The organism is Martinezella lusitana, assembly GCF_900094565.1.
In the GTDB taxonomy this organism is placed as follows: Bacteria; Pseudomonadota; Alphaproteobacteria; order Rhizobiales; family Rhizobiaceae; genus Rhizobium; species Rhizobium lusitanum.
On sequence record NZ_FMAF01000001.1, the window covers coordinates 286,641 to 397,106 of the forward strand.

Consider the following 110,466-nt stretch of genomic DNA (forward strand, 5'->3'; position numbering starts at 1 on the left):
CGGACAAGCCGCTCCAGCGCCGGTTCCGCCTCTGTGCGCGCCAGCACGGATTCGCGCTGCGCCGCGATACGGGCACGGTTGAGATAGGATTGCACCTGCCCCTGCATAGCCTCGGCCTGGTTCTTCACCAGATCGCCGTGCGAGCGCTCCAGCACACGGGATTCGTTGAGCAGCACCGCGATCGGCGTCTTCAGCGAATGGGCGAGATTGCCTACCTGCATGCGGGCTCGCTCGACGATGCGTCGGTTGCTTTCGATCAGGGCGTTGACCTCATTGGCAAGCGGCAGGATCTCGCGCGGGAAATCGCCCTGCAAACGCTCGCTCTCGCCGGCACGGATGCGCTCCAGCGCCGCGCGGGCCTTATCGAGCGGCTTCAAACCGTAGAGAATGGCGAGCGCGTTGACGATGAGGCTGCCGACGCCGAAGCCGACGAGCGCAAAATAGAGGCTGTGGGAGAAATTGCGGACATCGTCCTCGACGACAGCGACATTGCCGGTGACGCGAAACCGAGCTGCATGGTCCGTATCGAACTGGATTTCGGTTTCAGCCACCTGCACGCGGTTTCCGAAGGCATCCGTAACGATGTAATAGCGCTGGTATTGCTTGTCGAAGGGTGCCTCCAGCACCGACAGCACCGGCAGGTTCGATGCGCCGAGGGACGGCGAGACCAGCGGTGTCGCGGTATAGGTACCGAGCGGTTCGACTATCCAGTACCAGCCGGTCTTCGGCTGGGCGAAGCGCAGGTCGCCAAGCTCCGGCTTGCCTGATAACTCACCCTGATCGCTGATCGTGACCGAATTGATCACACTGGAAAGCTGTGCGCGCAACAGGTCCTCAAAACCGCGCTCGGCGCTCTTACGATAGATATTGGAGATAACCAGGCCGATCACCACCAGCGCCACGGCGGACCAGAGTGTGGTCAACAGCAGGACGCGAGCGGTGAGCGACTTAATTCGCATTGGTCGGAGCTTGGATTCGGTAACCAAGGCCACGGACCGTCTCGATCAGATCGACGCCCATCTTCTTGCGCAGACGGCCGACGAAAACCTCGATCGTATTGGAATCGCGATCGAAATCCTGATCGTACATATGCTCGACCAACTCGGTGCGCGAGACGACTTCACCCTTGTGATGCATGAGGTAGGCAAGCAAGCGGTATTCATGAGAGGTGAGCTTGAGCGGCTTGCCGTCGACCGTCGCCTTCGAGCTCTTGGTGTCGAGCCGCACCGGACCGCAGATGATTTCCGAGGAGGCATGGCCTGCGGCGCGGCGGATCAATGCGCGGATACGGGCGAGCACCTCTTCGACATGGAATGGCTTGGCGACATAATCGTCGGCGCCGGCATCGATGCCGGCCACCTTGTCGCTCCAGCGGTCGCGAGCGGTCAGGATCAGCACAGGCGTGGCCCGCCCGGCGCCGCGCCATTTCTCCAGTACGGTGATGCCATCCATCTCTGGCAAACCAATGTCGAGAATGATGGCGTCGTAGGGTTCTGTATCGCCCAGGAAATGGCCTTCCTCGCCGTCAAAGGCCGTATCGACCACGTAGCCTGCCTCTTTCAAGGCCTCGGCTAGCTGGCGATTCAGATTGATATCGTCTTCGACTATGAGAATGCGCATGTTGGACCCAATTTCCCCGGTTCGAGAAACAGTACTGTAAATCGAGCTACAGTGGAATCATGGAAACGATAAGATTTTGCGTGAGATTCAAGGCTTTAGAACGTCCGCTGTGCGTTATGACCCAAGATGCTCATGCTTCACATCGGCACCTTCATCGTCACCTTGCGCGGACGCTGCCCGTTGCCCTGTACGAGAACGGTGATGACACAGCTATCGCCGGACGGCTGCGCGGAAAGGAGCTGCCCACCCGTCTTTTCAACGACAGCGGCCGCAGCCTCGCTGCAATCGCTGTTGGCGCGGGCCACCAGGGTCGACGTCGGCGCCGGCAAAACAGCCGAGCCGGCCAAGACGACCGCCGCTGCTGCTATGCTTAAAAATGAGGCCATGCTTCAGACTTCCCACAGGGACATTAACTTGAGCAAATATGTACCCAAACACGTCTGAATGGCAAATGAATGGGCTGTAATTTTCCGCTCGCAGGACGTGCAGCAAGCTAAAAATTGAATTTAACTATTTGAATCTATTATATGCGAAGTTCCAAAGCGGCGGCGGCGGCAGTTTATCGAATGCTATCGATGCCAATCTCCTATCCATGCTCATGTATCCGGTTGGCGGCAACATGCATAAATCCAAGACTCAGGCATTTTTAATCATTCTTGATTATCATTGCCTCATAAGCGCGTCATGATCGATCGCGCATGCTTGGCCAACCCAATCGGCCCTCAAGTGTTTTACGAACGTAAAACACCAAGTTTTCCTTGAGTCTTTTGAATCGGTTGAGGGCGCTTCTTCTGTGGAAGAGTCAGGAACCTTAGACATCGATTCAAGGACCTCTCGCAATGAATCCACTCGTCGACAATCCGATTCCGTTCGAGCGCTCAATCGCTTGAAATGACTGGCGATGGAAGCTCCCGCCAAGGCTTCGTTCAGAACGGTTCGCGGATCGCGACCGTCGTCTCGTAATCGGCGGCAATCCGCATTTCCCGCAGCGGGCGAACGCGATCGATGGAGCGCTGATAATTCGGATGCGCCTTGTAGGCGGCGAGCGCGGCCTCGTCATCGAATTCGCCATAGACGACGATATCGACTTCGGTGCCGAGCTGGTCGGTCTTTACATTCGTGCCGATCTCCAGCAGGCGCGCATGCGGGATGGCGGTCAGGATCGACAGGCCGGAGCGGACGTCCTCAAGATTGGCGCGATCGGGAACGGTGAAGAAGACGATATGACGGATCACGCGACGGCTCCCTGTGCGTGTGCGAAGGCACCGCGCGATATCATGCGCGCGGAATCAATTCAATGAATCGGCCGCTCACCCATGAAACCGTTTCGTCGCAGGCAACCAGTTTCCGCATCGCAGCCCGGCATGATATTGTCGTCCTTATGAAAGACGAGGATCTCATTGCCCTTGCTCTCGGGCTGCCGGAGACGGCAGAAAGCTCACATTTCGGAATCCGTGACTTTCGGGTGCGGAGCAAGATCTTCATGACTCTCCCAGGCCCCGATTTCTGCGTGGTCAAGCTGACGCCCGATCAGCAGCAGATGGCGCTGGCCACCTTGCCGCAGCATGTCGCGGCCGTGCCGGGTGGCTGGGGGCTCAAGGGATCGACGCGGCTTTTCCATCACGGCGCGGATCGTAAGGCGGTAAAGGCGCTCGTGCGTCGGGCATGGCGAAACGTGGCGCCGAAATCTATGGTTTTACCGGAGGTTTAGGCTCCATGTGGTCTTCCACGGTCAACGGCCAGTCGACGACATAGTCCTCGAAATCGTCGAGCGCGACGTCGTTCTCGCTGATCGTGCGTCCCCGCGCGGAGACGCCGGCGATATGGACCGTTTCCGGATCGCCAGATATCAACGGGTGCCACCAATAGAGGTCACGGCCTTCGTCGACGAGACGATAGGCGCAGGTGGGCGGCAGCCATGCCAGCTCTGGTACCTTTTCCGGCGTCAACTGCACGCAATCGGGCACGAAATCCCAGCGGTTCGGATAGCTGGTGCATTGACAGCTTTCGCCATCCATCAGCTTGCAGCGGACCGACGTGAAATAGACGTCGCCGCTATCCCAATCCTCCAGCTTGTTGAGACAACAGAGGCCGCAGCCGTCGCAAAGGCTTTCCCATTCCGGCGTGCTCATCTCCGCCAGCGCCTTGCTTTTCCAGAAAGGTATCTCGTCCATCCTCATCATCCTCGCCGCCCAGGCAGGAAATGCGGGCCGCGACATGCGTGTCTCTTGTTCTTTTCTCTAAATCAACCAATTATTCAATTCGCCACTCTATGAGATAATGGGCTTTGCGTGCGCCACAAGGAGACACGCAGCAGTATTGTGGTCGGGAAGTAGCGCGTGGAAGACCCATCCAATCCAGAAGACGGGCCGAAGACAGAGCCCGGGACGCAACAGGAGAGCGGGGCCGGAAAGCCGCCGCGCCGGAAACGCTATTTCTTTCTGCGTATCGATTCATGGATCGACTCCACCTTGTGGAATGCCGGTTTTCGGCTTGGCGAAGCCTGGGAAGATATCACGATTTTCTTCCGCCGTTTCCGCGTGCGCGGCTGGAAACGCATCGTTTTCGAACTGCTCGGCGAAGGCCTGACGCTCGGCGCGGCCGGCTCCGTCGTCATGCTGATGCTCGCCATGCCGGCTTTCGAGGCGACACAGGGCGACTGGCGCAATCGCGGCAACTTTGCCGTCACTTTCCTCGACCGCTACGGCAACGTCATCGGCCATCGCGGCATCATTCACGAGAATTCCGTTCCCGTAGACCAGCTGCCGGACTATTTCATCAAGGCGGTGCTGGCGACCGAGGACCGGCGTTTCTTCGACCATTTCGGCATCGACGTGATCGGCCTGTTCCGCGCAGTGACGGTCAATGCGCAGGCCGGCGGCGTCGTGCAGGGCGGCTCGACGCTGACGCAGCAGCTTGCCAAGAACATCTTCCTCAACAACGAACGCTCCATCGATCGCAAGATCAAGGAGGCCTTTCTAGCGATCTGGCTGGAAGCCAATCTCTCCAAGAAGGAGATCCTCAGCCTCTATCTCGACCGCACCTATATGGGCGGCGGCACTTTCGGCGCGGCCGCTGCGGCGCAATTCTATTTCGGCAAGAGCATCACCGACGTCAATCTGGCGGAGGCCGCGATGCTCGCTGGCCTGTTCAAGGCACCGGCGAAATATGCGCCGCATGTCAATCTGCCGGCCGCGCGCGCCCGTGCCAACGATGTGCTGTCCAACCTTGTGCAGAGCGGATTGATGACCGAGGGCCAGGTGATCGCCGCGCGGCGCAATCCCGCCTCCGTCGTCGACCGCGCCCAGATCGACTCTCCGGACTACTTCCTCGACTGGTCCTTCGATGAAGTGCAGCGGCTCGCCACGCGTTTTCCGGAACGCTCGCTGATCGTCCGCACGACTATCGACATGGGGCTGCAGAAGGCGGCGGAGGATTCGATCCAGTCCAGCCTGATGGAATATGGTGAGCGCTACCATGCCAAGCAGGGCGCCAGCGTTCTCATCGAAAGCGGCGGCGCGGTCCGCGCCATGGTCGGCGGCAGCGACTACGGCGAAAGCCAGTTCAACCGCGCGACCAAGGCGCTGCGCCAGCCAGGCTCCTCGTTCAAGATCTATACCTACTCCGTGGCGATGGAGAACGGCATGACGCCGACCTCCACCATCGTCGACGCACCGATCACCTGGGGCAACTGGAGCCCGCACAACTACGAGAACCGCTATGAAGGCAAGGTGACGCTGACGCAGGCGATCACGCAGTCGATCAACACGGTTCCGGTGCGTCTGGCCAAGGAGAAGTTCGGCATTCAGCCCATTCGCGACATGGCCAAGGCCTTGGGCGTGGAGACGCCGATCCGCAACGACAAGACCATTCCGATCGGCACATCGGAAGTGACCGTGCTCGACCAGGCCACGGCCTATGCGGTTTTTCCGGCCGATGGCATGCAGTCCCGGCGTCACGGCATCGAACAGATCACCGGCTATGACGGCAAGGTGATCTATGATTTCAGTCGCGACGAGCCGTCCGCCAAGCGCGTCCTCAGCGAAAAAGCCACCTCCTACATGAACCAGATGCTGACACAGGTTCCGGTGATCGGCACCGGCCGCAAGGCAGCGCTGGACAACGGCATCGTCATCGGCGGCAAGACCGGCACAACTCAAGCCTATCGCGACGCCTGGTTCATCGGCTTTACCGGCAACTATACCTGCGCCGTCTGGTTCGGCAACGACGACTATACCTCGACCAACAACATGACGGGCGGCACGCTGCCGGCCATGACCTTCAAGAAGATCATGGACTATGCGAACCAGGGGGTCGTGCTGAAACCAATTCCAGGCATCAGCAATCCATTCCCGGTGCAGAAACCGCAGACGGTGGCGGCCAAGAAACCGGCGGACACGACGGATGGCGGCCTGCCGCCGCTCGTGCGACCGCGCTCGCTGTCGGTGGATTCCACGAAGATCCTTCGCGATATCGGTGAAAGGCTGAAGACGGCTCCAGCGCTCGAAGCGCAGAAGTTGGCTGCTGCGGAGTAGCGGTCGTTCGGGGCAAGAGGAGCGAGATCCGCGATTGGCGGCCGCTCCTTTCGGCTTTCCACCGAAAAGATACAGGAAAACATCTGAACTCGACATCCCAGCTGCGGGAGCAAGCAACCCCGGCAGATGCTCGCATTCACGAGGCTCCTTCGCGCGTTTTTGCCTATCGGTGATATCGAACCAACGACGCCCGCCCTTCCCCCTACCTTCAGAATCAGGGATAAATCGACACTGATTTGTCACGAGGACGATCCCAGGGTGTTCCGAGTTCCCCTTCTTGTTGCGCTTTCACTGCTGATCGCCTTTGGCGGCGGGATCGTGTTCACGCTTTTTGCGCTGGATGTGACCTCCGGTTTCGGTGCGATCAAGCTGGGCGTCTGGCAGGCGTTTCCGGAAATGCAAACAGCCGAGGCAGATCCCTATGCCAAGTCGCATCGCGCCCGCGCGGGCCGACTGCTCTACGGCACGGCGGAGGGGTTGGTGTTCACCGCTTCCGACGATAGTGCCGGCGGGCGGCTGACGACAAGTTGCAGCTATCGCATCAGCGGCCAGACGCCGCCGGCGCGGCTCTGGACGCTTTTCATCGCTGGTAATGACGGCGAACCGCTGGCCGGGCCTGCGGGACGACCGTCGATGATCAATTCCTGGATCGTGCTGCGCAATCCGGATTCAAGCTTCGACATTGCCATTTCGCCCAACGCCCATGCAGGCAACTGGCTCGCGCTCCCCGCCGCCGGCAATTTTCGCTTGGTATGGACGCTGCTGGATTCGCCTGCGGCCAGCAATTCCGGGCTGATCGATCTGACCATGCCGAAACTCGAGAAGATCGGATGCGGCCATGTTTAGATTCGTTTTCGCTGTTCTGACCGGCCTATTCGGCGCAGCGCTGCTGCATCTCGTCATCATCCTGTCACTGCCGCATTTCTCGGATCGCGACGCCTACACCCGCGTGTCCGACGAAGGCGACGAAAACCATTTCTACATGCTCGACGACAAGGATGACGATGCGGGGCTTTCCAATACCGACCCCTATATCCGGACCGCCGTTTGCGCATTCGACATCGAAGACAAGCCGGTACACCTTACCGCCAAAGGCAAGGTGCCCTTCTGGTCGCTCGCCGTCTACGACGCGGCATCCAACGAGGTTTTCAGCATGAGTGACCGCACATCCGTCGGCGGGACGCTCGATTTGCTGCTGGCATCTCCCATACAGCTCACCGGCATCCGCAAGGCCCTACCGCCGTCCCTCGCGCAATCGATCCTCGTCGAAGTGCCGCGCACCCAGGGCTATGCGGTTCTGCATACGATGGCGCCGCAAGCCAGCTTCGACGATGCGGCCCATGACTTCCTGTCGGAAGCCGGCTGTGACGAATTCAATGACAACTGAGAATGGGCCAGAACAAAGTCTGAGCCCATGGCTAGCGAGACAGGCGCTGCGATCTAAAGGCTGCGTACCGCGGCGAAGATGTGTTGTCGCGATGCCGATCCCACCGCGACAGTCCATATGATGGGCAGCTACTTGCTTTTCGCCCGCTTGCCCCCCGCCCCCGGGCGGTCGGTTACGGTGTCCAGATGCTCGTAGCGAACGCCGGTAAATAGCAATAGTTTTGCTTCCACCGGCTCCTTTTGAGCGCGTGGCGGCATTCGCGATCGCCGCTCCGAAAGAGATATGATCTTTGCCATTCTCGTCTCCATTTGCGTCTCGAGACGGATGAACTTGCGACTGATTTCACCCTGCCCGTCCTCAGAGCGGGCTAGCGCTTCTTCCAGTCCCAGCCTCATATTTTGGGCCAAGACGAAAGACATTCACGCCTTCTCACGGTATTTACTGGACACCGTGGCATGGGTACCGGTTGTGGCTCCCATGCTAACTTTATTGACGACCGCATTCTGCAAATCACTGCTTTTGACCGAATTCAGACACAGCGCGGTTAACAGAATGCTAATCATCATCGCATTTCACCCTAGGCACGAGTCGTCATACCCTCATAACGCTGTGAAGGCGGGATTAGTTTCACCAGCCGATAAAAAATCACCGGAATCGGCTTGGTTATGAAACCCTGCAATATCATATCCTTAAGTGAATCATCGGCGCCGCTGGCGAATAGGCAACCGACCATCGCGTTGCAAAAAAGCGTCACGCAAATATTATTTGCGCTCACAGAAAATTAACGTATTGTCAAAGCGAAAACTGAGGGCGACGCAATGCATGCGACGGGCAATTCCGTCTTCTTACCTGAGGATGTCATGGTCCTGCGCGGGGCGCTCGATACATGGTGCACAGAGAAGCGGATCGATATCACAAGTGCTGAAGCCCAGCTCGCGGCCTCTGCGGCCATTGGCCTATTTCAGTCCGGCTACAATACCTCCGAAAAGCTGCTCGCCGCGCTGCGTGAGCAGAGAGGCATCTAGGCAACTTCTTCCCAATTAGACTGTGATCGAAGCGAAACGCGCGGCTTCAGACAAGCCTGCAATGCTTTATGGCGACATGCCAAGCCAAACCCCTATAGGTTGAGCCGTCACATCAATGCCTCGCTGCGAATGCGTTTTTGCAGCAGGGTGATCCCCCTCGGCTGCAGCTTATCCGGCATAAATCCGGCCGATATTCTCGCGCAAGCTTAACGCGCAATTTTTATTGGCATTTTAATAAAGTTTTCATCAACCATTAACCTTGCCGGCCTTAGTCTTCTGTAAAAGCCAGATAAGGACGACCGTGTCCAAACCCGTTTCGACAATCGCCGCCGAAGCCGTTCCCAACGGTAAAAGGGCGACCCGGCCCGGCCGGACAGAGGCGCGGTGGGGTACAGGTCCAACAATCCGGCTCCCAGCGTTTTTGTTCTGCGTATCAGTATGGGTGTTGGCGTGCGTGACCGGTTTCGAGACCTCGAAGAACCTGCGACAGTCCGCAAGAAGGACGTGGTTCTAATGGCGACGATCACCAGCTTCGAGGGCATGAACCATCCGTCGAAATCGGAACTTCGCCAGTTTGCAGAACTCTTCACCCCGGTTTTCCAGGCATCGTCCGAAGAGGCAAAGCGGCAGGCCGTTGCCGCCCTTTCCCAATGTCCGACAGTGCCTCAAGCCGTCGCCCTGTTCATCGGTTGCCAGCCGATCGCGATCGCCGCTCCGTTCCTCACCAGCTCGCAGGCGATCGATGACGACACCCTCATCACCATTGCCCGCACGCAAGGGGCAGCGCATGCGCGGGCAATCGTCCGCCGGCCGTCCCTATCTCCCAAGGTCATCGACGCGCTTGTCGGCCTGCACCAGGCCGAGCCCGATCGCGGCATAACGACAGCGGACGCCCCGGCGAGGGAAGCAACGCCGAAGACCGACCCGCTGGAATCCGAACGGCTGTCGCGCGAAGAAGCATTGCGCCAGCAAATCAAGCAGGCCGCTCGTCACCTGGCCCGCGACGATCAGGATCGCCTCGGTTTGCGCAGCCTCAGCGAAACGCAGGAAGCCCTGCTCGTACGTTTCGCGCGAGAACGCGATGCACTGCAGTTTGCCACCACATTGGCCGATGCGCTCTCCTCCAGCCGTTGGCTCACCGAGCGCATCATGATCGATACATCAGGCCAGCAGCTGGCGGTGACGCTGGTCAGCCTCGGCATGGGCCTCGCCGACGCCGTCTATTCGCTTGAGCGCTTCTATCCGCATCTTGCGGAGCGGCATGGCAGCGTCAGCCGCGCATGGCTGGTTCTGGATGGAATCGATACAGAGGAAAGCCAGGCAAGAGTGGATGCGTGGCGCCGCGCCGACAGCTATACTTATCTGCCACAGGACAATCCGGCCCCTCGCCCCGCCGAACCTCTCTTCGGCGCCAAGTCCGGTGCGATCCGGGAGCTGCGCGTGGTAGGCCGGCGATAGCGGCCGTCAATCCAGAGGGTTGGGACGTTGGTCGACGAGCGGGACGATATCAGCGATATCGTCGGTCTCCAGTTCGATGATCCATAGATCCGGATCGAATTTCAGCTCGCGATCGAGTGTCTGGCGAATCTCGGCGGCTTCCTTGCGATTGATGCGGATCTCGAACAGGCGGGCGCCGCTCTCCTCATCGTCAAAGAAGCTCTGCGGTGCCGGGGCATAGAGGGTCTCCGACCCGTCACGGAACCGTTGGCGGATGAAGATCGCTCCGGCCTGCTCCTCGCCCTTCCGCTCGACGGCGGCAAAATCGCCCCGAGCGAACAGACGTCGGGTCAAGGCGGACACAAAAATGTCGCTGCGCAATCTCATGGCCGAGCTATAACGAGAAGCGGCCGGCGAAGCAATTGAACGCACGCGCTAAAGCGCGCCGATATCCTGCAGCTTCTTCAGGACGGCGATGTTCGGCTCGCCGGTTTCCGGCAGGCGATAATGCTTCTGGAACCGGCGGATGGCGGCCTTGGTCTGCTCGCCGGCGACGCCATCGACGCTGACGTTGCTGTAGGCGATGTTGCTCAGACCCTTCTGGATCTGCATCACCATGTTGACCTTGTCGACCGCATCGCTCGGCGTGGCCTTCGCAGCGACTGCGCCGGTCTTCATGTTTTTCTCGGCGTTCTGGATGGCGGCGGCAACCGGATCGATGGCTTGCGCGGTAGCCGACACATTGACGGGGCGCTCCGCAGGAACGGTAGCAACATTCGTCTTGCGGGCAGGCACAGCGCCGGCATTGGCCGCCTTCAGCGCGGCCAGGAGCTCGGGTGTGGGCGCGCCCGTCTGGGCCAGGCCGGACGCCTCCTGGAAAAACAGAATGGCAGCGGTCGTGCGGGATCCGGTAACGCCGTCGGCTGCGCCATCATAAAGACCATGGCGGATGAGTTCGGCCTGCACGTCGGCAACCAGCTTCGATGGCGTGGCGGCCGGCGCTTGCCCGGCGGTCGGGCTCGCCGCCTGGCCCGCCGCGGCAGAAGGCGTGGAACCGGTTGTGGAAGCCTGTCGCTCGATGCGGAATGTCGTGACATTGCCGGCATCGGCCTGCTGCGCATGCAGGAACGACTTGCGGCCGGGGATCTGATAGGGAGCGCCAGGATCGCGGGTACGCAGCAAGGGCGACGGATGCGCGCCTGGCTGATACCAAAGCGCATTGGCGGTTACAAAGCCGAAAACCCCGAGGAAGAGAGCAACACCGCCCGCGATTGCCGGATGCCTGCCGACCGCACCGCCGACCAGACCGGCAAGAGCACCCGCGCCGCGCAGCCCAAGGCCGCCCAACGCGGCGCCGCCGCGCAGGCCGAGGCTGCCCACGGCAACCGCTCCACGAGAAGCGAAGCCGGGCTGCTTGCGCTTGCCCTTACCTCTTCCCTTAGGCGATTTTCGCTTTTGCGGGGCCATTCATCTCTTCCTCGTTTCGCCTTTCATTCGTCTCCATAGTATGTTTCAGGCGCGGCGGAAAATCGACGGGGCGATTGGCATCCACAGACTGTTGTGTCGTCAAGGCGGCCGAACCGTCGAACGGAATAAGGATTGTGATCACCGTGCCCTCGCCTGGTGCGCTGGCGATCGAGAAGCTTCCGCCGTGCAACGCCACCAGTCCCTTGACCAGCGACAGGCCGAGGCCGGTGCCGGCGTAGCGGCGCGTATAATCGTTCTGGATCTGCACGAAAGGCTGCCCGAGCGAGGCCAGCCGCTCGCTTGCGATGCCGATCCCGGTATCGCCGACCGAGAGCTTCAGCATCCCGTCCGCCAATGCCGCATCGACGGTGACGGCGCCGCCCGCATCGGTGAACTTGATCGCATTGCCGACGAGATTGATCAGAATCTGCTGGAGAGCACGCTGGTCGGCGACGATCTCGCCGAGGCCGCGCTGAACGCGGCTCGTCAAGGTCAGCCCCTTTTCCTTCGCTTGCAGCGCCAGCATGGCTTCGCATGCGGCAATGGAGTCCTCGATCGGGAAGGGCTCAAGCATAAGCTCATAGCGCCCGGCCTCGATCTTGCTCATATCGAGCATGGTATTGACCACGGACAACAAGTGCGCGCCGGACTGGCGGATCAGGCCGACATATTCCCGCTGCCGATTGTTCGCCAGCTTGCCGAAATATTCGCCGCCGAGAATATCGGAGAAGCCGAGGATCGCATTGAGCGGCGTCCGCAACTCGTGGCTGACGGCGGCAAGGAAGCTTGACTTGGCGTCATTGGCCGATTGCGCCTCGGCGGTCTTGCGCGCGGCATCCTCGCGAAGCTGCTTATCCTGCGAGATATCCCGCAGCTGGCCGACGATCGTCGTCAATCGGCCTTCGCCGTCGCGTCGTGCCGTCAGCTCCATGCGGACATGGACGAACTGCTCATCCCCGCCCATGACGGTCGAGCGTTCCAGGCGCAGGTCTACGCCGAATGCATCGCGGCCCTGACGCAGCACATCGACCGCCTGCAGAAAAAGGATCCGGTCCGAAACATGAATCTGTTCGATGAAGCCGCGACCGGTCGGGTCCCGCATCCAGCTCAGGAATTCCGCGCGATCGCGGCCGCCAACCGTAGTCACATTGCCTTGTGGATCGAGCAGTAGGACGAGCCCGAAAGCGGCTTCGAGCATCAAGTCATGATGCTCGACGATGACCGCCTCGGTGGTTTGGGAATTAGGTCTCTGGCGCGACAGCGCGATGCTGCCGACGGCCGAAAACAGGAAAGCGGCGCAAACGGTGGCGACGCCTGCGGGCAGTGCCACGGCCGGGCTTGTGACAAATGAAAGCCCGATCGGAACCGCAAAGAGAGCCACGGATGAGGCAAGCGCAAGCCGGCGCAGGATCGCCAGTTCCTGCCCACGGACTTCGCTATTCCCGTTCGTCCGGGAGAGCCAGCTTCCGCCTACCCGGTCTACGAAGGCTCCAGCCCCGACAGTCATGTTACTCAATACGCGCACACTACAACCCGTCAAAACGGTCACTTATTGGACCTCACAATAGGCTCTGGCGACTTAAGGAAAGAATAAAGGAAAGCCCCGCCGGTCGGCCGAAAAAGCTCCAAAATCCCGTTTTGGCGCAGAATGCGGGACCTTTGTTTTTTGTGGTTAACAGCGGGTAAGCAACGGATTTTATTTAGATTTCCGTCGTGCGTTAACTTTTGCGACAGGGCCTGTGGCCGCAAAGCCCTGCATATCAGGCGGATAGGGCGAGACATGCTTAACAGCAATCGCTACAATTTGATCTAAATGCGGTTCGAATTCGGAAAGCTAAAATTTGAATCAAATTAGCCGAAAATGCCGAGGAGTTTTGAAAAGTGATGTTGTCCTCTGCCGGATAGGGTTCGAGCCACATCGGACAGACAAGTCCGAATCGGCGACCGAGCCGGATGACAGAGAAAGTGGGCAAGGAAATGTGGTTTCTCATTAGAACAGGGTTCTGGTTCTCGCTGGTTCTCATGTTCCTGCCGATCTTCGCGAAGCCCGAGGGCGACCCCCGCCCGGCGGGAGAGCCGACCGTGCAGGTCTCCGACGCGCTTTCGGCCGCCACAGGCGTCGTCCAATATGTCGGCGCGATGTGCTCCGAGAAGCCGGATGTCTGCATGAAGGGCGGTGAAACACTGACGGCCCTCGGTTATCAGGCCCGCGACGGCGCACGCGTCGCCTACGACATGCTCGGGCGCCACTTCAAGGATCAGTCTTCAAATTCTTCCGTCAACACTGCGGCAGCGCGCGTGAGCCCCGAACAGGTCGCCGCCACGACGCAACCGATGCCCGTCAAGCGCGTCATCGGCACCGAAACCGCCGACGTGTTGATCACCGGCACGGTCAAGCTGCCCTCTTCCGTGCCGCTGCCGATGCCGCGTCCGCGAACCTGACGCCTTTTCTTTGGCCCACCTTGCGCGCCGCAGTCTCGATAGGCCAGCGGCGTTCTTTTTATCCGCGGGTTCAAATCGCCCGTCGTTTCGCCTATATCCAAAGTCGATGGACAAATTGGATCGATATGATGGCAACGCTTGACAAGATCATCGAGGACTTTTCCTTCCTGGACGACTGGGAGGATCGCTACCGCTACGTGATCGAGCTCGGCAAGGCGCTGCCTGATCTACCGGAAGATAAACGGACGCTGGAAAATAAGGTGCAGGGCTGCGCCAGTCAGGTCTGGCTCGTGACGCATGCGTCCGGCGACCCTGAAAATCCGGTCCTGACGTTCGAGGGAGATTCCGACGCACATATCGTGCGCGGGCTGGTGGCGATCGTGCTTGCCATTTATTCCGGCAAACCGGCGTCCGAAATTGCCGCGCTCGATGCGCTCGATGTCTTCGGCAAGATCGACCTCGTCGAACATCTCTCCTCGCAGCGCGCCAATGGACTGCGCTCCATGATCAAGCGCATCCGCGAAGAAGCCCGCGTGAGAGCCGCAGCATAGGCCCGGCTGGCGTCACGATGATAGACAAAACCCGGCTCGCAAGCCGGGTTTTTCTGCAGACTAGCTAGGGCGGTTACGCGTCTCACGGAATCGCCCAACCGCCCTACGTGATTGTTATTGCGCAATTCCGGACGGAAAACCGCTACACACTTTTCCTGAAATCGCTCCTGGGCGCTTAACGAGTGCCGCGCTTGCGACGCTGGCCGAGACCCATTTCCTTCGCAAGCCGTGAACGTGCTTCCGCGTAGGCTGGCGCCACCATCGGGTAGTCAGCCGCCAGATCCCATTTCTCGCGATATTCTTCAGGCGAGAGACCATGATGGGTCATCAGGTGACGCTTCAGCGACTTGAAGCTGCCGCCGCATTCCAAACAAGTGATTTGATCATCCTGTACAGATTTGCGAACGGATACGGCCGGCTTCTGCTTTTCAACCACGGTAACGGCAGGAGCCGGAGCCGAGGTGCTGCTCAAGGCGGAATGTACGTCGGAAATCAGATTCGGAAGGTCGCTGACCGGGACGACATGGTTGCTGACATAAGCCGCGACTATATCGGCTGTCAGCTCAACCAGTAACTCGTGCCCATTGCCAAGGGCCGTATCTGTCATTTTGTTCTCCTGTTCATCGGCTTGCCTGCTGGCCGCGCCTCCATCGAGCGCGCAAGGCACAGCATTGCTGTATAAACCGCGCGGAGCCCCGGAAATCATATCGATTCCAAGTCTCGTTGCGCCAGGCAATCCGCACTAACGCATTGCCCGCATTCGTAGCAGCCTCCAGCAAAAAGCGGTGCTTTACGCCACGTTTCTTATCGCGTGAAATCCACCCCTAGACGTCATGCGACGAAAACCGCTTCTATACCGTCTGATGTCAGAATTAGTGATTAGGGAGAATGATCCCCAATCATTAACCGGAAGAAAGCTTTGTTCAGCTTTGCTCCAAAGAAAGATCAAAGCATCGAGAACTTATACCCGGTCGAGACTAACTCAACATCAAAACTCTACTTGAATCTGAATTAGCACTCTTTACCCAAATGTCCAGTTTTTAATCCCATCATTTCTTCTCAAAAATCTCATCTATTAAAAATAGATAACTAAAGAGGCGAACATGTATTGCTTTTCCGACAATCTTTGCGTTTGTTAGCGCCTTGTTTTGGACAGGCGCTTCGGCATTTGTCCCGTCAACGGTTCGTCTCTCACCGAGGGCAAAGTCAACCGATGACCGGCCTTATGTGCCGCGCGTGCAAGAAGATGCGCCGAAATCGGCGCGGTCAGCACGAAGAAGACGAAACCTGCCAAGGCACGGGCCAATATCGATAAGTCCTGCGAATGAATACCGACTGCAAGTAGCAAAAGACCGGAACCAACAGTTCCGGCTTTCGACGCGGCATGCATGCGGCTGTAGAGATCGGGCAGACGAACGATACCGATCGCAGCGATCAGCGAGAATAGTGCGCCGGCCAACAGCAGAGCGGCAACAATGACAGCCCAGAACAATTCCACTACCGCCCTCCCTTCTGCCGACGACTATTCTTGCGGGTTTTCTTGCCCTGCTGCGCGTTGCCACCGTCCCGCGCCACATGAGGTTGCACCGGCACTTTGGACTGCGCGTGCGTGAGGATGAAACGGGCAAAGGCAACGGTAGCAAGAAAGCCGACAAGGCCAAGCGAAATGGCGATATCGATATAGAGCGTGAAGCCGGTTTTGATGGCGATGACGGCGATGAAGCCGATGGCAACCGCCACCAGCATGTCGAGCGCCAGAACACGATCCGGCAGTGTCGGGCCGGCGACCACGCGATAGACGGTCAGCAAAAAGGCGATGCTCAGAATGCCGAGCGCCACCATAGCGGCGGCCGAAACGATGGATGCGGCGATCATCGGAAAGCCTCCATGATCCGACGCTCGAAGCCCTCGGCAATGCTCCGCCTGATGGCGTCCGGATCGGAACAGTCGAGCGCGTGCACGTAGAGGATCTTCCGGTCGTCGGAAACATCGACGGAAAGGGTGCCGGGCGTCAACGTGATGAGATTGGCAAGCAGCGTGATTTCGAAATCGCGGTCGACTGTCAGCGGGAAGGCGAAAATTCCAGGCTTCACATCCATCTTCGGGCTCATGACGGCCATGGCGACGGCCCAAGCGGATTTGGCAAGCTCGCACAGAAACAATAGCAACAGCGCGAGTATTCGGCGGACACGGCCGAGGTAAAGGACGCCGCCATAGGATGACCGCACGATCCCAAGCGCAACGGCCGCGAGAAGAAAGCCGAACACCAAATTCATGAAGGAGGCGCTGCCGGTGACGGCGACCCAGACGATGGCAAGCAGCAGATTGAAGACGAACAGGATCATTGCACGCCCCCCGCAGCAGGAAAGACAGAGTGCAGATAGGCGGATGGATCTACAAGGTCTGCCGCGGCGCGCTGCGTCAGATGCAAAAGGCGCTCCGGGAAAAGGCCGAAACCGACGACCAGCGCGGCAAGAGCGAGAAGCGGCAGACCGGCCTGCCATCTGATCGGCTCAACGGCCACAGCGCCTCCCTCACTCCCCGGGCGCCAGTATGCCAGCAGGAAGACCCGGCCGAAGGCGATCGTCGTCAGGAAACCGACCAGCAGGATCGCGGCGGCCAGCCACCAGGCGCCTGTTGCAAGCGCCGCCTTCACCAGAACGACCTTGGGCCAGAAGCCGGAAAAAGGCGGCAGGCCGCTGACGGCGAAGAACAGCACCAGCGAGAGGCCGGCGAACCAACCGCTCCGCCGATAAAGCCCACCGAGCGAAGTCAGCGAAAAACCGCCGCCGAGACGGGCAGCCTGGCCTGCCAGCAGGTAGAGCGCCGTCATCAGCACCATCGAGTGCAGCGCATAGAAGATCGTCCCGCTGAGACCATCGGCGCTACCGAGTGCCACGCCCGCCAGCATCGTGCCGATGCCTGATATGACCATGTAGCCAAGCATGCGGCGAATGTCATTTTCGCCGAGCGCGCCCAGCACGCCTGCAAGCATCGTCGCGATGGCGACGACGGTAATGACCGGGCCAAGCTCGGCGCGCTCGACGGGCAGCAACATGACGAGAACCCTGATGAGAGCATAGACGCCGACCTTGGTGAGCAGGCCGGCGAACAGGGCCGAAACGGTGATGCGCGGCGTGTGATAGGAGGCGGGAAGCCAGAAATTAACGGGGAAGGCAGCCGCTTTCATGCCGAAGGCGAGCAGGAACAGGCCTGCCAGCGTCATCAGCGGCCCGCTGCTGTCGCCAGCCCTCGCCTTCATCGCGATGTCGGCCATGTTGAGCGTGCCGAAGATGGCATAGAGATAGCCGACGGAGACCAGAAACAGCGTGGTGGCGATGAGATTGAGCACGGCATATTTCAACGCGCCGTCGATCTGTTCCCGCTCTGAACCGAGGATCAGCAGGCCGAAAGACGATATCAGCAGCACCTCGAACCAGACATAGAGATTGAAGACGTCGCCGGTCAGGAAAGCACCGCTGACGCCGGCAAGCAGCAGCAGCAGAAATGGGAAAAAACCATAGCGGCGCCCGCTGGTGACAATCTCGCCGAGCGAATAGATGCCGCCCGCGAGCGCGACGATAGCCGCCGTCAGGGCCATGATCGCGCCGAGAAGATCGACGCTGAAGGCGATGCCGAACGGCGGCAGCCATCGGCCCATCACCATCGTCACCGGCCCATCGCTAGCGACCCTGTAAAGCAAGGCGGCATCGACCAGCACCAGCAGCAGCAAGCCGGGAATGGCGATCCAGGCGTGCCATTCCGTCCGGTTACGCAACATCAGAAGTATCGCACCAAGGCTGATGCACAGGGCCACCGGCAGGATCACCAGCCAATGCCCGAGCGGCACTGGCGCAGCCACCAGCGCGGCAGAGAGATCGACAGCGGTGTCGGCTGGTCCTGCCATTCGTCAGTACCCCAAAGGCGGCAGCGGCCGCTCGTCCGGTTCGGCCACCAGCATCTCGCCGGTATTGTCCGTCTTGAGGTCCTGATATGCCCGGTAGGTCAGGACGAGCAGAAAGGCGAGAAACGAAAATGAGATGACGATCGCCGTCAGGATCAGCGCCTGCGGTAGCGGGTTGGCAGCAGCCAGATCGAGCGTAGTCGCACCTCGCGGGATGATCGGCGGCACCTCGGGAGTTACCCGGCCGGCGGTAAAGAGCAAGAGGTTGACGGCATTGCCCAGGATCGCGATGCCGAGCATGATGCGGATCGAGAATTTCGACAGCATCAGATAGATCGCGACCGTAAAGAACAGGCCGACCAAAGCGGAAAAGACGACCTCCATCAATCCACCTCCCGCTCTTCGAGCGCGAGCGCGATCGAGGTGATGGCGCCGACGACGACCAGATAGACGCCGATATCGAAGAGCATGACGGTGGAAAGCGGCACTTCGACGCCGAACAGATGCGGATAGATCCACAGCCCGGTCATGAACGGCACGCCGGAGAAGACGGACAGGAAACCGGCGACGGTCGCCGCCAGCAGGCCGAAGCCGGCAATCGCCAGCGGATGAAACATGATCGCGCGCCGCACCGCCGTCACGCCGCAAGCAATGCCATAAATCGCCAGGGCGGAGGCCGCGATCAGCCCGCCGATGAAGCCGCCGCCAGGCTCGTTATGGCCGCGCAACAGGACAAAAACGGAAAAGAGCAGCATCAGTGCAGTGAGAAACGGCGCGGCGGTGCGGAAGATCAGCGTGTTCATGAACGCTCAGCCTCCAACTTTTCCTCAAGATCAGGATCGTTGGCCGCAAGCTTGCGCTCGCCACCCGCCCGGATGCGGATCAGCGCCAAGATCGCAAGCCCGGTAATGGCCACAACGGCGATCTCGCCGAGCGTGTCCGTGCCGCGGAAATCGACGATGATCACATTGACGACGTTGTCGCCATGGGCGATCAGCTTCGAATAGTGATTGAAGAAGGCCGTCAATGTCAGGTCGAAGGGTGCCTCCGTCGCCTTCAGCAACAGGAGGCCGAAGCCGACGCCGCAAGCAATCGCAAGCGCGGCATGGGCGACCATTTTCAACGGCGGCCGGCGATCCGAGGAAGACAGACGCAGCCGCGTCATCACCATGGCAAGGATCACGACGGAAAGAGTCTCGACCATGAATTGCGTGAAAGACAGATCCGGCGCGCCGAACAGCAGGAAGATGACGGCCACGGCAAAACCCTGAATGCCGAGCGAAACGATGGCGGTCAGCCGGTCGCGCGCAAGGACGACGGCAGCAAGCCCTATAACGGCGATGAGGAAGATCGTCGCCTCATGCCATTGCAAATTCGGCCATGAGGGGATTGCCGGCAGTTCGCCATGGATGATGAGCGGGATCAACAGCGTGGCTGCAAGGCAAACAAAGGTCACGGTGACATAGATTTCCAGGCGGCCGGGTTGCAGGACGCGCGAGACGAGGTGTGACAATCGCACCAGGCTGGAAATGAAGCCATCAAAGCCGCGGTCCGGCCCCGGGCCCAGAGCCCGCAAGACGACCGACATGAAAAAGCGGGCGCGATCAAGCTTCCAATAGACAAGGATGCCGATCAACACGGTCGCCACCGACAGCGCAAGGGGCAGACCGACATGCGGGACGAGCGACACCGATATCTGCAATCCCTTGCCGCTGACAGCACTGGCCATCGGCGACGAGACATAGGCATGCCATAGACCCGAGAGCAGAGCCGAAGCGAGACCGAGCAAGGCAAGCACTACCGGTCCGAGCCAGAGCAGTGGAGGCGCCTCATGCGGATGCTGCGGCGTCTCGGTCGTCGGTCCCAGGAAGGGCTTCAGTGCCACGGCAAAGGCGATGGCAAACATCAGTGCGTTGCCGGCGACGGCGACGATCGTCAGAATGATCGCGCCCGGCGAGGCCTGTGCCAGAGCCGCATAGATCTCCTCCTTGGCGAGGAACCCGAAAGCGGGCGGCAGGCCGCCCATCGAGATGGCGGCGATCAGGGCGGCAGCGAAGGTCAGCGGCATGGCGGAGCGCAGGCCGCCCAGGCGCGTGATATCTCTCGTTCCCGTCTCGTGGTCGACGATGCCGGCGATCATGAACAGAGCGCCCTTGAACATCGAATGCGCCACCAGATAAAGGACGGCGGCTTCGACGGCGTAATCCGAGCCGAAACCGGTGAGCAACACGAGCAGGCCGAGGGAGGAGACCGTCGTATAGGCGAGCTTCAACTTCAGATCGGTCTGCCGTATGGCAAGCAAGGTTCCGACCAGCAGCGTCGCAGCGCCGAAAATCGGGAGGATCGTCTGCCAGGCCATCGTCCCACCCATGGCCGGATTGAGCCGCATCAGCAGATAGACGCCCGCCTTCACCATGGTGGCGGAGTGCAGATAGGCCGATACGGGGGTCGGCGCTTCCATGGCGTTCGGCAGCCAGAAATGAAACGGAAATTGCGCCGATTTGGTGAAGGCGCCGCCGAGCACCAGGATCAGGGCTGCAAGATAGAGCGGGCTCCCGCGCAAGGCATCGCCGGCTTTCAGCAGGTCGGACATCGAGCCAACGCCGGTAATCTGCCAGATGAGTAGCAGGCCCGCGAGCAACAGCAGCCCTCCGCCGCCGGTGACCACCAGTGCCTGCAGCGCCGCCCGGCGCGACGCCTCCCGCTGATGATCGAACCCGATCAGCAGGAAGGAGGTGATCGAGGTCAATTCCCAGAAGACGAACAAGGTGAGGAAACTGTCCGAAACGACAAGGCCGAGCATCGAGCCCATGAACAGGAAGATGAAGGAGAAGAAGCGCCCGAGATCCGCATGACCCTTCAGATAACCGCCTGAGTAGAGAACGATCAGCGTGCCGATGCCGGTGATGAGCAAAGCGAAGGTCAGCGACAGACCATCAAGCAGCCATGAAAAGCGCAAGCCGAGGCTCGGCACCCAATCGAAACCGCCCCGGATGACCTGCCCTGAGGCAATGTCGGGGAGAAACCTCGTAAAATGGAGAAAGGCCAGCGCAGGAAGCAGCGCCAACGGCCAAGCCGCATGGTGCCCAAACCGCCGAACGATGACGGACGCGATCAGCGCACCGAAAAAGGGCAGACATAGAGCCAGGAATGTCAGGCCCGCGAAACCGGCCATGTCCTCTCCCTGCTGAACACCAATGCGGAATCCGGCATGGCCGGAGCTAGGTTGCAGGGATAGGCGAAAGGCGGGACCGTCTCAAGTCCTGCGGGAATAAAACCGGGATTAAACCACTGAAATCGGCTTTCGGCAGGAACAGCCTACAGGTTGAGGATGCGCACCATGTTTCTGACGGCGATCGTTTCACAGCATCGAGGCTCAGAAGTCCGGCACAATTGGCTGCAGTGTCGAATAAGCCGCTAAACGTGCATGGCTCGCAATGAAGCTGTAACGAATTTAGGCTATTTTATTCTTATTCTTAGAATCGCTATGGAATTTCTGCTGAAAAATGCGCTATTCTTGATCGGTTTGCAGATCCAGCCTCCCGGAAACCGCAATGCTCGCGCGCCTGACCGCCCTCCTGCTTCTTTCCCCTGCGTCGGCCTTTGCCGCCGACTGGTGGTCCTATGACAATACGGGCTTCGGCTATGCGATCGAGCTGCCGTCGGAATTTCATCTCTCGGCCCCATCAGACGATGCCAACCGCCTTTCCCTGTCGCCGGCGGATCGATCTGCCATGCTGCAGGTTTTCAGCACGATCATCCCCAACGGCGACTTCTCGACGGAAGCGAATGTGCGCGTGGCGCTCGCCAAGGATCAGGGCTGGAAGATTTCCTACTCCAAATCGAACTCGCGCGGCATCAGCTTCTCCGGCACAAAGCAGGGTCGTATCGTCTATGTGCGCGGCGTAGCCCTCTGCAACGGCGGAGCGGCCTTTTTCCAGATGGATTATTCGAAGGCGGACATGCAGCGCTACGACGCCATGGTCATGCGCCTGGTGCGCAGCCTGCGCCCCACGAAGAAATGCACGCCGACGGCGCAGGTCGTCAAAAGTTTTCCGGTGACAGGCTGAAGCACGTCAACACCGCCGAATAGTGCACGGCGGCGGCGGCAATGACAAAGCCATGCCAGATGGCGTTCTGGAAGCGCAGCTTTTCCCAGACATGAAAGATGACGCCGAGCGAGTAGATCACCCCGCCGATGACGATGAGCAGCATCGACGCGAACGGGATATAGGTCGAGACCGGCTTGGCCACAATCACGCCGCTCCAGCCCATGACGAGATAAAGCAGGATCGCCAGCCGATCGTAACGCCCCGGAAAGAAGCATTTCAGCACGATGCCGAAGGCTGCAAAAGCCCAGACTGCGATCAGCATGGCAAGCAGCAGCGGATCCTCCGCGCCGCGTTCGAGAAAGGGTGTGTAGGTGGCGGCAATCAGCACATAGATGAAGGAATGATCGAAACGCCGCAGGAACCATTTGGTATGCGATACGGGCCAGGCATTGTAGGCGAAGGACATCCCCAAGGTCAGCACGAGACCGACGCCGTAGATCCAGGCGGCAGCGATCCCACCGTAGGAGCTCCAGACGGTCGCGTAGAAGATCAATACGGTCGCGCCGATCAGCGCAAAGACGACGCCGACGCCGTTGACAATGCTGTCGGCGATCACTTCGTATCGATCATAAGCCCAGCGAATGCCTCTATATTCGGCCATCTGTGCGCGTTCCAATTCCGTAGCAGCCCGATTCTTGCACCTCACCGAAGTGGAAGCAACCGCACCAAACGGGCATTTCAATAAATCTTCGTGAACGCGCGGAGTATCTCGTCAACAGGGAGCGAACGCTCAATCCGCAATTTCTGGCCTTCTGTGAACAATCGAAATCCGCCATATAGGATGGCAAGTACAGCGGGCGAGAGGACATCGAAGAGGCATATCAACCGGCGAAAAATCTCCCGCCCACCGCTGACGGTTTCCTGCCGTCCACGCCGGTTGCCTTTCCAGAACATCGAGGTTGGAATAACCCATGACCGAAACCGCCCCCTCCTATGCACTGACGCGTCCTGCCTATGTCGGCCAATCGCATCTCGTGGTCACCGACCTGCCGCTGGTGTCGCGCTTCTATCAGGACATGCTCGGCCTCAAGGTGGTCGAGAAGACGGCGAGTGGCGAAGTCCTGGGCGTCGCCGGCCAACCTCTCCTGACCCTCACCACGGATCGCGCGGCCGTGCGCGCGCCGCAAACGGCGGCTGGCCTGTTTCACACCGCCTTCCTCATGCCGAGCCGGGTCGAACTCGCCCGCTGGCTTCGTCATGCAGCCCATAATAACGTCGTGCTCGAAGGCGCGTCCGACCACATCGTCAGCGAAGCCATCTATCTGTCGGACCCGGAAGGCAACGGCATCGAGATCTATGCCGATCGGCCACACGAGCAGTGGACGTTCCATAGCGACGGCACGGTCGAGATGGCGACCCTCAGGCTTGACTTGCAGCAGCTCTATGAAAGCGCTCCGCAGGACCGCTGGGACGGTATGGCCGAAGGCTCGGCGATCGGCCACATCCACCTGCAGGTCGGCGACGTGGCAGAGGCGAACGCCTTCTATCGCGACGTTCTCGGCATGAAGGTCATGGCCGCGCGCTATCCCGGCGCCACCTTCCTTGCGACCGGCGGCTATCACCATCATCTCGGCGCCAACACCTGGAACAGCCGCGGCGCGGGAGTGCGCTCCGAACACATGACCGGCCTTTCTGACTACACCCTGCGCTTCAACGACAAAGCCTCGCTTGATAAGGCCGTGGCCGCCCTCGACCAGCATGAGATCAAGACCCAGAAGCGCGACGGCGGCGTTTCGCTGCGGGATCCCTGGGGCATCGGGCTGAACCTGGTCGCGTAATTTGCCCGGCTGACCAAGCATGACAAAGCCCGTTCCGGAACTGGAGCGGGCCTTTCGCGTTTTAGTGGTAAGGCGATCGTGCCTTCGGGGATTTGATGGGATGGAGATCGATAAAATCGCCGGCAGGCAGGCAGGCGGAACGGCGGCGCAGGAAAGCGGCTCCGGGGCGGGCGGATATGGCAACGAAGCCGACGCGGCCGAACTGGCGGATTATCCAACAAATGGCAAACTCCATGTCGCCGCCTCATGGGCGACCATAGGCATCTTCCTCATCCTGGCGCTTGCAGGCGTCTATATGATGTCGATGATCCTCATTCCGGTGACGCTTGCCGTCGTGGTCGGGATGATCCTTGGTCTTGCGGCGGAGAAACTGAGCAGACTTGGCGTGCCCCGTGTCCTCAACGCCATTCTCCTGTCGTCCGCGGTAGCACTGGCCATCGTCCTCGTCGTCAACGCGCTCGCCGGGCCGCTGGCAACGCTGGCTCAGGAGGCTCCCGATTTCTTCCAGCGAACCTCCGACAGGCTGATGCCTTATCTCAACCGGTTCAAATGGCTGCATATTTCCCCGGAGACTTTCCAGAGCGGTCCCATGTCCATCACCACGCTGCTGGAAAACAGCGGCAATGTCTTGCATCTGCTCTCCAGCAATCTCACACCGGCCATCGTTCAGATACTGATCTTCTTTGCTGCGCTCCTGTTGTTTCTCTCCGGCCGGGTTACCCTGCGTAAAACGATCATCATGACCTTTTCCAGCAGGGAGTCGAGACTGACGGCAATCCGCATCATCAATGCGGTGGAGCGGGTGCTCGGTTTTTATTTCGCCACGGCCTCGCTGATCTATGCCGGCATCGGCGTTGCCATGACTGTTATCGCCTATGTCGGCGGTATGAGCGTGCCGATACTCTGGGGCGTATTTGCCTTCCTCTCGAGTTTCATCCCGTTCCTCGGCGTCACCACGATGACGATTGCGCTCGCAATCGCCGGCATCATCACGCAATCGGACATCATCTTTGCTCTAGCGCCGGCTGTTGCCTTCTTCGCTGTGCATCTTGCGGTGGAGAACCTGGTGTTTCCCGCGGTCATGGGCCGCCAATGGGAACTCAACCCTTTTGTCGTGTTCCTCGCCATCATATTCTGGACATGGATGTGGGGCGCCATCGGCGCCATGCTGGCGCTGCCGCTTTCGCTGATCGTCATGACCGTCGTCGATGAACTCTTCATCGAGGAAAAAACCCAGCCGCAATTGCCAGGCTGAGACAAACCGAGGCTTACGCCATCAGTTCGTCGTGCCGTCGTCGCCCTTTTCGGGGATATCCTGCAGGCGGACGAACTGCACGCCCTTGGCCTTCAGCGCCAGGATGCTTGCCACCACGCCCTCTCCCGCCGCATGCGTCGGCTGGTTGATGTGGGAAATGATGACATCGCCATCCTTGGCGGAGGCATATTGCTTCTCCACCATCTTGGCCGGCAGCAGCGAGCCGCTGTCGCCGTTCACGGAATATCCGGCAACGCGATAGCCCATGCCGCGGATCTGCATAATGGCGGCGGGTGTGTATTTCGCCGTCGCGCCACGGAACCAGCGCGGCTGCTGAATGCCGGCGGCAATCATGGCGTCGGCTCCGCCCTTCACTTCCTGAGCTACCGCCTGCGGCGATCCTGCGGCGGCTATGCCGTAGACCTTGGTCGGAACATCGACGGCCGGAATATGGTTCTGCCCATGATTTTCCAGCTCGAAAAGGTCGGGATGGGCGAGGAAGACGGCAAGCGAATCCGGATTGGTGCGCAGCCAGCGCGCGGTGACGAAGATCGTCGCCGGAATATGCTGATCGACCAGCGTGCTGAGAATGCGCGGATCGGTCTTGCCCATGCAGGCATCGAACGTCAGCGCGATGCGCGGCGCACCCTTCCCCGCCCGATTGACGTGCAGATGCGGCTCGACGAGCTTGACGTTCGAGACAGGGGCCTTTGGTGGAAGCTCAGGCCAGCCGGCAGGCTGCTGCGTCGGCTGAGCGGCGAAGGCAACCGGAACGGCAGCGACAAGGAATGCGGACGTCAGCAAAAAACGGTTCATCGGGCAGCCACCGAGCGGATCGAGCAAATGAAATCTGGCGGAAGGGGCACGTGATTGCCATAGGTTTTCCGCCTCGGCGTTCGCCATCATCCGCCAACACGCCGGAAATATGGCAAGCCGACGGCAAACATGCCCATTTCGCATCACAAATGCCATGACTCTGCAAAGCATCGAGGTCCGGGCTTCAACCTGGCCGCGTCTATGCTACGATTGATATGAGGCCGCTCTATCACTATCTGCCTATTTTTCCGTGCTCCCAAAGAGAGACATGCATGAGTCGCGATCCCTATGAAGTTCTGGGCGTAAAACGGGACGCCCCGCAAAAGGATATTCAAAACGCCTATCGCAAGCTTGCCAAAAAGCTGCATCCCGACCTCAACCCCGGCGACAAGCAAGCTGAGGACAAGTTCAAGGAGGTCTCGGCAGCCTATGGCATTGTAGGCGATGAGGAGAAGCGCGCGCGTTTCGATCGTGGCGAGATCGATAGCAGCGGCACCGAGCAGGCACCGCGCAACTACTACCGCGATTATGCCGCGAACGAAGGCCAGCGCGGTCCCTATCGGAATGCCGGCGGATTCGCCGATTTCGGCGATGCCGACGACATATTTTCCAACTTCTTCTCACGGCGCAGCCGAGGCCAATCCCAAATGCAGGGTCAAGATCGTCACTATTCGATGGAAGCCGACTTTCTTGACGCCATCAACGGCGCGAAGAAGCAGATCAGCTTGCCTGACGGGCCGGCGCTCGACGTTCAGATACCGCCGGGCACCCGCGACGGGCAGACCCTGCGCCTGAAGGGCAAGGGCGAACCCGGCATCAATGGCGGCAAGCCTGGAGATGCATTGATTGCGGTGCATGTCCGTCCGCACCGCTTCTACACCCGAGACGGCGACGATATCCGGCTGGAACTGCCGATTTCGCTAACCGAGGCGGTGCTCGGCGGCAAGATCCGGGTCCCAACACCCTCCGGTCCTGTCACCGTGACACTGCAGCCGAATTCCAATACCGGCAAGGTGCTGCGGCTGAAGGGCAAGGGCGCACCGGTGCGCGGCAAGGAAAACGGCGACGCCTACGTCACCCTGAAGGTAGTCCTTCCGGATGCGGCGGATCCCGAACTCACGCGTTTCGCCTCCGAATGGGAGGCCGGCAAGACGCAAGATCCCAGAAAGACCATGGGAGGATAGGCGATGGATGAGAGAGAGTTTCGACTGCACCTCGAAATCGAGACCACAGTTCTGGAAGTCTGGATCTCTGAGGGTTGGCTGGTGCCGGAAGTGACGGATCAGGGCCGGAATTTCCGCGAGGCGGACATCGCGCGCGGCCAGCTTATTCTCGACCTCAGCAATGCCATGGGCCTCAACCAGCCCGGCGTCGATGTCGTCATGGATCTGGTCGATCAGCTTCATAGCCTCAGGGCGACACTGCGCGACCTGACGGATGCCGTCCGCCGGCAGCCTTCGGATGTGCAGGAACACATCCTGTCGGAACTCACGCGCGTGGACGTGCAAAAGCGGAGATAGAGCCTTCCAGCGGCTTCACGGCATCGCTGCGCAATTTTCCTGAAAATGCCTTGGGCGCTCAGTCGTAAAGATAGTGCTGCTGCCAGCTGTCGCGCGGCACCTTATCGCCGATCTGATAACTCAGGTCCCGAACATGAATGTGCTGCGGGCCGGTGACGCATATATACGAGAGATGATACCAGTCACCCTTGCTGCGGAAGACCGCGCCGGGCGCATTCATCGAATCCTGGTTCATCGCCGGGTCGCCGAACGTATAGGCAATCACCTTGTCCGGCTTGAAACCCGTCTTTTCCGTGCCAATCCGCTTCATGGCCTCCGCGTCGCATGCCTGCTCCATCCGCTCGGAAGGATCAAGCTTTTCCAACTCCTTCTTCATGGTCACATCAACAGCGAAGGCAGAGTTAGCGAAAGAAGCCAAAGGGATAAGGATGGCAAAGAGTTTCAGCATGATGACCGGTCCCTTGCATTTTTCCGAATTTGATTGCGTCCGCTCCCCTCGGGGAAGGCGGTTCAACCGCCCTTATGTCGACGCATTGTATGCCGACTTCGGTAAAGAATGTGGTCTCATCAAGGCAGCCCCCAATCGGTTTTCCCGCAAGCCGCCTGTTCGATCGAGACTAATATCGGCGACTTGCATGAAACTTGACGGGGCACTTGCCTATTGAACCTCATGCAGCCGCCCTCTATTTCTCTGTTCTCCTCGCATCCGACTTTCACACCAGAGAAAGCGCTCCCGTGTCAGTTTTCAAGAACCTCCCCACCCCGCCTGCCGCCCCGAAAAAAACCATTACGGATACGCGTCATGGCATCAGCCGCAGCGACGATTATGCATGGCTGCGCGCCGACAACTGGCAGGCAATGTTCAAGGATCCTTCGATCCTGGCCCCGGAAATCCGCACGCATCTGGAGGCCGAAAACGCCTACATGAATGCCGCGATGGCCGACACGAAGGAGCTGCAGAAGGTTCTCTTCGGCGAGATGAAGGGCCGCATCAAGGAGGACGACAGCTCGGTGCCGGTCAAGGACGGCCCCTACGCTTACGGGACGCTCTTCGTCACCGGCGGCGAGCAGCCGCATTATTTCCGCGAAGCCCGCAACGGCGGCGACCGCAAGCTTTTATTGAACGGCGACAAGGAGAATGAGGGGAAGTCCTATTTTCGCCTTTCAGGCCTCGATCACTCCACCGACCATAGCCGCGGCATCTGGGGATATGACGACAAGGGCTCTGAATATTTCACGCTGAAGGTCCGCGATCTCGAGACCGGCGAGGACCTTGCCGACGTGCTCGAAAACACCGGCGGCGGCGGCGTCTGGGCGCCCGACGGCAAGAGCTTCTTCTACACGCTGCAGGACGAGAACCATCGCCCTTCCAAGATCTTCCATCACATCGTCGGCACGCCGCAATCGCAGGACCGGCTCGTCTATGAAGAAGAAGACGCAGGCTTCTTCATGGGCGTCGGCGGCTCTCTGCTTGATGATTACATCTTCATCGATATCCACGATCACGAGACCAGCGAATACCGCATCATCCCGACCTCCGACCTCACCGCAGAGCCGAAGCTGGTGGCGGAGCGCGAGACGGGGATCGAATATGAGATGACGGAAGGCGGCGACGTCTTCTACATCCTGACCAATGACGGCGACGCCAAGGATTTCAAGATCATGGAGACGCCGGCCGACAAACCGGGCAAGGAAAACTGGCGCGAAGTGGTGGCCCACAAGCCGGGCACGCTGATCCTCAACCATATGGCCTATGCCCGACACCTCATCTGGCTGGAGCGCAAGGACGGCCTGCCACGCATCATCATCCGCGACCGCCACAGCGGCGAGGAACATTCGATTGCCTTCGAAGAGGAAGCCTATTCGCTCGGCCTGCAGGGGGCCGCGGAATACGATACGGATGTCATCCGCTTCTCCTATTCCTCGATGACGACGCCGAGCCAGCTCTACGACTACAATATGGTGACGCGCGAGCGCACCCTGCTGAAGACGCAGGAGGTGCCCTCTGGCCACAATCCGGCCGACTACGTCACCCGCCGCGTCTTCGCGCCCGCCTGGGACGGCGAGCAGGTGCCGGTAACCCTGCTTTATCGCAAGGACACGCCGCTCGACGGTTCCGCGCCGTGCCTGCTCTATGGCTACGGCGCCTATGGCATCGCCATTCCCGCCGGTTTCAACACCAATTGCCTGTCACTCGCAGATCGAGGCTTCGTCTACGCTATCGCCCATATCCGCGGCGGCAAGGACAAGGGTTTTTCGTGGTACGAAGACGGCAAGATGGAGAAGAAGACCAATACGTTCAGGGACTTCATCGCCGCGGCCGACTATTTGAATGAGCAGAAGTTCACCTCTTATGCGAAGATCATCGCCGAAGGCGGATCGGCCGGCGGCATGCTGATGGGCGCTGTCGCCAACATGGCACCGGAGAAATTCGCGGGCATCATCGCCGCCGTCCCCTTCGTCGACGTGCTCAATACCATGCTCGACGACACCCTGCCTTTGACGCCGCCGGAATGGCCGGAATGGGGCAATCCGATCGACAGCAAAGAAGAGTACGAGCAGATCGCCGCCTACAGCCCCTATGACAATGTCGGGGAAAAGCCCTATCCGCCCATCCTCGCGCTCGGCGGCCTCACCGACCCCCGCGTCACCTATTGGGAACCGGCAAAATGGGTCGCCAAGCTGCGCGACAAGACGACAGGCGACGCGCCGATCCTCTTGAAGACGAACATGGATGCCGGCCACGGTGGCGCGTCCGGACGCTTCCAGCGCCTGGAGGAAGTGGCTTTCGAATATTCCTTCGCCATCAAGGTAGCGGACAAGATGTAGGCGGAAGCCGGGAGGAGAGAATGACCGTCTTTGTCGCCCTGCTGCGTGCCGTCAATGTCGGCGGCACCGGCACATTGTCGATGGCGGAGCTGAAGGCGCTCTGTGAGGAAATCGGCTTCACGGACGTGAAGACCTATATCCAGAGCGGCAATGTGCTCTTTCGCTCCGAAGAGGATGAGGCCAAGGTGCAGGTCCGCTTGGAGGAGGCGCTGGCCCGCAAGATGGGCAAATCGCCCGGGGTGATCCTGCGCAGCCGTCAGGCTTTGGAAGCTGCGGCGGAAGGCTCGCCCTTCCCGCATGCCAAGCCGAACTATCTGCTCATCACCTTCCTTCCGGAGGCGGCGCCAAAGGATGCTCTGGACAAGCTCGTCGCGCCGGGCGGGGAAGAAGTGCAGGTTGCCGGCAGGGAAATCTATATCCACTACCCCGACGGCTCGGGACGTTCCAAGCTGAAGCTGCCTGCACTGAAGGCAGGAACATCGAGAAATCTCAATACGGTTAGGAAGTTGGCGGAGATGGCCCGAGAGCTGGAAGATGGCTAGGGACGGATATCTTCCTACCGGAAACAAGCGCCTTGCACGCCCTCGTCGCCAGCCCTACCTTAAAGGCATGAGCTCTTCCCTTTCCGAAACACAGGCGCATCAGGCACCCAGCATTCCGTTCGACAACAGCTATGCGCGCCTGCCGCCGCAATTCCTGGCGGATCAGGCGCCGACACCTGTTGCCGCGCCGCGGCTGATCAAGTTCAATGAGGCACTGGCACGGGAACTCGGGCTAGACGTGGACGCGCTGGAACGCAACGGCGCGGCGATCTTTTCCGGAAACGAGCTTCTGCCGGGGTCGCAGCCGATCGCGATGGCCTATGCCGGCCACCAGTTCGGCAATTTCGTGCCGCAGCTCGGCGACGGTCGTGCGATCCTTCTCGGCGAAGTGAAGGATCGCAACGGCAGACGTCGCGACATTCAGCTCAAGGGTTCTGGTCCGACGCCGTTTTCGCGGCGCGGTGATGGCCGTGCCGCGCTGGGCCCTGTTCTGCGCGAATATGTCGTCAGCGAAGCCATGCATGCGCTGGGCATTCCGACGACTCGGGCGCTTGCGGCGGTGACCACCGGAGAGCCGGTCTACCGCGAGGAAGTGCTGCCCGGCGCGATCTTCACGCGTGTTGCGGCAAGCCATATCCGCGTCGGCACCTTCCAGTTCTTCGCCGCCCGCGGCGATACGGACAGCCTGCGGACACTGGCAGATCACGTCATTGCCCGGCACTATCCCGAGATCAGAGACCGAACGAACCCCTATCTCGCGCTGCTGGAGGCCGTGGCCGAGCGGCAGGCAGCGCTGATCGCGCGCTGGCTGCACATCGGCTTCATCCATGGCGTCATGAACACCGACAACATGACCGTATCAGGCGAGACGATCGATTTCGGCCCTTGCGCCTTCATGGATGCCTATGATCCGGCGACCGTCTTTTCCTCGATCGACCGCAACGGACGCTACGCCTATGCCAACCAGCCGGCAATCGGTCAGTGGAACCTCGCTCGCCTCGGCGAAACGCTGATTCCCCTGATCGACCCATCCGTCGATACGGCGATCGACCTGGCGAACACCATTATCAAAGCCTATGGCGAGCGCTTCCAGGCCTATTGGCTCTCCGGCATGCGTGCCAAGATCGGCTTGGCAAACGAGGAAGACGGCGATCTCGACCTGATCCAATCACTACTGGCGACGATGCAAGAGCAGAGCGCGGATTTCACGCTCGCTTTCCGCCGCCTTGCGACCCTCGCCGCGGATGAAGATGTCACGGATTTCGCCGCCACCTTCCAGGATCCGCAATCCATCGCGCCGTGGCTTCAACGCTGGCGCGAGCGCCTTGGCCGCGATCCCCGGACGGCAGCAGCGCGCGGCCAAGCGATGCGAAAGGTCAATCCGGCCTTCATTCCGCGCAACCACCGAATCGAGCAGGCGATCCAGGCGGCGGTCGAGGACGATGACTTTTCCCTGTTCGAAGCGCTGCTGAAGGTGCTCGCTAAACCCTATGAGAACCAGCCTGCCTTTGCGCCTTATGCCGAGCCGCCATTGCCGGCGGAACGGGTGCTGCAGACCTTCTGCGGCACCTGACAAGGCCCGCCGCACATAAGCTCCGGACAGGCTTGCGGAGTCATCGTCCCGTCAACCCATAGGGAGATATGGCGATGAAAGTGCATCACGGCACCCAGAATTATTTCAGCACCCCGATACGCAGCCAGCAGGATGCTGGCTCCGACGGCAGTTCACCCTTTACCTTGCCCGACGATAGCAGCGAGCAGGAAACGCAGGCACCGTCCATCGCATCCGGCGGCGTGCCCTCCTCCATTTCATCCGGCTTATGGCTCAGCCAGATCGGTTCGACGTCGTCCTCGGGGACCGACGGTGGCACCGGTGGAGACAGCACCGGTACCACAAGTAACAGCAGCTCTACCTCATCGAGCGAGCAGCCCAGCCAGGACATTCTGGACGAATTTACCAAATGGGCGAACATGTCGCCGGCGCAAAAGATCCGGGCGCAATATCTGGAAGAGAACAATCTGACGGAAGATTCCTTGAAGGCCCTGCCTTCCGCTGAGCAGAAGGCCATCAACGACCAGATCGCAGCCGAGATCAAGCAGAAGCTCGGCACCGACGAGAATGACGCAGACAAGGAAACGGACAGCGCCTCCGCCGCATTATCCATCGCCTGAACATGTTGCGAAACCACATGAAGACGATGGGATCCTGATTCACGTCACGATCGTATCATATTGTTTTTTCTGCGATATTTCCTGCTATTGCCCCACCATTCCGGTGACGATCTTGCCGACGTCGGCGAAGACGGCCTCGATATCCTTCGCAGGCGCGGTCCCCTCGGCGACGAAAGTCGTCACCAGGATGGGGCCACGATCCGGCGGCCAGACGACGGCGATATCGGCAAAGGAGCCGTTGTTGCCGGTGCCGGTCTTGTCGCCGACCTTCCACTCCTTCGGCAAGCCGGCGCGCAGGCGATTATCGCCGGTGGTGTTGCCGACCAACCAGTTGATCAGTTGATCGCGCGATGTTTCCGATAGCGTATTGCCGAGTGTCAGGAGCCCGATGGAGTCCAGCATCGCATCCGGTGTCGTCGTATCGCGCGGATCGTCCTTGATCGCCTGGTTGACGTCAGGCTCGTTGCGGTCAAGTCGGGTTTCCGTGTCACCGGTGCTACGCAGCCAGGATGTCAGCGCCGCAGGACCGCCGAAGCTCTGGAGCAGTAGATTGCCGGCGGTGTTGTCGCTCAAGGTGATCGCGGCGCCGCAGAGTTCGGCGATGGTCATGCCATCGGTGCCGGCATGCTTTTCGGTTTCCGGCGAATAGGTCACCACGACGTCCTTGCCGTAGGTGACGCGACGGTCGAGCTTTTCGACACCCTGATCGACCCGAGTCAGCGCGAAGCCGACGGCGAGTGCCTTGTAGGTGCTGCACAGGGGGAACCGCTCTTCCTCGCGATAGCCGAGGGAAATGTTGGTTTCCGTATCCAGCACGGACACGCCGAGCCGGCCGCCGGTCTTCTTTTCCAGATCCGCCAGCTGCTTGTCGACGTCGTCAGTCAGCTGCGAATTGGCCTGCGCGCCATTATCGCTGTCCATGCCCTGCCCGCTGTCGGGCGTCGCGGAATCGCCTTGGGCGGCGGGCGCCTGTGGCGAGGTGCCGGCATCCTGCGCGAAGAGTGCATTCGCACCGAATGTCAGTGCGGGCAGGAACAGCGCCGAGCCAGCCACGAGGCGGCGGCGGGTAAGCAATATGGGCATGCGAAAGCCTCCAGCGGAATCGGCAGATTTTGGGCTATGCGCGGAATATGGCAAGCCTCCGACCGGCCCGATTGCTACCGGATTCTATGCTGCCTTGTCGACAGTCACTTCGACGGTAACGTGGGAAAGCTCATGAATATCGGCAAGCCGAGCCTTGTAGAAGGCCGGATCGCGCGACACGGGCGTTGCCACCGCGACGATCGCCGCATGATGTCCAGGCCCAACCTGCCAGACGTGAAGATCGGTGATGCGATCCTCGCCCGTTTCGATCGCTTCGCGAATCTCGTCCGGCAAGTCTTCGCCGGGCGGAATGAAATCGAGCAGAATGGCGCCGGATGCGCGCAGCAGGCTCCACGACCATTGCAGGATCACCAGGCCGCCGACGATACCCATCAGCGGATCGAGGAAGGTCCAGCCAAACCGGCTGCCGAGCGACAGGGCAATGATGGCCAAAACGGATGTCATCGCATCGGCAATCACATGGACATAGGCCGAACGCAGATTGTTGTCCTTGCCGCCATGGGCGTGACCGTGGTCGTGATGATGGTCATGGGAGTGGCCATGGTGATGATGATCGTGATCCTCGCGCAAGAGCCATGCGCTGACGATATTGACGACGAGGCCGACCGCCGCGATGGCGATCGCCTCGCGGAAATTGATGGCCACCGGATTAAAGAGCCGCAGCAGGCTCTCCCAACCCATCAGCAGCGCGATCACTGCAAGTACGATGGCGCTGGCGAACCCGGCGAGATCGCCGAGCTTGCCCGTGCCGAAGGTAAAGCGGGCATTATGCACATGCCGGCGGGCGTAGAGATAGGCAAGCGCCGAAATCAGCATGGCGCTGGCATGCGTCGACATATGCCAGCCATCGGCCATCAGCGCCATGGAACCGTAGACCGAGCCGGCACCGATCTCGACCACCATCATAACAGCCGTCAGCGCAATGACGAGCCAGATGCGACGCTCATTGCGCTGATGATCCGAGCCGAGAAAGACGTGGCTGTGGCCAGCATCCGAGGAAACACTCATGACATCATTCTCCTTGAACGTCCCGAAGCCCTGATCAGCGCAGATAGGTCTTGAGCACATCGGACATTTCATCGACCGCCTGACGGCGGGCTTGCTCGTCCTCGGCATTGAGCACATGCTCATGCAGATGATCTTCCAGAATTTCGCCGGTCAGTCCCGTCAGGGCGCCGCGGATGGAGGCTAGGAGCTGCAGCACCTCTCCGCACGGCCGCTCGGCCTCGAGCGCGCGTTCCACCGCTTCCATCTGGCCCTTGAGACGGCGGACGCGAGACAGGAGCTTGGCTTGCTGGCGAATGGTATGGGACATCCGGATCTCAATTTTTAATATAGGGGGGTATACTATTATTGATGCCGCAACGGAAGCCTTGTCACTTGCAAATCCCCTGAACGCTCGCATATATATTGCTCTAGAGACTAGAGGTATCGGAGATCATGCCATGTTATCGATCGGCGACTTGTCCAAGCGTACCGGCGTCAAGGTGCCGACCATCCGCTACTACGAGCAGATGGGATTGATATCGGAACCCGACCGCAGCGAGGGCAACCAGCGGCGTTACTCCAAGACCGATCTGGAGCGCCTGGCCTTCATACGCCACGGCCGGGATCTTGGCTTGACGATCGACGCGATCAAGGAGCTGATCTCGCTCAGCCAGCATCCGGACCGCCCCTGCGTTGGGGCTGACCGCATCGCTCGCGAACATCTGGACGATGTGCGCACCAAGATCGCGCAGCTGAAGAGGCTGGAGCACGAGCTCGAGCGTATCGTGTCGCATTGCGACGGCCACAGCATCGAAGACTGCTATGTGATCCGGGCACTGTCGGACCACGGACTATGCGAAGCGGAGCATTGAGGCGCCCCATTGACAAATACGCTGAACCGGATCATCTATGCGCCATGATCAAGCACGCGCTCCATAATCGCTCGTATTTTTGGCTGTACCTGTAAGGGGCGGCCAAGACAGATCATTTTGTCAACAAGCCGCCGTCAGGCGGCTTTGTTGTATCGGCAGCGTCCTGACGGCTCATTGAAAAAACAAGGACGCAAATGCCATGCTAGACGATAGCGACATCTCACTACTCCGCCCGCCTGTTCTGACCATCCGCAATGCGCACCCGCGCGACCTGCCGGAGCTGAACGACATGATCCGGCTGCTGGCCGCCCATCACGGCGACCCTTCCGGCGCGACACCCGAGCAGCTCGAGCGCGATCTTTTCGGCCCGATGCCCTGGATCACGGCGCTGGTGGCCGAAGGCGAGAACGGGCTGATCGGCTACGCCATCCTCGTGCCGCTCTACAAGGCGCAAGAGGGACAGCGAGGCATGGACCTGCATCATCTCTTCGTGCGCGACGGCCATCGCGGCCACGGCATCGGGCAGCATCTCGTCGACCGCGCCCGCGAAGTGGCCCGCAAGTCCGGCTGCAGCTTCCTTTCCGTCGGCGCCGCGACAGGCAATGTTCAGGCGCACCGCTTCTATGAAAACATGGATTTCAAGCCGCGTCCGGTCACCGGCATGCGCTATCTGCAGGCTTTGGCCTGATGCCGGCCTTTACAGGGATTGCCGTCGACTGCTCCGAGCTTTAGTGAGCGATGGCGATCCCGCGGCCTGCAAAAAACTTCTCGAATACCTCCAGTGACATCTCCGCGTTCTCACGCGTCGCATCGACGTGACCGGACGGATTGTGGAAGCGGATCCTGCTTCCATCAATGGCCGTCACCAGCACCAGATGGCCGCCCTTTGCCGGCGGCTCGGTCTCGGGCCAGCGGATCGAGTGATGCACTGACGCGATGAAGAACTCCGATTGCCCGAGGATATCGGCAATGTCAGCGGCGGAAATCCCGGTGACGACCCTGGCATTCAGATCGAAGCGATCCCTGACGAAGGGAACGAAGGGCGCATAGATCAGCCCCTTGATCCTGCCATCCGGCTCCTCGACATAGCCGCCATGCTCCTTGCATCCCATGGCCAGATCCATGAGTGGAACTGTTTTGCCGGTGCGTGCGGCAAGCACCATCTTCAGGCAGGCCATACCGCAGAGATTGCCGGCCCAGCGGGCATAATCTTCGAGGCTGCTTGCGCCGGAAGACGCCCAGAGCGGGTCCCTCAGCAAAGCCACCTGCGCGCCCTCGGCCACGACAGCCAGCGTCATGTCAGGCGTTTCCCATTGGCTGAAATAGGGAACTTGATGCGCCACCCTTACGTCCACGACTGCTCTCTCCCGTTGCCGAATCCCGCGCTATTGCCGCTATAAGCTTTATCGCAAATGCGCTAGAAAAATGGCCACCGGCTTCGATTTGCAACTGGAGGGAGTGTGCCTTGGAACAGCGGTTCACATTCGATGGTGTCGCCAAGCTCTACAACAATGCCCGCCCCCTCTATCCCGAAGAGCTTTTCGACGACGTGATCGCCTTCGCCGGCATCAGCGACACGGACAAGCTCCTTGAAATCGGCTGCGGCACGGGACAGGCGACGCAAGGATTTGCACGCCGAGGCCTTTCCATTCTCGCGCTCGATCCGGGTGAGGAATTGATCGCAGTCGCAAGGAAAGGTCTGGAGGAATTTGCCAAGGTTCGCTTTGTGCAGACCACCTTCGAGGCTTGGCCGGGCGAAGTGGGAGCGTTCAAGCTGATCGCTGCCGCACAATCCTTCCATTGGGTTTCGCCTGAGTTGCGCTTCGCCAAGACCGCTGCCCAGCTTGCACCGGATGGAACCCTGGCAGTTTTCGGCAATGTACCAATGCCCCCCAAGCCGCCGTTCGGGGAAAAATTCGCCGATATCCATGCCCGCCATGCACCTCAACTCTCGGGGCCTCCGGCAGAGGCATGGTATCTGCCGGACGGTCCATTCGCGGAATTGCTGCGCCAATCCGAATATTTCGAAGCCCCGGCACAGCATTGCTATCGCTGGAGCCGGAAGCATACCGCGCAAAGCTATACCGCCCTGCTGCGTACGCTTTCAGGCTATCGGCTTTTACCGCGGAAGGAACTGGAAGCGCTTCTTTCCGCCATTGCCGATGCCATCAATGCCAATGGCGGCGAATTCGAGCTGCGATACGAAACGCATCTTAATCTCGCCCGGCGCTCGGGTGCGGTCTAACAAACCCTTCGCCTCACCGCGACGGCAATGCCTTCAAATAGGCAGCGATTGCCTCGCGATCGGCGGCCGGCAGATGCGCGATATTCTGCTGCACTTCGGCCATGGAGCCGCCGGCGGAATCATACTCGGGCGTGAAGCCGGTTTCGAGATAGTTGGCGATATCCCCGGCGCTCCAGTTGCCGATCTTCTTGGAACCGGGTGTTATGTCCGGAATCTGCCCCTTGCCCTCGGGATTGGGCGCTCCGGCCAGCCATTGGCCGCTCACGAAGCCGCCGAGGGCATCGCGTGGCGTGTGGCATTCGCCGCAATGGCCCGGCCCTTCGACCAGATATTGTCCGCGTTTGATCTTATCGTCGGCATTGGCGAGAACGACGCGCGGCTGGTCGTTGAGATAGAGGAATTTCCAGGCGCCGAGCGCCAGCCGGATGTTGAAGGGAAACGGCAGTTCATGCGGCGGGGCAACATTGCCGCTCTTCGGCAGCGTCTTCAGAAAAGCCCAGAGATCGTTGATGTCCTTGTCGCTCATGCGGGTATAGGAGCCGTACGGGAAGGACGGGTAGAGATGCTCGCCGTTTTTGCCGACACCCCGCTTCATGGCATTGCCGAAATCGGCCAGCGTCCAGCTGCCGAGCCCGGCCTTTTCATCCGGCGAGATGTTCGGCACATGGAAGGTGCCGAAAGGACTGGTGAGCGCCAGGCCGCCTGACAGCACCAGCTTCGCGTCCCCTTGAGCACCGGACGCGGCATGACAGCTCGTGCAGCCACCGGCCCAGAACACCATCTCGCCGTTCTTGACATCGGGATCGCCGAGGTTGGCCCAATGGCTCGCCGGCAAGGGCGACGGCGCGGTCACGACATAGAACGCGCCACAGCCAAGAACGATCACGCCGACAAGGCAAAGCAGCCACCGGACAAACCGCGCCATCACATCTACCCCTTTAGCTCGGCTTTAAAACCATAAGGCATCCGCATCGGCGGCAAGGCCGATGCGGATGCCGAAACCAATTTTCAGACGACGCCGACCTACCGCTTAGTCTTTCTTGATGCGGTAGGCCTGATGACAGGCGCCGCAGCTGCCGCCCAAGGTCTTCAGCGTTCCGCCGACGCCGGCCTGGTCAGCCGGGAGCTGGGCGAGCGCGGTCTCTGCATCGGTGGAGAGCTTTGCGGCCTTCGCCTTGAAGTCATCGAGATTGTCCCAGATCTTCGGATTGACCTCGGCATCGGTCTTATCGCTCTGCGGATTGAACTGATCCGGAAACGCCTTCGCGGTTTCGGCGATCGTCGACAGCGAGGCCTTGACGATGTCGGCATCATAGGGCTTGTCGCCCTTGGCAATCGCTCCGAGAGCGCCCGTCGCACCGCCGATCTTCTTCATCATCCCGATGCGGGAATCATGCGTGCCGTCGGCTGCGACGACCGAACCCAGGGCGATGCCGGCCAAAGCCGTTGCCGCCACAATCGCTTTCCACTTCATTTTGTTCTCCTACCTCTCACTAGCCACAAAGACCGCGTGCGCGGCCGGCGCATGGTCACGGGTGACATGTTTGCCGGTTTCCGCTCCGGCAATGAAGTCACAAAGTGGTGAGAACCTAGCAAAATCAGTGTCATGTTCCCGACACACGGGCTGCGCCATCCCCAAGTCACGCCATCCTGAGCCCTTCCCAGACGGTGAATGCCGAGACCGCGACAAGCAGCAGCCCCGCGGCGCGGCCGGCATAGGCAGTCGCGCGGGGATTGGCAATCAGCAGATTACGGCTACGCCCGGCGGTGACGGCAAGCCCGCCATAGATGGCAAATTGCGTTACTATGGTCATGGCTCCCATGATGACGGCCTGTATCCACATCGGGCCGTAGTCCGGCTTCAGAAACTGCGGATACACGGCAAAGATGAAGAGATAGGCCTTCGGATTGATCAGGCAGGTCACCGCTCCCTGGCGGAAAGCCTTCCAGGCGGAGCGACTGCCGGCCGGCCCTTCCTGCCCGACGGTGATGGAACTGCGCATGAGCGTGACCCCGATGAAAGCCATATAGGCGCCACCGGCAATGAGCAGTGGGTTGAAAAGAATGGGCACGAAATGCATCAGCAGGCCGATACCGAGAGCGCCGTTCAGCGAATGCACCACGCCGCCGAGCATGATGCCGCCGGTGGCGGCCAATCCGCGATTGCTGCCGCCGGTCAATGAATTGGCAAGGACGAACAGCATATCCATGCCCGGTACGATGATGATGCCGACGAGAAGAAGAAAGAAGAGCCAGAGATTTTCCGCGTAACCCATGTCAGTTGCCTATCCTCCCCTGCACGAATCCAGCAGAGGAAATTGTTGATTTTCAATTCGATAGACAGCCTTATAGATCGGACCAACTGACGGGGTGTTGTCAGTAGTCTTCAGGTTGAGAGGATGAAATGCGCAAGGCGTCGCGCCTGTTCGAGATCATTCAGATCCTGCGGCTGGCCAAAAGGACGGTGACGGCCGCCGATATTGCGGAGCGGCTGGAGGTGACCATTCGCTCGGTCTATCGCGATATCGCCGCGCTGCAGGCGATGCGGGTGCCGATCGAGGGCGAGCGCGGCATCGGCTATATCCTGCGTCCCGGCTTCGACCTGCCGCCGCTGATGTTTTCGATCGAGGAAATGGAGGCGATCGTCTTGTCGCTGGCGCTGCTGGAACGCACCGGCGACGATGAGTTGAAGCAGGCGGCCAAGCGGGTGAGCGCCAAGATTGCCGGCGCCGTGCCGCCGCCCCTGCGCCAGACCATCGACGCCAACGCGCTGCATGCCTGGGGTTTTGCCGCGCCATCGGCCTCGGCCACCGATCTGGCGCTGGTACGCCGCGCCATTCGTGACGAGGAGAAGCTGGATCTCGCCTATCGCGACGAACTGGGCCGCGCGACCGAGCGCATCATCCGCCCGATTGCGCTGATCTATTATGCCGAAACCGCCAACATCGTCGCATGGTGCGAGCTGCGCCAGGCGATCCGCAACTTCCGCAGCGATAGAATCGAGAGCTGCGAGGCGACCGGACGATCGTTCAAGGGCGAAGGAGACGCGTTGCGGCAGATGTGGGTGAATGGCTGGCAGGTGAATGCACAAGCTGCCGCGCCCTGAGCGATTGCGGAGGCTCAGGACCATGCCCGACGAATGGCGTGGCCCCGAAAACTCGTCTCATCGAAGATTGATCCTAAATACGACGCCAAAAAGGATAGCAAGTCCGTATATCTAATTCAAACCACCATGCCGCCCGAGACCTCTATGCGCTGGCCATTGACCCAACGATTGTCCTCCGACAGCAGGGAGGCGATCATCGGGCCGATGTCGTCGGGCAGGCCGGCCCGGCCGAGTGCCGTCATCGACGCAACCATCTTGTTGACTTCGGGATTGTCGCGAACGATGCCGCCGCTGAAATCTGTTTGGATCGCACCCGGCGCCACCGTATTGACGGCGATGCCACGAGAACCAAGCTCCTTGGCGAGATATCGCGTGAGAACTTCAACCGCACCCTTCATCGCTGCATAGGCCGACGAGCCCGGGTTGCTGAAGCGGGCAAGGCCGGAGGAAATGTTGACGATGCGGCCGCCATCCTGAATGAGCGGCAGCAGCTTCTGGGTCAGAAAATAGACGCCCTTGAAATGGACGTTGTAGAGCTTGTCGAACTCGGCTTCCGTCGTTTCCGCAAAGGATGCGTGATAGGACGTGCCGGCATTGTTGACGAGAAAATCGAAACGGTCCCGCCCCCAGGTCTGGCGCAGCGCATGGCCGATGGCCGCGATGAAATCATCGAACGTGGCGACGCTTCCAGCATCGAGCCGCAGCGCCACGGCCTTCTGTCCAAGTGCCTCGATCTCGGCCACGGCGCTGTCGGCTTCCGCCTTCTTTGAGTTGTAGGTCAGGATGACATCGACGCCACGGCGGGCGAGATGAATGGCCGTGTTTCGGCCGAGACCACGGCTGCCGCCTGTGATGATTGCGATCTTTGCCTTTGATTTATCAATATTTTCAGTCGTCATTTGCCATACTCCAGAGAATGCTTGATGACGGAAGTCTACGCCCGTCGAGCCATTTCCTTGAATGCCGGAACTCTCGAATTTCTTGCCTATTCCTCCAACTACCTTGTCGACCGATGTCACACTGCTATGATGACGACATCGGCACCCTGCCCTGGAGACCATCGATGTCATCCGCTCTCAAAGACGCACTCACACACTTCATCGAAGCCAGCCCTGACGGCGACAACGGGATATTTCCGACCGGCATCGATGGCCTGCACATCATGCGCTCGACGGAGCTGAAGATGCCGCATGCGATGATCTACAGGCCGGCGCTCTGTGTGATCGTCCAGGGTGCCAAGCAATTGATGTTGCATGACAGGGTGATCGACTATGCCGAGATGCAGGCGCTGATCATCAGCATCGAGCTGCCCGCATCCGGCCGGGTGATCGAGGCAAGCCCGGAGAAGCCCTATATCGCCATCTCCCTCGAATTCGATGTCGGCATGATGCGCGAGGTGATGGAGCAGCTCGACACGCCGCCGAAGCCGGCCGGCAGTGCCCGTCTCGGCATCTTCGTCGAAGATCTCAGCCAGCCGCTTGCCGATTGCCTGGCGCGATTGACCAGGCTGCTCGCGACCCCAAAGGCCGTTCCGGTGCTCTATCCGGCGATTATGCGAGAAATCTGCTTCTGGCTGCTCACCGGACCCAACGGCGGCGAGGTCTGCAAGCTGGTGCTGCCCGACGGCCAGACCCGCCGCATTGCCGACGCCATCCGCCTGCTGCGCGACAATTTCGCCGAGCCGGTGCGCATCGAGCAACTTGCCGCCGCCGCGCGCATGAGCCCCTCCTCGTTCCATCAGCATTTCAAGACGCTGACCTCGATGACGCCGCTGCAGTATCAGAAACAGATGCGGCTGCTCGAAGCCCGCCGGCTCATGGTCGCCGGCCACGCCAATGTGGAGAGCGCCGCCTACCGGGTCGGCTACGAAAGCGCCTCGCAATTCAGCCGCGAATATACCCGCATGTTCGGCACACCGCCGAAGCGGGATGTGGCAGAGATGCGGATGGCTGCGGAGTGAGCGTCAGCTCAACGCCAACCTTCTGCTTGTCTCCCGACCGAACCCGACAACATCAAGCCGGTCCTCATGGACTGAGACGATCGCAAAGGCGTTGCTGTCTTCGGTATCGACCATGCCTTTGAAATTGACGAAATAAGTTCCGCCGACGACGCCGAAATTGCCGGCGTGATTGTGGCCGTTGAGATAGGCGACGACATGATCGTGTTCGGCAAGGAGCGCCAGCATGCAGTCGCTGTCGAGCGCGTTATGCGAATCGTCCGGGAAAATCGGGTAGTGGTTCATGACGATGACTTTCTCGCCCGCCGTCTTCGCTGCCCGCAGTTTGGCCGCTAGCCAGGCATATTGGGTACTGCCGATTGCGGCATTCCAGCGTTGGCCGTTCGACGCCCCCGAAGTCTCCAGTGCCTTCATCCGCGCCTTCGCCTCATCCCGGCGAGGATCGCCCTCCGGCGGCGCGAACACGCTGATCTCGTTGCCGTCGAGCGCGATAAAGCGATAGCCCGCATGGCCGAAATCGTAATAGGCCGACGGCATGCCGACGCGCTGGTGAACGGCCTGCAGATGCTCGGGCGCTACAGCGAAATCGTGATTGCCGAGCAGGAAATGCTTTGGGTGGCGCAAGGTCTCATAGACAGGCAGAATGGCGTCGAAGCCCTTCCATTCGCGGTCGATGATGTCGCCGAGGGTCACGACAAAGGCGAGCTCGTGCCGGTTGAATTCTTCTATTGCCTCGCGAAGTTTGACAAGGCTGTTCGCGGGATAGCGATTGAGGGTCAGGTTGGGCTCCAGATCGGCATATTGCGGATCTGCGACGACACCGAAGCGGAAGAGCGGTGTGGACGACATGCAGCCTCCTTGGGCCGGCAAAGCGGTACGCGGACAACATCATTATTGACGATCGGCGGATAAGAAAACACCCGGCGCCAAGGTGACGCCGGGTGTGAAAGCCAGCCGATACGGCGAAGCTTATTTCGTTGCGGCTTCGTAGCGCTCCAGGACGTAGTCCCAGTTGATCAGGCTGTCGATGAAGGCTTCGAGATACTTCGGGCGCAGGTTGCGGTAGTCGATGTAGTAGGAGTGTTCCCATACGTCGACGCCGAGGATCGGGTTGGCGCCATGAACGAGCGGGTTTTCGCCGTTCGGGGTCTTGGAGATTTCGAGCTTGCCGTTCTTGACGGAAACCCATGCCCAGCCCGAACCGAACTGCGTGGCGCCGGCAGCAGCGAAATCGGCCTTGAACTTGTCGTAGCCGCCGAGATCGGAAGCGAAGGCTGCTTCAAGCTTGCCCGGCAGCTTGTTGCCGCCGCCGCCCTTCTTCATCCACTTCCAGAAATGGATATGGTTGTAGTGCTGGGCAGCATTGTTGAAGAGGCCGGCATTGGTGCCGAACGACTTCTTCACGATCTCTTCGAGCGAGAGATCGGAAAGGCCTGCTTCAGCAGCGAGCTTGTTGCCATTGTCGACATAGGCCTTGTGGTGCTTGTCGTGGTGATACTCGAGGGTCTCGCGCGACATAAACGGCGAAAGCGCTTCGTAATCATAGGGAAGTTCAGGCAATTCGAAAGCCATGGTCATATCTCCTCTTGGCAAAAAATTGCGTCGGCAGGTGATCCGGAACATAGGAGGGGATGCTTGGAAGGGCAACCGGCGACATGCCAAAAAAGTCGCGGGCCGGAGGAAAATTTACCCGCCATCAATCGGATACCATTTGCGCCGATCAAGCCAGCATGGACGTGGTATCGCCATCTAAATGCAGCAACGTCGGTCTATTCGCGCCTTCAGCCAAGACTGGTCTTATTTAAGCCTCAATCATCCTGTAGTTGTAAGGGATCGTTTTGGGTGGCTTGGCTCTTCGCGGCGTCAGAGTTCTCGACCCGCCGATGTCCTCAACCGTATGGTCTGGATATGGACGGCACAGCTGCCGTCATTTGACCATGCCAGGCCCGGGGAGACAGCATGTTCAATGGTATCGTCAAGAATTTCGACCTGGAAAAGGGCTACGGCTTCATTCAGCCGACCGACGGAAGCGTCGCTATTTTCGTTAACGCGAAAACAGTGGTGAAATCCGGCCTGGAAACACTCAAAAAAGGTCAGAAGCTGATCTTCGAAATCGAGCAGGACGGCATGGGCCGCAGCTCTGTTTCCAAGCTCAGATTGGCATGATTTGAACGGAATGCGGCGCTGACCACGGATGTACTGGCAGCCCGCGATCACTCCGTCGATAATCAGGCCACGATGTTCGGCAAGCGGCATCTCCGCCGTCTTGCCGGACATGCATTTCCCGATAGACGACATTCGCGCCAGAGCGCCATGATAACAAGGCCATGCAACAGAGGTGGCCGGAAAGAAGAAGTGTACCGTGCCCATCCACCGTTTCCCCATCGGCCAGATCGTTCGACTCAAGAGCCGGAAAGGTCTTTCCCCGAAAGCGGCGGACATTTACCGGATCACGGCTTTTCTTCCGGCGAGGGACAATTCCCCGCAATACCGGATGCGCAATGACGACGTCGCCCAGGAACGTGTGACGCAGGAAGTCGATATCGAACCGATCGCGGACGCCGAATAACGCACGCTGCGACGTCAGGCTGCTCTCAGGTTGAAGCCGCACGGCCACGATCTGCGACATGACACGCGTCGACAACGAGATCGCCAGAGGCTAGCCTCGGCGAATCCCGACAGTGTCGAGTGGCCTCAGCGAGACAAATTCCGTGAAAATAGCCTGCCTGCACACAGCCGACAGCAATATCCCGATCTATGAGGATGCAGCAAGGCAGCTTGGCCTTCCGGCTGGCGCCCTTCATCATCATGTCCGCGCCGACCTCCTCTTGACTGCCGAACGGCTGGGAGGACTGACGAGCGATATCGTGATGGAGACGGCTGATGTCCTGCAGTGCCTTGCGCGGGATGCGGATGCTGTCGTCCTCAATTGCTCCACTCTCGGCCCGGCGGTATCGGAAGCCGCCGCAAACGCAGCGGTTCCGATCGTCAGAGCCGATGGCGTGCTTGCGGAAGAGGCCGTCAAAGCGGGTGGCAAGGTGATCGCGCTCTGCACCGTCGAAACGACCATCGGCCCGACCACCGGGCTGTTCGAGGCGGCGGCCGAAGCGACCGGTGCTGCGATCGAGGTTCGATTAATCCCCGGCGCATGGGCATTGTTTCGGGCGGGCGATCAGCCGGCCTATCTGGCATCCATCGCCAAGGCGGTGGAGGCGGCCCATGGCGAAGGCCCCGTCACGGTGGTTTTCGCGCAGGCCTCCATGACCGACGCCGCGCAATTGCTCCCTGAAAATTGCGCCCACCCCATGAGTGGTCCGACGACCGCTCTGGCGGCAGCCTTGTCGAAGATCACTGCCGTCTGAAGCGGCTATTTTTGCGCAATTCCGGATGGAAATCCGCTTCGCACCTTTCCTGGAATTGCGTCAGACGTTACGCCCGAAATAGACATTCACCTCGGCGATCCTGTCGCCGGCGAAACGGATCAGTTCGACATTGCGAAAACTGTTGCCGTCCATCTTCTCGGCACGATAGCTGACGATCACGTCGTCGCCATCGGGCACCAGATGCTCGATGTGAATGTCACGAAACACCTTCTCTTTCGGCCAGCAATGCTCGAAATACCGTTGCCGGTCGATGTGATCGTCGCGCGGGCTGGAAAAGGTGAAATCAGGGGCCAGCATCGGAGCGACGGTATCGGGATGCTGCGCCACATAGGCGGTAAACAGGCGCCGCACCGTATCGCAGCGGACAGTTTCAAGAGAACTCATGATGCGTCTCCTCTCCAAGGCAGGCGACCAACCCCAAATTTGTTGAGTTAGCCGCAAACTGATTGCAAAACGCAATCGGTTATAACATATGCCAACCGAACCGACAAGGCACTTTGCGGCCTTGGCATCGTCACCCGTGTGGTCCAAACTTGACGACGCCCCTCATCTGCAGAAAGCCATCGTCGTGTCCGAGGCCCACAATTACATACTGGAAAAGTTGCGCCGCCTGGCGGCCAAGGACAATCGTCCCGCCGCGATGCCGGTCGGCGCAAACAGCTACTCCACACTCTTCACCTTCGTCACGCGCGAACGCGAGCGCATTGCCGGCTCGGCCTTTTCCCAGCTCTCGATTGTTGCCATCCTCGAAGGCTCCAAGGAAATCCTGAGCATGGGACGGCATCGGCGCTTTGCCGCCGGCACGGTGATCGTGCTGCCCGCGGGCTGGAGCGGCGATGTCGTCAACGATCCCGATCCGCAGAGCGGCATCTATCGGGCGATCTTCATCACCTTTCCCGACCAACTCGCGCGCCGCGCCACCAAAGCCTTCCCGCCCGCCCGCGTCGCCTCGCAGATCGATCTGCCGCTGGATTCGCTGCTGGCCGCCGCCGTCCATCACGCCGGCGAAGGTATCGCCGCCGGCGGCCTGCCGACCGCCCTGATCGAGCATCGCCTCCTGGAAGTGCTCATGGTACTCGGCATGCGCGGCGCGCTGCCGGGCTCGCTGGAAACGACCGCAGATGCCGTACGCGCTCTGGTGCGCTGGCAGCCGGATCGTCCCTGGACCGCCGATCTTATCGCCACCGAACTCGGCACGAGCAATGCAACACTGCGCCGCCGCCTGTCGCGGGAGGGTGCGTCGCTGCGCGACGTGCTGGCGAGCGAGCGTATTGCCTTGGCCACGACGCTGCTTGTCGAAGACGGATTGTCGCTGCGCGAGGCGGCCCTTGCGACAGGCTATCGTTCCCCTCGCCGCTTCGCGGGCCGCCTGCGCAGCGCGTGAGCGTTTTTGGCCGAATATTGAGCGTTTGCGTGCGCCAGTGCTCAGGGTGGATTTGCTAGACCCTGCCCTCGAAAGCTCGCATGGAACGAAACGCGAAAGGGCAACGTCATGAAAAACAGTCTCACCCTCATCACCGCTATTGTAGCCGCGGCGGCCGCCACGCCGGCCCTATCGGCCGATCTCAAGGTGACGATCGAAAAGAGCAACGGCCGGATGCTGTCGCCGGAGAATGCCTCCTGCATTTCGACACCGAACGACAAATCGGCGCCCGGTCCGAACAAGAGCCTTCCCCTGTCATGGGCGAAGGGGCCGAAAGGCACGCGCTCCTATGCCGTGACCATGGTGGATCCGGATGTGCCGACCGACTTCTCGCTGTTCAACAAGGACGACAAGGCCATCCCGAAAGACTTCAAGCGGATGGAGTTCGTCCATTGGGTCCTTGCCGATATTCCCGCCTCCCGCACGACGCTTGCCGAAGGCGCCGATGGCGGTGGCCCCTCGGTGAGCGGCCTGCCGCTCGAGCGCACGGACCACGGGCGGCGCGGCCAGAACGGCGCCGGCGGCGGCAACTTGAAGGATGGGCCGCATGGGGGGTATATGGGCGCATGCCCGCCCTGGAACGACGAGCGCGTGCACAGCTATCATGTCACCGTCTACGCGCTGGATGTCGACCGACTGAACCTTCCCGACCTGTTCACCCGCGCCGACCTGCTCGCCGCCGCGAAGGGTCATATCCTTGCGTCAGGCAGCCGGGAATTGTTTTACACAATGAATGCGAAGGCCAGGAAATGACCGAGACGAGATGGGAAGCAGCCGCCCCGGCTGAGCCGGAAACCGCTCATTGGATGCGGAACCTGATCATCTGCCTCGTCGGCTCCTTCACGACCATCGTGGCGATGACGCTGCTGCTTCCCTTCCTGCCGATCTATGTCGAGGAGCTCGGCGTTACCGACAAGGCGGCGATCGTGCAATGGTCTGGGATCGCCTATGGCGCCACGTTCTTCGCCGCCGCCTTCGTCGCGCCGCTCTGGGGGCGGCTCGGCGACATCTACGGCCGCAAGCTGATGCTGGTGCGCGCCAGCCTCGGCATGACGGTCGCGATCTCGCTGATGGGCATGGCGGGCAATGTCTGGCAGTTGGTAGCGTTGCGCCTGTTCACCGGCCTTGCCGGCGGCTACGCCTCCGGCTCCATGGTGCTGGTGGCGACGCAGACGCCGAAGCATCGCTCGGCCTGGGCGCTGGGCACGCTGTCCGCCGGCATCATGGCAGGCAACCTCGTGGGACCGCTGATCGGCGGCGCGTTGCCGCCGCTGATCGGCATCCGCGGTACGTTCCTGCTCGCCGGCGGCGTCATCTTCTTCACCTTCCTGGCGACGACCTTCCTCATCAAGGAGGAGAAATCGGCGGCGCGGAAGAAGGCGGCAAAAGCCAGCGGCGGCTGGGTCTCCATCCCCGACAAACGCCCCGTCATCGCCATGCTGTCGATCGGCCTGCTGCTGATGCTGGCCAACATGTCGATCGAGCCGATCATAACAATCTATGTCGCGCAGTTCGTGGCCGATACGAATGTGACAATGGTATCCGGCGTTGTCATGGCCGCGGCGGCCCTGGGCAGCATCCTGTCAGCCTCATGGCTCGGCAAGCTCGCTGACCGCATCGGCCATTGGACCGTGATCATGGCAGCCCTGGCGGTCGCAGCATTGCTGCTGATCCCGCAGGCTTTCGTGACCTCGGCCTGGCAATTGATCGCGCTGCGTTTCCTGATGGGCGTGGCGCTGGGTGGGCTCCTGCCCTGCATCACCGCCGTTATCCGCCACAATGTGCCGGATGCAGCCACCGGCAGCATCCTCGGCCTCTCCATCTCCTCACAATACGTCGGTCAGGTGGTAGGTCCCGTCATGGGCGGTTTCGTCGGCGGCCATATCGGCATGCGCGCCGTGTTCCTCGGAACCTGCGTGCTGCTGGCGATCGGGGCAATTTACTGCTGGTGGGTCAGCCCTAGGAAAGAGACCGAGTAATCCCGTCAGCGAAAATCATTCGCCGTCAGGATATAGAGGCGCCGCCGGGCATAGCCATAGGCTTTCGTTGCGACCTTCTGGATCGCGTCGCGACCGGCATCGAAGGCGGCTAGATAGCCGGCCTCGGTGCTGGCACCCGGGAAGACATCCGCCTCGACGAGAAACGGAACCTCGAACATGCCGTCATGGCCCGTGAAACGGATGCGCCGTGCCGAGGCATCGTAACTGCGGCTGCGGTTGGGAAAGCTCAGGCTCATCGTCGACTACCTCTTAATAATATGGACCCGTCCGCCTTCATGGGCCGACGGCTTCGATCGCTTCCGATATCACCAGGTCAATCCGAACAGCGTCGAATAGATGATGAATGCAATCGCCAACACGACACAGAGCTGAAGAAAAACCCTGTAATAGTCGAAGAGATAGACAGACGCAGGAAGAGAAATTTTCATGGCGGCCTCCTTAGTGGTTATGCCGACCAAGTTCACTTTACCACAATAGCAATCGCCGCGGGATTAATTCTCAATATTTCTTATGTCGTAATTTATTCTTTTGCGCCTTGGCGCCTATGTTTGTTCCGATCCGAAAGCGCATCGACTATTGCTGACGAATGATCCGGCGGAAAGCGGCCTCCGCCGAACTCTGCGCTTCACCGAGGCTTAGTGCTTCGCCGTCGCCCTCATTCTTCGCTGGTGCGGCGTCCGTGTGCCCAATGCATGTAGAGCTCCAGAGCCTTGCGGGCGACTGGCCCCTGCTGGAATTCGCGGTCGTCCAGGCGATTGACGGAAACGACCTTGGAATAGTTGCCCGTCGTGAAGATCTCATCGGCGTCCGTGAACTGTTCGACAGACAGGGTCTCCTCGCGCACGTCGAAACCCTCCTGGCGCAGCAGGCCGATGACGCGGGCGCGGGTGATGCCGGCAAGGAAGGTGCGGTTGGCGACCGGTGTATAGATAACGCCGTGCTTGACCATGAACACGTTGGATGAGGCGGTCTCGGCGACATTGCCGTTCATGTCGCGGACGAGCGCGTTGTCGAAGCCGCGCTTCCTCGCTTCCAGGATCATGCGGCCGCTGTTCGGATAGAGCGAGCCCGCCTTGGCGTCGGTCATCGCCGTTTCCGGCGACGGACGACGGAAGGGCGAGACGGTCAGCGTGATACCACCAGTGCCGCCGAGCGGCGCCTCGAACAGGCAGAGTGCGAAACGGGTCGATTCCGCATCGACGGCGACGACGCTGCCTGCAGAGCCATGCTCGCCCCAATACATCGGCTTGATGTAGAGCGGCGTCTTGCCATCGAATTTCTTGATGCCTTCCCAGGCAAGCGCCTCGATTTCCTCTGATGTCTTGATCGGCTTCAGCCCCATGGCCACAGCCGAGCGGTTGATGCGCTGGCAGTGAAGATCGAGATCGGGGGCGATGCCGTCGAACCAGCGCGCGCCATCGAACACGGTCGAGGCAAGCCACATGGCATGCGAGGTCGGCCCGATCAGCGGCGGATTGCCGGTAAGCCATTCTCCTTCGACATGGGTCCATGTGGTGGTGCGGGGCGATGTATCGACGGCCATGGTGGTTTCCTCTCTAACGTGGCGAAAAGCAAATAACCGCACAATCCCAGGGTCAAGCAGAAACTGCGCGACAAAATCCATTTGCAACAAAGCGCCTGATACCGCATTCATAGCGCAATTTTCATGCGCCGAAACAACAGCTTGACGAATAGGTTCATCAGGAAAAATGATGGCCTGCAACGACCGTTAGGAAAAGCGAGAATTCCGATGAAAGCGATGTATTACGAGGCCTTCGAGGTGATGCCCGAGATCCGCACCCTGGCCGACCCGACGCCGGGCGAGGATGGCGTTGTCATCGCGGTCGGCGCGAGCGGGCTCTGCCGCAGCGACTGGCATGGCTGGATGGGCCATGACCCAGATATCAGGCTCCCTCACGTGCCCGGGCATGAGCTTGCGGGAAAGGTCGTGGCGACCGGTCGCGGCGTCGTCCGTTTCAAGGTCGGCGATCGCGTCACCGTTCCCTTCGTATCAGGCTGCGGCCATTGCGCCGAATGCCATTCCGGCAACCAGCAGGTCTGCCCCAACCAGTTCCAGCCCGGCTTCACCCATTGGGGTTCCTTTGCCGAATATGTCGCGATCGACTATGCCGACACGAACCTCGTTCACCTGCCCGAGACGATAGATGATGCGACGGCGGCGAGCCTCGGCTGCCGTTTCGCCACCTCGTTCCGCGCCGTCGCCGATCAGGCGAAAACCCGCCCCGGCGAGTGGATCGCCGTGCATGGCTGCGGCGGCGTCGGTCTCTCCGCGATCATGATCGCCAGCGCGCTCGGAGCGAATGCCGTCGCCATCGACATTTCGGACGAGAAGCTGGCTTTCGCCCATGAGTGCGGTGCTGTCGCGACGATCAACGCGGCAAGCGTCGCCGATGTCGCGGAAGCGGTGCGCGAGATCACCAAGGGCGGAGCGCATGTGTCCATCGATGCGCTTGGCCACCCCGCAACCTGCTTCAACTCCATCAAGAACCTGCGCCGGCGCGGCCGGCATGTGCAGGTCGGCCTGATGCTCGGCGAGCATGCAACGCCGCAGATCCCCATGGCGCAAGTCATCGGCCATGAGCTGGAAATCTACGGCAGCCACGGCATGCAGGCCTGGCGCTACGATGCCATGCTCGACATGCTGGCGGCCGGCAAGATTGCGCCGCAAAAGCTGATCGGCCGCAGGATCAGTCTGGAGGAGGCCGTTCCGGCGTTGACGACGCTGGACAAGGCCGAAGGCACGGGGATCAGCGTCATCACGCAATTTTGAATCTCACTCCGAGCACAATACGGCCCGCCGTCAACCTTTCAGAGTGGTCGAAACCATGGGCAAAAAAGCATTTTTGAAAAAATGTCATGGAACTCAGGTAGATTGATCTGCCCCGCGCCCTTGCGCAAATGCGATTTCGTGTCCAGATAGCAGGCCATGCCCGATAGCGAGCCTTATAGTTCTTGTCCCAGGAAAGCCGACCCGCTTGGTCTATGCGATCCGGATAGCGACGGCTGTACCAGCCGCGCTTTGGGATTGGCGCGCGGCATATCATCCGAAAAACTGAAGGAAAGAATTGGCAGGCCTATCATGGCCGGCGCCAAGCTTAGGAATTAATGATCTTCGACTGGCTATCCGACCCATCCGCCTGGATCGGGCTTGCTACCCTGATCGTTCTCGAGATTGTTCTCGGCATCGACAATCTCGTTTTCATCGCCATCCTTGCAGACAAGCTGCCGCCGCACCAGCGCGATGCCGCGCGCATGATCGGACTGGCGCTGGCTCTCATCATACGCTTGGCGCTGCTCGCCTCCATCGCCTGGGTGGTGACGCTGACGGCACCTTTGATCTCCGTCTGGGGCTTCGGCCTGTCCGGTCGCGACATCATCCTGATCGTCGGCGGCCTGTTCCTGCTGTTCAAGGGCACGATGGAACTGCACGAGCGGCTGGAAGGGCAAGAGGCCGAGGGGGAAAAGAAGGTCGTTCATGCCGTCTTCTGGCAGGTGATCGTCCAGATCGTCGTACTCGACGCCATCTTCTCGCTCGACAGTGTTATCACCGCAGTTGGTATGGTGCAAGAGCTCTCGGTGATGATGGTTGCCGTGATCATTGCCGTCGGCGTCATGCTGTTCCTGTCGAGGCCGCTGATGGCCTTCGTCTCGAAACATCCGACCGTCGTTATCCTCTGCCTTGGCTTCCTGATGATGATCGGCTTTTCGCTTGTTGTCGAAGGCTTCGGCTTCCATGTGCCGAAGGGATATCTTTATGCGGCAATCGGCTTCTCGATCGTCATCGAGGCCCTGAACCAGCTCGCCCGGCGCAACAAGGAACGGCTGATCACGCCGACCAACATTCGCAACCGCACCGCCGACGCCGTTCTTGGCCTGCTCGGCGCACAACGGCCGCAGGGCGCTCTCGGCGAAACGAGCGAGCGGACAGCCGAAAAGCTGGTGACCGAGGAAGTGTTCTCGACGGAGGAAAAGGACATGATCCACGGCGTGCTGACGCTCGCGGATCGCTCGGCCCGCTCGATCATGACACCGCGCACGGATATCGTCTGCCTCGACCTCGACAAGCCGCGCGAGGAGCAGCAACGCCGCGTCATCGAGATCGGCCATTCGCGCTTTCCGGTCATCCGCGGCAGCTTCGACAATTTCGTCGGCATCGCCAGCGCGCGCGACGTCATGCGCGATCTGCTGCAGGACGGCGAGATCGATATTAAGCGCTCCATCCGTCAGCCGCTTGCCGTACATGAAAGCATCAATGTGCTGAAGTTGATGGAGCGGCTGCGCCAGTCCAACCAGGCGATGGCGCTTGTTCTCGACGAATATGGCGAAATCGAAGGACTGGTGACGACTACCGACCTCTTCGAAGCGATCGCCGGCGAATTCCCCGATGAGGACAATGAGCCGCTGACCATCGACAAGGGCGAGGACGGATCGTTGACCGTCGACGGCTGGATCGACATTCGCCATCTGTCGAAGCTTGTCGGCACCGACCTCATCGACGAGGCGGATCGCTATTCGACGCTTGCCGGCTTCATTCTATGGGGCCTTGGCCATTTGCCGCATGAGGGCGAACGCTTCAACTCTGGCCGACTCGCCTTCGAAGTGGTCAAACTCAATGGCCGAAATATCGACAAGGTCCGGATTCAACCGATGGAATATGCAATCTAGGTAGAGGATACGCTCATGGCATGGTCTGCTGGCCAATATGTGAAATTCGAGGATGAACGCACGCGTCCGGCGCGCGATCTTCTGGCGCAGGTGCCGCTGGAGCGCATCGAACGAGCGATCGATCTCGGCTGCGGCCCCGCCAATTCGACGGAATTGATCGTCGAGCGCTATGGCGCCGCCGGTGTCTCCGGTCTCGACAGCGATGAGAATATGCTGGAAGCGGCGCGCAAGCGCATGCCCGGCACGACTTTCGTCAAGGCCGATCTTGCCACATGGCGCCCCGAAGAGCCCGTCGACCTGCTCTTTGCCAACGCCGTCTTTCAGTGGCTGCCCGATCATCTCGAGATTTTCGATCATCTGATGGATGGGCTGAAGCGCGGCGGCGTACTGGCTATCCAGATGCCCGATAACCTGACCGAGCCTAACCATCTGATGATGGAGGAAACCGCGAAGAACGGCCCCTGGAGCGACGCTTTCGCGAAAAAAAGCGTGCGCCGCAATCCTCTTCCCACACCCTCGGCCTACTATAACAGGCTGATCGGCAAGTCGGCACGCGTCGATATCTGGCACACCAACTATAATCACGCGCTGGAGAATGCCGCGGCCATCGTCGAATGGGTCAAAGGCACGGGCCTGCGTCCCTATCTCGATCACGCTGGCGCCGAGCATCGGGACGCTTTCGCGGCCGAGTATCTGAAACGCATCGAAAAGGCCTATCCGCCGCTCGTGGACGGCAAGGTGCTGCTGCGCTTCCCGCGGCTCTTCCTGGTCGCCGTGAAGAAGTAGGCGACTGCCCATCCCAAAAGTCGGGCTGACAGCGGCCTGTCGATCCCATCGACAACCGGCGTTGGCCCGCGCTAGAACACGAGCAGCCAAAGCTGAAACAGCAATAGCTCCGAGGAGATAGTCGATGTCGTCCAGAAGCCCCTTGTATGGCCGCCAGAAGGAGATGCGCTCATGACCAGCCCCGACGTTGCACCGGCCCCGCCGCTGACATTCGTCATCTTCGGCGCGACCGGCGATCTTACCCGGCGCCTTCTTATTCCGACACTGATCAACATGACCCACAACGGGCTTGTGGGCGAAGATCTGCATGTTCTCGGCATCGGTATCGAACCCGGCAACGTCGAAATGCTGCTGGAGCGCCTGGATGCATTCTTGAAAACTTCAGGCGACATCGAGGATCAGGAGCGAAAAGCGGCGTGGCAAAGCCTGCGCAAGCGCATCAGCTACATCTCCGGCGACTTCACCCAGAATGCTGTCTACAAGAGTATCGCGGATTATCTTTCGCATGCGCCGAGCGCCAATGCGGCTTTCTATTTCGCCGTGCCGCCGAGTTTCTTCGGTGATATCGCCGAAAAGCTTTCGGAAAACGGCCTAACCGACGAAACGACCGGCGCATTCCGGCGCATCGCGATCGAAAAGCCTTTCGGCCACGATCTTGCCTCGGCCCAGGCGCTGAATGCGCGGCTCCTGAATCATGCCGAAGAAAGCCAAATCTATCGCATCGACCACTTCCTCGGCAAGGAAACCGTCCAGAACATCATGACAACGCGTTTTGCGAACATGATGATCGAGGCGCTTTGGAACAACAATTACATTGATCACGTCCAGATCACGGCAGCAGAACTGGTGGATGTCGGCCTTCGAGGCAAGTTTTACGATGCGACCGGCGCCTTGCGCGACATGGTGCCGAACCATCTCTTCCAGCTCCTGGCGATGGTGGCCATGGAGCCGCCAAACAGCTTCGACGCAGAATCGATCCGCAACGAAAAAGCTAAAGTTCTGAAAGCTCTGCGCCATTATTCGCGTGAGGAAGCAACCCAGAACGGTGTGCGCGGCGCCTATGCGGCCGGCCCTCTCGCCGGCAGGGATCTGCCCGCCTATACTGAGACCGCCGATATTGCGCCTGACAGCGATACGGAAACCTTCGTGGCACTGAAGCTCCTGGTCGACACTTGGCGCTGGGCCGGCGTGCCCTTTTACCTGCGCACCGGCAAGGCGATGAAGACGCGCGATACGGAGGTGGTCATCACCTTCCGGCAGGTGCCCTTCGCACAATTCCCCCGCCACGATTCGCGCCCTCAGCTACCGCCGAACAGGCTCATCATCCAGGTGCAGCCCGATGAGGGGCTGGACATGGAAATCTCGATCAAATCGCCGGGGCTTGTGCTGAAAACCGCGCCGATTTCGCTCGATTTCCGTTATGCTGATCGTTTCGATATCGGCAAGCAGACGGGCTATGAAAGCCTGTTCTACGAGCTTTTCGTCGGCGACCAGACCCTGTTCCAGCGCGCCGACGGCATCGAGGCCGGCTGGGCAGCCGTGCAGCCATTCCTCGATCTCTGGGCCGAGGGCGGCAAGCCCGATCCTTACGCGCCCGGCAGCATGGGGCCAGCCTGCGCCGACGAACTCATCGGACGCGACGGCCGCATCTGGCATCAGCCGGGCGATAAACCGGGCAGAAAGACGGTTTGAATATGCACGGGCCGGTATCGATAGATGCCGGCCCTTATCGCAATGATTTTATTACTTTTTCGCTGTTGATTTTGAACAATTTACAGCGGCAATGGTATTGTTATCCGAATTCTGAAGTGTCTCTCTAAGGACGGTGCAGCCAGTAGCTGCTTCGATAGCTTTCACATTCCCCGCATAGATGGTCGGATCTATAACGATCAGCGACGCGCCAGTCGGGCGATTTAGGCTAGCTTGCCAGGAGTTCTTGCTTGAAAGCGGCCTGACCGAATATTCTATGCCGTCAACGATTGCGACCTTAGCATTTGGAAAAAAACTAGATACACCTTGGCAACCAGCCAGTCCAACGAGCGCAATGACTGTTAAAAACCGCTTCATATTTACCCCTCTGACCCCCAAAAGATTTTGCTCTCAACTACAATGCACGCGCAATAGTTGCAAGTTTGCTTCCGGCAACGGACGGAATATATCTTTTATATCCCGCAATAAGGGTGTCAAAAAATTTAGGCTCTCTTGGATAGAATACCCGCATCCCCGGCGACGGCATTTTCAATTTCAACCGATCCGAGGCTTGGCAATCATACCGCCGCCGTAATCTGAACCTGCAGGCCATCCCCTATGAAAGGGCGGTCCGCCGGACCGCCCTGACCATGTCCCACGCTCCATTGCGCCGGCCAGACCATATGCTCGAGGCCGGTTGCGGAGGCTCCGTGGAATGAATTCCATCGGTGATCCCCGTGCATGCGATAGAGCATGCCGCCCGGTCCCATGCCGGCATGCAAGGCGATGTCGATATCGAAAGGCTGGCCGGGGATCAAATCGGGTCCGAACCAATAATGAGGGCTGCGGCCGGGCTTGCGGCCGAGAATCAGGGTCAAGGTCTGATGCGGGCCGCGCAGGCCGAGCCAAAGCGGCGCGATGATTTGAGGATCGAAGGCGGAGAAGAGCGTTTGCGCCGGTGCATGCGCCCCATTTGCCATGAACCCCGTAATCCGCAGTTCGACGATATGGTTCGGCCCTTTGGAGCCGCTGAAGCCTGCCACATGCGATCCCGGCGACAGATTCCGCCAATTCTCGGCCGGCTTGAAAGGCCACTGCAGTTTCTCGCGAACCACGCCATCGGTGTCCAGCACCTGATAGCGAAACCCGTCCGCATCCAGCGCGGCCTGGATGCAATGCAGATATTCCACCTCCTCCGGCATCCGATGCGCAGTGCCTGCTCCTGCCGTGCAGAGCTGCAGGACGCCACGATGAACCTGAACGTCGAAGGCGAGCATATGGCTGCAGACATAGGCAAGCACATCGGCTTCCACGAGAATATCCCAGAATCGCCCGGCATATTCGGGACCGATTTCGCGTTGGTAGGCACCAGAAAAGCCGTTGACCGGGAAGACCGGATGATGGCCGAGGACGATCTTGTGCCTGATATCGGCATGCTTCCTCAGCGTCGCCTCCAGCCATTCCGTCTCGACATGCCCCTCGCCGCCAAGACCTGTCCATAGCGTATGGACGAAAACAAGCAGAAGATCGCCGCGGCGGACCCAATAGGACAGTCCCTCCTGCCCCGGCGGCCCGTTTTCCGGCAGCTGAAGCACCTCGCGGAACACCCGCTCGCTCATCTCGTCATAGGTCGTGTGGTTGCCGGTGGTGTGCCAGAGCGGCGTCGCCTGCCGGTCGAGCCATGCCATTTCATGATCGAGCCAATGCCGCCATTGCGCCCGCAGCGCTTCCGGATCGGCCGTCAGCCCGATGATCTCGTCACCCGGAAACAGAATGAATTCCGGCGGCGGATCGAGCCGGCGCAAGACGGCGTTGACGGCAGCGAAGGTGCCTTCATGCAGGGCACCCGGAACGCCGGAGCAGGAATCGCCGTATAGCACGAAAAGATGCCCCGGCCCTCCCGGCAAAAGGGAGGGAATAGCGCTGACGGACATGAGGCGACCTCCCCAAAAGCCACGGCCCTCGCCTCACAAGGGATGGCGAAGGCCGGAAGACATGAAGATTAGACCATCGCTCGCTGGCGGCGCCTGCAAAAATCGACGCGCGCCGGTGGCTGCCGGCCTCTCCGAGCTTTCCGGAAAGGCCTTACCTATCTCAGAGGAACTGATGCAGGCCAGGAACGGAGTTGACGACCTGGTCGACCACTTCGTCGCCGGCATGCTGGCGGGCGGTTGCGATCGTTTCCTTGGCGAGCGAGGTGATCTCGCCCATGCTGAGACCGCTGCTCATCAATTGCTGGCCGAGCGCCATGAGGCCGCCACCGCCGCCAACGGCGCTAAGGAGGCCGCCGAGCAGGCCGCCGCCCGATGTTTCCTCGCCATTGTATTGCGCAACGAGATCAGACGCGCCGGGGATCGATTCGATCATCTTGGTGACGGGGCCATCCGGAGCCTCGCGTTGCAGAAAGCCAAGGATCATGCCAACGGCCTTCTCTGCGAGATCAGGAGCAATGCCGGCTTTGGTTGCGATCTGATCAATAACTTCGTTCACTTTGGCCTCCTGCCTTTTTACGACGTTAACGTCAACGTAACTGAACGGGCCAACCGACACAAGCCGCGCCGGACCTCGCTATACTACCAGAAACATAACCGTCACGCGAATGGTTGTCCCCGTTCAAGTCAGTTCTTATAACAGTGTCAGGACAAATCGATGAACGGTTCTGGCAACCTTTAAGCGTTGCTGTGCCGCCGCCCAAAGGGAGACGACACCATGCCGCAGCAGGATGGACAGATTTTCGTCGGCGCCAGCCGGAATCCGGACGAAAGCATCAACAAGGACGAATTCCTGACGCTGAAATTCGGCAACCGCCACGGCCTCGTCACCGGTGCGACAGGCACCGGCAAGACGGTGACGCTGCAGGTGCTGGCGGAAGGATTTTCCAAGGCCGGCGTGCCTGTGTTTTGCGCTGACATCAAGGGCGACCTCTCCGGCATCGCCGTCAAGGGCGAGGCCAAGGACTTCCTGCTGAAGCGAGCCGAGGAAATCGGCCTGTCCCCTTATGAATTCGATCAGTTCCCGGTCATCTTCTGGGACATCTACGGCGAAAAGGGCCACCGCGTGCGCACGACCATCGCCGAGATGGGGCCACTGCTGCTCGCGCGCCTGATGGACGCTTCGGAGGCGCAGGAGGGCGTGCTCAACATCGCCTTCAAGATCGCCGATGAAAACGGTCTGGCGCTGCTCGATCTCAAGGACTTCCAGGCGCTGCTGAACTATATGGGCGAAAACGCCAGCGAGCTTTCCAGCAAATACGGCCTGATCTCGAAATCGTCAGTCGGCTCGCTCCAGCGATCGCTTCTGGTGCTGGAGCAGCAGGGTGCTGAAAACTTCTTCGGCGAACCGGCGCTGAAAATTTCCGACATCATGCGCGTCAGCAACGACGGCTACGGGCAGGTCTCGGTGCTGGCCGCCGACAAGCTGATGATGAACCCCCGCCTCTATGCCACCTTCCTGCTCTGGCTGCTGTCGGAACTCTTCGAGGAACTGCCTGAGGTCGGCGATCCGGAAAAGCCGAAGCTCGTCTTCTTCTTCGATGAGGCGCATCTGCTCTTCAACGACGCGCCGAAGGTGCTCATCGAGCGTGTCGAGCAGGTCGTGCGCCTGATCCGCTCCAAGGGCGTCGGCGTCTATTTCGTGACGCAGAATCCGCTCGATGTGCCGGAAACGGTGCTAGCGCAGCTCGGCAACCGTGTGCAGCATGCGCTGCGTGCCTATTCGCCGCGCGAGCAGAAAGCCGTGCAGACCGCAGCCTCGACATTCCGGCCCAATCCCGCCTTCGACTGCACTCAAGTCATCACCACACTCGGCACCGGCGAAGCGCTCGTTTCGATGCTCGAGGGCAAGGGCGCGCCGTCGATCGTCGAGCGCACGCTGATCCGCCCGCCGTCAGGCCGTATCGGTCCCGTCAGCGATGCGGAACGTCGGGCCGTCATCAACGCCAGCCCGGTCGCAGGCTTGTACGACCAGACGATCGATCGCGAATCCGCCTATGAAATCCTGACCGAACGCGCCCGCAAGGCAGCCGCGCCGCAGAGCGATAATGCTGGCGATGGCTGGACGCTCCCCGGCTTTGGCGGAGACAGCAACAAGACATCAGGCCGCGGCCGCTCCGGCTATCAGCGCGAGACGATCATGGAAGCGGCCTTGAAGAGCGTGGCGCGCACGGTCGCCACGCAGGTCGGCCGCGCGCTGGTCCGGGGGATTCTGGGAAGCTTGAAGCGGTAGAAGGGTACCCTCCCCTTGAGGAGGTCGCGGCAAAGCCGCGGGTGGGGGTGACATGCCGCAAACTTGGGGATCACCCCACCCCGGCCCTTTGGGCCGACCCTCCCCCTCAAGGGGAGGGTAGAGATCACCGTATCGGCGCGACCAGGGAGAAAAACGCTCCCTGCGGGTCGGTGGCTTGGACGATCCAGCTACCGCCGGGAACCTCCATCGGGCCGTTGACGATCACGCCGCCGCCCTCGCTGATACGCGTGATCGCCGCATCGATCGCCGGCACGTTGATGTAGAAATTCCAGGCCGGCACCGGCATTTCCGCGGGCTTGGTCATGATGCCGCCGAAGTCCCGATCGCCGATCTTGAAGATCTTGTACGTGCCCATCGGGCCCATATCGAAGTCGGAACTCGATTCCCAGCCGAACATCTCGCAATAGAAATCGAAGGCCTTCTGGCCGTCGCCGGCATAGAGTTCATGCCAGCCGATATAGCCGGCAGCAGCGGGCTCCGACGGACCCCAATCCTGCCCGGGTAGTGGCGTGAAGATGCAGAAGGCGGCTCCATAGGGATCGGCCACCACAGCAAACCGGCCGATGCCCGGAATATCCGTCGGCTCGCGATAGACCTTGCCGCCCTTCGCGACGATGGTCTTGGCTGCCTCGTCGACGTTAGGCACGCCGATATAGCCGGTCCAGCAGGGGGGCGTCCCCATCGCCTTCGCCTCTTCAGGCAGCACCATCAATCCGGCGACGGGACCCGCACCGGCGCTGAACAACGTGTAGGCCATGCCGACATCCGGCATGCCGGCGTCCTCTGCGTCCCAGCCGACAACCTTCCGATAGAAAGCCTCTGCCGCTGCCATGTCGGTGGTCATCAACTCGTACCAGACAAAATAACCCTTCTCAGCCATCGAATCTCTCCCTATTCGTTTGTGGCATTCGTCCAGCTCAATTTGAGCCGGTTGTCAGCGCGAGCCATCATCGCCGATGTAAGTGACGGCCGAACGATAATCGATCAATCGACCTGTTTGTTTCGCTGCAAGCAAGCGCTACGTCTTACCTAAATACAAAACACAATATTTCGACCCCTGCTCCCACGGAATCAACAAATATCACAGTCCTGTAGCGTCTCAATGGCAGGAATGCGCCTTGGCGGTATCCTCATATTCATCATGACGACGAACGAAATTCATCGTGCTGCTTTCGTTGCGCCCCTTGGGTGCGCGATCAAGGATCATCAGCGTGCCGATCAACTCTTCGGGGCCGCGGGCATAGCTTGAATAGGTGTGGAAAATATTACCAACCTCGTCCTTGTAGAAAGCGCTGAGACCAGGCAGCTCGTCATTGCCTTCAGCCGAATCCATGGGCGTGAAATTGTAGAAGACCGTCTCGCCGGCAAGCTGCTCCTTCGAGAAGGAGACATGATAATCGTAATTGAAGTCGTTGGCGAAGGACGATACCCAGGGGAAGTTCCAGCCCATCCGTTTTTTGTAGGCCTCCACCTTGTCGATCGGGGCACGGGAAACGACGACCAATGTAACGTCATGATGGTTGAGATGCACAAGCGTTCCGTCGAGATGATCCGCGAGGAAAGAGCAGCCAGGGCATCCAGCCTCCCAATCCGGACCGAGCATGAAGTGATAGACGATCAACTGGCTGCGGCCATCGAAGAGATCGGCAAGCGATTTCCTGCCGGTCGGCGTATCGAAAACATAGTCTTTCTCGACCTTCACCCAGGGCAAGGCCATGCGCTCCGCATTGACGCGATCGCGCAAATGCGTTGCCTCCTTCTCGCTGGCAAGCAATTGACGGCGGGCCTCCAGCCATACGTCTCGGGAAACGACCTGGTTCATTGTCAGCGCCCTCCTCCGGCGTTTTCCAGTTCCAAATCTTGACAAATATATTGATATCAATATTAATGAATCATGTCAAACGCGATCGAAATTCCCTTTGAAACTACCCTGTTGGTGCGTGACACCTGCCTTTGCCTGCATGTCCAGCGTGCCGCGCGAGCTCTGGCGCGACGTTTCGACGAGGCGCTGAGGCCGCTCGGGCTCACCAACGGGCAGTTTTCCCTGATGATGTCCTTGAACAGGCCGGAGCCCGCGCCCATGGGGCCGGTCGCGACACTGCTTGCAATAGATCAGACGACGTTGACGGCAGCCTTAAAGCCGCTGGAGCGGCGCGGATGGGTGAATATCGTGCCCAATCCCAGGGATCGCCGCGCCCGCCTGCTCACCCTCACACCATCAGGCAAGGCGATGCTCGCCGCCGCCGTGCCGATCTGGAAGGCAACGCATGCGGTATTGGAAGAGCGCCTGCCCGATGGCAATGGCGACCGGTTGCGGAGTGACCTGGCGGCGTTGCTCTGAGCCGCTATCCCGCCAGACGGGGATCGCCGCCAAAATCCTTCCGTTCGAAGCCGATACGGCGCCTGGGGAATTCGCACAGCGCCTGAATACCGGCTCGCGACAGCCTGATGCGCCAGGTCTGTCGTTCAACAGGTTCGCGCGCCGCGAAGGCCCTGGCAGTTAGAAGCGCCATGTTTCTGCCGCCTTGCGGATCCCGGACCGAGCGATAGAGGATCGCCTCGATGCCCCCTGCCCGCGCTGCCTCGGCAAGCGATTGACATGCCTCGTAATTGACCGGATCGGTCCATTGCCGCAGGTCGCGATCCAACGGCGGCCTTGTCAGATCGATCGCCTCCTTCGTCGCGATCGCCGCGGCAAAGGCAGTATATTCCGCAGCATTGGTGGGCAGCGGGGTATCCGGGGAATCGCGGAAGAAAAGCAGCCGATAGAAGCTCATTTCCGCTAGGGACGTCTCCACCTGTTCGGAGGCGTAGAAAACACCGAGCGTGCGGCCGGCACGGCGGAAGCGGGAACCGTGCGGATAGATCGCGCCATAGCGAAAGGGCGTGGCGAGCAGATAGTCGAGCCCGGCACATTCCGGCGGCAGGACCGGTTTGCTTTCTTCCAGAAGATTTTCGAGGAGCGCCTGCTCTTCCAGCGTATCGACCAGTTTCAGCGTCGAGACCTGATGCTGCGATTCCACCAGCCGCCAATAACGGCCGGAAATTGCCCCCGCCTCAGATGAGAGCGCGGCGGGCGTCCAGATAGGCAAGGACATCGGTCAAACCAGAGATAGAGGTGATCTTATCTTGCGGCGCGGCGCCAAGGGCGAGATTGCCGTTGCGCAGCCATTCGCGCGCCACCATCTCATCGCCGCCCACAATGGCATCGAGCGAGCGAAAGAGGCGAACGAAAAGCACGGCAAGTTCGAATGGCTTGCTGTCACGCTCCAGAAGGTGATCCTGCCGTTTCATGCGCGAGACGGTCGCCTCGGAAACGCCGATCACCGCAGCCAATATGCGCGCATTCAATCCCAGCCGCTCGGCGGCATTGACAACCGCCTTGGTGATGACGGCAGCCTCACCAGGCGCCGAATGACCTGCTATTTGAGCTTTTGCCATCGCCTTATCCTTTCCTAAGAAAATATATAGCATATTTCTTGCAAAAGAAAAGGAGCGGCAAGCAAAAAGCTCACCGCTCCCAATTTTGATTTGTTCCGCCTCTCACGCGGCCGCGTGGGAGGATTTCGTTTTAGGCGACCGTGACCGGCACTTCGGTCGACGTGCGCAGGGCGTGGCTATAAGGGCAGACGATGTGGGCGGCGGCGGCGAGCTTCTCAGCCTCGGCCTTGTCCATGCCGGGAATGTGGACGGACAGAGACACCTCGATGCCGAAGCCGCCGCCGTCCTCGCGCGGGCCGATGCCGACAGTCGCGGTCACCTTGGCGTCTTCCGGAATCTTGACCTTCTGCTGGCCTGCCACAAATTTCAAAGCGCCGAGGAAGCAGGCAGAATAGCCAGCCGCAAAGAGCTGCTCGGGATTGGTGCCGGTAGCGCCATCGCCGCCGAGTTCCTTCGGCACAGTCAGAGTGACGTCGAGGACGCCGTTTTCGGAAACAGCGCGGCCAGCGCGGCCACCGGTGGCGGAAGCTTTGGTGGTGTAGAGAATAGGCATGTCATCTCTCCTTCGGGTTGGATGTCGATTTTATATATCACGATTTAATCGTGCGCAATATATATTTTTGCAATTTGATTTCGCAAAGTGAATTTGTGACAATGCACCCAACAAAAAAATGGCGGAGCAGCAATGACGGACAAGCCAAATGGGCAAAGCATGATCCCCGACGAAGAAAAGCGGCTTGAAAGGCAGCTTTGTTTCGCCGTCTACAGCGCCGCACATGCCTTCAACCGTGCTTACAAGCCGATCCTCGATCGCGTCGGCCTCACCTATCCGCAATATCTCGTCATGCTCGTGCTGTGGGAAAAGGGTCGCCTTTCGGTCAAGACCATCGGCGAAAAGCTGGATCTTGACTCCGGCACACTGTCGCCCCTGTTGAAGCGATTGGAGCAGGCTGGCCTGATCAGCCGCACGCGCGACCCGAAGGACGAGCGGCAGGTGATCATTTCACTGACGGAGAAGGGTACCGGTATGAAATGCCAGGTCGGCACCATCATGGACGCCATCGGCGAGGCCACCGGCTGCGACATGACTGAAATCGCCAATCTGCGCGACCGGCTACAGCAATTGAAGACCAATCTGACGGCCGAGTGAGCGGCGGCTGCCTTAGGTCATCTCGCCCGCCCGTTCGGTAGGATAGATGGGCGAGGAAGGACGCCCGCATTCGTGGCGTCCCTGTTGCGACAATAACCCGACGTTAAGACGTCACCAGGATCGGCGCGCGTTCCGGCACGCGATCATAGAGATCGATGACGTCCTGGTTCAGCAGACGGACGCAGCCGGAAGAAACGGCCTTGCCGATGGAGCGCCAGTCCGGGTTGCCGTGCAGGCGATAAAGCGAATCCTGCTTGCCCTCGAAGATATAGAGAGCGCGCGCGCCGAGCGGGTTCTTCAGGCCCGGATCCATGCCGCCATTGGCGATGGAGAACTTGACGAGCTCCGGCTGGCGGGCAACCATTTCGTCCGGCGGGTTCCAACGCGGCCACTTCTTGCGCCACTGAATGACGCCGCGGCCCTGCCAGGCAAAGCCTTCGCGACCGACGCCGATGCCGTAGCGCATCGCCGTGCCGCCCTGCTCGGTGACGTAGAGCATGCGCTGGGTGGTATTGACGATTACACTGCCCGGCGCTTCGCCTGTGGGATCGACGACGCGCTGGCGATAAAAGCGCGGATCGATCTGCTGATAGGGAATCGCCGGGAGATGGAAGCCGCCATCGTCCATGGCCGCATAGATCACGGCTGGATCCGGTTGCTCACCGTCATAGCTGGAGAGCCAGGTACGGAACGGCCTGGGCGCGCCGGTATATTGCACCGGGCTGACGACAGGGCCGTTGTCGATGGTGGAGGCACAGCCGGCAAGCGTCGAGACGGCACCGATGCCAGCAAGGGCGAGGAAATTACGTCGGGAAAAGGATGAAGGCAGGCTCATGTCGACAGCATCGTTCCTATTGAAGGGAAGCAAGAACCCGCAACAAAAAGCTGATTCGGCTGCCCCGAGGTTCGCAGAGACAGGAGCAAAACTAAAGAGCGCAGCCGAGCACGGCTATCGCACTTATGCAACATCACGAAAATTTGTGGTAAATTACCGCTACAAAACGACGATTTCCGCTTTGTCGGGCACACGGTTATATAAATCCATCACATCCTGGTTGAGCATGCGCACGCAGCCGGAGGATGCTGCCTTGCCGATCGACTGCCAATCCGGCGTGCCATGGACGCGGTAAAGCGTGTCCTTGCCATTCTGATAGATGTAGAGCGCACGCGCGCCGAGCGGATTGGTCGGCCCCGGATTCATGCCGCCGCGCTCGGCCGAAAGCGGCCTCATCTGCGGTTCGCGGGCAACCATTTCGGCGGGCGGAGTCCAGCGCGGCCATTTCTGCTTCGACTGAATGACGCCCCTGCCATGCCAGGCGTAACCTGCCGCACCGAGGCCTACGCCATAGCGCATGGCCTTGCCGCCCGGCTCGATGAAATAGAGATAGTGGCTTCTGGTATCGACGACGATCGTGCCGGGCCGCTCGTTGGTCGTGTAGTCCACCTCCTGCCGCAGGAAGCGTGGATCGATGCGCTTGTAGGGGATCGCCGGCAGCGTGAAATCGTCCTCGTCTCGCTGCGCATACATGGCCTGGTGCACCGGATTGAAGGTCGGCAGGCCATAGGTCTGATGGAATTGCGTGCGGAAGAGATCGCGCGATTGCGGCACGGGCTGCACCGGCAGGCGCCGCACCTTCTGCGGATCGATGCCTTCGGGCCGATAGAAGACCGGTGACGTTTCCTGCACGAACCGATCAGGATCAGTCGCACCGGTATCGGGAATGACGCTGCAGGCGGACAATGTCGCCAAAGCGGTAGCGGCAAGCAGGTGGCGGGAAACGGGCAGCAGATCGGCCATCATCGGAAACCAGTTGGAACACACGTCGGGTCGGCGGCATGATGACCGGCGCGGCTGGAGCGAGGCTGGCGTCACGGGCGAAGATATTGCACGGATTGGCCAAACTCCTGTTTTCCCCCGCGACATCATGGGCTAGACCATAGCGGGACGGAGGATGGCATGAATATCGACAGTCTCGACCCGAACATCTTCGCTGGAGCCGACCGCAAGACATGGCTCAAGCTGGTGGAACGGGCGCTGAAGGGTAAGGATTTTCAGGAAACGCTGGTCTCGCAAACCGATGACGGCATCGCGATCGAACCACTCTACGAGCGCCGCCGCGATTGCGCGCCGCTATCGCGCGGACGAGCCGATCTCCCCTGGACAGTCACCCAGCGACTGGACGATCCCGACATGGATCGTGCCCTGCAACAGCTCGATGACGATCTTGCCAACGGTGCAAGCGGGATTTGCCTCGTCTCCAAAACCTCGGCCTCAGGCTTCGGCACCGGAATCGACACGGAGAGGCCGGCGCTCGCCGATCGGCTTGCCACGGTGATGTCGGGCAAGAATGTCTCGCTGCGCCTCGATGGCTTCACTCCCGACACCGCGAAGACTCTGATCGCTGCCTTCGGAGAAAACCCGCCCGCGGCGCTGCATCTTGGTCTTGACGCTTTCTCGATGGGCGACAAACAGGCCGAGACAGCAAGGGACATTCGCCGTTTGTCCGAACAGAAGCTGCCCGGCACCACCGTCAATGCAGACGGCCGCTCAGTCCACAATGCCGGCGGAACCGAGGCGCAGGAGCTGGCGGTCATGGCCGCAAGCCTCGCAGGCCATCTGCGATCGCTGGATGAGGTGGGACTTTCGCCGGAGGCCGTTCTGGCCGCAACGAGCCTCTGCCTTTCAGCCGACCAGAACCAATTCACGACCATGGCCAAGGTCCGTGCCGCGCGATTGATCTTCAGCCGCATCGCCGAGGCCTGCGGCGCCTCCGATCCGCAGCCCGCGCCTATCTTCATGGAAACGAGCTATCGCATGCTCACGACGCTCGATCCGGAGACCAACATTCTGCGCAACACGATCGCGGTCTTTGCGGCGGGCACCGGCGGCGCCGACGAAATCGCCGTGCTGCCGCACAGCCTGACGCATGGCATCCCCGATCCGCTGGCGCGGCGCCTGGCGCGTAATACGCAGACGATTCTGATCGCCGAAAGCCATCTCGACCATGTCGCCGATCCCGCCGCCGGCGCCGGCGGCATCGAGGCGCTGACGGACGCTCTTGCCGAAAAGGCATGGGAGATCTTTACCGGCATCGAACGCGACGGCGGATTGGCGAATGTCATCGCCAGTGGCCGATTGGCGGCGATGGTTGCCGAGGCGCGCGCAAGCCGCATCGCCAAGCCGATTGTCGGAACCACATTGTTTGCGATGAAGGCGGAACGGCCGGTTGCGGTCTTGGGGCCGCTGGTCCAGCTCGTTGGCGGGATGGGGTTGGTGCCGATGCGGCTGGATGAGGGAGTGGGGGCATGAGAACGATCATCGAATTCGTCGCAGCTGGGCGTAACGCAGGCTCGGCATTCGCGGAGGTACCGGCCGCATGACCCTGATTCCCGATTTCGCCAATATCCCCTGGGCAAAGCCGCAAGCCAAGACACGCACGACAAGCGCGCCGGCCTGGGACACGCCGGAAGGGATCGCCGTCAAGCGCAGCTACGGCGAGAGCGACCTCGCCGGCTTGCATTTCCTCGATACCCATCCGGGCGCCGCCCCTTTCCTGCGCGGGCCCTATCCGACCATGTATGTCCAGCAGCCCTGGACCATCAGGCAGTATGCGGGCTTTTCCACCGCGGAGGAATCCAACGCCTTCTATCGCCGCAATCTTGCCGCCGGACAGAAAGGCCTCTCCGTCGCCTTCGATCTCGCCACCCATCGCGGCTATGACAGCGATCATCCGCGCGTGGCGGGCGACGTCGGCATGGCAGGCGTCGCGATCGATTCCATCCTCGACATGCGCCAGCTCTTTGACGGTATACCGCTCGACGAGATGAGCGTGTCCATGACTATGAACGGCGCCGTGCTGCCCATCATGGCGCTCTATATCGTCGCGGCGGAGGAACAGGGCGTTTCCGAGGACAAGCTTTCCGGCACGATCCAGAACGATATCCTCAAGGAGTTCATGGTCCGAAACACCTATATCTATCCGCCGCAGCCTTCGATGCGGATCGTTTCGGATATTTTCAGCTACACCAGCCAGCGCATGCCGAAGTTCAACTCCATCTCCATCTCCGGCTACCACATGCAGGAGGCCGGTGCGAGCGCGGATCTGGAGCTCGCCTATACGATCGCCGACGGCATAGAATATGCACGGGCCGGGGTCGCTGCCGGACTGGACATAGACAGCTTCGCCCCCCGCCTCTCCTTCTTCTGGGCAATCGGCATGAACTTCTGCATGGAAGTCGCCAAGATGCGCGCCGGCCGCCTGATCTGGGCCGCGCTGATGCAGAAGAATTTCGCGCCGAAGGACCAGAAATCCCTGGCGCTCAGGACGCACAGCCAGACCTCCGGCTGGTCGTTGACGGCGCAGGATCCGATGAACAACATCATCCGCACCATGGTCGAGGCCATGGCGGCGACGCAGGGGCATACGCAGTCGCTCCACACCAATTCCTTCGACGAGGCGCTGGCGCTGCCGACCGATCATTCGGCCCGCATCGCCCGCAACACGCAGATCCTGCTGCAGAAGGAGTCCGGCACATCAGGCATCATCGACCCCTGGGGCGGCTCGGCCTATGTCGAGCGGCTGACCCATGATCTTGCAGCCCGCGCCCTTGCCCATATCGAGGAGGTCGAGGCGCTCGGCGGCATGGCGAAGGCGATCGAGAAGGGCATTCCGAAGCTCAGGATCGAAGAGGCGGCCGCGCGCACGCAGGCACGCATCGACAGCGGCCATCAGATCCTCGTCGGCATCAATTTTTCAAGGCCGGAAAAGGACATCGAAGTCGACGTGCTCAAGGTGGACAATTCCGAGGTGCGCGCCCGGCAGCTCTCGAAATTGCAGCAATTGAAGGGCACGCGCGAGACGGCTGCGGTGGAAACCGCCTTGGATGCTCTGGCAGACGCCGCGCGCAACGGCACCGGCAATCTGCTCGACTTCGCGGTCAAGGCGGCGCGGGCGAGAGCGACGGTTGGCGAAATTTCGCTGGCGCTGGAAAAGGCCTATGGCCGGCACGTTGCCGAGATCAGGACCATTTCGGGCGTCTATCGCCAGGAAGTCGGCGATGCCGACCCAGCATTCAACAAGGCCGTCGCCAAGGTCGAAGCCTTCCGCAAGGCGCGTGGCGAGAAACCCCGCATCCTCATCGCCAAGATGGGCCAGGACGGTCACGATCGCGGCCAGAAGGTCATCGCAACAGCGTTTGCCGATCTCGGCTTCGATGTCATCGTCGGCGCGATGTTCCAGACACCGGAGGAAGTGGCCGATGTCGCCGTCCGTGAAGGTGTTGATATCCTCGGCGCATCATCACTGGCTGCAGGCCACTTGACGCTGGTGCCGGAGCTGAAGGAAGCGCTCGCCCGCCGCCACGCCGGCAATATCCTGATCGCCGTCGGCGGCGTCATCCCGCCCCAGGATTTCGCAGCACTGGAGGCCGCCGGCGCGGACGCGATCTTCCCGCCCGGAACGGTGATCGCGGAAGCGGCGGCGGCACTGATCGAAAGATTGATGGCATAGCCAATACATAGCGTGGCGCAGCGTTTCACGGATTCGCCGAACCGCTCTATGCGTTGCTCTGAGGCAATTCCGGACGGAAAACCGCTGTGCATTTTTCCTGGAATTACTGTTAGGCGGCCACGCTCTCGAAGAACCGGATGCTTTGCTCGATCTCGCCCGGCAGCGCAGAATTGTGGCTGCCCGGCATGGTTTCCATGTCCATCTTCACGCCGCCCGCCGTCGCCCGCTTGGCGAGCAGAGCGAGCCGCGAGTCGAAATGAGCCTCCTCAGTGCCGTGAAACAGCTTCATCGGGCATTTGAAGTTGTGCGCATAGCAGAGCGGCGAGCGCATCTGATATTCGCGCGGGTTCTTGGTATTGAAGCGGATATCCTGCGGATAACGGCTGAAGAAGGCATAAGCATCCGGATTGCCTGATATCGGCGCGGCCGCGCGGAAGCGCCTGGTCGACATGGCAACGAGCATTGTCAGCGTACCCCCCACGCTATGTCCAGCCAGGAACATGCGATGCGGGTCGACGCCGGGCAGATGCCGCAGCCGGTTGGAAGCGGCCAGCACATCCGAAACCTCATCATAAAACCCGGAGAAATTGCCCTTCTGGCCGTTTTCACCCCGCATCGAAGGGATCATGACGACGTAGCCAGCCTCGATATAAGGCTTCATCAGCTGCCAATGACCCTGGCCGATCGCGTTGCCGCCATGCAGGAAAAGCACGGCCGGTTTCGGCTTGGCCGTTCGCGTGTAGCGGGAAACCCAGGCGACGAGCTCCAACTCGCTGCCGACGCCGCTGCGATAGAAAAGCTGGTCTGCGGTCGACGGCGTCACCAGCGGTTCGTATATGTCGGGAGCAGGCCCCTTGCTCAGCAGATCCGTGCGGAACAGGTGGCGCTCCTTGGCATAATCGCCCGACAGCAGCGGCGGCGCATCCGCTGCCTTTTCCTCATTCTTTGCGACGGCGCTCTTGCCATCGGCAGGCTTAGGTCCGGCCGTGCTGTCATCGGCAGCCCTAACGATGTTGGGAGCGAAAAGCGCGGCGGCGAGGCCGGCAAGAACGCCGCGGCGATTGGGACGGAATGTGTTGTCGTCAGACATGGTCATAGGCTCTGTCCAATTATCCCGGCGCAGTTCAAAATTGCACGGGTTGAAAGGCAGGGCCAACTCACATTGTGGTGAGGAATCGCCCTCACCTATTCATCAACAGCGGGAGCCTTCGCGTCAATCAGTGCGATCAAACTTTCTAGCCGATCCGCCTCATAGGGCGGCTTGTCCGGCCGAAGCCTGGCAATGCGGGGAAAACGCATCGCAACACCGGATTTATGACGGGTGGAGCGGTTTATCCCCTCGAAGGCGACTTCGAGAACGAAGCCGAAATCGCGATCGGCGCGCACCGCCCGCACCGGACCGAAGCGATCGACCGTATTGTTGCGAACGAATTTGTCGAGCACTTCGAGCTCGGCATCGGTGAAACCGAAATAGGCTTTGCCGACGGGCACCAGCTGCTCGCCCTCCGGCGTCATCGACCAGACGCCGAAGGTGAAGTCGGAATAATAGCTGGAACGCTTGCCATGGCCGCGCTGCGCATACATCAGCACGGTATCGACATTGTAGGGGTCGCGCTTCCATTTGAACCAAGGGCCTTTGGCCCGTCCGGCAAGATAGGCGCTGTCCCGGCGCTTGATCATCACGCCTTCGATCACCGGATCGGGCGGCGAGGCGCGCAGCCACTCCAGTTCCTCCCAGGAGGTGAACTCGACGAGGGGCGAAAGATCGAAACGGTCATGGGGTGCCGCCTCGACGATCTCAGCCAGCCGTTCGCGCCGATCGAGAAAGCCGCGGCCGCGCACATCCTCCTCGCCGTCGAACAGCAGATCGTAGGCGCGGATGAAGGCAGGATATTCCTCCAGCATCTTCGGCGTGACCGTCTTGCGGTTAAGGCGCTGCTGCAGGTCTGAAAAGCTGCGCGTCGGGTTGTTGGAGCGCACCGTGCCGCCGATCAGCAGCTCGCCATCCATGACGCCTTCGAAGCTCATCGCATCGACGATGTCGGGAAAGGCGCCGGAGATATCGTCGCCGGAGCGGGAATAGAGCTTGCTCGTGGACCCGGCACGCGAAAGCTGGACGCGGATGCCGTCCCATTTCCACTCGGCTGCGAAATCCTTCGGATCGAGCCCATCGAGATCGCCTGGCTCGACCGGATTGGCGAGCATGACGGAATGGAAGATCGCCGGCGTCGCCAGCACCGGCCGCTCTGCCCGCCCCTCCAGCCAGCGGAACAGGCTCTCATAGGGTGGCTGCAGACCATGCCACAGGGTTTCGATTTCGGTCACGTCCTTGCCGCTGAGCTCTGCCAGTGCCTGCTTGGCGAGCCGGGCCGATACGCCGATGCGCAAGGCGCCGGTGGCGAGCTTCAGGAAGGCGAAGCGGCCCGAAGTATCCAGCCGATTAAGCAGGTCTCGAACGAAGCTGCGCACCTCGGTACGGCCAAGCGCATTCATGCCGCGGACGACCTCGCCGAGCCTGGGCTGCTCGCCGGCCGGGCGCACGATGTCGCTTTCCTTGTCCCAGACCAGCGATATGGTCTCGGCGAGATCGCCGACATAGTCGTAGGAATAGCGGAACAGCACGTCGTCCATGCGCTCCAGCACGAGTTCGCGCAGCATCGCGGGCTTGACGTTGCGAACCTCGAGCGTGCCGGCGATGGCGGCGAGACCATAGCCGCGATCGGGGTCCGGCGTGTCGCGGAAATAATCGGTCAGCAGCTTCAGCTTGCCGTTGCGGCTCGGCGTCAGCACCAGGCGGTCGAGAAGATCGGCAAAGGCTTTCATCAATCGCCCTCGTCTTCATAGCCGATGAGATGCAAAGGCTTCGCCGCAATACCCTGCAGCTCGCACCAGCGCACGAGCGCTTCCTCGCGTCCGTGGGTGACCCAGACCTCGCCCGGCTTCAATTCGGAAATCGTCTCCGTCAGCTCCGGCCAATCGCAATGATCTGAGATGACGAGCGGCAGCTCGACGCCGAGCTGCTTGGCACGCTGGCGCACCAGCATCCAGCCGGAGGCAAAGGCCGGCAGCGGATCATGAAACCGCCTTGCCCAGCGATCGGAAAATGCCGATGGCGGGCCGACGACCACGGCGCCCTGGAAGATCGACTGATCGCGGCTCTCGACCGTTGCCGGCCGCAACTCGCCGAGCACAATGCCCTGACTGATGTAGTAATCGCACAGGGTCTCGAGCGCGCCGTGAATATAGATCGGCTCGTCGTAGCCGGCATCACGCAGCAGCCGGATGACGCGCTGCGCCTTGCCAAGCGCATAGGCGCCGATCAGATGGGTCCGCTCCGGGAATTGGCGAAGGGAAGCCAGAAACTTCTGCGTCTCTTCCATCGGGTCGGGATGGTGGAACACCGGCAGCCCAAAGGTAGCCTCGGTGATGAAGACATCGCAGGGAACGGGTACATAGGCGGCGCAGGTCGGATCCGGCCGGCGCTTGTAATCCCCGGAGACGACGATCCGCAGCCCATCCTTCTCCACCGCGATCTGCGCCGAGCCGAGAACATGACCCGCCGGATGGAACCGCACCTTAACCTCGTTGATCGTCACCTCCTCGCCAAAGCCGACCGCCTGTTCCGAGCCGGCAAAGCCGGTGCCGTAACGAATACGCATGATATCCAGGGTCTGGCGTGTGGCGAGCACATGGGTATGGCCGGAGCGGGCATGGTCGGAATGGCCATGCGTGACGAGCGCCCGTTCGACCGGCTGCACGGGGTCGATATAGAAGCCGCCGATCGGACAGAACAATCCCTCGGGCGCTGGATAAAGCAGTTGTTCTGGTCTCATGGATGAAAGGATAGCGTGATTTGCGCGATTATGTAGCGATGACACCAGCTTTTTGATCGAATTTGCCTTCATGCTGTCGATCGGGCAGATCGAACACCAGCACATCCTCGCTATACGGCTTCGCCTTCGCAACGACGACGCCGTTGGGATCGACGATCGCTGAGCTGCCATAACTGAGCCAGCCGTCGTCGTTGCTGCCGACGACATCCGACGCCATGACCCAACATCCTGAATGCTTGGCGCATGTCTGCAGGCCTGATATGCCCGGCCTGTGCCACATCTCCGCCTTGTGCGGGCGAAGCATCAGGTTGACAGGATTGCAGATGAGGCCGGCACCCTTTCTGGCAAGCCGGGATGCCGTGTAGGGATATCTGAGGTCGGCACAGATATTGATGCCGAAGCGCCAATCGTCCAGTGCCCAGATAGGAAAATCCGTTCCCGGCGTGCAGCCGCTCTCGAGGGGATGCGCCTTGGCATAGACCCCGATTATATGACCTGCCTTGACGACGATTGCGCTGTTGTAGATCGCCTCCCCTCGCCGCTCGAAAAGCCCGATGACCGCGGTCGTCCTTGCCGATGCGCAGCGACCAATCAAGGTATTCAGGGCGGGATCATCGAGAGAGAGGGCGCGCCGCCTGGCAATCGCCTTGTTGTAACTGTGTCCCTGAAGGTAGCATTCGGGAAAAAGGGCGAGGTCGATGCCTTGTGCTTCCGCCCATGCCACATCGCGCGCCAGCACCTCCGTCGTCCGATCGACGGCGTCGAAGAGTGCCATACGTTGAAAGGCTGCGATCCGCATGTGGCAGAGCTAGCATGCGCCGCGATTCGCCCACAGCGCGAACCGATCGAATTCCAGCCATCGTCCGAGCCGGATCGGTAAACGAAACGATAAGCGCGCGGCCCGACGCCCAGGAGGAAAGCGTCCAAGTCACAGATTCGGCGTCGCATGCGTGCCAAAACGGGACAGATGCGCGTGGCACGATTTCTGCTTGCTGAGTGCTATTTCGGGAGTCCGCAATGATCCAGCGCCGCGCCTTCATCGCCTCTGTGGCGGCTTCTGCCGCCGCCGGCCTGTTTGCGCCCCGCCTTTTTGCTGCGCCGCTTGCCGGGATGAACGGCGCCGAGCTGCGCGGCCCGATCGACGCCATCGCCTACAAGGCGACGCCGGGCACGAGCGACATCAAGAGCGGCAAGCTGCAGGCGATGATCGATAGTGCCGCGCGCAACAACGTGCCTCTCCTCCTGCCGCCAGGCAACTACACCGTCTCGAACCTGACGCTGCCTGATAATACCCGCATAACCGGCGTGCCCGGCGCCACGCGCCTCGTCTATGGCGGCGACGGCCACCTGATGACCGCCGATAAGGCCAGGCGCATCGAGCTTTCCGGCATCGTCTTCGATGGCGGCAATCGCTGGCTTGCCGACTATGCTGGTGGTCTCCTGCAATTCACCGGTGTCGACGAGGTGCTGATCGATAATTGCTTGATTGCCGGCAGCCGCAAGCATGCGCTGCAACTGGAGCGCTGCGGCGGCCGGATCGAGCGCAGCCGCATCTCCGGCGCCGCCGAGGCCGGCATCTATTCCGTCCAATCGGCCGGATTGATGGTCACAGGCAATAGCGTCGAGGATTGCGGCAATGGCGGCATCCTCATTCATCGCTGGGAGAAGGCCGAGGACGGCAGCAGCGTCACCGACAACCGCATTGCCCGCATCGGCGCCAATGGCGGCGGCACCGGCCAGAACGGTAACGGCATCAACGTCTTTCGGGCCGATGATGTTCTGGTTTCCGGCAACCGCATTGCCGATTGCGCCTTCACCGCGATCCGCGCCAATTCGGCATCGAACGTCCAAGTATCGGGCAATCAATGCCTGCGCTCCGGCGAGACGGCGATCTTCTGCGAATTCGAATTCGAAGGCGCCGTCATCAACAACAACCTGATCGACGGCGCGGCAAACGGCATTGCCGTCGCCAATTTCGACAAAGGCGGTCGGCTCGCCACCGTGACGGGCAATATCGTCCGCAACCTGTCGCTAACGGCGCCTTACGCTCAGGAAAGCGGTTTCGGCATCGGGATATCGGCCGAGGCCGACACGCTGATTGCCGATAACGTCATCGAAAACGCGCCGCTTTGGGGCCTGAAACTCGGCTGGGGGCCTTATCTCCGCAACGTCGTCGCCACAGGCAACATTATCCGCCATGCCGGCATCGGCTGCGTCGTATCGGTAGCCGATGGCGCCGGCTCGGCGCTCATCTCAAACAATCTCTTCCAGGAAATGGAGAAAGGCGCGATCAGCGGTTTTCGCTGGGACAAGCCAGCTTCCGGCGACCTGGCGGCCGGAAACAGCGAGTTCCCGCAACTGACCATCGAGCGTAACAGGGTCGTCTAGGCCTCTCGCCAGTTCGGCGGTCGCTTTTCGAAGAAGGCGGCAACGCCCTCCTTTGCCTCCTCGCTCTCCCACGCATCCGCCAATTGCTCGACAACGTGATCGATCATGCCGTCGGTAATCGGCCTGCCGACCGAGCGCGCCAGCGCCTTGGCGCGGGCTGCAGCTTGCGGAGACGCGGCAAGGAAATGCCGAACTTCCGCCTCGACGGCCTCGTCCAGCGCCTCCTCGGGGACGACACGGGAAAGCAGGCCGGCGGCATGCGCTTGCCAGGCATCGATGATCTTGCCCGAGAGGAAGAGCGGACGGGCATTCGCCTCGCCGATGCGGGCCACGACATAGGGGCTTATGGTGGCGGGGATGATGCCGAGGCGGACCTCCGTCAGACCGAAGCGTGCCGTGGACGCGGCAATCACCAAGTCACACACGCTGAGAATGCCGATGCCGCCACCGAAGGCATTACCGTGGACACGCGCGACCAGCGGCTTGGGCAATTCGTTCAATGCCTTGAAAAGCATGGCAAGCCGGCGAGCCTCAACCATGCGCCCGGCGCGCGTTGCGTCGAATTGGGCGCGCATCCAACCGAGATCGCCGCCGGCGCAAAAGCTTGCCCCCTCGCCTGCAAGCACGACGACGCGGACAGTTTTGTCGTGGCCGAGATCATGGATTGCAGCGGTCAAGTCATCGATCATCTCTGCCGACAGGGCATTGTGCTTTTCCGGGCGCGCCAGCGTCAGCTGGGCGACACCACGCTCATCGACAAGGACATGGATCGTTTTCGATATCATGCGGCACTCCTCAGGCTTCGCGCGAAGGCAGCGGCGCGGCCGAGCTTCTCTTCGTCAAGGCCGGTCCGGAAGCCGCGCGAAACCAGATAGTCATGCACGGCCACCGTATCGACATTGCCTTTTGCGCCAGGTGCGAAGGGGCAGCCGCCGAGGCCGCCGGCGGCGGCATCGAACACCCGCAAGCCGCGCTCCAAGGCAACAGCGATATTGTCGAGCGCGCGCCCGGACGTATCGTGAAAATGGCCGGCGAGTGCTGCGACGGGAAGTTCGGCCAGAACCGCCGCGAGCATTCTGTCGACGGCCTCCGACGTGCCCTTGCCGATCGTATCGCCGAGGCTGATTTCATAGCAGCCGAGCGCCCGCAATTGCCAGGCAACATCGGCAACCTTCTCCGGCGATACCGGGCCTTCATAAGGGCATTCGACAACGCAGCTGACATAGCCGCGCAGAGGAAGTCCGTGATCGCGGCTCGCGGCCGCCACCGGCCGGAAGCGCTCGATGCTCTCGGCTATGGAGCAATTGATATTGCGCATGGAGAATGTTTCGGAAGCAGATGCAAAGATCGCCACTTCGTCTGCACCGGCCGCAAGTGCCGCCTCGAAACCCTGCATGTTCGGCGTCAGCGCCGCATAGCGCACACCTGGTCTACGCTCTATCCCGGCCATTACGGTGGCGGCGTCGGCCAGCTGCGGCACCCATTTCGGGCTGACGAAGCTGGTGACCTCGATGCGCTCGAAACCGCAATCGGAGAGCAGGTTCACCAGCTCGATCTTTCTTGCCGTATCGATGGGTTGCTTTTCGTTCTGCAGACCGTCACGCGGGGCCATCTCGACGATCATGACATGGTCGGAGGGCTCTTCAATCATGCCGTATCCTCCGGGCGGAGCAACAAAAGGACGGCGCTCTCACTGGTCTGATCGCCCTCGCCGACATGCAGGCTCTCCACGACGCCGTCGCGCATCGCCGTCAGCGTCAATTCCATTTTCATGGCCTCCATGATGATCAGCGCCTGCCCCTTGGCCACCGCTTCACCCTCGCGGACGCGAACGATCTTGACGAGGCCCGGCATCGGGGCGATCAGTCGATCGCCGCCGGCGGTCGCCTCTTCGCCGCCGTCCAGCGGATCGAGCCGATGGAAATGATGCGTGCGCCCGTCGAGGAACAGCGTCATGCCATGCGATGCCTCGAACATATCGACGCTCGACTGCCGGCCATCGATCTCGACGCGGCGGGCACCATTGCCATCTGCCATGAGGCGGACCGGAATGGTGCGATCATCGAAAGCGACGCTGAAAAGCTGCCCGCCTTTTGCGATCACGCGGCAATTCGCCTGCCCGCTGCCGAAATGCAGCGTCACGGGCCGGCTCATTTCGCCCCAGAGCTGCCAGGCGCCGAGCGCATGCCAGGGATCACTTCCATCGAGCCGGGCAAAGCCGCCTGCCTCGACAATGGCTGCAATAGCGAGCGCCGCATCGTCAGGCTGTTGCGCCGATGTCAGGGCCTCCGCTTCCCGGTCGATCAGCCCCGTATCCGGACGGCCGGCGAAGAAATCCGGCTGGCGGCTGAGGCGAATGAGGAAATCGAGATTGGTGGTGGCTCCCGCCACCTGCGTCTGCTCCAAAGCCCGCGTCAGTCTGGCAAGTGCTGCCTGGCGATCCGGCGCGTGAACCGTCAGCTTGGCGATCAGCGGATCGTAGTGCGGCGTGATGCTATCCCCCTCGCGCACGCCCGCATCGATGCGGACATCGCCATCGGGAAACCTCAGATGCGACAGCGTGCCGGTTGCCGGCAGGAAGCCGCGCGACGGATCCTCTGCGTAGATCCGCGCTTCGAAGGCCCAACCGTTTATCGCAAGTTCGGCCTGCGTCTTCGGCAACGGCTCGCCACCGGCGATCCGCAACTGCCATTCCACCAGATCGACGCCGGCAATCGCCTCGGTGACGGGGTGTTCGACCTGCAGACGGGTATTCATCTCCATGAAGAAGAAGTGATCCGGCGACAGGCCGTTGGAGACATCGGCGATGAACTCGACCGTGCCGGCGCCCCGATAGTCAATGGCCCGTGCCGCCCGTACCGCCGCCTCGCCCATGGCGCTGCGCATCTCCTGCGTCATGCCGGGCGCCGGCGCCTCCTCGATCACCTTCTGGTGCCGGCGCTGCAGCGAGCAATCGCGCTCGAAGAGATGCACGACATTGCCCTGGCTATCGCCGAAAACCTGGATTTCGATGTGGCGAGGCTGGATGAGATATTTTTCGATCAGCACGGCATCATCGCCGAAGGCCGATTTCGCCTCGCGCTTTGCAGCTTCCAGCGCGGCCGGAAAATCGTCAGGCCGATCGACACGGCGCATGCCCTTGCCGCCGCCGCCCGCCCGTGCCTTGATCAACACGGGAAAGCAGATGCTACCAGCCTGCTCGATCAGGAAGCCCGGCTCCTGCCTCTCGCCGTGATAACCGGGCACGACTGGCACGCCGGCCCGCTCCATCAGCGCCTTGGCCGCATCCTTGAGGCCCATGGCGCGGATCGAGCCCGGCGAAGGGCCGATAAAGACCAGTCCGGCCTTCTCGACCGCCTCGGCAAAATCGGCATTTTCCGACAGGAAGCCATAGCCGGGGTGAATGGCTTCCGCGTTGGCCCGCCCGGCGGCCACGATGATCCTCTCCTTCGAAAGATAGCTTTCGCCGGCGGCGGCCGCGCCGATATGGATGGCTTCATCGGCCAGCGCCACATGCATCGCGCCGATATCAGCATCCGAATAGACGGCGACCGTGCGAACGCCCAAGCGTCTTGCCGTCCGGATGATCCGGCAGGCGATTTCTCCGCGATTGGCGATCAGTATCTTCGAAAACATCAGCGGACCCTATTGCGCGGCGATGACCTCGACTTCGAGGAGCCAGGCCGTATCGAAAATACCGGCAATCACCACCGTCATGGCCGGCGTGAGCGAACCCAGATATTCGCTGCGGATCTCGCGGTTCTCCATCGTGTGGTGACGATCGGCAAGAAAGGTCGTCACCTTGACGATATCGGCCTTGCCCATGCCGGCCGCTTTCAACTGGGCATCGATATTAAGCCAGACCTGGCGGGCCTGGGCCTGGAATCCCTCGGGAAGCGCATCATCGGCGGTCGTCGGAATCTGGCCGCTGATGAACAGCAGTTTCTCGAAATTCTCGAGCTTTACCGCCTGGGCATAGCCGCCGCGCGGCTGCGGCGCATTCTTGGCATTGATGGTATCGCGTTTCATCTCAATCTCCTCACATTCTGAACAAGCCAAAGCGTGTGTCTTCGATCGGCGCATTGAGCGCGGCCGAAAGCGATAGAGCCAGTACGTCACGGCTCTTGCGCGGGTCGATGATGCCATCGTCCCAAAGCCGGGCCGAGGCATAGAGCGGGTGGCTCTGGATCTCGAACATCTTGAGCGTCGGCGCCTTGAAGGCGGCCTCTTCCTCCTTCGTCCAGGGCTTGCCGGCACGGGCCAGCGCCTCGCCGCGCACCGTTGCAAGCACACCGGCCGCCTGCTCGCCGCCCATCACTGAGATGCGGCTGTTGGGCCAGGTCCAGAGGAAGCGCGGCGAATAGGCGCGGCCGGCCATGCCATAATTGCCGGCGCCGAAAGAGCCGCCGATCAGCATGGTGATCTTCGGCACTTTCGTCGTCGCTACCGCCGTCACCAGCTTGGCGCCGTTCTTGGCGATGCCCTCCGTCTCGTACTTTCTGCCGACCATGAAGCCGGTGATGTTCTGCAGGAAGACCAGTGGGATCTTGCGCTGCGAGCAAAGCTCGACGAAATGGGCGCCCTTCAGCGCCGATTCCGAAAACAGCACGCCATTGTTGGCGATAATGCCGACGGGAATGCCGTGGACATGGGCAAAGCCGCAGACCAGCGTCGCACCATAGCGGGCCTTGAACTCATCGAAGCGCGAACCGTCGACGATGCGGGCGATCACCTCGCGCACGTCATAGGGCGTGCGCGGATCGGAGGGGACGATGCCGAGGATTTCTTCCGGATCGTAAAGCGGCGGCTCGGGCGCGCACAGTTCGACCGTCATGGGCTTGCGGCGATTGAGATTGGCGACCGCCTGCCGCGCCAGGGCAAGCGCATGCGCGTCGTCGCGCGCCAGATGGTCGGCAACGCCGGAAAGACGCGTGTGGACATCACCGCCGCCGAGATCTTCGGCCGAAACCACTTCGCCGGTCGCCGCCTTCACCAGCGGCGGCCCGGCAAGAAAGATCGTCCCCTGCCCCTCCACGATGATGGTCTCGTCGGACATGGCGGGCACATAGGCGCCGCCTGCCGTGCAGGAGCCCATGACGACAGCAATCTGCGGAATGCCGGCCGCCGACATATTGGCCTGATTGTAAAAGATGCGGCCGAAATGATCGCGGTCCGGAAAGACCTCATCCTGGTTCGGCAGATTGGCCCCTCCGGAATCGACCAGATAGAGGCAGGGCAGATTGTTTTCCGCCGCGATCTCCTGCGCCCGCAGATGCTTCTTCACGGTGATCGGATAGTAGGTGCCGCCTTTGACCGTGGCGTCGTTGCAGACGATCATGCAATCGCGGCCGGAAACACGACCGATGCCGGCAATGAGCCCGGCGCCCGGCGCGTCGCCGCCATAGAGGCCATGGGCTGCCGTCGTGCCGATCTCCAGAAACGGTGTTGCGGGATCGATCAGTCCCATCACCCGGTCGCGCGGCAGCATCTTGCCGCGGCTGACATGACGCTCTCGCGCCTGCGCACCGCCGCCTTCCGCCGCCTGCAGGGCTGCAGCGTCCGCCACGCCGATCGCCTCCAGCATGGCGACGCGATTGTCCCTGAAGCGATCCGTATGCGTCGATATCTCTGATTTCAGGACGGTCATGCGGCTTCACCGTTAATGGGAATGGAATTGCGCAATCAGGCAGTTTCAGCGAACAGTTCGCGGCCGATCAGCATGCGCCGGATTTCGGAGGTGCCGGCGCCGATCTCGTAAAGCTTGGCGTCGCGCAGCAGCCGGCCGGCGGGATAGTCGTTGGTATAGCCGTTGCCGCCGAGCGCCTGGATGCATTCGAGCGCAAGAGCCGTCGCCTTTTCGGCGGAGTAGAGTATGCAGCCGGCGGCATCCTTGCGGGTCGTCTCGCCCCGGTCGCAGGCGGCGGCGACCGCATAGACATAGGCGCGCGCGGCATTCATCGTCACATACATGTCGGCAAGCTTGCCCTGCATGAGCTGGAACTCGCCGATCGACTGGCCGAACTGCTTGCGCTCATGCAGATAGGGCAGCACGACATCCATGCACGCGGCCATGATGCCGACGGGACCGCCTGATAGTACGACGCGCTCGTAATCAAGACCCGACATCAGCACGTGGACGCCGCCATCGATCTGGCCGAGCACATTTTCCTCCGGCACTTCGCAATCCAGAAAGATCAGCTCCGACGTATTCGAACCGCGCATGCCGAGCTTGTCGAGCTTCTGGCCGACAGAAAAGCCAGCGAACCCTTTTTCGACGAGAAAAGCGGTGATCCCGCGCGGTCCGGCATCCGGCGATGTCTTGGCGTAGACGACGAGAACATCGGCGTCCGGGCCGTTGGTGATCCACATCTTGCTGCCGTTCAGTAGATAACGGTGCCCGCGCTTTTCGGCTTGCAGCTTCATCGACACCACGTCCGATCCCGAGTCCGGTTCCGACATGGCAAGCGCGCCGATATGTTCGCCGGAAACCAGCTTCGGCAGGTAGCGCTCCTTCTGCGCCGTCGTGCCGTTGCGGTGGATCTGATTGACGCAGAGATTGGAATGGGCGCCATAGCTCAGGCCGACGGAAGCGGAGGCGCGGCTGATCTCCTCCATCGCGACGGTATGGGCGAGGTAGCCGAGGCCGGCGCCGCCATAGGCGTCGTCGACGGTGATGCCGAGCAGGCCAAGCTCGCCCATCTCCCGCCACAGATGCGTCGGGAAACTGTTGTTGCGATCGATCTCGTCGGCAAACGGTGCGATGCGGCGGTCGGCAAAGCGGCGCACCTGATCACGCAGCGCATCGATCTCCTCGCCAAGTGCGAAGTTCAATCCCCCTTCAAACATCCGGCTTCTCCTCCCGTGCTTCCCAAACGCATCTGTCGATAGGCTTGTTTCATATCCGCCCGGAAGCCGTCAGGCTGCATCGGCCGGAACACGTTGCTTCTCCCGCGGCGCCTCATAGGCCTTCAGCTTGTCGACTATTTTGGCCATGATCTTCCGGGCAGCCTCCTCCTTGACCGGGCCGAAGCCTCTTATCTCATCGAACAATGAGAGGATGGCAAGGGCTTCCGCCTCGTTGTCGCGATTGAGGCCCGCAAGCACGCGCCCGGCGATGCCTTCATATTCGGCGATCAGCCGGCGCTCCAGCCGGCGCTCCGCCATGTAGCCAAAGGGATCGAGGGCCGTGCCGCGCAGCCGCTTCATCGGCGCGAGCATGCGAAGAAGCGGCAGAATCCAGGCGCCGAATTCGCGCTTCTTCGGCCGGCCGTTCGGATCCTTGCCGCCGAGGATGGGCGGGGCGAGATTGAGGGCCAGCTTGAAATCGCCCTCCATCTCGTCGCGCAGATGTGCTTCGAAGGCGGGATCGGTCAGAAGCCGCGCCACTTCGTATTCGTCCTTGTAGGCCAAGATCCGGGCATAGGTGACGGCAACGGCAAAAGGCACTTTGTCCGAAAGGCGCTCCCTTGCGGCCAGGGCGTTGGCGCGGGCGACGAAGGCGGCGTAGCGGTCGGCAAGCGCGGTGTCCTGATAGGCTGTCAGATGCGCCTTGCGATGCCTGATAAGGTCTTCGAGGCTCATTTCCGCCAGCGTCTTGCCGACATTCGGCTCGGCCATCATGTCGTGTACCGATTGCGGATCATGGGCGAGAAGCCTGCCCCAATGGAAGGCCGCGAGGTTGGCCTTGACGGCGACGCCGTTGAGCTCGATCGCCTTTTCGATCGCTTCGAGCGACAACGGCAACAAGCCGCGCTGCCAGGCAAAGCCCGTCAGCATGATATTGGTCGACATGGCATCGCCGGTGACCTCGGTGGCGACATGGCCGAAATCGAGGAAGACGGACTTATCGCTCACAGTCTTGGCAATCGCATGCTGCACCGAGCCGACCTTGAAATCGAAATCGCGGTTGCGGACGAAATCGGCGACCGGCATCAGGCCCGTATTGACGATGGCCGTGGTGCGCGTCAACGAGCAGAGCGTGATCGCATCCTTGGATGCGCCCACTACCTCATCTGCTGACAACAGTAGGTCGGCGCCGCCATTGACGATGCGCGACGAGGTGACGTCGGCCTGATTGAGGCCGATGCGCAGATGGCTCATGACGGCGCCGCCTTTTTGCGCGAGGCCGGCCATGTCGAGGATCATCGGCACTTTGCCGTCGAGATGGGTGGCCATGCCGAGAATGGCGCCGATGGTTAGAATACCGGTACCGCCGACGCCGGCAATGGCGATGTTCCAGGGCCGTTCGCCGACGATGGGGATCTCCGGCAAGGGCATTTCGACATCGACGTGTTCCAGAGCCTTCCGCTTGCGGCGCTTGCCGCCATGGACCGTCACGAAGGAAGGGCAGAAGCCTTTGACGCAGGAGAAATCCTTGTTGCAGCTCGACTGGTTGATCTGGCGCTTGCGGCCGAATTCGGTCTCCAGCGGCTCGACGGAAATGCAGTTGGATTGCACCGAGCAATCGCCGCAGCCTTCGCAAACCGCCGGATTGATGAAGACGCGCTTGGCTGGGTCTTCCATCAGGCCACGGCTCCTGCGGCGGCGCTTCTCTGCCGCACATATCTGCACATAGACGATCGCCGAGCAGCCCTGCGTCTCGCGCAGCGTCAGCATTACCTGATCGATATGGTCGCGGTGCAATACCTTGACGCCAGGCGCAAGCTCGGAGGCCCGATAGACGCCGGGATTGTCGGAGAGCAGGTAGATCGGCGTGACGCCCTCGTCGTGCAGCTGCTTCGTCACCAGCTCCGGCGTCAGATAGCCGTCTATCTGCTGCCCGCCGGTCATCGCGACGGCATCGTTGTAGAGCAGCTTGTAGGTAACGTTGACCTTGGCGGAAACGGACTGACGGATGGCGAGAATGCCGGAGTGGAAATAGGTGCCGTCGCCGAGATTGACGAACATGTGCTTTTCGTCGGTGTAGCGGGCAATCGCCGTCCAGGGCACACCCTCGCCGCCCATCTGGGTGAAGGTCTCGGTGTTGCGGTCCATCCAGGTGACCATGTAGTGGCAGCCGATGCCGGCGATGGCGCGGCTGCCCTCGGGGACGCGGGTGGAGGTGTTGTGCGGACAGCCGGAGCAGAAGAAAGGCGTGCGGTTCACCGGTGCGACATGGCTGCGGCTGATCTGCCCGCGCTCGGCAAGGTAGGCGAGTTTAGCAGCGATACGGTCGTGCAGCGAAGGGTCGAGATCGAGCTTGACGATGCGCCCGGCGATGGCTCTGGCGACAGCGCCGACGGTCAGTGCCGCCGAGAGGCTGAGATAGGGTTTGTCGTGTTCGTCGAATTTGCCGACGATGCGCGGGCGGACATCGGCGCGCCAGTTGAAGAGCTGCTGCTTGATCTGGTTTTCGATGATCTCGCGCCGCTCCTCGACAACGAGCACCTCGTCCAGCCCTTCGGAAAAATGCCGCACGGCCTCCGGCTCCAGCGGCCAGGGCATGCGGACCTTGAGGATGCGCAGGCCGATCGCGGCCATTTCCCTCGGGCCGATCTCCAGCTCGCGCAGCGCCTGCAGCACATCCTCATAGGCCTTGCCTGAGGAGATGATGCCGAAGCGGGCATTGGGCACGTCATGGGTGATTTCGTCGACGCGATTGGCGCGGGCAAAGGCGATGGCGGCATAGGCCTTGTAGGTCTGCAGACGATCGTCCTGCACCAGAGGCGGATCGGGCCAGCGAAGATTGAGGCCGCCGGGCGGCAGCTCGAAATCGGTCGGCAGCACGAATTGCCGCTTTTCGCTCGAGAGATCGACGGCGGCCGTCGTCTCGACGGTGTCGGCAATGAACTTCATGCCGACCCAGCAGCCGGAATAGCGTGACATGGCGATGCCGAGCAGGCCGTATTCGAGAAATTCGTGAATGGAGGAGGGATAGAGGACCGGAATGACAGCCGACATGAAATCATGGTCGGTCTGGTGCGGAATCGTCGAGGATTTGGCCGAGTGGTCGTCGCCGGCGAAACACAGGACGCCGCCGTGCTTCGATGTCCCGGCGGCGTTGGCATGTTTCAGCACGTCGCCGGAGCGGTCGACGCCCGGGCCTTTGCCATACCAGATGCCGAGCACGCCGTCCTTGCGCGCGCCGGGCGACAGCCCGACCTGCTGCGTGCCCCAGACGGCGGTGGCCGCAAGATCTTCGTTGATGCCGGGCTGGAAGGTGACGTCGTGGGCGTCCAGGTAAGTCTTGGCTTTCAGGAGTTGCTGGTCGTAGCCGCCGAGGGGCGAGCCGCGATAGCCTGAAATGAAGGCTGCCGTATTGAGACCGGCGGCGTGGTCACGCCGCATCTGGGTCATGGGCAGTCGAACCAGCGTCTGCAGGCCGGTCATGAAAACGCGGCCTTCCTCTGCGGTATATTTGTCGTCTAGCGATACGCTGGTTGCAAGCATCTGCTCTCCTCCCGAGATCGCAGTCACCAATTGCGCGTATTTCACCGAATGCCTCCAACCGCACCCGACGAAACCACAACCCTAATGTAACATGCACGGGCGCTAATTTCCGAACGAAGGCTGGGCATCGGCAGCATGATTTGCAAAGATTTCGGGCGGCTTGCGGATATTTTCGTGCTTGCCCCCCAGCGCCCGCCATCCGCCTCGCCCTTCGAGGCTCCAGCACCCGGGCTAACCGCCACTGTTGATCTCAGAGCTCTCTCCAACCCTCATGGTGAGAGGTGCCTTGCCGGCGAAGCGGCAGGGCCTCGAACCGCGAGGGTTAGTCAGGCGACCCACCGCTCATCAAAAGCTTTGATCTCAGATATCAGCGCAAGCCTCTTCCGTTTGACAGGACGCACGCATAACGTCCTGCCGACTCAAAAATCGGAGAACGACATGCTGACGATCTATGGCGTTTATCGCTCGCGCGCATCGCGCAACTACTGGATGGCTAGGGAAATCGGCATCGCGTTCAACTCCGTGCCGGTCATCCAGGCTGGGCGCGTCGCCAATCCCCTTGCCGTCGATGCCCCGATCAACACGATGTCGCCGGAGTTTCTGGCCATCAATCCGATGGGCATGATCCCCTGCATCAAGGACGGTGATCTCGTCATGCATGAATCGCTCGCCATCAACCTTTACCTTGCCCGCAAATATGGCGGCCCGCTCGCCGGCAAGACTGTCGAGGAGGAAGGCATGATGTCTATGTGGACCATGTGGGCGGCGACCGAAGTCGAGCCCTACAGCGTCGCGATCGTCCGCATCTACGACAATGCCCAGGAGAACAGCGAGCCCGGAAAGGCCGGGATCGCAGTTGCCTGCCGCTCGCTGAAGAAGCCGTTGGATGTGCTGGAAAAGCACCTGCAAAACCAGGACTACCTCGTCGGCAACCGCTTTACCGCCGCCGATCTCAACCTGGCGGAAGTGCTGCGCTATGCGCAGACGGAGCAGGAACTCTTCGACGCTCGACCGAAGGTAAAAGCCTGGATCGAACGCTGCCAGTCACGCGACGGCTACAAGGCCATGCAGGCAACCCGCGGCAAGGAGCCGGTCTGAATCCCCGCTATTGGAAGAGGCGCATGCTTTCTTCCATCTCCTCGCGGATCCAGGCCTTGAAGGCGGTGACCTTCTGCGCCTCGCGCACGCCTTCGGCGGTGATGAAGTAATGGCCGAAACCGGTTCTGGCGCGGATGCCGAAGGGGTCGACGAGGCACTTCTGCTCCAGCGCATAGGCTGCCAGCGTCTGCCAGGCGAGCATCGTGCCCTGCCCCGCCATGGCAGCATCCAGGCAGAGTGATGCGTCGTTGAAGATATGCCGCTCCTCCATGCAACGGCCGGAGAGGCCAGCCTCGCGAAGCCAGACGTCCCATTTGAACATCGCGTGTCCGTCGACGACGGCAGGCACTTTCAATAGGTCGGCGGGCTCGCGAAGCGTCGCTGCGATCTGCGGCGTGACGACCGGAAAGATCTCCTGCGCCAGCAACAGCTCGGACTTGACGCCCGACCAATGCCCGCTACCGACCCGGATGCCGATATCGACATCCGAGGTTGCAGGGTTGACCAGCTGCGTGGTGGCATCGATGCGCAAGCGGATATCCGGATGGCGGCCTGCGAAGCGATCAAGCCGGTACACCAACCAACGAGCAGCAAAAACCGGCGCAACTGAAATTGTGAGGATATTGTCGTCCCTGTGCTGCGCAAGGGCGACTGCAGCCGACAGCGCCTGAAAGCCCTCCCGAAGCCGCGCCAGTATCGAAGCTCCCGTCTCCGTGACCGTCATGCCCTTGGGCGTGCGCTCGAACAGCGGCCGGCCCAGCTGAGCCTCGGACTTGATGACCTGTTGGCTGACGGCGCCGATCGTCACGCCGAGCTCATCAGCGGCGGCTTGCAAGGAGCCAAGCCGGCCGACCGCCTCGACGGCGCGAAGACCATTCAGATGAACGCTGTTGAGATTCTTCATATAGATTATCTATATCAGCATCTCGTCATTCTCAATTGCATAAAGCGGTCATAGCCGCGATTATTGCAGCATGGAATTGAAAACTGCCGCCGCCCGACTGGCCGATGCCCTCATGGTTGCATCGATGCGGAGATCCAAGGAGGCATGCCATGTCTATATTGAAGCTTTTCTTCAGTCATTTGCTGGAAGAGGCTCGCGAAGAAGAACGCGATCCCCTGCAACATCCTACACTCGCGGCCATGTCGCTTGAGGAGTTGGCCGACTTGCCGCTGATGCCGGAAAATCTGGGGCGGCCGATGGACAAGCGCGCCGTTCGGCCGGAAGAATGCGCGTAAGAGAGACCCTATATCCCCGGCACGAGCATGGCCTCACCTTTCGACATCGATAGCATCGCTGCCCGCCTGCAGCTGCTCATCACGCAGGCGCAACTGCCGGGCGTCGAACCTGGTGCGCATTATGGCCTGCCCGCCTTCAAAGTCGGCGGCAAAGCATTCGTTACGGTCAAGAACAACGAGACCGTCGTGCTGGCTATCCCCATCGACCGCAAGGAGCAATTGATGGAGATGGCGCCGGAGATTTATTTTCAGACCGATCACTATGTCGGCTGGCCATCCCTGCCCCTGCGCATTACCGCGATCGGCAACGAGGAACTGCAGCAGCGCTTGATCGAGGCGTGGCAGTACCGCGCGCCGAAGAAGCTTCTGGCGGCATTCCGCCAGATGTGATCAGCCCTTCTCGACGGCAAGCGCTCTCTGAACGGCCGGGCGCTCGAGCATGCGAGCATAATGAGCGCTGACCTTCGCGAAACCGTCGCGATCAACGCCGTCGCCGGGCAACCAGGTTTCCATGGTGAAGAGATAGCCGTCTGCGACGGTATATTGCTCGCCCATCACCCAAGGCCCCTTCAGCATCTTGTCTTCGATCAATGCGAAGCTTTCGGCCATGGTCTGCGGCACTTTTGCCTTCATCGTCTCGATTGCCGCCGCATCGTCGGTCCAGCGATAGCCGCGTCCCTTGTGCGAATGGTTCACATGGACGGTCGAGACAATATAGCTGTTGAAGGCCTGCATCTCAGCAAATTCAAAGGGATCGTCGAACGGTGCCAGTTTTGCTGCCGGCGCGATCTGAGCGATATAGGTCATGATCGCAATATTTTCGGTGATGACGCCTCTGTCGGTCACCAGTGCCGGCACCCGTCCCTTGGGGTTGATGGCGAGATATTCCGGCTGGCGCTGATCGCCGTTGGCAAGGATGAGACGCCGGGGCTCATAGGCAAGACCCGCCTCTTCCAGGGCGATCAAACTGGCGAGCGCGCAGCTGCCCGGTGCAAAATAGAGTGTGAGCATGTTCCATTCCTTGGTTGGATTCCAGCGGAAAGCTAAAGGCAACCTGGCAAATACGGAAGTGGCTGGCGTTGATAGCCGCTACAAAAGGTTTTGATCGATCAAGCCGGCATGCCCATCCGCATGACATCGGATCACGAGGATGGGCGGCTAGCGATCAGGCGCAGCCGGGCACGTCTTCCAGCTTGTACCAGACGGGAATGCCGCGCTCGCGGGCGATGCGGACATCATTGTCGGCGCCCTTGGACTCGCCCGGCAATCTCAGAACACCCTCGCAAAGCTGAAGCAGGCGACCGGCGGTCGGATGGAAGATCTCCTCATAGAGGTCGTCGCCGACGCTCCTGCCGCCGGCGGCATGCCAAACCGGCAAGGCCACCCATTCGCCGATAACAGGCAGATGCCCGGCCTTGAACAGGGCATAGGACGGCGCCTCCAGGCGCTTGAGATTTTCAGCCATTTTAACGGGGTTATCCCCGGTGCCGGAACGATAGGGGCCGGCGATCAGGATCAACATGTCACATCTCCTTTTCCTCCTGCTTACTGCAGGAATTTGCACGAATATGCGCATATTTTCTTGATTGTCGACTCTATTCTGGTAGATTCATGAAAATTCATGAATTATCGTGCGGAAATAAACATGCTCACCGGCCAAAGAAAAGCTCTCATTCTCGATATTCTGCGCCGTGACGGCCAAGTCATCGCCAAGGCGCTGGCCGATGATCTCGGCCTCTCCGAGGACACGATCCGCAGGGACCTGCGGGAAATGGCTGGGGAAAAACTGCTGAAGCGGGTGCATGGCGGTGCACTGCCGCTCTCGCCCGATCTGCCGGACTTTTCGGCCCGGCAAAGCGTCTCCTCGGATGAGAAGCGGCGGCTCGGCGCCCATGCGGCTGGCATGGTTCGGCCTGGCCAGACCGTATTCCTCGATGGCGGCACCACCAACGCCGAGATTGTCCGTCACCTTCCGAAAGATCTGCCCGTCACCATCGTCACCCACAGCCCGACGATTGCCGGCGAGCTGGAACATCATTCCGCCGCCGACGTCATTCTGATCGGCGGCAAGCTCTACAAGCATTCGATGGTGGCAACGGGCGCCGTGGCCATGGCGGCAATCGCTTCGATAAGGGCGGATACGTTCTTTCTCGGCGTCACCGCCATCCATCCCGCTCGCGGATTCTCGACCGGTGACTTCGAGGAGGCCGCCATCAAGCGGCACATCGCGCAATGTTCGGCGGAAACCTATGTGCTGGCAACGCGCGAGAAGCTGAATGCCGCCTCTCCCTGCCAAATCCTGCCGATGACGAGCGTCTCCGGCTTGATCGTATCGTCCGATGTCCCTGAGGAAAGCCTGGCTCCCTATCGCGATGCGGAGGTGTCCCTCTTGACGGCCTGATGAAAGTGCCACCATTCAACAGCCGGAAAAAATGCGGCATTGGAAATTGCTTCGCAATGATCATGATCCGGCCGAAGATTGATCCTATGCCGGCCTGATACCAGTGCATTTCAAGAGCATCCCAAAGAGGTTACGATCGCATATGAATGAGCGCCGGATTCATCAGCTCTTCGAAATCAGCGTCCTGTTGAAGGGCGCGCATGCATTGATCGAATGCATCGGCGGCATCGTCCTTGGGCTTGTCAGCACCGAGTCGATCCTCCGGCTGGCGAACAGGGTCTCACAGCCCGAACTGCTCAACGATCCGAAAGACTTCGTTGCGACGCATCTGCTTGCCTGGGCGCAGGGTTTCTCCGTCGGCACCAAGAACTTCTATGCCTATTACCTATTGAGCCACGGGTTGGTGAAGATACTGCTCGTCATCGGTTTGCTCAGAGGCAAGATGTGGGCCTACCCGGCATCATTGGTGGCTTTGGCGCTTTTCATCGCCTACCAACTCTACCGCTTCACCGAGACGCACGGCATCGGGCTCATCATCCTCACCGTCTTCGATTTGGTGGTGATGATCCTGATCTGGCAGGAATACAGGATCGTACGGCAGCACGTGCCGGCCGAATAGAACGACAATTGAGCGGAATCAGCTGGGGAATACTACGCCATCAAAGCCGCCGCCGGCCTGATATCCCCGACATGGATGCCGTTCCAATTCCTGAACGGTCTGTTGGCCATGGCCATAAGGCCGGCGTGAACTTCGCCATCTTTTTCGAAGAAACGGGAGAGCGCCGTCGTCACCATAACTTCGGCGGCGCGACCATTGCCGTCGTCGCATTTGACTGAGATGGCGATGCCCTGTTCGGGGATTGCAGCGCAAAAGACGCCTTCGGCGCCGGTCTTGGCAAAGATGCGGCCGGGGGCGATCTGCATCAGCTTCGTGCAGGCGCGGTCGGTGCCGGCAACGTAAAAAGGCTCGGCCATGCAGGCCTCGAACAGCCGGCGTGACGCCTTGGCGCGCAGCGGCTCCAGGCCGACGCCGGTTGCCATCTTGGCAAAGCCGTGCGCCAGCCCCTTGAGCGGTACGGCATAGGTCGGGATCGAGCAGCCGTCCGTGCCGCAATTGTCATGTTCGAGAACCGCCCCGGTGAGGCTTTGCATCGTCTCGCGGATCTGCTGCTGCAGCGGATGGTCGTAGCCGACATAACCTGTCGGATCGATACCCTGATGGCAGCAGGCGCAGACGAAGCCCGCATGCTTGCCCGAGCAATTGTTGTGCAGCGCCGTCGGCTTGTCGATGGTGCGCGCCTGATGGATGACGGTCTTCAGATCGGAAGACCAATGCGCGCCACATTCGAGCGTGCCGACATCACGACCGGCGCGGGCGAGCATGGATGCGGCGAGCGCGACATGCTCATCCTCGCCATTGTGGGAGGAACAGGCAAGCGCCAGCTCCCTGTTGCCGAAACCGTATGCATCGGCGGCACCGCTTTCGACCAGCGGCAAAGCCTGCATCGCCTTGCAGGCCGAGCGGGGAAACACGCCCCGTTCGATATCGCCGACCGAAAAGACCAGCTTCCCCTCTCCGTCGACCGCAACGACGGAGCCGCGATGGCGGCTCTCCACCAGGGCACCACGGGTGACTTCGACGCAGACGGGATTGGACATGACGGAATGCAGCCTCTGATTTGCCGGGATGGCCAGTGATAGCCGCTGCACCCCGGATTGCCAATCTCCGATGACATCGACGGCTCTCAAAAAGACCCCAGCCGAGACTGCTCCGAACCCTTGGCTGCGGCGAGAGGTTCCGCCGCCGTCAAATCCAATTTCCAAGTTATAACTTGTTTTAATTTCGCAGTGATGTAATTTTCCAAATTATAACTTGGAAAATAATTACCTACTAGGGAAACGCCGAGGATCTTCCGATGTCGAGCATCGAAAACACCATGCCGCCCAAACCCGCCTCCCTCTTCACGCTATTCTCGCCAAGGCTCTTGCCTGCGACGCTGATGCTCGGCGGTGGCGTTACGCTCTATGCCGTGGAAGCCTATATCATGGCCACGGTTGCACCTTCGATCGTTCGGGATATCGGCGGCCTGGAGCTGTTTTCCTGGATGACGACGCTTTTCGTCGCCGCTGGCGTACTCGGTTCAATCACCGTCGCAACGAGGCCGAAAGGCATGGGTCTGCGTGCTGTCTATATCGCGGCCGCCATCCTATTCGGCGCCGGCAGCCTGATTTGCGCCGCCGCGCCGGCAATGCCGGCGCTGTTGGTCGGTCGCGCCGCGCAGGGCTATGGCGCCGGCATGCTGTCCGGTCTCGCCTATGCCTTCATTCGCTTCGTCTATCCCGAGCCTCTGTGGCGGAAAGCGTCCACGCTCTATGCTGCCATCTGGGGCGTAGCGACAGTGCTCGGACCGACGCTGGGCGGCTTCTTTGCCGCCGGAGGCGCCTGGCGCGAGGCCTTCATCGTCCTGGTGCCGCTGACCCTGGTCATGGCAGTTTCAGCACGGTGGCTGCTGCCTGACGTCGCCGACGACCGGGCGGGCGGCAAAACGCCGCTTATCCAAATCGTGCTTCTGCTGACCGCCGTCCTGCTGGTCAGCATCGCCGGCACGAGCGGGCATGGATCCTATAAGATCGTGTTGATCGCCGTTTCGATCCTGCTCGTCACGGCGATGGTCATGATTGAGCGCAACAGCGACACACGGCTGCTTCCTTTTGGCACCGCCATGATCACCGACCCGATCTCACGGCTCTATCTGACGATGTTCACGCTCATGCTGGTGCTGACGAGCGATATCTACATCCCCTATTTCCTGCAGACGCTGCATGGCGTGACGCCCCTGGTCTCGGGCTATCTCGTTGCGCTGGTAGCGCTCGGCTGGACGATCGGGGCTTTCTTCAGCGCCTCGTTTTCGGGCAGGCGGGCGGCCGTCGCCATCGTAACCGGCTGCATCCTTGAAACGGCCGCCACCGCATCCTTGATCCCATTCATGGCGACCACCGCTTCCTTTGGCGATCTTGTCCAGCTCGCGCCCGCCGTCGCCGCCATGTTCCTGATGGGCTTCGGCGTCGGCATCGGCTGGGCACATCTCGTCACCAGGATCATCAGTATCGCCAGCCGGGTCGAGCAGGACAAGGCATCGGCAGCGATCTCGATGGTTCAGTCGCTCGGCGGCGCATTCGGTGCGGCGCTCGCCGGCGTCATCGTCAACGGCGCGGGACTGACCCATCCGGGCGGTATTGCCGGAAGCCTGTCAGCGGCGACCTGGCTCTACGCACTGATGGCACTGCCCGGCCTGATCGCCATCGCCTTGTCCGTGACGATCAAGCCAGCTTCAGCATGATCTTGCCGATATGGTCACTGGTCTCCAGCAACCGGTGCGCCTCGATCACATCGTCAAAGGCATATACCCGATGAATGACGGGGGCGATCGTGCCCTCGTCCAGCAGCGGCCAGACCTGGGAGACAAGGTCGTCGCGGATGGCCCGCTTTTCCTCCGCCGTGCGCGGGCGCATGGTCGACCCGGTCACCGTCAGGCGCTTGACCATGATCGGCTGCAGATTGACCTTGTCAGCCACGGCGCCGCCGAGGAAGGCGATGATCGAGAGGCAGCCATCGCGGGCGAGCGAGGCCAGATTCTTCTCCAGATAGGCAGCGCCGATCATATCGAGGATGATATCGACGCCATGGGTCGTTTCCGCCTTGATGACCTCCGCAAAATCCTCTTGCCTGTAATTGATGGCCCGCTTCGCGCCGAGCTTTTCGCACGCCTCGCACTTTTCTTTCGATCCGGCCGTCGTGTAAACAGTTGCGCCGAAAGCGCGGGCAAGCTGGATCGCCGTCGTGCCGATGCCGCTGGAGCCGCCATGGATCAGCACGCTTTCGCCTTCGGTCAGGCCGGCCATCTGGAAGAGATTGGCCCATACGGTGAAGAAGGTTTCGGGGACCGCCGCGGCGCGCACTGCATCATAGCCATTGGGAAATCGCAGGGCCTGACCGGCCGGCAGCACGCAATATTCGGCGTAGCCGCCGCCGTTGGCAAGGCCGCAGACCTTGTTGCCAATGGCGAATTCCTTGACGCCGGGGGCGACGTCGACGACCTCGCCGGCTATTTCGAGGCCGAGTATCGGGCTGGCATCCTTGGGCGGCGGATACGTGCCCTGCCGCTGCGCCACATCCGGCCGGTTGACGCCGGTGGCCTCGACACGAACCAGGATCTCGCCTGCTTTCAGAACCGGCAGAGGCTTCCGGGCGATGGTCATGACCTCCGGTCCGCCGAAAGACGGCAAATCCACGAAACGCATTTCAGACGGCAAGGGCATGGCGCATTTTCCTCTCCAGTAAAGCAGTGGAGATAGTTTAGCGCAGGGCGCTTGAAAAGGCGCGAATGCGGGAGGGCGTCAATTCGTCTCGGCCAGACTGAGGAATGCGACGCCGGCGGCGCTCTCCTTTGCCTTCGTCTTGATGCCTGCGATGGAGGTACTGACGCGGTTGATATTGTCGATCACCAAACCTTCTGGCAGTTGCAGGATGCCGATGGAGCAGCGCATCAGCGGGAACTCGGCCTCGACGCCGCTACGGTCATGACCGCGAATGCGGCCGGCCGCCCGGTCCTCCGCCGAATAGAGATCGAGAACATCAGCATGAAAATCGGCAAGCAGCCGGTCCAGGATTTCGCGAAGCTCCTCCATGCTCCAGCCGGCGACGCCGATGAAGAAATCGTCGCCGCCGACATGGCCGAGGAAATTGCGCTCGGCAAAGAAGTAGCGGCGCATCAGCGCGGCGAACAGCGAGATGGCATGATCGCCCAGATGGAAGCCGTAGGCATCGTTGAACGGCTTGAAATTGTCGAAGTCGCAATAGCAGAAGTGCCTGACCTCATCGCCGTCGCGACCGGCACCCTGCATGAAATCATGGATCGCCCGGTTACCCGGCAGGCCGGTCAGCGGATTCTGATCCTGGGCGATCTTGAGCTGCTTTTCGTTGATGACCTTGATCAGCGACGCGGCCGAAACAATACCGGCATAATGCGTGCCCTCGGTGACGATCAGGCAATCGCTGCTTTCCATATTGGCGAAGATCGCCATCAGCGTATCGGCATCGGAATCGAGGCCGACGATCGGCGCCATCTCGACGAAATGCGAGATCGAGCGCTCGTAGACCTTGTTCTTCAGGAGATCGCGCCCGAAGGGCTGATAGATGTATTCCTTGAGCTGGTATTCATGGATGATGCCCCGCGGCTCGTCATTGGCGTTCACGACCGGGAAATAGGCCCGGCGCGGATTGCGGCGGAAGAGCTCGAAGACGCTGTCCATGCTGTCGCCCTCACGAATGGTCGGCAGCACTTCGATCTGCTTGCGGATGAGAATTTCGTCCAGGGACTGGCTGTTGCGCATCGTTTTGCCAAGGTCCTGGAGATGCGGGTAGCTCTGTTTCAGTTCATTGACCAAAACCGTCGGGCGAGCAATGAACCAACCCTGGACGAGATCCACCCCGAATTCGCGGCAGGTCAGGAACTCCGCCTCGGTTTCAATGCCTTCGGCGATGACCCGGGTGCCGAGGACATGGGCGATATTGACGAGGTTTCTGAGAATGTGGCGCTTGCGGGCGCTGCGATCGATATTGACGATGAGATGCCGGTCGATCTTCAGGTAATCGACGGGGTAATCGGACAAAAGCTTCATTTCGCCGTGGCCGACGCCGAAATCGTCGATAGCCAGCTTGAAGCCCGCATTGCGCATCCGTGCAACCAGATCACGGAACTCGGGCACGCTCGTATTGTCGAAGCGCTCGGAAAACTCGAAGCAGACGGAGGAAGGGGCGACACCCGCCTTTCTCATGTGCTGCAGCAAGCCATCGACCAGTGCGACGCCCTGCGGGATCAACCGGACATCGAGATTGAGGAAAAGAGTGGCGGCAACGGCATTGGGCAGGGTGGCGAATTTCGCCAGTGCGCGGCTTGTGACCATCTGCTCCAGCCCGAAAAGCTGGCCGGTGCGCTCGGCTTCGTCGAGTATATCGACCGGGCTGTCGAAACCGATACGCTCCTGTCCGCGCATCAGGGATTCATAGCCGAAAACAGTGCCGGTGCCGGCCTCCACGATCGGCTGGAACGCATTTTCGATAACGAGTATGGCGAGAGTGACAATCTGGTCGCTGGCATACCGGCGCAATAGGCCCGGCTCGACTGCGGCAGTCAGGGACATGCCCATCTCCACTTGCGGATTCTTGATCTAATTATTTGAGTAAAACTTTGGATTTACCGCGTTTTCAACCCAAGATGCGCCAGAAGACGTCAACGAAACCTTTCCCCTGTGTGAAAGTTTCGTGAATGGTAAAGGTATATTAACCATCCATTCAGCGGCCACGAGCAAGGGATCCGCGACGATCTTGCGATGTTGCGGGGGCCTTGCGGCTCAGTTGTGCCGGCGTCTCTCCGCCTCGTAGTCGGCGAACATGTCAGCAACGCAACGGCTGCTTTTTACCGCCGTTTGCAGATCTTTGGCTGCTTGGGGCGCATCGCAAATGTCGCCGCGCTTGCGTGCGGCATCCCACATGCGCAGGGCCTCCCGCACGACTTCACTGCTCGAGGCGTAGGTGCCGGTGTCGACTGCGGCACGAATGCCCGCGGCCTGAAGCGGAGAGATGGAAACCGTTACCATCGGCATGATATTCCTCCCTTGACGTTGTTTAAGCGGAATTTTCGCTGGAGACATATTCTGCGGGCTTAAACAGTGCCTGTGAGACATGTCCTTTGGACATGCATGCTCCAGTTGATGGCACCGTCGTTACATTCGTTCGACGCCGTTCCGCCTTACACGGCAACAGGCAAAGAGTAGCGCTGCTCACGCTCCTTGTCAAAAAGTAGTAGTTCGTTACTCCTTAGGAAGCGGTCTACCGCCTGAGGAAGAGGCCGAAGGCCACCTGCGTCCAGCCCTGGAAAATCAGATCAAACGCCAGGAAAAGACCGAGAACCCACAGGCTGTTGACCGGCCAGCCAAGCGCGATGGCGATGCCGGCGATGGCGGTTGCAACGCCGCTGATGACGATCCAGAACCAACCGCTCTCGGGCTTTACCTTGCGGCCGACCCAGACGCGAAATGTGCCGGCGATGAGCAGCGCGATGGCGAGGAACAGGGTCAAGGCCTCGGAGGCCAGCAAGGGATTGGTAAAGGCAAGGACGCCGGCAAGCGTATAGAGCAGACCGCTGAGCACCCAGAACAGGATATGCTCCCAACCCCGTACCTGAAAGGCATGCGCCAGATGCACGATGCCGCCGATCAGCATCAGCATGCCGACATAGTACACCGAGGCTACGGTGGCGATAAACAGATTGCCGAGAGCTATGCCGCCGCAAATCAGCAGCAAGATGCCGAGGCCAACAAACCAACCCCACTTGTCGCGCATCGCGGATGGGAGAACTTCATTAGGAATATCGACCATGACTGTACCTCCTCCTGTCAGGAAGTATGGCACAGAAATGCAACTCGGAAAGAGGCTGCGGATTTTTTGGTGCGGCCCGGTCCGGCACGAGATTTTTTTGTTGATTGATCAGTCAATCAAAAATACACTCGCTCCAAGCCTTCAGGAGTGACGCATGCCGAAAGTCGGAATGGAACCGGTGCGCCGCAAGGCGCTTGTGGATGCGGCGATGCGCGTGATCGGCGATCACGGCTCGCTGACCGTCACCATGTCCGAAATCGCCAAGCAGGCGGGCGTTTCCCCTGCCCTGGCGCATCATTATTTCGGCAGCAAGGAACAGTTGCTGATCGAAACCGTCCGCGCTCATCTACAGCGCCTGCGCGACAGCGTCGTGACGGCGCTCAGGGCCGCGAGAACACCCCGAGAGAAGCTGTCAGCCGTCATTCGCGTCAGTTTCCAGGCGGACCAGTTCGCACCGGAAACGATCGCCGCATGGCTCGCCTTCTATGCCGAGGCGCAACGCTCCGAGGAAACTCGCCGCTTTCTCGTTATCTACGCGCGCCGGCTGCATTCGAACCTGGTGGCAAATCTGAAACCTCTGTGCCCGGCCGAGGACGCGGAGCGTATCGCCGAAGGTGCCGCTGCCATGATCGACGGGCTTTATATCCGTCAGAGCCTGCGATCCGCTCCGATCAGCACCGAGGCGTCGATCGCGCTGACCGAGGATTACCTGACGACCTACCTCAACGCGCTGAAAGGCTGAAGAGCATGCTGACCGTATGGGGCCGTAAATCGTCATCCAACGTACAGGCGCTGATGTGGTGCATCGGCGAGCTCGGCCTTGCCTATGAACGCATCGATGCGGGCTTCAAATATGGCGTCAACGACACCGTTGAATTTCTGGCGATGAATCCGAACGGCACCGTTCCGGTGCTGCGCGAGGATGATGGCGAGCCGCTCTGGGAAACAGGCGCCATCATCCGCTATCTCGCCGCGCAACATGGCGATGAGGCCTTCTGGCCGGATGACGCGCGACGCCGCGCTCAGATCGACAAATGGGCTGAGTGGGCCAAGCTCAACATTACGCTGAACTTCACCGGCCCGGTGTTCTGGCGCGTGGTGCGCACCGCACCGGCTCTGCAAGACCAACAGGCCATTGCGGCGGCGCTGACTGCGCTCGGCGCGAAACTCGACATCGCCGAGAGGCAGCTCGAGCGGCATCGCTTCCTTGCAGGAGATGACCTGACGCTGGCCGATATACAATTCGGCCATGTACTCTATCGCTATTTCGACATCGATATCCCGCGCCCCTCCCTTCCGCGGCTGGAGCGCTATTACGAAAACCTGACCGAACGACCTGCCTTCCGGGAGCATGTCATGGTGTCTTACGAAGAACTGAGGGTTCTATGATGCGCGCACAACCGAAAGCCTCGCATTTCCTCGACGGCGAGTATGTCGAGGATACCGACGGAACCGTCATCGAAAGCATCTACCCCGCGACCGGCGAGGTGATTGCACGGCTGCACGCGGCAACACCTGATATCGTCGAGAGGGCCATTGCCAGCGCCAAGCGTGCGCAGCCGGAATGGGCTGCGATGAGCCCGACGGCGCGCGGCCGCATCCTGAAGCGTGCCGCCGACATCATGCGCGAGCGCAACCGCGAGCTTTCCGAGCTCGAGACACTGGATACGGGCAAGCCGATCCAGGAAACCATCGTCGCCGACCCCACTTCCGGCGCCGACAGTTTCGAATTCTTCGGCGGCGTCGCGGCAGCCGGCCTCAACGGCTCCTACATCCCGCTCGGCGGCGATTTCGCCTATACCAAGCGCGTGCCGCTTGGCGTCTGCGTCGGGATTGGCGCCTGGAACTATCCGCAACAGATCGCCTGCTGGAAGGGCGCGCCTGCACTTGTGGCAGGCAACGCCATGGTGTTCAAGCCTTCGGAGAACACGCCGCTCGGCGCGCTGAAGATCGCCGAGATCCTCATCGAGGCCGGTCTTCCCAAGGGGCTCTACAACGTCATCCAGGGCGACCGCGAAACCGGGCCGCTGCTCATCAACCATCCCGACGTCGCCAAGGTTTCGCTGACCGGCTCGGTGCCCACTGGCCGTAAGGTCGCCGCTGCGGCCGCGGGCAACCTCAAGCATGTCACCATGGAGCTCGGCGGCAAGTCGCCGCTGATCGTCTTCGAGGATGCCGACATCGACAGCGCCATCGGCGGCGCCATGCTCGGCAATTTCTATTCGACCGGCCAGGTCTGCTCGAATGGCACCCGCGTTTTCGTTAACAGGAAGATCAAGTCCGAATTCCTGAAGCGGCTGAAGGCTCGCACCGAAGCGATGCTGATCGGCGACCCGATGGACGAGGCGACCCAGATCGGCCCAATGGTCTCCTGGGCGCAGCGCGAGAAGGTGCTGTCCTATATCGAAAAGGGCAAGGCGGAAGGCGCGACACTGGTGGCCGGCGGCGGCATTCCGAACAATGTCTCCGGCGAAGGCTACTATATTCAGCCGACCGTCTTTGCTGACGTGACCGACGACATGACCATCGCTCGCGAGGAGATCTTTGGGCCGGTCATGTGCGTTCTCGATTTCGATGACGAGGCTGAGGTCATCGTCCGCGCCAATGCCACCGAATTCGGCCTCTCCGGCGGCGTCTTCACCGCCGATCTCACCCGCGCCCACCGCGTCGTCGACCAGCTCGAGGCCGGTACGCTGTGGATCAATGCCTACAATCTCGCGCCGGTGGAAATTCCCTTCGGCGGCTCGAAGCAATCCGGCTTCGGCCGCGAGAATTCGCTCGCAGCACTAGAGCATTATTCGGAATTGAAGACCGTTTACGTCGGTATGGGGCCGGTGCAGGCGCCTTATTGATCTACCTCCCCTTGAGGGGGAGGTCGCCGCATAGCGGCGGGTGGGGGTGACCAGCCGCTATGCGCATACCAACGATCACCCCTCCCCGACCTTCGGCCGGCCCTCCCCTCGAGGGGAGGGTATAGAACCGCCTCGACTTTCGCCGCTATCCACCTGGAGCACATGGTCATGCAAGCAGATTTCGTCATCGTCGGCTCGGGCTCGGCCGGCTCCGCCATGGCCTACCGCCTGTCGGAGGATGGCAAGCATTCGGTCATCGTCCTTGAATTCGGTGGCAGCGACTTCGGCCCCTTCATCCAGATGCCGGCGGCCCTTGCCTGGCCGATGAGCATGGACCGCTACAATTGGGGCTATCTTTCCGAGCCGGAGCCGCAACTTAACAACCGGCGCATCACCGCGCCGCGCGGCAAGGTGATCGGCGGCTCCTCCTCGATCAACGGTATGGTCTATGTGCGAGGCCATGCGGAAGATTTCAATCGCTGGGAAGAACTCGGCGCCCAAGGCTGGGCCTATGCCGACGTGCTGCCCTATTTCAAGCGGATGGAACACTCGCACGGCGGCGAGGAAGGCTGGCGTGGCACCGATGGGCCGCTGCATGTGCGCCGCGGGGACGCCCGCAATCCGCTGTTCCATGCCTTCATCGAGGCGGGCAAGCAGGCAGGCTTCGAGGCGACCGAAGACTATAATGGCAGCAAGCAGGAAGGCTTCGGCCTGATGGAGCAGACGACCTGGATGGGCAGGCGCTGGTCTGCGGCGACAGCCTATCTCAAGCCCGCCCTCAAGCGGCCGAATGTCGAGCTCATCCGCTGCTTCGCCCGCAAAATCGTCATCGAAAATGGTCGCGCCACCGGCGTCGAAGTGGAACGCGGCGGCAAGATCGAAGTCATCAAGGCGAACCGCGAGGTGATCATTTCGGCCTCTTCGTTCAATTCGCCGAAGCTGCTGATGCTCTCGGGCATCGGACCGGCGCAGCATCTGCGCGATATGGGCATAGAGGTGAAGATCGACCGCCCCGGCGTCGGCGCCAACCTGCAGGACCACATGGAATTCTATTTCCAGCAGACCAGCCTGAAGCCGGTTTCGCTCTATTCCTGGCTGCCCTGGTACATGCAGGCGATTGTCGGTGCTCAATGGATGTTCTTCAAATCGGGCCTCGGCACCTCGAACCAGTTCGAAGCCTGCGCCTTCCTGCGCTCGGCACCCGGCGTCAAGCAGCCCGACATCCAGTATCACTTCCTGCCGGTCGCCATCAGCTACGACGGCAAGGCGGCGGCCAAGAGCCATGGTTTCCAGGCGCATGTCGGCTACAATTTGTCCAAGTCGCGCGGCGCAGTCACCTTACGCTCGTCCGATCCGAAGGCCGATCCCGTGATCCGCTTCAACTACATGAGCCATCCGGAGGACTGGGAAAAATTCCGGCATTGCGTGCGCCTTACCCGCGAAATCTTCGGGCAGAAAGCCTTCGACGACTATCGCGGGCCGGAAATCCAGCCAGGCCCGGGCGTCCAGACGGACGAACAGATCGACGCCTTCCTGCGTGAGCATCTGGAAAGCGCCTATCACCCCTGCGGCACCTGCAGGATGGGCTCGAAGGACGATCCGATGGCAGTGGTCGATCCGGACACCCGCGTTATCGGCGTCGACGGGCTGCGTGTCGCCGACAGCTCGATCTTCCCGCACGTCACCTACGGCAATCTGAACGGCCCCTCGATCATGACCGGCGAAAAGGCCGCCGACCATATCCTCGGCAAGCAGAGGCTGGCGCGCTCGAATCAGGAACCGTGGGTCAATCCGCGCTGGGAGACGAGCGACCGATAAGATCGACAGGCATCAGTGATAGTCTTCCTCGCGCTGAGGCCTGATCGCCAATATCGTCACCGTCTCGCTATCCTCGATTTCAAACAGCGCGACGTAACCGGCAGACCCAAACGGAATGACGAGCTCGCGGAGAAATGGATTATCCACCGATGCCTTGCGGCAGCTGAACGGAAAGTCCGCTAACATCTTCATCGCACTTTCAATGACCGAAATGGCACGTTTGGCGGTGTTCTCATCGCGGTCGAGCAGATAGGCATAAAGCCGCTTGATATCGTCACGAGCCGAGCTGGCATAGCGAACTGCTTATTTCAATTTGCTTTGCGCGCTATCTTTGCTGCAAGCATCTCCTTCAATTCGCCAACCACCTCATCGGCGCTATAATAGATCCCTGTACGCTTGGCTTCCTCTCGCGCAGCCAAGCCGCGCGCGATGAATTCCGCGTGTGCCCGTCCGTGATCGATTTGAGCCCTTAGCGAATTCTCCACAAAAGCCGAGAGCGTGTCCCCCTCTTTCAGCACACTCTCAGCGGCGGCGCGCAGTTCCGGGTCGACTCTTAACGAAGGAATGGAAGCGGATTTCATGACCCACCTTTGTGCGTTGCAATTGCGATGCAATTGGAACATGTCAACACTCATGTAAACGTCCGCGGTTAATTGAAGTCTTGTAAGACAGTGTGAGTATCCTCATCCGCCATTTTTAAGCAGACTGTTCAGACTTGAGTCCTAAATGGACACATCGCTCGATCCACCGGTTAAAAAGCCTCATGCCCCCCATCTATCGTAAGTCCAAGCTGCTCCGCCGTTCCCGCGTCTTCTGGGGTTCATTTCAGCTCTGGCGGCCGCGATTGGTCTTCTGGACGGGGGCTCTGGCGATCGGCGTGATCAGCGTCGGCTTTGCGAAGCTTGCCGATCTGGCGCAGCGCGCCTTTACGGGAGTTACCCATTCCGGAGAATGGACTTGGCTGTTGCCGCTCGTGCTGACGCCGCTCGGCTTCGTGCTGTCAGCCTATCTGGCCACGAACTTGTTTCCCAACGCGCAAGGGAGCGGTATTCCGCAGGCAATCGCCGCGCGGCATCTGCATCACCCCGAGGACCGTACGAAACTGCTGTCGCTACGGCTTGCCTTCGGCAAGATCGTGCTGACCGTTCTCGGGCTCCTCAGCGGCGCCTCGATCGGCCGCGAAGGACCTACGGTGCAGGTCGGGGCGTCCTTCATGCTGGCCGTTGCACGGTTCGGCGGCATGGCGCAGGCGAAGGGGTTGATCCTTGCCGGCTCCGCGGCCGGCATCGCCGCAGCCTTCAACACGCCGCTTGCCGGTATCGTCTTTGCGATCGAGGAGATGAGCCGCACCTATGAATCGCGTGCCAACGGCCTAGTATTGACGGCCGTCATCCTTTCCGGCCTTGCAGCCCTCGGCCTTTCGGGCAGCTATAATTATTTCGGCACCGCCGATGCCGCGCCGACGATGCTCAGGGATTGGATCGTCATGCTGATCTGCGGCGTCGGTGGCGGCGCTCTCGGCGCCACCTTCAGCGGATTTGCGCTCTATGCCGGCATCCGCATCCGCCGCTGGGCGCAGCCTCAGCCGCTCCAGCGCATGCTGATCCTTGCCGGCCTGTGCGGCCTCGTCGTGGCCGCCATCGGCGTCTTCTCGGGCGGCCAGACCTTCGGCACCGGCTACGACCAAGCCCGCGGCGCTGTGGAGGGACATGCCCTGCCCGCGCTCTTCTTCGTCGAAAAGCTGCTTGCGAGCTTCCTGTCGATGATCTCAGGCATTCCCGGCGGCATCTTTGCGCCTTCGCTTGCCGTCGGCGCCGGCTTTGGCAGCACGGTCGGCCAACTCGTCGGTGGCGGTGTCGCACTTGCGGCAATTCTCGGCATGGCCGGCTATTTCGCCGGCGTCGTCCAGGCACCGATGACGGCCTTCGTCATCATCCTGGAAATGACGGGCGACCATCAGGCAGTGATTCCAATCATGGCGGTCTCGATGATCGGTTATGTGACGTCGCGGCTGCTATCGCGCGAGCCGCTTTATCACGGCCTGTCGCGCGTCTTCATCGCGGCGGCCATCCGCGCGCGGCGTGCCATGGAGAAGGAAGCGGGCGAGGAAACCGCCGCTCACTAAAGGTCAGGCCATCAGCCTCGTGACCGCGGCACCGTCAGGCTGCGCCACCGCATCGGCGATGGTCGTCGAGAAAAGAACCTTGCGGGTTGCATCGGCGACCCTGGCGAAGACATGCCGGATTTCGCAGGTCTGCTCACCGTCACAATCGTCACAACGACGATAGGCGGTGAGCGACAGACAGGGCAGCGGCGCCAGCGGCCCGTCGATGACGCGCAGGATCTCGCCGAAGGTGATTTCGTCGGCCGGCTTGCGGAGGAGATAACCTCCCTGCTTGCCGCGCCGGCTGATCACGATGCCCTGATGCTTCAGGTCGAGAAGGATCTGCTCCAGAAACTTTTTCGGGATCCTTTGCTGCGCCGCGATATCGGAAATCATCATCGGCGCGCCTGCCTCGGACTGGGCAAGGGCCGATAGCGCACGCAGCGCATATTTTGCTTTCTGAGTAATCATTTCGAACCGCTTACACACACATGCGATACGTTCGGCCGATCGGTTCAGCCGGATCGTTTGAGAACTCTGCAGACTTCGTCCACGGCTAATTCCGGAGCGAAGACACCAATGGGGCAACGTCGGGAAAACGCTGGCAACCCAGCCTTGTTTTCATTCTTTTGTCTCTATGCTCATAGTTTAGCTCAAAATCCGCCAATACGCATCATTTTGGCCATCACTTCCGATTTCCGTTTGACAAGCTATGTGTAACTCTACTATTTCTATAGACATTAAAGCAAGCACTTAAAGATGGCTAGCCATTTCAGGTGCTTCCGAGCAGCCGCTTCAGGTGGCAAAACGCCTTGGTTAACAGCCGAGGCGGTCGCTTTTCCTTATCGGCGCAGCTTCATGGAGATATTTACTCTCCAGCCGCTTGCTTTCGAAATCTATTTTTCTGTCCGCTGCCCCTGCGAGCTGCGATACTCCTGAGAATATCAGGACAGGATCCCCCATGACTGCCATTACCCTTATTGAAGACGCCGCGACGCTGAACAGCCGCTTGGCATCGCTCGATCTTGCAGGCCGTCTGTCCCTGGTCGCCAGCCTTGGCGGCCGCGCCGTGTTCACGACCTCGCTCGGGATAGAGGACCAGGTCATCACGGCGGAGATCGGCAACCATCGCCTGCCGATCGAAGTCGCGACGCTGCAGACCGGCCGTCTCTTTCCCGAAACGCTCACCTTGATCGACGAGACGGAAAGCCAGTACGACATCCATATCGTCCGTTACGAACCGGAAAAGGCTGATATTGACGCCTATGCCGAAAAGTACGGTCTCAACGGCTTCTACGAGAGCGTCGAAGCCAGGCATGCCTGTTGTGGCGTGCGCAAGCTGAAGCCGCTTGCGCGTGCACTGTCCGGCGCCACGATCTGGATCACCGGCCTGCGCCGCGGCCAATCCACCAACCGCGCCGATACGCCGTTTGCCGAATTCGACCCGGAGCGCAACCTGATCAAGATCAATCCGTTGGCCGATTGGGATATCGATGCTATCCGCGCATACGTCGCGGATAACAGCGTCCCGGTAAACCCGCTGCATGCCCGCGGCTATCCGTCGATCGGCTGCGAACCCTGCACCCGTGCCATCAAGCCAGGCGAGCCCGAGCGCGCCGGCCGCTGGTGGTGGGAGAACGACGAAAAGCGCGAATGCGGCCTGCATGTTCACGAAGAGGCCACGGTCGCCGCTCAATAGCATACCTCGCCGGTTCCCGGCTCCGATCTGAAGCGCGTTTCATCGCCGCCGATCTACCGGGAACCAACGCAGCCATTCTTTCCGGCCAAATTTCCGGTCGGGACAATTGAAGTTCTGGAGTCATACATGCCCGATAGCCGTCCGGATACGGAACTTTCCAATCCGCAAAGCGTCAAGCCGCCGCTCGATCCGCACCTGAAGGCGCTGGAAAACGAAGCCATCCATATCTTTCGCGAAGTTGCGGCCGAATTCGAGCGTCCCGTGATGCTCTATTCGGTCGGCAAGGATTCCTCGGTGCTGCTGCATCTGGCGCGCAAGGCCTTCTATCCCGGCCGCATCCCCTTCCCGCTGCTGCACGTGAACACCGGCTGGAAATTTGCCGAGATGATCACCTTCCGCGACGAGATCGTGAAGAAGTACGATCTCGACCTGATCGAGCATATCAACCCGCGCGGCAAGGCGGAGAACATCACGCCCTTCACCCATGGTTCGGCTGGCTACACCGACATCATGAAGACGGAGGCCTTGCGCCAGGCGCTGGATGCCGGCCAGTTCGATGCCGCCTTCGGTGGCGCCCGCCGCGACGAGGAGGCTTCGCGCGCCAAGGAACGCATCTACTCCTTCCGCACGCCCGATCATCGCTGGGATCCGCGCAATCAGCGCCCGGAGCTCTGGAACATTTATAACGGCCAGATCCGCAAGGGCGAGAGCGTGCGCGTCTTCCCGCTCTCCAACTGGACCGAGGTCGACATCTGGCGCTACATCCAGGCCGAGGACATTCCGATCGTGCCGCTCTATTTCGCCGCGAAGCGCCCGATCGTCGAGCGCGACGGCATGATGATCATGGCGGCCGATCCGCGGCTCGAATTGCTGCCGGATGAAGTCAAGCGCGAGGAACTCATCCGCTTCCGTACGCTCGGCTGCTTCCCGCTGACCGGTGCGATCCGCTCCACCGCCACGTCCCTTGAAGAAATCATTGCAGAGCTGGAAATCGCCACGGTTTCCGAACGTCAGGGCCGCGCCATCGACCGCGACCAGTCCGGCTCCATGGAAAAGAAGAAGCGTGAAGGATATTTCTGAGATGACCGCAAACGCCAACGCCGCCGTCACCCTGCCCGCTGTCGGGGCCGCCGCCGAACCGGCCAAGGCCGTCCGCGACTCGCGCCCGCTTCGCTTGCTCACCTGCGGCAGCGTCGACGACGGCAAGTCGACGCTGATCGGCCGCCTG

The 110,466-nt window shown here is 60.7% G+C and carries 117 protein-coding genes and 1 pseudogene (2 of these 118 running past the window's edge); 51 read left to right on the plus strand and 67 right to left on the minus strand.

Features of this window, described 5'->3' with window-relative positions; genetic code table 11:
- From GA0061101_RS01295 to GA0061101_RS01310, 4 genes are all read right to left on the minus strand, one after another.
- Positions 1-959, minus strand: partial view of a sensor histidine kinase gene (locus GA0061101_RS01295; RefSeq protein ID WP_037193751.1) — the 5' portion only. 436 nt of this gene lie to the left of the window's left edge; the window shows 959 of its 1,395 coding nt (coding positions 1-959); the start codon lies at positions 957-959; its stop codon lies beyond the left edge, outside the window.
- Entirely contained in the window at positions 949-1,620 is a 672-nt protein-coding gene (locus tag GA0061101_RS01300; protein WP_037193750.1) for a response regulator transcription factor, read from the minus strand. The genes GA0061101_RS01295 and GA0061101_RS01300 overlap by 11 nt, the downstream gene beginning before the upstream one ends.
- A gap of 137 nt (positions 1,621-1,757) precedes the next feature.
- Positions 1,758-2,006, minus strand: a complete 249-nt coding sequence (locus GA0061101_RS01305) for a hypothetical protein (protein ID WP_034507944.1) — start codon at positions 2,004-2,006, stop codon at positions 1,758-1,760.
- A gap of 540 nt (positions 2,007-2,546) precedes the next feature.
- Positions 2,547-2,855 (minus strand): Dabb family protein, encoded by a 309-nt coding sequence (locus tag GA0061101_RS01310; RefSeq protein ID WP_047559738.1) that lies wholly within the window; start codon positions 2,853-2,855, stop codon positions 2,547-2,549.
- A gap of 146 nt (positions 2,856-3,001) precedes the next feature.
- Here GA0061101_RS01310 and GA0061101_RS01315 point away from each other — a divergent pair, with 146 nt between their 5' ends.
- Complete coding sequence (locus tag GA0061101_RS01315) at positions 3,002-3,331, plus strand: MmcQ/YjbR family DNA-binding protein (RefSeq protein ID WP_092573010.1); 330 nt, start codon at positions 3,002-3,004, stop codon at positions 3,329-3,331.
- Here the strand turns inward: GA0061101_RS01315 and GA0061101_RS01320 are convergent.
- Positions 3,309-3,794, minus strand: coding sequence for a YcgN family cysteine cluster protein (locus GA0061101_RS01320; RefSeq protein WP_037193748.1), 486 nt, complete (start codon positions 3,792-3,794; stop codon positions 3,309-3,311). The genes GA0061101_RS01315 and GA0061101_RS01320 overlap by 23 nt on opposite strands.
- A gap of 165 nt (positions 3,795-3,959) precedes the next feature.
- On the opposite strand from GA0061101_RS01320, the gene GA0061101_RS01325 reads away from it, so the two are divergent.
- From GA0061101_RS01325 to GA0061101_RS01335, 3 genes are all read left to right on the plus strand, one after another.
- Positions 3,960-6,155 (plus strand): transglycosylase domain-containing protein, encoded by a 2,196-nt coding sequence (locus GA0061101_RS01325; protein WP_037193747.1) that lies wholly within the window; start codon positions 3,960-3,962, stop codon positions 6,153-6,155.
- A gap of 258 nt (positions 6,156-6,413) precedes the next feature.
- Positions 6,414-7,001, plus strand: coding sequence for a DUF1214 domain-containing protein (locus GA0061101_RS01330; RefSeq protein ID WP_092573011.1), 588 nt, complete (start codon positions 6,414-6,416; stop codon positions 6,999-7,001).
- Positions 6,994-7,542, plus strand: coding sequence for a DUF1254 domain-containing protein (locus GA0061101_RS01335; RefSeq protein ID WP_047559734.1), 549 nt, complete (start codon positions 6,994-6,996; stop codon positions 7,540-7,542). The genes GA0061101_RS01330 and GA0061101_RS01335 overlap by 8 nt, the downstream gene beginning before the upstream one ends.
- Before the next feature lie 128 nt (positions 7,543-7,670).
- On the opposite strand, the gene GA0061101_RS39250 is transcribed toward GA0061101_RS01335, so the two are convergent.
- Positions 7,671-7,838: a hypothetical protein gene (locus tag GA0061101_RS39250; RefSeq protein ID WP_167669520.1), complete on the minus strand. Its 168-nt coding sequence runs from the start codon at positions 7,836-7,838 to the stop codon at positions 7,671-7,673.
- 522 nt (positions 7,839-8,360) lie between these two features.
- Here GA0061101_RS39250 and GA0061101_RS01345 point away from each other — a divergent pair.
- Together GA0061101_RS01345 and GA0061101_RS01350 are read left to right on the plus strand one after the other, a co-directional pair.
- Positions 8,361-8,567, plus strand: coding sequence for a hypothetical protein (locus tag GA0061101_RS01345; RefSeq protein ID WP_037193743.1), 207 nt, complete (start codon positions 8,361-8,363; stop codon positions 8,565-8,567).
- A 450-nt stretch (positions 8,568-9,017) separates the two neighbouring features.
- Positions 9,018-10,025, plus strand: coding sequence for a DUF2336 domain-containing protein (locus GA0061101_RS01350; protein WP_245297420.1), 1,008 nt, complete (start codon positions 9,018-9,020; stop codon positions 10,023-10,025).
- 6 nt (positions 10,026-10,031) lie between these two features.
- Here GA0061101_RS01350 and GA0061101_RS01355 read toward each other — a convergent pair whose 3' ends face one another.
- From GA0061101_RS01355 to GA0061101_RS01365, 3 genes are read right to left on the minus strand one after another with little or no spacing between them, the layout of a single operon-like run.
- Positions 10,032-10,391: a DUF1491 family protein gene (locus tag GA0061101_RS01355; protein ID WP_092573012.1), complete on the minus strand. Its 360-nt coding sequence runs from the start codon at positions 10,389-10,391 to the stop codon at positions 10,032-10,034.
- Between the two features lie 48 nt (positions 10,392-10,439).
- Positions 10,440-11,471 (minus strand): peptidoglycan-binding domain-containing protein, encoded by a 1,032-nt coding sequence (locus GA0061101_RS01360; RefSeq protein ID WP_092572863.1) that lies wholly within the window; start codon positions 11,469-11,471, stop codon positions 10,440-10,442.
- On the minus strand, positions 11,443-12,978 hold the full coding sequence (locus tag GA0061101_RS01365) for a sensor histidine kinase (RefSeq protein ID WP_208864987.1): 1,536 nt from the start codon (positions 12,976-12,978) through the stop codon (positions 11,443-11,445). Before GA0061101_RS01365 ends, GA0061101_RS01360 begins: the two co-directional genes overlap by 29 nt.
- Before the next feature lie 446 nt (positions 12,979-13,424).
- Between GA0061101_RS01365 and GA0061101_RS01370 the strand changes: the two genes are divergently transcribed.
- The gene (locus tag GA0061101_RS01370; RefSeq protein ID WP_318283960.1) at positions 13,425-13,913 is read left to right on the plus strand and encodes a DUF5330 domain-containing protein; all 489 of its coding nucleotides are present in this window, start codon (positions 13,425-13,427) and stop codon (positions 13,911-13,913) included.
- 128 nt (positions 13,914-14,041) lie between these two features.
- Complete coding sequence (locus tag GA0061101_RS01375; protein ID WP_037194376.1) at positions 14,042-14,464, plus strand: SufE family protein; 423 nt, start codon at positions 14,042-14,044, stop codon at positions 14,462-14,464.
- A gap of 175 nt (positions 14,465-14,639) precedes the next feature.
- Here the strand turns inward: GA0061101_RS01375 and GA0061101_RS01380 are convergent, their stop codons facing one another.
- The 8 genes from GA0061101_RS01380 to GA0061101_RS01415 all read right to left on the minus strand — a co-directional run bounded on the left by GA0061101_RS01380 (position 14,640) and on the right by GA0061101_RS01415 (position 21,543).
- Positions 14,640-15,071, minus strand: a complete 432-nt coding sequence (locus GA0061101_RS01380) for a Ros/MucR family transcriptional regulator (RefSeq protein WP_034507962.1) — start codon at positions 15,069-15,071, stop codon at positions 14,640-14,642.
- A 528-nt stretch (positions 15,072-15,599) separates the two neighbouring features.
- A complete protein-coding gene (gene mnhG, locus GA0061101_RS01385; RefSeq protein WP_092572865.1) occupies positions 15,600-15,962 on the minus strand; it encodes a monovalent cation/H(+) antiporter subunit G in 363 nt (120 codons plus the stop codon).
- Positions 15,962-16,339 carry a cation:proton antiporter gene (locus GA0061101_RS01390; protein ID WP_092572866.1) on the minus strand — a complete coding sequence of 126 codons (378 nt, stop codon included), beginning with the start codon at positions 16,337-16,339 and terminating at the stop codon, positions 15,962-15,964. Before GA0061101_RS01390 ends, mnhG begins: the two co-directional genes overlap by 1 nt.
- A complete protein-coding gene (locus GA0061101_RS01395) occupies positions 16,336-16,809 on the minus strand; it encodes a Na+/H+ antiporter subunit E (protein WP_037193737.1) in 474 nt (157 codons plus the stop codon). Before GA0061101_RS01395 ends, GA0061101_RS01390 begins: the two co-directional genes overlap by 4 nt.
- Positions 16,806-18,371 carry a Na+/H+ antiporter subunit D gene (locus tag GA0061101_RS01400; RefSeq protein ID WP_092572867.1) on the minus strand — a complete coding sequence of 522 codons (1,566 nt, stop codon included), beginning with the start codon at positions 18,369-18,371 and terminating at the stop codon, positions 16,806-16,808. Before GA0061101_RS01400 ends, GA0061101_RS01395 begins: the two co-directional genes overlap by 4 nt.
- 3 nt (positions 18,372-18,374) lie before the next feature.
- A complete protein-coding gene (locus GA0061101_RS01405; RefSeq protein ID WP_037193735.1) occupies positions 18,375-18,752 on the minus strand; it encodes a Na+/H+ antiporter subunit C in 378 nt (125 codons plus the stop codon).
- Positions 18,752-19,171, minus strand: coding sequence for a Na+/H+ antiporter subunit B (locus GA0061101_RS01410; RefSeq protein ID WP_092572868.1), 420 nt, complete (start codon positions 19,169-19,171; stop codon positions 18,752-18,754). Before GA0061101_RS01410 ends, GA0061101_RS01405 begins: the two co-directional genes overlap by 1 nt.
- A complete protein-coding gene (locus GA0061101_RS01415) occupies positions 19,168-21,543 on the minus strand; it encodes a putative monovalent cation/H+ antiporter subunit A (protein WP_092572869.1) in 2,376 nt (791 codons plus the stop codon). The genes GA0061101_RS01410 and GA0061101_RS01415 overlap by 4 nt, the downstream gene beginning before the upstream one ends.
- A gap of 379 nt (positions 21,544-21,922) precedes the next feature.
- Here GA0061101_RS01415 and GA0061101_RS01420 point away from each other — a divergent pair, with 379 nt between their 5' ends.
- Entirely contained in the window at positions 21,923-22,438 is a 516-nt protein-coding gene (locus GA0061101_RS01420) for a hypothetical protein (protein WP_037193730.1), read from the plus strand.
- On the opposite strand, the gene trhA is transcribed toward GA0061101_RS01420, so the two are convergent.
- Positions 22,413-23,081, minus strand: coding sequence for a PAQR family membrane homeostasis protein TrhA (trhA, locus tag GA0061101_RS01425; protein ID WP_037193728.1), 669 nt, complete (start codon positions 23,079-23,081; stop codon positions 22,413-22,415). The two genes, GA0061101_RS01420 and trhA, sit on opposite strands and share 26 nt — an antisense overlap.
- Positions 23,082-23,391: 310 nt before the next feature.
- Here trhA and GA0061101_RS01435 point away from each other — a divergent pair, with 310 nt between their 5' ends.
- Together GA0061101_RS01435 and GA0061101_RS01440 are read left to right on the plus strand one after the other, a co-directional pair.
- Entirely contained in the window at positions 23,392-24,258 is an 867-nt protein-coding gene (locus tag GA0061101_RS01435; RefSeq protein WP_037193724.1) for a VOC family protein, read from the plus strand.
- Positions 24,259-24,358: 100 nt separating this feature from the next.
- Positions 24,359-25,513, plus strand: coding sequence for an AI-2E family transporter (locus tag GA0061101_RS01440; protein WP_092572870.1), 1,155 nt, complete (start codon positions 24,359-24,361; stop codon positions 25,511-25,513).
- Between the two features lie 21 nt (positions 25,514-25,534).
- On the opposite strand, the gene GA0061101_RS01445 is transcribed toward GA0061101_RS01440, so the two are convergent.
- Positions 25,535-26,329: a polysaccharide deacetylase family protein gene (locus tag GA0061101_RS01445; RefSeq protein WP_092573013.1), complete on the minus strand. Its 795-nt coding sequence runs from the start codon at positions 26,327-26,329 to the stop codon at positions 25,535-25,537.
- Between the two features lie 272 nt (positions 26,330-26,601).
- On the opposite strand from GA0061101_RS01445, the gene GA0061101_RS01450 reads away from it, so the two are divergent.
- Together GA0061101_RS01450 and GA0061101_RS01455 are read left to right on the plus strand one after the other, a co-directional pair.
- A complete protein-coding gene (locus tag GA0061101_RS01450; protein ID WP_047559700.1) occupies positions 26,602-27,513 on the plus strand; it encodes a DnaJ C-terminal domain-containing protein in 912 nt (303 codons plus the stop codon).
- 3 nt (positions 27,514-27,516) lie between these two features.
- Positions 27,517-27,849 (plus strand): chaperone modulator CbpM, encoded by a 333-nt coding sequence (locus GA0061101_RS01455; protein ID WP_037193718.1) that lies wholly within the window; start codon positions 27,517-27,519, stop codon positions 27,847-27,849.
- A 58-nt stretch (positions 27,850-27,907) separates the two neighbouring features.
- Here the strand turns inward: GA0061101_RS01455 and GA0061101_RS01460 are convergent, their stop codons facing one another.
- On the minus strand, positions 27,908-28,297 hold the full coding sequence (locus tag GA0061101_RS01460; RefSeq protein ID WP_092572871.1) for a DUF930 domain-containing protein: 390 nt from the start codon (positions 28,295-28,297) through the stop codon (positions 27,908-27,910).
- A 287-nt stretch (positions 28,298-28,584) separates the two neighbouring features.
- On the opposite strand from GA0061101_RS01460, the gene GA0061101_RS01465 reads away from it, so the two are divergent.
- The 4 genes from GA0061101_RS01465 to GA0061101_RS01480 all read left to right on the plus strand — a co-directional run bounded on the left by GA0061101_RS01465 (position 28,585) and on the right by GA0061101_RS01480 (position 33,392).
- Complete coding sequence (locus tag GA0061101_RS01465; RefSeq protein ID WP_037193716.1) at positions 28,585-30,678, plus strand: S9 family peptidase; 2,094 nt, start codon at positions 28,585-28,587, stop codon at positions 30,676-30,678.
- Positions 30,679-30,698: 20 nt separating this feature from the next.
- A complete protein-coding gene (locus GA0061101_RS01470; protein ID WP_037193714.1) occupies positions 30,699-31,220 on the plus strand; it encodes a DUF1697 domain-containing protein in 522 nt (173 codons plus the stop codon).
- Positions 31,221-31,287: 67 nt separating this feature from the next.
- Positions 31,288-32,793: a protein adenylyltransferase SelO gene (locus tag GA0061101_RS01475; protein WP_092573014.1), complete on the plus strand. Its 1,506-nt coding sequence runs from the start codon at positions 31,288-31,290 to the stop codon at positions 32,791-32,793.
- 74 nt (positions 32,794-32,867) lie between these two features.
- Positions 32,868-33,392 (plus strand): hypothetical protein, encoded by a 525-nt coding sequence (locus tag GA0061101_RS01480; protein WP_092572872.1) that lies wholly within the window; start codon positions 32,868-32,870, stop codon positions 33,390-33,392.
- Positions 33,393-33,476: 84 nt separating this feature from the next.
- Here GA0061101_RS01480 and bla read toward each other — a convergent pair whose 3' ends face one another.
- The 3 genes from bla to dmeR all read right to left on the minus strand — a co-directional run bounded on the left by bla (position 33,477) and on the right by dmeR (position 35,811).
- Positions 33,477-34,475: a class A beta-lactamase gene (bla, locus tag GA0061101_RS01485; protein WP_092572873.1), complete on the minus strand. Its 999-nt coding sequence runs from the start codon at positions 34,473-34,475 to the stop codon at positions 33,477-33,479.
- Between the two features lie 84 nt (positions 34,476-34,559).
- Positions 34,560-35,504, minus strand: a complete 945-nt coding sequence (dmeF, locus tag GA0061101_RS01490) for a CDF family Co(II)/Ni(II) efflux transporter DmeF (RefSeq protein WP_047638836.1) — start codon at positions 35,502-35,504, stop codon at positions 34,560-34,562.
- A gap of 34 nt (positions 35,505-35,538) precedes the next feature.
- On the minus strand, positions 35,539-35,811 hold the full coding sequence (dmeR, locus tag GA0061101_RS01495; RefSeq protein WP_037193706.1) for a Ni(II)/Co(II)-sensing transcriptional repressor DmeR: 273 nt from the start codon (positions 35,809-35,811) through the stop codon (positions 35,539-35,541).
- Between the two features lie 130 nt (positions 35,812-35,941).
- Between dmeR and GA0061101_RS01500 the strand changes: the two genes are divergently transcribed.
- Positions 35,942-36,355 carry a MerR family transcriptional regulator gene (locus GA0061101_RS01500; RefSeq protein ID WP_037193704.1) on the plus strand — a complete coding sequence of 138 codons (414 nt, stop codon included), beginning with the start codon at positions 35,942-35,944 and terminating at the stop codon, positions 36,353-36,355.
- Positions 36,356-36,554: 199 nt separating this feature from the next.
- The gene (locus GA0061101_RS01505; RefSeq protein WP_037193702.1) at positions 36,555-37,043 is read left to right on the plus strand and encodes a GNAT family N-acetyltransferase; all 489 of its coding nucleotides are present in this window, start codon (positions 36,555-36,557) and stop codon (positions 37,041-37,043) included.
- A 40-nt stretch (positions 37,044-37,083) separates the two neighbouring features.
- On the opposite strand, the gene GA0061101_RS01510 is transcribed toward GA0061101_RS01505, so the two are convergent.
- A complete protein-coding gene (locus tag GA0061101_RS01510; protein WP_342587916.1) occupies positions 37,084-37,698 on the minus strand; it encodes a C39 family peptidase in 615 nt (204 codons plus the stop codon).
- A 122-nt stretch (positions 37,699-37,820) separates the two neighbouring features.
- Between GA0061101_RS01510 and GA0061101_RS01515 the strand changes: the two genes are divergently transcribed.
- Entirely contained in the window at positions 37,821-38,600 is a 780-nt protein-coding gene (locus GA0061101_RS01515) for a class I SAM-dependent methyltransferase (protein WP_092572875.1), read from the plus strand.
- A 13-nt stretch (positions 38,601-38,613) separates the two neighbouring features.
- Here the strand turns inward: GA0061101_RS01515 and GA0061101_RS01520 are convergent, their stop codons facing one another.
- From GA0061101_RS01520 to GA0061101_RS01530, 3 genes are all read right to left on the minus strand, one after another.
- Positions 38,614-39,528 (minus strand): cytochrome c, encoded by a 915-nt coding sequence (locus GA0061101_RS01520; RefSeq protein WP_092572876.1) that lies wholly within the window; start codon positions 39,526-39,528, stop codon positions 38,614-38,616.
- Between the two features lie 102 nt (positions 39,529-39,630).
- Positions 39,631-40,074: a c-type cytochrome gene (locus GA0061101_RS01525; RefSeq protein WP_037193697.1), complete on the minus strand. Its 444-nt coding sequence runs from the start codon at positions 40,072-40,074 to the stop codon at positions 39,631-39,633.
- Positions 40,075-40,240: 166 nt separating this feature from the next.
- Positions 40,241-40,876: a LysE family translocator gene (locus tag GA0061101_RS01530; protein ID WP_092572877.1), complete on the minus strand. Its 636-nt coding sequence runs from the start codon at positions 40,874-40,876 to the stop codon at positions 40,241-40,243.
- A 128-nt stretch (positions 40,877-41,004) separates the two neighbouring features.
- Here GA0061101_RS01530 and GA0061101_RS01535 point away from each other — a divergent pair, with 128 nt between their 5' ends.
- On the plus strand, positions 41,005-41,706 hold the full coding sequence (locus GA0061101_RS01535; protein WP_092572878.1) for a helix-turn-helix transcriptional regulator: 702 nt from the start codon (positions 41,005-41,007) through the stop codon (positions 41,704-41,706).
- A 116-nt stretch (positions 41,707-41,822) separates the two neighbouring features.
- On the opposite strand, the gene GA0061101_RS01540 is transcribed toward GA0061101_RS01535, so the two are convergent.
- Positions 41,823-42,605: an SDR family NAD(P)-dependent oxidoreductase gene (locus tag GA0061101_RS01540; protein ID WP_037193691.1), complete on the minus strand. Its 783-nt coding sequence runs from the start codon at positions 42,603-42,605 to the stop codon at positions 41,823-41,825.
- 164 nt (positions 42,606-42,769) lie between these two features.
- Between GA0061101_RS01540 and GA0061101_RS01545 the strand changes: the two genes are divergently transcribed.
- On the plus strand, positions 42,770-43,666 hold the full coding sequence (locus GA0061101_RS01545; RefSeq protein ID WP_092572879.1) for an AraC family transcriptional regulator: 897 nt from the start codon (positions 42,770-42,772) through the stop codon (positions 43,664-43,666).
- 3 nt (positions 43,667-43,669) lie between these two features.
- Here GA0061101_RS01545 and GA0061101_RS01550 read toward each other — a convergent pair whose 3' ends face one another.
- The 3 genes from GA0061101_RS01550 to GA0061101_RS41015 all read right to left on the minus strand — a co-directional run bounded on the left by GA0061101_RS01550 (position 43,670) and on the right by GA0061101_RS41015 (position 45,940).
- Complete coding sequence (locus GA0061101_RS01550) at positions 43,670-44,512, minus strand: metallophosphoesterase (protein ID WP_092572880.1); 843 nt, start codon at positions 44,510-44,512, stop codon at positions 43,670-43,672.
- Positions 44,513-44,632: 120 nt separating this feature from the next.
- Complete coding sequence (locus GA0061101_RS01555; protein ID WP_034508020.1) at positions 44,633-45,235, minus strand: superoxide dismutase; 603 nt, start codon at positions 45,233-45,235, stop codon at positions 44,633-44,635.
- A 291-nt stretch (positions 45,236-45,526) separates the two neighbouring features.
- Positions 45,527-45,940, minus strand: coding sequence for a hypothetical protein (locus GA0061101_RS41015; RefSeq protein WP_425349984.1), 414 nt, complete (start codon positions 45,938-45,940; stop codon positions 45,527-45,529).
- 61 nt (positions 45,941-46,001) lie between these two features.
- Here GA0061101_RS41015 and GA0061101_RS01565 point away from each other — a divergent pair, with 61 nt between their 5' ends.
- Positions 46,002-46,232: a hypothetical protein gene (locus GA0061101_RS01565; RefSeq protein WP_376774222.1), complete on the plus strand. Its 231-nt coding sequence runs from the start codon at positions 46,002-46,004 to the stop codon at positions 46,230-46,232.
- 142 nt (positions 46,233-46,374) lie between these two features.
- Positions 46,375-47,025 (plus strand): aspartate/glutamate racemase family protein, encoded by a 651-nt coding sequence (locus tag GA0061101_RS01570; protein WP_037194367.1) that lies wholly within the window; start codon positions 46,375-46,377, stop codon positions 47,023-47,025.
- 60 nt (positions 47,026-47,085) lie between these two features.
- Here GA0061101_RS01570 and GA0061101_RS01575 read toward each other — a convergent pair whose 3' ends face one another.
- The gene (locus GA0061101_RS01575; protein WP_037193678.1) at positions 47,086-47,430 is read right to left on the minus strand and encodes a nuclear transport factor 2 family protein; all 345 of its coding nucleotides are present in this window, start codon (positions 47,428-47,430) and stop codon (positions 47,086-47,088) included.
- 184 nt (positions 47,431-47,614) lie between these two features.
- Here GA0061101_RS01575 and GA0061101_RS01580 point away from each other — a divergent pair, with 184 nt between their 5' ends.
- The 3 genes from GA0061101_RS01580 to GA0061101_RS01590 all read left to right on the plus strand — a co-directional run bounded on the left by GA0061101_RS01580 (position 47,615) and on the right by GA0061101_RS01590 (position 50,448).
- On the plus strand, positions 47,615-48,430 hold the full coding sequence (locus GA0061101_RS01580; RefSeq protein ID WP_092573015.1) for a helix-turn-helix domain-containing protein: 816 nt from the start codon (positions 47,615-47,617) through the stop codon (positions 48,428-48,430).
- Between the two features lie 108 nt (positions 48,431-48,538).
- Positions 48,539-49,222 carry a YbhB/YbcL family Raf kinase inhibitor-like protein gene (locus GA0061101_RS01585; protein ID WP_092572881.1) on the plus strand — a complete coding sequence of 228 codons (684 nt, stop codon included), beginning with the start codon at positions 48,539-48,541 and terminating at the stop codon, positions 49,220-49,222.
- Positions 49,219-50,448: an MFS transporter gene (locus GA0061101_RS01590; protein ID WP_092572882.1), complete on the plus strand. Its 1,230-nt coding sequence runs from the start codon at positions 49,219-49,221 to the stop codon at positions 50,446-50,448. The genes GA0061101_RS01585 and GA0061101_RS01590 overlap by 4 nt, the downstream gene beginning before the upstream one ends.
- Positions 50,449-50,453: 5 nt before the next feature.
- Here GA0061101_RS01590 and GA0061101_RS01595 read toward each other — a convergent pair whose 3' ends face one another.
- The 3 genes from GA0061101_RS01595 to GA0061101_RS01600 all read right to left on the minus strand — a co-directional run bounded on the left by GA0061101_RS01595 (position 50,454) and on the right by GA0061101_RS01600 (position 52,012).
- Entirely contained in the window at positions 50,454-50,705 is a 252-nt protein-coding gene (locus GA0061101_RS01595) for a DUF1488 family protein (protein ID WP_037193671.1), read from the minus strand.
- Positions 50,706-50,774: 69 nt separating this feature from the next.
- The gene (locus GA0061101_RS40720; RefSeq protein ID WP_271024474.1) at positions 50,775-50,897 is read right to left on the minus strand and encodes a hypothetical protein; all 123 of its coding nucleotides are present in this window, start codon (positions 50,895-50,897) and stop codon (positions 50,775-50,777) included.
- Positions 50,898-51,124: 227 nt separating this feature from the next.
- Complete coding sequence (locus GA0061101_RS01600) at positions 51,125-52,012, minus strand: branched-chain amino acid aminotransferase (protein ID WP_037193669.1); 888 nt, start codon at positions 52,010-52,012, stop codon at positions 51,125-51,127.
- Positions 52,013-52,219: 207 nt separating this feature from the next.
- Here GA0061101_RS01600 and GA0061101_RS01605 point away from each other — a divergent pair, with 207 nt between their 5' ends.
- The 4 genes from GA0061101_RS01605 (at position 52,220) to zwf (ending at position 57,633) form a co-directional block, all read left to right on the plus strand.
- Positions 52,220-53,260: a zinc-dependent alcohol dehydrogenase family protein gene (locus tag GA0061101_RS01605; RefSeq protein ID WP_092572883.1), complete on the plus strand. Its 1,041-nt coding sequence runs from the start codon at positions 52,220-52,222 to the stop codon at positions 53,258-53,260.
- Between the two features lie 335 nt (positions 53,261-53,595).
- On the plus strand, positions 53,596-55,155 hold the full coding sequence (locus tag GA0061101_RS01610; protein ID WP_047559661.1) for a TerC family protein: 1,560 nt from the start codon (positions 53,596-53,598) through the stop codon (positions 55,153-55,155).
- A gap of 15 nt (positions 55,156-55,170) precedes the next feature.
- Positions 55,171-55,941 carry a trans-aconitate 2-methyltransferase gene (gene tam, locus GA0061101_RS01615; protein ID WP_047559658.1) on the plus strand — a complete coding sequence of 257 codons (771 nt, stop codon included), beginning with the start codon at positions 55,171-55,173 and terminating at the stop codon, positions 55,939-55,941.
- Between the two features lie 171 nt (positions 55,942-56,112).
- Positions 56,113-57,633, plus strand: coding sequence for a glucose-6-phosphate dehydrogenase (gene zwf / locus GA0061101_RS01620; protein WP_047638844.1), 1,521 nt, complete (start codon positions 56,113-56,115; stop codon positions 57,631-57,633).
- Positions 57,634-57,684: 51 nt separating this feature from the next.
- Here zwf and GA0061101_RS38515 read toward each other — a convergent pair whose 3' ends face one another.
- From GA0061101_RS38515 to GA0061101_RS01630, 3 genes are all read right to left on the minus strand, one after another.
- Complete coding sequence (locus GA0061101_RS38515; protein WP_141694042.1) at positions 57,685-58,008, minus strand: hypothetical protein; 324 nt, start codon at positions 58,006-58,008, stop codon at positions 57,685-57,687.
- A 200-nt stretch (positions 58,009-58,208) separates the two neighbouring features.
- The gene (locus GA0061101_RS01625; RefSeq protein ID WP_092572884.1) at positions 58,209-59,564 is read right to left on the minus strand and encodes a metallophosphoesterase family protein; all 1,356 of its coding nucleotides are present in this window, start codon (positions 59,562-59,564) and stop codon (positions 58,209-58,211) included.
- Positions 59,565-59,724: 160 nt separating this feature from the next.
- Positions 59,725-60,120 carry a hypothetical protein gene (locus tag GA0061101_RS01630; protein WP_037193654.1) on the minus strand — a complete coding sequence of 132 codons (396 nt, stop codon included), beginning with the start codon at positions 60,118-60,120 and terminating at the stop codon, positions 59,725-59,727.
- Between the two features lie 219 nt (positions 60,121-60,339).
- Between GA0061101_RS01630 and GA0061101_RS01635 the strand changes: the two genes are divergently transcribed.
- Positions 60,340-61,854, plus strand: coding sequence for a helicase HerA-like C-terminal domain-containing protein (locus tag GA0061101_RS01635; protein WP_092572885.1), 1,515 nt, complete (start codon positions 60,340-60,342; stop codon positions 61,852-61,854).
- Between the two features lie 124 nt (positions 61,855-61,978).
- Here GA0061101_RS01635 and GA0061101_RS01640 read toward each other — a convergent pair whose 3' ends face one another.
- Both GA0061101_RS01640 and GA0061101_RS01645 read right to left on the minus strand, forming a co-directional pair.
- Positions 61,979-62,755 carry a VOC family protein gene (locus GA0061101_RS01640; RefSeq protein ID WP_092572886.1) on the minus strand — a complete coding sequence of 259 codons (777 nt, stop codon included), beginning with the start codon at positions 62,753-62,755 and terminating at the stop codon, positions 61,979-61,981.
- Positions 62,756-62,974: 219 nt separating this feature from the next.
- The gene (locus GA0061101_RS01645) at positions 62,975-63,697 is read right to left on the minus strand and encodes a DUF899 domain-containing protein (RefSeq protein ID WP_092572887.1); all 723 of its coding nucleotides are present in this window, start codon (positions 63,695-63,697) and stop codon (positions 62,975-62,977) included.
- Between the two features lie 72 nt (positions 63,698-63,769).
- On the opposite strand from GA0061101_RS01645, the gene GA0061101_RS01650 reads away from it, so the two are divergent.
- The gene (locus GA0061101_RS01650; RefSeq protein WP_092572888.1) at positions 63,770-64,216 is read left to right on the plus strand and encodes a MarR family winged helix-turn-helix transcriptional regulator; all 447 of its coding nucleotides are present in this window, start codon (positions 63,770-63,772) and stop codon (positions 64,214-64,216) included.
- A 4-nt stretch (positions 64,217-64,220) separates the two neighbouring features.
- Here GA0061101_RS01650 and GA0061101_RS01655 read toward each other — a convergent pair whose 3' ends face one another.
- The 3 genes from GA0061101_RS01655 to GA0061101_RS01665 all read right to left on the minus strand — a co-directional run bounded on the left by GA0061101_RS01655 (position 64,221) and on the right by GA0061101_RS01665 (position 65,869).
- Complete coding sequence (locus GA0061101_RS01655; protein ID WP_092572889.1) at positions 64,221-64,973, minus strand: RES family NAD+ phosphorylase; 753 nt, start codon at positions 64,971-64,973, stop codon at positions 64,221-64,223.
- Entirely contained in the window at positions 64,933-65,316 is a 384-nt protein-coding gene (locus tag GA0061101_RS01660; RefSeq protein ID WP_092572890.1) for an MbcA/ParS/Xre antitoxin family protein, read from the minus strand. Before GA0061101_RS01660 ends, GA0061101_RS01655 begins: the two co-directional genes overlap by 41 nt.
- Before the next feature lie 130 nt (positions 65,317-65,446).
- Positions 65,447-65,869, minus strand: coding sequence for an organic hydroperoxide resistance protein (locus GA0061101_RS01665; protein WP_092572891.1), 423 nt, complete (start codon positions 65,867-65,869; stop codon positions 65,447-65,449).
- Between the two features lie 132 nt (positions 65,870-66,001).
- Between GA0061101_RS01665 and GA0061101_RS01670 the strand changes: the two genes are divergently transcribed.
- A complete protein-coding gene (locus GA0061101_RS01670; RefSeq protein ID WP_047559633.1) occupies positions 66,002-66,466 on the plus strand; it encodes a MarR family winged helix-turn-helix transcriptional regulator in 465 nt (154 codons plus the stop codon).
- Positions 66,467-66,569: 103 nt separating this feature from the next.
- Here the strand turns inward: GA0061101_RS01670 and GA0061101_RS01675 are convergent, their stop codons facing one another.
- Positions 66,570-67,301: a L,D-transpeptidase family protein gene (locus GA0061101_RS01675; RefSeq protein WP_037193632.1), complete on the minus strand. Its 732-nt coding sequence runs from the start codon at positions 67,299-67,301 to the stop codon at positions 66,570-66,572.
- Between the two features lie 159 nt (positions 67,302-67,460).
- A complete protein-coding gene (locus GA0061101_RS01680) occupies positions 67,461-68,264 on the minus strand; it encodes a L,D-transpeptidase (RefSeq protein ID WP_425349985.1) in 804 nt (267 codons plus the stop codon).
- A 159-nt stretch (positions 68,265-68,423) separates the two neighbouring features.
- On the opposite strand from GA0061101_RS01680, the gene GA0061101_RS01685 reads away from it, so the two are divergent.
- Together GA0061101_RS01685 and scpA are read left to right on the plus strand one after the other, a co-directional pair.
- A complete protein-coding gene (locus tag GA0061101_RS01685; protein WP_092572893.1) occupies positions 68,424-69,776 on the plus strand; it encodes a methylmalonyl-CoA mutase family protein in 1,353 nt (450 codons plus the stop codon).
- 67 nt (positions 69,777-69,843) lie between these two features.
- Positions 69,844-71,976: a methylmalonyl-CoA mutase gene (scpA, locus tag GA0061101_RS01690; RefSeq protein WP_092572894.1), complete on the plus strand. Its 2,133-nt coding sequence runs from the start codon at positions 69,844-69,846 to the stop codon at positions 71,974-71,976.
- A 109-nt stretch (positions 71,977-72,085) separates the two neighbouring features.
- On the opposite strand, the gene GA0061101_RS01695 is transcribed toward scpA, so the two are convergent.
- The 4 genes from GA0061101_RS01695 to GA0061101_RS01710 all read right to left on the minus strand — a co-directional run bounded on the left by GA0061101_RS01695 (position 72,086) and on the right by GA0061101_RS01710 (position 76,584).
- Positions 72,086-73,072 carry an alpha/beta hydrolase family protein gene (locus GA0061101_RS01695; protein WP_037193622.1) on the minus strand — a complete coding sequence of 329 codons (987 nt, stop codon included), beginning with the start codon at positions 73,070-73,072 and terminating at the stop codon, positions 72,086-72,088.
- A gap of 89 nt (positions 73,073-73,161) precedes the next feature.
- Positions 73,162-74,799 carry a cisplatin damage response ATP-dependent DNA ligase gene (locus GA0061101_RS01700; protein WP_092572895.1) on the minus strand — a complete coding sequence of 546 codons (1,638 nt, stop codon included), beginning with the start codon at positions 74,797-74,799 and terminating at the stop codon, positions 73,162-73,164.
- Positions 74,799-75,809, minus strand: coding sequence for a ligase-associated DNA damage response exonuclease (locus tag GA0061101_RS01705; protein ID WP_047559617.1), 1,011 nt, complete (start codon positions 75,807-75,809; stop codon positions 74,799-74,801). The genes GA0061101_RS01700 and GA0061101_RS01705 overlap by 1 nt, the downstream gene beginning before the upstream one ends.
- Positions 75,810-75,837: 28 nt before the next feature.
- Complete coding sequence (locus GA0061101_RS01710; RefSeq protein ID WP_245297422.1) at positions 75,838-76,584, minus strand: carbon-nitrogen hydrolase family protein; 747 nt, start codon at positions 76,582-76,584, stop codon at positions 75,838-75,840.
- Between the two features lie 242 nt (positions 76,585-76,826).
- On the opposite strand from GA0061101_RS01710, the gene GA0061101_RS01715 reads away from it, so the two are divergent.
- On the plus strand, positions 76,827-78,197 hold the full coding sequence (locus GA0061101_RS01715; RefSeq protein WP_092572896.1) for a TIGR03808 family TAT-translocated repetitive protein: 1,371 nt from the start codon (positions 76,827-76,829) through the stop codon (positions 78,195-78,197).
- On the opposite strand, the gene GA0061101_RS01720 is transcribed toward GA0061101_RS01715, so the two are convergent.
- The 7 genes from GA0061101_RS01720 to GA0061101_RS01750 all read right to left on the minus strand — a co-directional run bounded on the left by GA0061101_RS01720 (position 78,194) and on the right by GA0061101_RS01750 (position 88,631).
- A complete protein-coding gene (locus GA0061101_RS01720; protein WP_037193611.1) occupies positions 78,194-78,982 on the minus strand; it encodes a crotonase/enoyl-CoA hydratase family protein in 789 nt (262 codons plus the stop codon). The genes GA0061101_RS01715 and GA0061101_RS01720 overlap by 4 nt on opposite strands.
- The gene (locus tag GA0061101_RS01725) at positions 78,979-79,848 is read right to left on the minus strand and encodes a hydroxymethylglutaryl-CoA lyase (protein ID WP_092572897.1); all 870 of its coding nucleotides are present in this window, start codon (positions 79,846-79,848) and stop codon (positions 78,979-78,981) included. The genes GA0061101_RS01720 and GA0061101_RS01725 overlap by 4 nt, the downstream gene beginning before the upstream one ends.
- Positions 79,845-81,833, minus strand: coding sequence for an acetyl/propionyl/methylcrotonyl-CoA carboxylase subunit alpha (locus GA0061101_RS01730; protein WP_092572898.1), 1,989 nt, complete (start codon positions 81,831-81,833; stop codon positions 79,845-79,847). The genes GA0061101_RS01725 and GA0061101_RS01730 overlap by 4 nt, the downstream gene beginning before the upstream one ends.
- Before the next feature lie 9 nt (positions 81,834-81,842).
- A complete protein-coding gene (locus tag GA0061101_RS01735) occupies positions 81,843-82,226 on the minus strand; it encodes a RidA family protein (protein ID WP_047559598.1) in 384 nt (127 codons plus the stop codon).
- A 10-nt stretch (positions 82,227-82,236) separates the two neighbouring features.
- The gene (locus tag GA0061101_RS01740; RefSeq protein WP_047559595.1) at positions 82,237-83,844 is read right to left on the minus strand and encodes a carboxyl transferase domain-containing protein; all 1,608 of its coding nucleotides are present in this window, start codon (positions 83,842-83,844) and stop codon (positions 82,237-82,239) included.
- 35 nt (positions 83,845-83,879) lie between these two features.
- Positions 83,880-85,043, minus strand: a complete 1,164-nt coding sequence (locus GA0061101_RS01745; protein WP_092572899.1) for an isovaleryl-CoA dehydrogenase — start codon at positions 85,041-85,043, stop codon at positions 83,880-83,882.
- Positions 85,044-85,112: 69 nt separating this feature from the next.
- On the minus strand, positions 85,113-88,631 hold the full coding sequence (locus GA0061101_RS01750) for an indolepyruvate ferredoxin oxidoreductase family protein (RefSeq protein ID WP_280951373.1): 3,519 nt from the start codon (positions 88,629-88,631) through the stop codon (positions 85,113-85,115).
- A gap of 393 nt (positions 88,632-89,024) precedes the next feature.
- On the opposite strand from GA0061101_RS01750, the gene GA0061101_RS01755 reads away from it, so the two are divergent.
- A complete protein-coding gene (locus GA0061101_RS01755; protein ID WP_037193596.1) occupies positions 89,025-89,684 on the plus strand; it encodes a glutathione S-transferase family protein in 660 nt (219 codons plus the stop codon).
- Between the two features lie 7 nt (positions 89,685-89,691).
- On the opposite strand, the gene GA0061101_RS01760 is transcribed toward GA0061101_RS01755, so the two are convergent.
- Positions 89,692-90,588 carry a LysR substrate-binding domain-containing protein gene (locus GA0061101_RS01760; protein WP_092572901.1) on the minus strand — a complete coding sequence of 299 codons (897 nt, stop codon included), beginning with the start codon at positions 90,586-90,588 and terminating at the stop codon, positions 89,692-89,694.
- A gap of 149 nt (positions 90,589-90,737) precedes the next feature.
- Here GA0061101_RS01760 and GA0061101_RS01765 point away from each other — a divergent pair, with 149 nt between their 5' ends.
- Together GA0061101_RS01765 and GA0061101_RS01770 are read left to right on the plus strand one after the other, a co-directional pair.
- Positions 90,738-90,923: a hypothetical protein gene (locus GA0061101_RS01765; RefSeq protein ID WP_037193591.1), complete on the plus strand. Its 186-nt coding sequence runs from the start codon at positions 90,738-90,740 to the stop codon at positions 90,921-90,923.
- A 27-nt stretch (positions 90,924-90,950) separates the two neighbouring features.
- Positions 90,951-91,313 (plus strand): MmcQ/YjbR family DNA-binding protein, encoded by a 363-nt coding sequence (locus GA0061101_RS01770; protein ID WP_037193589.1) that lies wholly within the window; start codon positions 90,951-90,953, stop codon positions 91,311-91,313.
- Here the strand turns inward: GA0061101_RS01770 and GA0061101_RS01775 are convergent, their stop codons facing one another.
- Positions 91,314-91,934, minus strand: coding sequence for a glutathione S-transferase family protein (locus tag GA0061101_RS01775; protein ID WP_037193587.1), 621 nt, complete (start codon positions 91,932-91,934; stop codon positions 91,314-91,316).
- A gap of 154 nt (positions 91,935-92,088) precedes the next feature.
- The gene (locus GA0061101_RS01780) at positions 92,089-92,445 is read right to left on the minus strand and encodes an NUDIX hydrolase (RefSeq protein WP_037193584.1); all 357 of its coding nucleotides are present in this window, start codon (positions 92,443-92,445) and stop codon (positions 92,089-92,091) included.
- Between the two features lie 123 nt (positions 92,446-92,568).
- Between GA0061101_RS01780 and GA0061101_RS01785 the strand changes: the two genes are divergently transcribed.
- Together GA0061101_RS01785 and GA0061101_RS01790 are read left to right on the plus strand one after the other, a co-directional pair.
- Complete coding sequence (locus GA0061101_RS01785) at positions 92,569-93,324, plus strand: DeoR/GlpR family DNA-binding transcription regulator (RefSeq protein ID WP_037194360.1); 756 nt, start codon at positions 92,569-92,571, stop codon at positions 93,322-93,324.
- A gap of 142 nt (positions 93,325-93,466) precedes the next feature.
- The gene (locus GA0061101_RS01790) at positions 93,467-93,943 is read left to right on the plus strand and encodes a DUF2127 domain-containing protein (protein WP_051963340.1); all 477 of its coding nucleotides are present in this window, start codon (positions 93,467-93,469) and stop codon (positions 93,941-93,943) included.
- A 32-nt stretch (positions 93,944-93,975) separates the two neighbouring features.
- On the opposite strand, the gene GA0061101_RS01795 is transcribed toward GA0061101_RS01790, so the two are convergent.
- Complete coding sequence (locus tag GA0061101_RS01795; RefSeq protein WP_037194355.1) at positions 93,976-94,983, minus strand: asparaginase; 1,008 nt, start codon at positions 94,981-94,983, stop codon at positions 93,976-93,978.
- 257 nt (positions 94,984-95,240) lie between these two features.
- Here GA0061101_RS01795 and GA0061101_RS01800 point away from each other — a divergent pair, with 257 nt between their 5' ends.
- Positions 95,241-96,665 (plus strand): MFS transporter, encoded by a 1,425-nt coding sequence (locus GA0061101_RS01800; protein WP_092572902.1) that lies wholly within the window; start codon positions 95,241-95,243, stop codon positions 96,663-96,665.
- Here GA0061101_RS01800 and GA0061101_RS01805 read toward each other — a convergent pair.
- From GA0061101_RS01805 to GA0061101_RS01820, 4 genes are all read right to left on the minus strand, one after another.
- Positions 96,646-97,644 (minus strand): NAD(P)H-quinone oxidoreductase, encoded by a 999-nt coding sequence (locus GA0061101_RS01805; protein ID WP_037193578.1) that lies wholly within the window; start codon positions 97,642-97,644, stop codon positions 96,646-96,648. The genes GA0061101_RS01800 and GA0061101_RS01805 overlap by 20 nt on opposite strands.
- Positions 97,645-97,722: 78 nt before the next feature.
- Entirely contained in the window at positions 97,723-99,528 is a 1,806-nt protein-coding gene (locus GA0061101_RS01810) for a GGDEF domain-containing protein (RefSeq protein ID WP_092572903.1), read from the minus strand.
- 210 nt (positions 99,529-99,738) lie between these two features.
- Positions 99,739-99,990 (minus strand): ribbon-helix-helix domain-containing protein, encoded by a 252-nt coding sequence (locus GA0061101_RS01815; protein WP_037193574.1) that lies wholly within the window; start codon positions 99,988-99,990, stop codon positions 99,739-99,741.
- Between the two features lie 226 nt (positions 99,991-100,216).
- Complete coding sequence (locus GA0061101_RS01820; RefSeq protein WP_037193569.1) at positions 100,217-100,765, minus strand: HdeD family acid-resistance protein; 549 nt, start codon at positions 100,763-100,765, stop codon at positions 100,217-100,219.
- A gap of 154 nt (positions 100,766-100,919) precedes the next feature.
- Here GA0061101_RS01820 and betI point away from each other — a divergent pair, with 154 nt between their 5' ends.
- The 4 genes from betI to betA all read left to right on the plus strand — a co-directional run bounded on the left by betI (position 100,920) and on the right by betA (position 105,435).
- Positions 100,920-101,507: a transcriptional regulator BetI gene (gene betI, locus GA0061101_RS01825; protein ID WP_037193567.1), complete on the plus strand. Its 588-nt coding sequence runs from the start codon at positions 100,920-100,922 to the stop codon at positions 101,505-101,507.
- A 5-nt stretch (positions 101,508-101,512) separates the two neighbouring features.
- On the plus strand, positions 101,513-102,154 hold the full coding sequence (locus tag GA0061101_RS01830) for a glutathione S-transferase family protein (RefSeq protein WP_037193565.1): 642 nt from the start codon (positions 101,513-101,515) through the stop codon (positions 102,152-102,154).
- A complete protein-coding gene (gene betB, locus GA0061101_RS01835) occupies positions 102,154-103,617 on the plus strand; it encodes a betaine-aldehyde dehydrogenase (protein WP_092573016.1) in 1,464 nt (487 codons plus the stop codon). The genes GA0061101_RS01830 and betB overlap by 1 nt, the downstream gene beginning before the upstream one ends.
- A 168-nt stretch (positions 103,618-103,785) precedes the next feature.
- Positions 103,786-105,435, plus strand: a complete 1,650-nt coding sequence (gene betA, locus GA0061101_RS01840; protein ID WP_092573017.1) for a choline dehydrogenase — start codon at positions 103,786-103,788, stop codon at positions 105,433-105,435.
- Between the two features lie 12 nt (positions 105,436-105,447).
- Here the strand turns inward: betA and GA0061101_RS01845 are convergent.
- Positions 105,448-105,738: pseudogene (locus GA0061101_RS01845) on the minus strand (type II toxin-antitoxin system RelE/ParE family toxin); the annotation flags it as partial.
- A gap of 5 nt (positions 105,739-105,743) precedes the next feature.
- Positions 105,744-106,016: a YlcI/YnfO family protein gene (locus GA0061101_RS01850; protein WP_092573018.1), complete on the minus strand. Its 273-nt coding sequence runs from the start codon at positions 106,014-106,016 to the stop codon at positions 105,744-105,746.
- Positions 106,017-106,198: 182 nt separating this feature from the next.
- On the opposite strand from GA0061101_RS01850, the gene GA0061101_RS01855 reads away from it, so the two are divergent.
- Entirely contained in the window at positions 106,199-107,560 is a 1,362-nt protein-coding gene (locus GA0061101_RS01855) for a chloride channel protein (protein WP_092572904.1), read from the plus strand.
- A gap of 3 nt (positions 107,561-107,563) precedes the next feature.
- On the opposite strand, the gene GA0061101_RS01860 is transcribed toward GA0061101_RS01855, so the two are convergent.
- Positions 107,564-108,010: an RrF2 family transcriptional regulator gene (locus tag GA0061101_RS01860; protein WP_037193559.1), complete on the minus strand. Its 447-nt coding sequence runs from the start codon at positions 108,008-108,010 to the stop codon at positions 107,564-107,566.
- A 490-nt stretch (positions 108,011-108,500) separates the two neighbouring features.
- On the opposite strand from GA0061101_RS01860, the gene GA0061101_RS01865 reads away from it, so the two are divergent.
- The 3 genes from GA0061101_RS01865 to cysN all read left to right on the plus strand — a co-directional run.
- Positions 108,501-109,238 (plus strand): phosphoadenylyl-sulfate reductase, encoded by a 738-nt coding sequence (locus tag GA0061101_RS01865; RefSeq protein WP_092572905.1) that lies wholly within the window; start codon positions 108,501-108,503, stop codon positions 109,236-109,238.
- 126 nt (positions 109,239-109,364) lie between these two features.
- A complete protein-coding gene (cysD, locus tag GA0061101_RS01870; protein ID WP_047638858.1) occupies positions 109,365-110,318 on the plus strand; it encodes a sulfate adenylyltransferase subunit CysD in 954 nt (317 codons plus the stop codon).
- Position 110,319: 1 nt separating this feature from the next.
- Positions 110,320-110,466, plus strand: partial view of a sulfate adenylyltransferase subunit CysN gene (cysN, locus tag GA0061101_RS01875; protein ID WP_092572906.1) — the beginning only. Its footprint extends 1,347 nt past the window's final position; only the first 147 of its 1,494 coding nucleotides appear in the window; its start codon is at positions 110,320-110,322; its stop codon lies beyond the right edge, outside the window.

Bases quoted from the DNA above. Each gene is read 5' to 3' on its own strand.
- GA0061101_RS01300 (WP_037193750.1), bottom strand. From the start codon at position 1,620: ATGCGCATTCTCATAGTCGAAGACGATATCAATCTGAATCGCCAGCTA.
- GA0061101_RS01305 (WP_034507944.1), bottom strand. From the start codon at position 2,006: ATGGCCTCATTTTTAAGCATAGCAGCAGCGGCGGTCGTCTTGGCCGGC.
- GA0061101_RS01315 (WP_092573010.1), top strand. From the start codon at position 3,002: ATGAAAGACGAGGATCTCATTGCCCTTGCTCTCGGGCTGCCGGAGACG.
- GA0061101_RS01320 (WP_037193748.1), bottom strand. From the start codon at position 3,794: ATGGACGAGATACCTTTCTGGAAAAGCAAGGCGCTGGCGGAGATGAGC.
- GA0061101_RS01335 (WP_047559734.1), top strand. From the start codon at position 6,994: ATGTTTAGATTCGTTTTCGCTGTTCTGACCGGCCTATTCGGCGCAGCG.
- GA0061101_RS39250 (WP_167669520.1), bottom strand. From the start codon at position 7,838: ATGGCAAAGATCATATCTCTTTCGGAGCGGCGATCGCGAATGCCGCCA.
- GA0061101_RS01345 (WP_037193743.1), top strand. From the start codon at position 8,361: ATGCATGCGACGGGCAATTCCGTCTTCTTACCTGAGGATGTCATGGTC.
- GA0061101_RS01355 (WP_092573012.1), bottom strand. From the start codon at position 10,391: ATGAGATTGCGCAGCGACATTTTTGTGTCCGCCTTGACCCGACGTCTG.
- GA0061101_RS01360 (WP_092572863.1), bottom strand. From the start codon at position 11,471: ATGGCCCCGCAAAAGCGAAAATCGCCTAAGGGAAGAGGTAAGGGCAAG.
- GA0061101_RS01365 (WP_208864987.1), bottom strand. From the start codon at position 12,978: ATGACTGTCGGGGCTGGAGCCTTCGTAGACCGGGTAGGCGGAAGCTGG.
- GA0061101_RS01370 (WP_318283960.1), top strand. From the start codon at position 13,425: ATGACAGAGAAAGTGGGCAAGGAAATGTGGTTTCTCATTAGAACAGGG.
- GA0061101_RS01375 (WP_037194376.1), top strand. From the start codon at position 14,042: ATGGCAACGCTTGACAAGATCATCGAGGACTTTTCCTTCCTGGACGAC.
- GA0061101_RS01380 (WP_034507962.1), bottom strand. From the start codon at position 15,071: ATGACAGATACGGCCCTTGGCAATGGGCACGAGTTACTGGTTGAGCTG.
- GA0061101_RS01390 (WP_092572866.1), bottom strand. From the start codon at position 16,339: ATGATCGCCGCATCCATCGTTTCGGCCGCCGCTATGGTGGCGCTCGGC.
- GA0061101_RS01395 (WP_037193737.1), bottom strand. From the start codon at position 16,809: ATGATCCTGTTCGTCTTCAATCTGCTGCTTGCCATCGTCTGGGTCGCC.
- GA0061101_RS01400 (WP_092572867.1), bottom strand. From the start codon at position 18,371: ATGGCAGGACCAGCCGACACCGCTGTCGATCTCTCTGCCGCGCTGGTG.
- GA0061101_RS01405 (WP_037193735.1), bottom strand. From the start codon at position 18,752: ATGGAGGTCGTCTTTTCCGCTTTGGTCGGCCTGTTCTTTACGGTCGCG.
- GA0061101_RS01410 (WP_092572868.1), bottom strand. From the start codon at position 19,171: ATGAACACGCTGATCTTCCGCACCGCCGCGCCGTTTCTCACTGCACTG.
- GA0061101_RS01415 (WP_092572869.1), bottom strand. From the start codon at position 21,543: ATGGCCGGTTTCGCGGGCCTGACATTCCTGGCTCTATGTCTGCCCTTT.
- GA0061101_RS01420 (WP_037193730.1), top strand. From the start codon at position 21,923: ATGCTCGCGCGCCTGACCGCCCTCCTGCTTCTTTCCCCTGCGTCGGCC.
- trhA (WP_037193728.1), bottom strand. From the start codon at position 23,081: ATGGCCGAATATAGAGGCATTCGCTGGGCTTATGATCGATACGAAGTG.
- GA0061101_RS01435 (WP_037193724.1), top strand. From the start codon at position 23,392: ATGACCGAAACCGCCCCCTCCTATGCACTGACGCGTCCTGCCTATGTC.
- GA0061101_RS01440 (WP_092572870.1), top strand. From the start codon at position 24,359: ATGGAGATCGATAAAATCGCCGGCAGGCAGGCAGGCGGAACGGCGGCG.
- GA0061101_RS01445 (WP_092573013.1), bottom strand. From the start codon at position 26,329: ATGAACCGTTTTTTGCTGACGTCCGCATTCCTTGTCGCTGCCGTTCCG.
- GA0061101_RS01450 (WP_047559700.1), top strand. From the start codon at position 26,602: ATGAGTCGCGATCCCTATGAAGTTCTGGGCGTAAAACGGGACGCCCCG.
- GA0061101_RS01455 (WP_037193718.1), top strand. From the start codon at position 27,517: ATGGATGAGAGAGAGTTTCGACTGCACCTCGAAATCGAGACCACAGTT.
- GA0061101_RS01460 (WP_092572871.1), bottom strand. From the start codon at position 28,297: ATGCTGAAACTCTTTGCCATCCTTATCCCTTTGGCTTCTTTCGCTAAC.
- GA0061101_RS01470 (WP_037193714.1), top strand. From the start codon at position 30,699: ATGACCGTCTTTGTCGCCCTGCTGCGTGCCGTCAATGTCGGCGGCACC.
- GA0061101_RS01475 (WP_092573014.1), top strand. From the start codon at position 31,288: ATGAGCTCTTCCCTTTCCGAAACACAGGCGCATCAGGCACCCAGCATT.
- GA0061101_RS01480 (WP_092572872.1), top strand. From the start codon at position 32,868: ATGAAAGTGCATCACGGCACCCAGAATTATTTCAGCACCCCGATACGC.
- bla (WP_092572873.1), bottom strand. From the start codon at position 34,475: ATGCCCATATTGCTTACCCGCCGCCGCCTCGTGGCTGGCTCGGCGCTG.
- dmeF (WP_047638836.1), bottom strand. From the start codon at position 35,504: ATGAGTGTTTCCTCGGATGCTGGCCACAGCCACGTCTTTCTCGGCTCG.
- dmeR (WP_037193706.1), bottom strand. From the start codon at position 35,811: ATGTCCCATACCATTCGCCAGCAAGCCAAGCTCCTGTCTCGCGTCCGC.
- GA0061101_RS01500 (WP_037193704.1), top strand. From the start codon at position 35,942: ATGTTATCGATCGGCGACTTGTCCAAGCGTACCGGCGTCAAGGTGCCG.
- GA0061101_RS01505 (WP_037193702.1), top strand. From the start codon at position 36,555: ATGCTAGACGATAGCGACATCTCACTACTCCGCCCGCCTGTTCTGACC.
- GA0061101_RS01525 (WP_037193697.1), bottom strand. From the start codon at position 40,074: ATGAAGTGGAAAGCGATTGTGGCGGCAACGGCTTTGGCCGGCATCGCC.
- GA0061101_RS01530 (WP_092572877.1), bottom strand. From the start codon at position 40,876: ATGGGTTACGCGGAAAATCTCTGGCTCTTCTTTCTTCTTCTCGTCGGC.
- GA0061101_RS01535 (WP_092572878.1), top strand. From the start codon at position 41,005: ATGCGCAAGGCGTCGCGCCTGTTCGAGATCATTCAGATCCTGCGGCTG.
- GA0061101_RS01540 (WP_037193691.1), bottom strand. From the start codon at position 42,605: ATGACGACTGAAAATATTGATAAATCAAAGGCAAAGATCGCAATCATC.
- GA0061101_RS01545 (WP_092572879.1), top strand. From the start codon at position 42,770: ATGTCATCCGCTCTCAAAGACGCACTCACACACTTCATCGAAGCCAGC.
- GA0061101_RS01550 (WP_092572880.1), bottom strand. From the start codon at position 44,512: ATGTCGTCCACACCGCTCTTCCGCTTCGGTGTCGTCGCAGATCCGCAA.
- GA0061101_RS01555 (WP_034508020.1), bottom strand. From the start codon at position 45,235: ATGGCTTTCGAATTGCCTGAACTTCCCTATGATTACGAAGCGCTTTCG.
- GA0061101_RS41015 (WP_425349984.1), bottom strand. From the start codon at position 45,940: ATGTCCGGCAAGACGGCGGAGATGCCGCTTGCCGAACATCGTGGCCTG.
- GA0061101_RS01575 (WP_037193678.1), bottom strand. From the start codon at position 47,430: ATGAGTTCTCTTGAAACTGTCCGCTGCGATACGGTGCGGCGCCTGTTT.
- GA0061101_RS01585 (WP_092572881.1), top strand. From the start codon at position 48,539: ATGAAAAACAGTCTCACCCTCATCACCGCTATTGTAGCCGCGGCGGCC.
- GA0061101_RS01590 (WP_092572882.1), top strand. From the start codon at position 49,219: ATGACCGAGACGAGATGGGAAGCAGCCGCCCCGGCTGAGCCGGAAACC.
- GA0061101_RS01595 (WP_037193671.1), bottom strand. From the start codon at position 50,705: ATGAGCCTGAGCTTTCCCAACCGCAGCCGCAGTTACGATGCCTCGGCA.
- GA0061101_RS40720 (WP_271024474.1), bottom strand. From the start codon at position 50,897: ATGAAAATTTCTCTTCCTGCGTCTGTCTATCTCTTCGACTATTACAGG.
- GA0061101_RS01600 (WP_037193669.1), bottom strand. From the start codon at position 52,012: ATGGCCGTCGATACATCGCCCCGCACCACCACATGGACCCATGTCGAA.
- GA0061101_RS01605 (WP_092572883.1), top strand. From the start codon at position 52,220: ATGAAAGCGATGTATTACGAGGCCTTCGAGGTGATGCCCGAGATCCGC.
- GA0061101_RS01610 (WP_047559661.1), top strand. From the start codon at position 53,596: ATGATCTTCGACTGGCTATCCGACCCATCCGCCTGGATCGGGCTTGCT.
- tam (WP_047559658.1), top strand. From the start codon at position 55,171: ATGGCATGGTCTGCTGGCCAATATGTGAAATTCGAGGATGAACGCACG.
- zwf (WP_047638844.1), top strand. From the start codon at position 56,113: ATGACCAGCCCCGACGTTGCACCGGCCCCGCCGCTGACATTCGTCATC.
- GA0061101_RS38515 (WP_141694042.1), bottom strand. From the start codon at position 58,008: ATGAAGCGGTTTTTAACAGTCATTGCGCTCGTTGGACTGGCTGGTTGC.
- GA0061101_RS01625 (WP_092572884.1), bottom strand. From the start codon at position 59,564: ATGTCCGTCAGCGCTATTCCCTCCCTTTTGCCGGGAGGGCCGGGGCAT.
- GA0061101_RS01635 (WP_092572885.1), top strand. From the start codon at position 60,340: ATGCCGCAGCAGGATGGACAGATTTTCGTCGGCGCCAGCCGGAATCCG.
- GA0061101_RS01640 (WP_092572886.1), bottom strand. From the start codon at position 62,755: ATGGCTGAGAAGGGTTATTTTGTCTGGTACGAGTTGATGACCACCGAC.
- GA0061101_RS01645 (WP_092572887.1), bottom strand. From the start codon at position 63,697: ATGAACCAGGTCGTTTCCCGAGACGTATGGCTGGAGGCCCGCCGTCAA.
- GA0061101_RS01650 (WP_092572888.1), top strand. From the start codon at position 63,770: ATGTCAAACGCGATCGAAATTCCCTTTGAAACTACCCTGTTGGTGCGT.
- GA0061101_RS01655 (WP_092572889.1), bottom strand. From the start codon at position 64,973: ATGTCCTTGCCTATCTGGACGCCCGCCGCGCTCTCATCTGAGGCGGGG.
- GA0061101_RS01660 (WP_092572890.1), bottom strand. From the start codon at position 65,316: ATGGCAAAAGCTCAAATAGCAGGTCATTCGGCGCCTGGTGAGGCTGCC.
- GA0061101_RS01665 (WP_092572891.1), bottom strand. From the start codon at position 65,869: ATGCCTATTCTCTACACCACCAAAGCTTCCGCCACCGGTGGCCGCGCT.
- GA0061101_RS01670 (WP_047559633.1), top strand. From the start codon at position 66,002: ATGACGGACAAGCCAAATGGGCAAAGCATGATCCCCGACGAAGAAAAG.
- GA0061101_RS01675 (WP_037193632.1), bottom strand. From the start codon at position 67,301: ATGAGCCTGCCTTCATCCTTTTCCCGACGTAATTTCCTCGCCCTTGCT.
- GA0061101_RS01680 (WP_425349985.1), bottom strand. From the start codon at position 68,264: ATGGCCGATCTGCTGCCCGTTTCCCGCCACCTGCTTGCCGCTACCGCT.
- GA0061101_RS01685 (WP_092572893.1), top strand. From the start codon at position 68,424: ATGAATATCGACAGTCTCGACCCGAACATCTTCGCTGGAGCCGACCGC.
- scpA (WP_092572894.1), top strand. From the start codon at position 69,844: ATGACCCTGATTCCCGATTTCGCCAATATCCCCTGGGCAAAGCCGCAA.
- GA0061101_RS01695 (WP_037193622.1), bottom strand. From the start codon at position 73,072: ATGACCATGTCTGACGACAACACATTCCGTCCCAATCGCCGCGGCGTT.
- GA0061101_RS01700 (WP_092572895.1), bottom strand. From the start codon at position 74,799: ATGAAAGCCTTTGCCGATCTTCTCGACCGCCTGGTGCTGACGCCGAGC.
- GA0061101_RS01705 (WP_047559617.1), bottom strand. From the start codon at position 75,809: ATGAGACCAGAACAACTGCTTTATCCAGCGCCCGAGGGATTGTTCTGT.
- GA0061101_RS01710 (WP_245297422.1), bottom strand. From the start codon at position 76,584: ATGGCACTCTTCGACGCCGTCGATCGGACGACGGAGGTGCTGGCGCGC.
- GA0061101_RS01715 (WP_092572896.1), top strand. From the start codon at position 76,827: ATGATCCAGCGCCGCGCCTTCATCGCCTCTGTGGCGGCTTCTGCCGCC.
- GA0061101_RS01720 (WP_037193611.1), bottom strand. From the start codon at position 78,982: ATGATATCGAAAACGATCCATGTCCTTGTCGATGAGCGTGGTGTCGCC.
- GA0061101_RS01725 (WP_092572897.1), bottom strand. From the start codon at position 79,848: ATGATTGAAGAGCCCTCCGACCATGTCATGATCGTCGAGATGGCCCCG.
- GA0061101_RS01730 (WP_092572898.1), bottom strand. From the start codon at position 81,833: ATGTTTTCGAAGATACTGATCGCCAATCGCGGAGAAATCGCCTGCCGG.
- GA0061101_RS01735 (WP_047559598.1), bottom strand. From the start codon at position 82,226: ATGAAACGCGATACCATCAATGCCAAGAATGCGCCGCAGCCGCGCGGC.
- GA0061101_RS01740 (WP_047559595.1), bottom strand. From the start codon at position 83,844: ATGACCGTCCTGAAATCAGAGATATCGACGCATACGGATCGCTTCAGG.
- GA0061101_RS01745 (WP_092572899.1), bottom strand. From the start codon at position 85,043: ATGTTTGAAGGGGGATTGAACTTCGCACTTGGCGAGGAGATCGATGCG.
- GA0061101_RS01755 (WP_037193596.1), top strand. From the start codon at position 89,025: ATGCTGACGATCTATGGCGTTTATCGCTCGCGCGCATCGCGCAACTAC.
- GA0061101_RS01760 (WP_092572901.1), bottom strand. From the start codon at position 90,588: ATGAAGAATCTCAACAGCGTTCATCTGAATGGTCTTCGCGCCGTCGAG.
- GA0061101_RS01765 (WP_037193591.1), top strand. From the start codon at position 90,738: ATGTCTATATTGAAGCTTTTCTTCAGTCATTTGCTGGAAGAGGCTCGC.
- GA0061101_RS01770 (WP_037193589.1), top strand. From the start codon at position 90,951: ATGGCCTCACCTTTCGACATCGATAGCATCGCTGCCCGCCTGCAGCTG.
- GA0061101_RS01775 (WP_037193587.1), bottom strand. From the start codon at position 91,934: ATGCTCACACTCTATTTTGCACCGGGCAGCTGCGCGCTCGCCAGTTTG.
- GA0061101_RS01780 (WP_037193584.1), bottom strand. From the start codon at position 92,445: ATGTTGATCCTGATCGCCGGCCCCTATCGTTCCGGCACCGGGGATAAC.
- GA0061101_RS01785 (WP_037194360.1), top strand. From the start codon at position 92,569: ATGCTCACCGGCCAAAGAAAAGCTCTCATTCTCGATATTCTGCGCCGT.
- GA0061101_RS01790 (WP_051963340.1), top strand. From the start codon at position 93,467: ATGAATGAGCGCCGGATTCATCAGCTCTTCGAAATCAGCGTCCTGTTG.
- GA0061101_RS01795 (WP_037194355.1), bottom strand. From the start codon at position 94,983: ATGTCCAATCCCGTCTGCGTCGAAGTCACCCGTGGTGCCCTGGTGGAG.
- GA0061101_RS01800 (WP_092572902.1), top strand. From the start codon at position 95,241: ATGTCGAGCATCGAAAACACCATGCCGCCCAAACCCGCCTCCCTCTTC.
- GA0061101_RS01805 (WP_037193578.1), bottom strand. From the start codon at position 97,644: ATGCCCTTGCCGTCTGAAATGCGTTTCGTGGATTTGCCGTCTTTCGGC.
- GA0061101_RS01810 (WP_092572903.1), bottom strand. From the start codon at position 99,528: ATGTCCCTGACTGCCGCAGTCGAGCCGGGCCTATTGCGCCGGTATGCC.
- GA0061101_RS01815 (WP_037193574.1), bottom strand. From the start codon at position 99,990: ATGCCGATGGTAACGGTTTCCATCTCTCCGCTTCAGGCCGCGGGCATT.
- GA0061101_RS01820 (WP_037193569.1), bottom strand. From the start codon at position 100,765: ATGGTCGATATTCCTAATGAAGTTCTCCCATCCGCGATGCGCGACAAG.
- betI (WP_037193567.1), top strand. From the start codon at position 100,920: ATGCCGAAAGTCGGAATGGAACCGGTGCGCCGCAAGGCGCTTGTGGAT.
- GA0061101_RS01830 (WP_037193565.1), top strand. From the start codon at position 101,513: ATGCTGACCGTATGGGGCCGTAAATCGTCATCCAACGTACAGGCGCTG.
- betB (WP_092573016.1), top strand. From the start codon at position 102,154: ATGCGCGCACAACCGAAAGCCTCGCATTTCCTCGACGGCGAGTATGTC.
- betA (WP_092573017.1), top strand. From the start codon at position 103,786: ATGCAAGCAGATTTCGTCATCGTCGGCTCGGGCTCGGCCGGCTCCGCC.
- GA0061101_RS01850 (WP_092573018.1), bottom strand. From the start codon at position 106,016: ATGAAATCCGCTTCCATTCCTTCGTTAAGAGTCGACCCGGAACTGCGC.
- GA0061101_RS01855 (WP_092572904.1), top strand. From the start codon at position 106,199: ATGCCCCCCATCTATCGTAAGTCCAAGCTGCTCCGCCGTTCCCGCGTC.
- GA0061101_RS01860 (WP_037193559.1), bottom strand. From the start codon at position 108,010: ATGATTACTCAGAAAGCAAAATATGCGCTGCGTGCGCTATCGGCCCTT.
- GA0061101_RS01865 (WP_092572905.1), top strand. From the start codon at position 108,501: ATGACTGCCATTACCCTTATTGAAGACGCCGCGACGCTGAACAGCCGC.
- cysD (WP_047638858.1), top strand. From the start codon at position 109,365: ATGCCCGATAGCCGTCCGGATACGGAACTTTCCAATCCGCAAAGCGTC.